108 protein-coding genes and 4 tRNA genes (1 of these 112 running past the window's edge) are annotated in these 115,343 nt (G+C 57.5%); 31 read left to right on the top strand and 81 right to left on the bottom strand.

Annotation, left to right across the window (positions count from 1 at the left end; translation table 11 throughout):
• From topA to fadB, 3 genes are all read right to left on the bottom strand, one after another.
• Positions 1 to 2,060, bottom strand: partial view of a type I DNA topoisomerase gene (gene topA / locus BY454_RS05385; protein WP_104415702.1) — the 5' portion only. 583 nt of this gene lie to the left of the window's left edge; 2,060 of the gene's 2,643 nt are visible here — the first part of the coding sequence; the start codon lies at positions 2,058 to 2,060; its stop codon lies beyond the left edge, outside the window.
• A gap of 215 nt (positions 2,061 to 2,275) precedes the next feature.
• Positions 2,276 to 3,451 (bottom strand): acetyl-CoA C-acyltransferase FadA, encoded by a 1,176-nt coding sequence (gene fadA / locus BY454_RS05380; RefSeq protein WP_104415703.1) that lies wholly within the window; start codon positions 3,449 to 3,451, stop codon positions 2,276 to 2,278.
• A 33-nt stretch (positions 3,452 to 3,484) separates the two neighbouring features.
• Positions 3,485 to 5,632, bottom strand: coding sequence for a fatty acid oxidation complex subunit alpha FadB (gene fadB / locus BY454_RS05375; RefSeq protein ID WP_104415704.1), 2,148 nt, complete (start codon positions 5,630 to 5,632; stop codon positions 3,485 to 3,487).
• Between the two features lie 374 nt (positions 5,633 to 6,006).
• Between fadB and BY454_RS05370 the strand changes: the two genes are divergently transcribed.
• Positions 6,007 to 6,438, top strand: a complete 432-nt coding sequence (locus BY454_RS05370; protein ID WP_104415705.1) for a universal stress protein — start codon at positions 6,007 to 6,009, stop codon at positions 6,436 to 6,438.
• Positions 6,439 to 6,483: 45 nt separating this feature from the next.
• On the opposite strand, the gene BY454_RS05365 is transcribed toward BY454_RS05370, so the two are convergent.
• The 4 genes from BY454_RS05365 to BY454_RS05350 all read right to left on the bottom strand — a co-directional run bounded on the left by BY454_RS05365 (position 6,484) and on the right by BY454_RS05350 (position 10,057).
• A complete protein-coding gene (locus BY454_RS05365; RefSeq protein WP_104415706.1) occupies positions 6,484 to 7,158 on the bottom strand; it encodes a DUF6901 family protein in 675 nt (224 codons plus the stop codon).
• On the bottom strand, positions 7,155 to 9,095 hold the full coding sequence (locus BY454_RS05360; protein WP_104415707.1) for an ATP-binding cassette domain-containing protein: 1,941 nt from the start codon (positions 9,093 to 9,095) through the stop codon (positions 7,155 to 7,157). Before BY454_RS05360 ends, BY454_RS05365 begins: the two co-directional genes overlap by 4 nt.
• A 168-nt stretch (positions 9,096 to 9,263) precedes the next feature.
• A tRNA-Gly gene (locus BY454_RS05355) sits at positions 9,264 to 9,339 on the bottom strand.
• A 115-nt stretch (positions 9,340 to 9,454) separates the two neighbouring features.
• Positions 9,455 to 10,057, bottom strand: a complete 603-nt coding sequence (locus BY454_RS05350; protein ID WP_104415708.1) for a DUF924 family protein — start codon at positions 10,055 to 10,057, stop codon at positions 9,455 to 9,457.
• A gap of 95 nt (positions 10,058 to 10,152) precedes the next feature.
• Between BY454_RS05350 and BY454_RS05345 the strand changes: the two genes are divergently transcribed.
• The 3 genes from BY454_RS05345 to BY454_RS05335 all read left to right on the top strand — a co-directional run bounded on the left by BY454_RS05345 (position 10,153) and on the right by BY454_RS05335 (position 11,627).
• Positions 10,153 to 10,530 (top strand): sirohydrochlorin chelatase, encoded by a 378-nt coding sequence (locus tag BY454_RS05345; RefSeq protein WP_104415709.1) that lies wholly within the window; start codon positions 10,153 to 10,155, stop codon positions 10,528 to 10,530.
• Positions 10,531 to 10,559: 29 nt separating this feature from the next.
• On the top strand, positions 10,560 to 11,465 hold the full coding sequence (locus BY454_RS05340) for a TIGR01777 family oxidoreductase (protein WP_104415710.1): 906 nt from the start codon (positions 10,560 to 10,562) through the stop codon (positions 11,463 to 11,465).
• 86 nt (positions 11,466 to 11,551) lie between these two features.
• Positions 11,552 to 11,627: transfer RNA gene (locus BY454_RS05335), tRNA-Glu, on the top strand.
• 52 nt (positions 11,628 to 11,679) lie between these two features.
• Here the strand turns inward: BY454_RS05335 and ccoM are convergent.
• Complete coding sequence (gene ccoM / locus BY454_RS17010; protein ID WP_258075570.1) at positions 11,680 to 11,808, bottom strand: cytochrome c oxidase subunit CcoM; 129 nt, start codon at positions 11,806 to 11,808, stop codon at positions 11,680 to 11,682.
• A 232-nt stretch (positions 11,809 to 12,040) separates the two neighbouring features.
• Between ccoM and BY454_RS05330 the strand changes: the two genes are divergently transcribed.
• Complete coding sequence (locus BY454_RS05330) at positions 12,041 to 14,461, top strand: bifunctional diguanylate cyclase/phosphodiesterase (protein ID WP_104415711.1); 2,421 nt, start codon at positions 12,041 to 12,043, stop codon at positions 14,459 to 14,461.
• On the opposite strand, the gene der is transcribed toward BY454_RS05330, so the two are convergent.
• From der to trmJ, 13 genes are all read right to left on the bottom strand, one after another.
• The gene (der, locus tag BY454_RS05325) at positions 14,451 to 15,872 is read right to left on the bottom strand and encodes a ribosome biogenesis GTPase Der (protein ID WP_104425544.1); all 1,422 of its coding nucleotides are present in this window, start codon (positions 15,870 to 15,872) and stop codon (positions 14,451 to 14,453) included. The two genes, BY454_RS05330 and der, sit on opposite strands and share 11 nt — an antisense overlap.
• A gap of 5 nt (positions 15,873 to 15,877) precedes the next feature.
• The gene (bamB, locus tag BY454_RS05320; RefSeq protein ID WP_104415713.1) at positions 15,878 to 17,050 is read right to left on the bottom strand and encodes an outer membrane protein assembly factor BamB; all 1,173 of its coding nucleotides are present in this window, start codon (positions 17,048 to 17,050) and stop codon (positions 15,878 to 15,880) included.
• Positions 17,047 to 17,691: a YfgM family protein gene (locus BY454_RS05315; RefSeq protein ID WP_104415714.1), complete on the bottom strand. Its 645-nt coding sequence runs from the start codon at positions 17,689 to 17,691 to the stop codon at positions 17,047 to 17,049. The genes bamB and BY454_RS05315 overlap by 4 nt, the downstream gene beginning before the upstream one ends.
• Before the next feature lie 47 nt (positions 17,692 to 17,738).
• The gene (hisS, locus tag BY454_RS05310; RefSeq protein ID WP_219820605.1) at positions 17,739 to 18,986 is read right to left on the bottom strand and encodes a histidine--tRNA ligase; all 1,248 of its coding nucleotides are present in this window, start codon (positions 18,984 to 18,986) and stop codon (positions 17,739 to 17,741) included.
• A 69-nt stretch (positions 18,987 to 19,055) separates the two neighbouring features.
• The gene (gene ispG, locus BY454_RS05305; protein ID WP_104415716.1) at positions 19,056 to 20,174 is read right to left on the bottom strand and encodes a flavodoxin-dependent (E)-4-hydroxy-3-methylbut-2-enyl-diphosphate synthase; all 1,119 of its coding nucleotides are present in this window, start codon (positions 20,172 to 20,174) and stop codon (positions 19,056 to 19,058) included.
• Positions 20,175 to 20,209: 35 nt separating this feature from the next.
• Positions 20,210 to 21,271 carry a RodZ domain-containing protein gene (locus tag BY454_RS05300; protein ID WP_104415717.1) on the bottom strand — a complete coding sequence of 354 codons (1,062 nt, stop codon included), beginning with the start codon at positions 21,269 to 21,271 and terminating at the stop codon, positions 20,210 to 20,212.
• Positions 21,261 to 22,043, bottom strand: a complete 783-nt coding sequence (pilW, locus tag BY454_RS05295) for a type IV pilus biogenesis/stability protein PilW (protein WP_258075567.1) — start codon at positions 22,041 to 22,043, stop codon at positions 21,261 to 21,263. The genes BY454_RS05300 and pilW overlap by 11 nt, the downstream gene beginning before the upstream one ends.
• 55 nt (positions 22,044 to 22,098) lie before the next feature.
• Entirely contained in the window at positions 22,099 to 23,211 is a 1,113-nt protein-coding gene (gene rlmN / locus BY454_RS05290; RefSeq protein ID WP_104415718.1) for a 23S rRNA (adenine(2503)-C(2))-methyltransferase RlmN, read from the bottom strand.
• Between the two features lie 63 nt (positions 23,212 to 23,274).
• Positions 23,275 to 23,703: a nucleoside-diphosphate kinase gene (gene ndk, locus BY454_RS05285; protein WP_104415719.1), complete on the bottom strand. Its 429-nt coding sequence runs from the start codon at positions 23,701 to 23,703 to the stop codon at positions 23,275 to 23,277.
• Between the two features lie 68 nt (positions 23,704 to 23,771).
• Positions 23,772 to 24,920 (bottom strand): IscS subfamily cysteine desulfurase, encoded by a 1,149-nt coding sequence (locus BY454_RS05280; RefSeq protein ID WP_104415720.1) that lies wholly within the window; start codon positions 24,918 to 24,920, stop codon positions 23,772 to 23,774.
• A gap of 29 nt (positions 24,921 to 24,949) precedes the next feature.
• Entirely contained in the window at positions 24,950 to 25,438 is a 489-nt protein-coding gene (gene iscR, locus BY454_RS05275; protein WP_104415721.1) for a Fe-S cluster assembly transcriptional regulator IscR, read from the bottom strand.
• 77 nt (positions 25,439 to 25,515) lie between these two features.
• On the bottom strand, positions 25,516 to 26,322 hold the full coding sequence (cysE, locus tag BY454_RS05270) for a serine O-acetyltransferase (RefSeq protein WP_104415722.1): 807 nt from the start codon (positions 26,320 to 26,322) through the stop codon (positions 25,516 to 25,518).
• Positions 26,315 to 27,187, bottom strand: a complete 873-nt coding sequence (gene trmJ / locus BY454_RS05265; protein WP_104415723.1) for a tRNA (cytosine(32)/uridine(32)-2'-O)-methyltransferase TrmJ — start codon at positions 27,185 to 27,187, stop codon at positions 26,315 to 26,317. Before trmJ ends, cysE begins: the two co-directional genes overlap by 8 nt.
• Before the next feature lie 185 nt (positions 27,188 to 27,372).
• Between trmJ and BY454_RS05260 the strand changes: the two genes are divergently transcribed.
• Entirely contained in the window at positions 27,373 to 28,173 is an 801-nt protein-coding gene (locus BY454_RS05260; protein WP_104415724.1) for an inositol monophosphatase family protein, read from the top strand.
• 96 nt (positions 28,174 to 28,269) lie between these two features.
• On the opposite strand, the gene secF is transcribed toward BY454_RS05260, so the two are convergent.
• From secF to BY454_RS05145, 23 genes are all read right to left on the bottom strand, one after another.
• Entirely contained in the window at positions 28,270 to 29,223 is a 954-nt protein-coding gene (gene secF / locus BY454_RS05255) for a protein translocase subunit SecF (RefSeq protein ID WP_104415725.1), read from the bottom strand.
• A complete protein-coding gene (secD, locus tag BY454_RS05250; protein WP_104415726.1) occupies positions 29,216 to 31,093 on the bottom strand; it encodes a protein translocase subunit SecD in 1,878 nt (625 codons plus the stop codon). Before secD ends, secF begins: the two co-directional genes overlap by 8 nt.
• Before the next feature lie 90 nt (positions 31,094 to 31,183).
• Positions 31,184 to 31,549: a preprotein translocase subunit YajC gene (gene yajC / locus BY454_RS05245; protein ID WP_104415727.1), complete on the bottom strand. Its 366-nt coding sequence runs from the start codon at positions 31,547 to 31,549 to the stop codon at positions 31,184 to 31,186.
• Positions 31,550 to 31,597: 48 nt separating this feature from the next.
• A complete protein-coding gene (gene tgt, locus BY454_RS05240) occupies positions 31,598 to 32,713 on the bottom strand; it encodes a tRNA guanosine(34) transglycosylase Tgt (RefSeq protein WP_104415728.1) in 1,116 nt (371 codons plus the stop codon).
• 14 nt (positions 32,714 to 32,727) lie between these two features.
• Entirely contained in the window at positions 32,728 to 33,810 is a 1,083-nt protein-coding gene (queA, locus tag BY454_RS05235; RefSeq protein ID WP_104415729.1) for a tRNA preQ1(34) S-adenosylmethionine ribosyltransferase-isomerase QueA, read from the bottom strand.
• A 42-nt stretch (positions 33,811 to 33,852) separates the two neighbouring features.
• Positions 33,853 to 33,939, bottom strand: a tRNA-Leu gene (locus tag BY454_RS05230).
• Positions 33,940 to 34,019: 80 nt separating this feature from the next.
• Positions 34,020 to 35,258, bottom strand: coding sequence for a flagellar hook-associated protein FlgL (flgL, locus tag BY454_RS05225; protein ID WP_104415730.1), 1,239 nt, complete (start codon positions 35,256 to 35,258; stop codon positions 34,020 to 34,022).
• Positions 35,259 to 35,276: 18 nt separating this feature from the next.
• A complete protein-coding gene (flgK, locus tag BY454_RS05220; RefSeq protein WP_104415731.1) occupies positions 35,277 to 37,340 on the bottom strand; it encodes a flagellar hook-associated protein FlgK in 2,064 nt (687 codons plus the stop codon).
• Between the two features lie 6 nt (positions 37,341 to 37,346).
• The gene (gene flgJ / locus BY454_RS05215; protein WP_104415732.1) at positions 37,347 to 38,360 is read right to left on the bottom strand and encodes a flagellar assembly peptidoglycan hydrolase FlgJ; all 1,014 of its coding nucleotides are present in this window, start codon (positions 38,358 to 38,360) and stop codon (positions 37,347 to 37,349) included.
• Positions 38,361 to 38,368: 8 nt separating this feature from the next.
• Positions 38,369 to 39,463, bottom strand: a complete 1,095-nt coding sequence (locus tag BY454_RS05210; protein ID WP_104415733.1) for a flagellar basal body P-ring protein FlgI — start codon at positions 39,461 to 39,463, stop codon at positions 38,369 to 38,371.
• Positions 39,460 to 40,161: a flagellar basal body L-ring protein FlgH gene (flgH, locus tag BY454_RS05205; protein ID WP_104415734.1), complete on the bottom strand. Its 702-nt coding sequence runs from the start codon at positions 40,159 to 40,161 to the stop codon at positions 39,460 to 39,462. Before flgH ends, BY454_RS05210 begins: the two co-directional genes overlap by 4 nt.
• 3 nt (positions 40,162 to 40,164) lie before the next feature.
• On the bottom strand, positions 40,165 to 40,953 hold the full coding sequence (gene flgG, locus BY454_RS05200; protein WP_104415735.1) for a flagellar basal-body rod protein FlgG: 789 nt from the start codon (positions 40,951 to 40,953) through the stop codon (positions 40,165 to 40,167).
• An 81-nt stretch (positions 40,954 to 41,034) separates the two neighbouring features.
• Complete coding sequence (locus BY454_RS05195; protein WP_104415736.1) at positions 41,035 to 41,790, bottom strand: flagellar basal body rod protein FlgF; 756 nt, start codon at positions 41,788 to 41,790, stop codon at positions 41,035 to 41,037.
• Between the two features lie 76 nt (positions 41,791 to 41,866).
• Complete coding sequence (locus tag BY454_RS05190; RefSeq protein ID WP_104425543.1) at positions 41,867 to 43,744, bottom strand: flagellar hook protein FlgE; 1,878 nt, start codon at positions 43,742 to 43,744, stop codon at positions 41,867 to 41,869.
• Positions 43,745 to 43,773: 29 nt separating this feature from the next.
• Positions 43,774 to 44,451, bottom strand: coding sequence for a flagellar hook assembly protein FlgD (locus tag BY454_RS05185; RefSeq protein ID WP_104415738.1), 678 nt, complete (start codon positions 44,449 to 44,451; stop codon positions 43,774 to 43,776).
• A 17-nt stretch (positions 44,452 to 44,468) separates the two neighbouring features.
• Positions 44,469 to 44,918 carry a flagellar basal body rod protein FlgC gene (flgC, locus tag BY454_RS05180; protein WP_104415739.1) on the bottom strand — a complete coding sequence of 150 codons (450 nt, stop codon included), beginning with the start codon at positions 44,916 to 44,918 and terminating at the stop codon, positions 44,469 to 44,471.
• A gap of 33 nt (positions 44,919 to 44,951) precedes the next feature.
• Positions 44,952 to 45,350, bottom strand: coding sequence for a flagellar basal body rod protein FlgB (flgB, locus tag BY454_RS05175; RefSeq protein ID WP_104425542.1), 399 nt, complete (start codon positions 45,348 to 45,350; stop codon positions 44,952 to 44,954).
• A 189-nt stretch (positions 45,351 to 45,539) separates the two neighbouring features.
• Positions 45,540 to 46,103: a nitroreductase family protein gene (locus BY454_RS05170; RefSeq protein WP_104415740.1), complete on the bottom strand. Its 564-nt coding sequence runs from the start codon at positions 46,101 to 46,103 to the stop codon at positions 45,540 to 45,542.
• Between the two features lie 31 nt (positions 46,104 to 46,134).
• Entirely contained in the window at positions 46,135 to 46,953 is an 819-nt protein-coding gene (gene queF / locus BY454_RS05165; protein ID WP_104415741.1) for an NADPH-dependent 7-cyano-7-deazaguanine reductase QueF, read from the bottom strand.
• 19 nt (positions 46,954 to 46,972) lie between these two features.
• Positions 46,973 to 47,746 (bottom strand): ABC transporter permease, encoded by a 774-nt coding sequence (locus tag BY454_RS05160; RefSeq protein ID WP_104415742.1) that lies wholly within the window; start codon positions 47,744 to 47,746, stop codon positions 46,973 to 46,975.
• Positions 47,743 to 48,693 (bottom strand): ABC transporter ATP-binding protein, encoded by a 951-nt coding sequence (locus BY454_RS05155; RefSeq protein WP_104415743.1) that lies wholly within the window; start codon positions 48,691 to 48,693, stop codon positions 47,743 to 47,745. The genes BY454_RS05160 and BY454_RS05155 overlap by 4 nt, the downstream gene beginning before the upstream one ends.
• 111 nt (positions 48,694 to 48,804) lie before the next feature.
• Positions 48,805 to 50,103 (bottom strand): HD-GYP domain-containing protein, encoded by a 1,299-nt coding sequence (locus BY454_RS05150; RefSeq protein WP_104415802.1) that lies wholly within the window; start codon positions 50,101 to 50,103, stop codon positions 48,805 to 48,807.
• A gap of 115 nt (positions 50,104 to 50,218) precedes the next feature.
• Positions 50,219 to 50,491 carry a PilZ domain-containing protein gene (locus BY454_RS05145; protein WP_104415744.1) on the bottom strand — a complete coding sequence of 91 codons (273 nt, stop codon included), beginning with the start codon at positions 50,489 to 50,491 and terminating at the stop codon, positions 50,219 to 50,221.
• Positions 50,492 to 50,673: 182 nt separating this feature from the next.
• On the opposite strand from BY454_RS05145, the gene BY454_RS05140 reads away from it, so the two are divergent.
• The 7 genes from BY454_RS05140 (at position 50,674) to BY454_RS05110 (ending at position 59,548) form a co-directional block, all read left to right on the top strand.
• Positions 50,674 to 51,690, top strand: coding sequence for a Fe(3+) ABC transporter substrate-binding protein (locus BY454_RS05140; RefSeq protein ID WP_104415745.1), 1,017 nt, complete (start codon positions 50,674 to 50,676; stop codon positions 51,688 to 51,690).
• Positions 51,691 to 51,827: 137 nt separating this feature from the next.
• Entirely contained in the window at positions 51,828 to 53,516 is a 1,689-nt protein-coding gene (locus BY454_RS05135) for an ABC transporter permease (protein ID WP_104415746.1), read from the top strand.
• Between the two features lie 154 nt (positions 53,517 to 53,670).
• A complete protein-coding gene (locus BY454_RS05130; RefSeq protein ID WP_104415747.1) occupies positions 53,671 to 54,642 on the top strand; it encodes an ABC transporter substrate-binding protein in 972 nt (323 codons plus the stop codon).
• Between the two features lie 68 nt (positions 54,643 to 54,710).
• A complete protein-coding gene (locus tag BY454_RS05125) occupies positions 54,711 to 55,613 on the top strand; it encodes an ABC transporter permease (protein WP_104415748.1) in 903 nt (300 codons plus the stop codon).
• A gap of 9 nt (positions 55,614 to 55,622) precedes the next feature.
• Positions 55,623 to 56,417, top strand: a complete 795-nt coding sequence (locus BY454_RS05120) for an ABC transporter ATP-binding protein (protein WP_104415749.1) — start codon at positions 55,623 to 55,625, stop codon at positions 56,415 to 56,417.
• A gap of 264 nt (positions 56,418 to 56,681) precedes the next feature.
• Complete coding sequence (locus tag BY454_RS05115) at positions 56,682 to 58,820, top strand: adenosylcobalamin-dependent ribonucleoside-diphosphate reductase (RefSeq protein WP_104415750.1); 2,139 nt, start codon at positions 56,682 to 56,684, stop codon at positions 58,818 to 58,820.
• A gap of 29 nt (positions 58,821 to 58,849) precedes the next feature.
• Positions 58,850 to 59,548 carry a TSCPD domain-containing protein gene (locus BY454_RS05110; protein ID WP_104415751.1) on the top strand — a complete coding sequence of 233 codons (699 nt, stop codon included), beginning with the start codon at positions 58,850 to 58,852 and terminating at the stop codon, positions 59,546 to 59,548.
• A 98-nt stretch (positions 59,549 to 59,646) separates the two neighbouring features.
• Here BY454_RS05110 and BY454_RS05105 read toward each other — a convergent pair whose 3' ends face one another.
• On the bottom strand, positions 59,647 to 59,973 hold the full coding sequence (locus tag BY454_RS05105; RefSeq protein WP_104415752.1) for a DUF3135 domain-containing protein: 327 nt from the start codon (positions 59,971 to 59,973) through the stop codon (positions 59,647 to 59,649).
• Positions 59,974 to 60,283: 310 nt separating this feature from the next.
• Between BY454_RS05105 and BY454_RS05100 the strand changes: the two genes are divergently transcribed.
• From BY454_RS05100 to BY454_RS05090, 3 genes are all read left to right on the top strand, one after another.
• Positions 60,284 to 62,380, top strand: coding sequence for a TonB-dependent siderophore receptor (locus BY454_RS05100; protein ID WP_104415753.1), 2,097 nt, complete (start codon positions 60,284 to 60,286; stop codon positions 62,378 to 62,380).
• Between the two features lie 126 nt (positions 62,381 to 62,506).
• The gene (locus BY454_RS05095) at positions 62,507 to 62,839 is read left to right on the top strand and encodes a DMT family transporter (protein ID WP_104415754.1); all 333 of its coding nucleotides are present in this window, start codon (positions 62,507 to 62,509) and stop codon (positions 62,837 to 62,839) included.
• A gap of 84 nt (positions 62,840 to 62,923) precedes the next feature.
• Positions 62,924 to 63,943: a sodium:calcium antiporter gene (locus BY454_RS05090; protein WP_104415755.1), complete on the top strand. Its 1,020-nt coding sequence runs from the start codon at positions 62,924 to 62,926 to the stop codon at positions 63,941 to 63,943.
• Here the strand turns inward: BY454_RS05090 and BY454_RS05085 are convergent.
• From BY454_RS05085 to BY454_RS05075, 3 genes are read right to left on the bottom strand one after another with little or no spacing between them, the layout of a single operon-like run.
• A complete protein-coding gene (locus BY454_RS05085; protein WP_104425541.1) occupies positions 63,940 to 67,059 on the bottom strand; it encodes an efflux RND transporter permease subunit in 3,120 nt (1,039 codons plus the stop codon). The two genes, BY454_RS05090 and BY454_RS05085, sit on opposite strands and share 4 nt — an antisense overlap.
• Positions 67,056 to 68,267 (bottom strand): efflux RND transporter periplasmic adaptor subunit, encoded by a 1,212-nt coding sequence (locus BY454_RS05080; protein ID WP_104415757.1) that lies wholly within the window; start codon positions 68,265 to 68,267, stop codon positions 67,056 to 67,058. Before BY454_RS05080 ends, BY454_RS05085 begins: the two co-directional genes overlap by 4 nt.
• Positions 68,264 to 69,622, bottom strand: coding sequence for an efflux transporter outer membrane subunit (locus BY454_RS05075; protein WP_181049650.1), 1,359 nt, complete (start codon positions 69,620 to 69,622; stop codon positions 68,264 to 68,266). The genes BY454_RS05080 and BY454_RS05075 overlap by 4 nt, the downstream gene beginning before the upstream one ends.
• A 275-nt stretch (positions 69,623 to 69,897) precedes the next feature.
• Here BY454_RS05075 and BY454_RS05070 point away from each other — a divergent pair, with 275 nt between their 5' ends.
• The 3 genes from BY454_RS05070 (at position 69,898) to BY454_RS05060 (ending at position 71,380) form a co-directional block, all read left to right on the top strand.
• Positions 69,898 to 70,272, top strand: coding sequence for a hypothetical protein (locus BY454_RS05070; protein WP_104415759.1), 375 nt, complete (start codon positions 69,898 to 69,900; stop codon positions 70,270 to 70,272).
• Between the two features lie 54 nt (positions 70,273 to 70,326).
• Positions 70,327 to 70,818, top strand: a complete 492-nt coding sequence (locus BY454_RS05065; RefSeq protein ID WP_104415760.1) for a methylated-DNA--[protein]-cysteine S-methyltransferase — start codon at positions 70,327 to 70,329, stop codon at positions 70,816 to 70,818.
• A 157-nt stretch (positions 70,819 to 70,975) separates the two neighbouring features.
• Positions 70,976 to 71,380, top strand: a complete 405-nt coding sequence (locus BY454_RS05060) for a bacteriohemerythrin (protein WP_104415761.1) — start codon at positions 70,976 to 70,978, stop codon at positions 71,378 to 71,380.
• A 44-nt stretch (positions 71,381 to 71,424) separates the two neighbouring features.
• On the opposite strand, the gene BY454_RS05055 is transcribed toward BY454_RS05060, so the two are convergent.
• The 7 genes from BY454_RS05055 to BY454_RS05025 all read right to left on the bottom strand — a co-directional run bounded on the left by BY454_RS05055 (position 71,425) and on the right by BY454_RS05025 (position 79,052).
• Positions 71,425 to 72,393 (bottom strand): tRNA dihydrouridine synthase, encoded by a 969-nt coding sequence (locus tag BY454_RS05055; RefSeq protein WP_104415762.1) that lies wholly within the window; start codon positions 72,391 to 72,393, stop codon positions 71,425 to 71,427.
• Between the two features lie 127 nt (positions 72,394 to 72,520).
• A complete protein-coding gene (katG, locus tag BY454_RS05050; RefSeq protein ID WP_104415763.1) occupies positions 72,521 to 74,692 on the bottom strand; it encodes a catalase/peroxidase HPI in 2,172 nt (723 codons plus the stop codon).
• A 384-nt stretch (positions 74,693 to 75,076) separates the two neighbouring features.
• Positions 75,077 to 75,295, bottom strand: coding sequence for a DUF2835 domain-containing protein (locus BY454_RS05045; protein ID WP_104415764.1), 219 nt, complete (start codon positions 75,293 to 75,295; stop codon positions 75,077 to 75,079).
• An 8-nt stretch (positions 75,296 to 75,303) separates the two neighbouring features.
• Entirely contained in the window at positions 75,304 to 77,196 is a 1,893-nt protein-coding gene (gene htpG, locus BY454_RS05040; protein ID WP_104415765.1) for a molecular chaperone HtpG, read from the bottom strand.
• A gap of 223 nt (positions 77,197 to 77,419) precedes the next feature.
• On the bottom strand, positions 77,420 to 77,854 hold the full coding sequence (locus BY454_RS05035) for a PaaI family thioesterase (RefSeq protein WP_104415766.1): 435 nt from the start codon (positions 77,852 to 77,854) through the stop codon (positions 77,420 to 77,422).
• Positions 77,851 to 78,321, bottom strand: a complete 471-nt coding sequence (locus tag BY454_RS05030; protein ID WP_104415767.1) for a PaaI family thioesterase — start codon at positions 78,319 to 78,321, stop codon at positions 77,851 to 77,853. The genes BY454_RS05035 and BY454_RS05030 overlap by 4 nt, the downstream gene beginning before the upstream one ends.
• Entirely contained in the window at positions 78,321 to 79,052 is a 732-nt protein-coding gene (locus BY454_RS05025; RefSeq protein ID WP_104415803.1) for a DUF599 domain-containing protein, read from the bottom strand. Before BY454_RS05025 ends, BY454_RS05030 begins: the two co-directional genes overlap by 1 nt.
• Before the next feature lie 232 nt (positions 79,053 to 79,284).
• Between BY454_RS05025 and BY454_RS05020 the strand changes: the two genes are divergently transcribed.
• From BY454_RS05020 to BY454_RS05005, 4 genes are all read left to right on the top strand, one after another.
• Complete coding sequence (locus BY454_RS05020) at positions 79,285 to 80,562, top strand: M48 family metalloprotease (protein WP_104415768.1); 1,278 nt, start codon at positions 79,285 to 79,287, stop codon at positions 80,560 to 80,562.
• Positions 80,563 to 80,599: 37 nt separating this feature from the next.
• A complete protein-coding gene (locus BY454_RS05015; protein ID WP_258075566.1) occupies positions 80,600 to 81,151 on the top strand; it encodes a hypothetical protein in 552 nt (183 codons plus the stop codon).
• On the top strand, positions 81,144 to 82,331 hold the full coding sequence (locus tag BY454_RS05010; protein ID WP_104415769.1) for an iron-containing alcohol dehydrogenase: 1,188 nt from the start codon (positions 81,144 to 81,146) through the stop codon (positions 82,329 to 82,331). Before BY454_RS05015 ends, BY454_RS05010 begins: the two co-directional genes overlap by 8 nt.
• A 97-nt stretch (positions 82,332 to 82,428) precedes the next feature.
• Positions 82,429 to 83,208: a substrate-binding periplasmic protein gene (locus BY454_RS05005; protein ID WP_104415770.1), complete on the top strand. Its 780-nt coding sequence runs from the start codon at positions 82,429 to 82,431 to the stop codon at positions 83,206 to 83,208.
• Positions 83,209 to 83,215: 7 nt separating this feature from the next.
• Here the strand turns inward: BY454_RS05005 and BY454_RS05000 are convergent, their stop codons facing one another.
• Together BY454_RS05000 and BY454_RS04995 are read right to left on the bottom strand one after the other, a co-directional pair.
• Positions 83,216 to 85,705, bottom strand: a complete 2,490-nt coding sequence (locus tag BY454_RS05000) for an ABC transporter permease (protein WP_104415771.1) — start codon at positions 85,703 to 85,705, stop codon at positions 83,216 to 83,218.
• Complete coding sequence (locus BY454_RS04995; protein WP_104415805.1) at positions 85,702 to 86,424, bottom strand: ABC transporter ATP-binding protein; 723 nt, start codon at positions 86,422 to 86,424, stop codon at positions 85,702 to 85,704. Before BY454_RS04995 ends, BY454_RS05000 begins: the two co-directional genes overlap by 4 nt.
• A 68-nt stretch (positions 86,425 to 86,492) precedes the next feature.
• Here BY454_RS04995 and BY454_RS04990 point away from each other — a divergent pair, with 68 nt between their 5' ends.
• Complete coding sequence (locus BY454_RS04990; protein ID WP_104415772.1) at positions 86,493 to 87,140, top strand: arylesterase; 648 nt, start codon at positions 86,493 to 86,495, stop codon at positions 87,138 to 87,140.
• A 6-nt stretch (positions 87,141 to 87,146) separates the two neighbouring features.
• On the opposite strand, the gene BY454_RS04985 is transcribed toward BY454_RS04990, so the two are convergent.
• A complete protein-coding gene (locus BY454_RS04985) occupies positions 87,147 to 88,115 on the bottom strand; it encodes a YheT family hydrolase (RefSeq protein ID WP_258075565.1) in 969 nt (322 codons plus the stop codon).
• A gap of 73 nt (positions 88,116 to 88,188) precedes the next feature.
• On the opposite strand from BY454_RS04985, the gene BY454_RS04980 reads away from it, so the two are divergent.
• A tRNA-Asn gene (locus tag BY454_RS04980) sits at positions 88,189 to 88,264 on the top strand.
• A gap of 167 nt (positions 88,265 to 88,431) precedes the next feature.
• Here BY454_RS04980 and BY454_RS04975 read toward each other — a convergent pair.
• Complete coding sequence (locus BY454_RS04975; RefSeq protein WP_104415773.1) at positions 88,432 to 88,992, bottom strand: hypothetical protein; 561 nt, start codon at positions 88,990 to 88,992, stop codon at positions 88,432 to 88,434.
• A 188-nt stretch (positions 88,993 to 89,180) separates the two neighbouring features.
• Here BY454_RS04975 and BY454_RS04970 point away from each other — a divergent pair, with 188 nt between their 5' ends.
• From BY454_RS04970 to BY454_RS04955, 4 genes are read left to right on the top strand one after another with little or no spacing between them, the layout of a single operon-like run.
• Positions 89,181 to 90,101 (top strand): hypothetical protein, encoded by a 921-nt coding sequence (locus BY454_RS04970; RefSeq protein ID WP_104415774.1) that lies wholly within the window; start codon positions 89,181 to 89,183, stop codon positions 90,099 to 90,101.
• 53 nt (positions 90,102 to 90,154) lie between these two features.
• Positions 90,155 to 91,312 (top strand): beta-ketoacyl-ACP synthase III, encoded by a 1,158-nt coding sequence (locus BY454_RS04965; RefSeq protein WP_104415775.1) that lies wholly within the window; start codon positions 90,155 to 90,157, stop codon positions 91,310 to 91,312.
• Positions 91,309 to 91,728, top strand: coding sequence for a hypothetical protein (locus BY454_RS04960; RefSeq protein WP_104415776.1), 420 nt, complete (start codon positions 91,309 to 91,311; stop codon positions 91,726 to 91,728). The genes BY454_RS04965 and BY454_RS04960 overlap by 4 nt, the downstream gene beginning before the upstream one ends.
• The gene (locus BY454_RS04955) at positions 91,721 to 92,713 is read left to right on the top strand and encodes a BtrH N-terminal domain-containing protein (protein ID WP_104415777.1); all 993 of its coding nucleotides are present in this window, start codon (positions 91,721 to 91,723) and stop codon (positions 92,711 to 92,713) included. The genes BY454_RS04960 and BY454_RS04955 overlap by 8 nt, the downstream gene beginning before the upstream one ends.
• Here BY454_RS04955 and BY454_RS04950 read toward each other — a convergent pair.
• The 21 genes from BY454_RS04950 to BY454_RS04850 form a co-directional block, all read right to left on the bottom strand.
• Positions 92,705 to 93,592 carry a beta-ketoacyl synthase N-terminal-like domain-containing protein gene (locus BY454_RS04950; protein WP_104415778.1) on the bottom strand — a complete coding sequence of 296 codons (888 nt, stop codon included), beginning with the start codon at positions 93,590 to 93,592 and terminating at the stop codon, positions 92,705 to 92,707. The genes BY454_RS04955 and BY454_RS04950 overlap by 9 nt on opposite strands.
• A gap of 22 nt (positions 93,593 to 93,614) precedes the next feature.
• Positions 93,615 to 94,778, bottom strand: coding sequence for a beta-ketoacyl synthase N-terminal-like domain-containing protein (locus BY454_RS04945; protein ID WP_104415779.1), 1,164 nt, complete (start codon positions 94,776 to 94,778; stop codon positions 93,615 to 93,617).
• Positions 94,779 to 94,800: 22 nt separating this feature from the next.
• Positions 94,801 to 95,085 (bottom strand): acyl carrier protein, encoded by a 285-nt coding sequence (locus BY454_RS04940; protein WP_219820604.1) that lies wholly within the window; start codon positions 95,083 to 95,085, stop codon positions 94,801 to 94,803.
• Between the two features lie 5 nt (positions 95,086 to 95,090).
• Positions 95,091 to 96,266 (bottom strand): ABC transporter permease, encoded by a 1,176-nt coding sequence (locus BY454_RS04935; protein WP_104415780.1) that lies wholly within the window; start codon positions 96,264 to 96,266, stop codon positions 95,091 to 95,093.
• Position 96,267: 1 nt separating this feature from the next.
• Positions 96,268 to 97,020 carry an ABC transporter ATP-binding protein gene (locus BY454_RS04930; protein ID WP_104415781.1) on the bottom strand — a complete coding sequence of 251 codons (753 nt, stop codon included), beginning with the start codon at positions 97,018 to 97,020 and terminating at the stop codon, positions 96,268 to 96,270.
• 16 nt (positions 97,021 to 97,036) lie between these two features.
• Positions 97,037 to 97,762, bottom strand: coding sequence for a 3-oxoacyl-ACP reductase FabG (gene fabG, locus BY454_RS04925; RefSeq protein WP_181049649.1), 726 nt, complete (start codon positions 97,760 to 97,762; stop codon positions 97,037 to 97,039).
• Between the two features lie 5 nt (positions 97,763 to 97,767).
• Positions 97,768 to 98,238: an ApeP family dehydratase gene (locus BY454_RS04920; protein WP_146082688.1), complete on the bottom strand. Its 471-nt coding sequence runs from the start codon at positions 98,236 to 98,238 to the stop codon at positions 97,768 to 97,770.
• A gap of 11 nt (positions 98,239 to 98,249) precedes the next feature.
• Positions 98,250 to 99,419, bottom strand: a complete 1,170-nt coding sequence (locus BY454_RS04915) for a beta-ketoacyl-ACP synthase (protein WP_104415784.1) — start codon at positions 99,417 to 99,419, stop codon at positions 98,250 to 98,252.
• A complete protein-coding gene (locus BY454_RS04910) occupies positions 99,416 to 100,021 on the bottom strand; it encodes a DUF3261 domain-containing protein (RefSeq protein ID WP_181049648.1) in 606 nt (201 codons plus the stop codon). The genes BY454_RS04915 and BY454_RS04910 overlap by 4 nt, the downstream gene beginning before the upstream one ends.
• A 13-nt stretch (positions 100,022 to 100,034) precedes the next feature.
• Positions 100,035 to 101,270 carry an NAD(P)/FAD-dependent oxidoreductase gene (locus BY454_RS04905; protein ID WP_104415786.1) on the bottom strand — a complete coding sequence of 412 codons (1,236 nt, stop codon included), beginning with the start codon at positions 101,268 to 101,270 and terminating at the stop codon, positions 100,035 to 100,037.
• Positions 101,267 to 103,537, bottom strand: coding sequence for an MMPL family transporter (locus tag BY454_RS04900; protein WP_104415787.1), 2,271 nt, complete (start codon positions 103,535 to 103,537; stop codon positions 101,267 to 101,269). The genes BY454_RS04905 and BY454_RS04900 overlap by 4 nt, the downstream gene beginning before the upstream one ends.
• A gap of 66 nt (positions 103,538 to 103,603) precedes the next feature.
• Positions 103,604 to 104,212 carry an outer membrane lipoprotein carrier protein LolA gene (locus BY454_RS04895; RefSeq protein WP_104415788.1) on the bottom strand — a complete coding sequence of 203 codons (609 nt, stop codon included), beginning with the start codon at positions 104,210 to 104,212 and terminating at the stop codon, positions 103,604 to 103,606.
• Positions 104,209 to 104,628 carry an acyl-CoA thioesterase gene (locus BY454_RS04890; protein WP_104415789.1) on the bottom strand — a complete coding sequence of 140 codons (420 nt, stop codon included), beginning with the start codon at positions 104,626 to 104,628 and terminating at the stop codon, positions 104,209 to 104,211. The genes BY454_RS04895 and BY454_RS04890 overlap by 4 nt, the downstream gene beginning before the upstream one ends.
• Before the next feature lie 13 nt (positions 104,629 to 104,641).
• Positions 104,642 to 106,177 (bottom strand): HAL/PAL/TAL family ammonia-lyase, encoded by a 1,536-nt coding sequence (locus BY454_RS04885; protein ID WP_104415790.1) that lies wholly within the window; start codon positions 106,175 to 106,177, stop codon positions 104,642 to 104,644.
• Positions 106,174 to 107,145, bottom strand: coding sequence for an LpxL/LpxP family acyltransferase (locus BY454_RS04880; protein WP_104415791.1), 972 nt, complete (start codon positions 107,143 to 107,145; stop codon positions 106,174 to 106,176). Before BY454_RS04880 ends, BY454_RS04885 begins: the two co-directional genes overlap by 4 nt.
• Positions 107,142 to 107,894 carry a glycosyltransferase family 2 protein gene (locus BY454_RS04875; RefSeq protein WP_104415792.1) on the bottom strand — a complete coding sequence of 251 codons (753 nt, stop codon included), beginning with the start codon at positions 107,892 to 107,894 and terminating at the stop codon, positions 107,142 to 107,144. Before BY454_RS04875 ends, BY454_RS04880 begins: the two co-directional genes overlap by 4 nt.
• On the bottom strand, positions 107,894 to 109,672 hold the full coding sequence (locus BY454_RS04870) for an AMP-binding protein (protein ID WP_104415793.1): 1,779 nt from the start codon (positions 109,670 to 109,672) through the stop codon (positions 107,894 to 107,896). The genes BY454_RS04875 and BY454_RS04870 overlap by 1 nt, the downstream gene beginning before the upstream one ends.
• Positions 109,662 to 110,213: a COG4648 family protein gene (locus tag BY454_RS04865; RefSeq protein WP_104415794.1), complete on the bottom strand. Its 552-nt coding sequence runs from the start codon at positions 110,211 to 110,213 to the stop codon at positions 109,662 to 109,664. Before BY454_RS04865 ends, BY454_RS04870 begins: the two co-directional genes overlap by 11 nt.
• Before the next feature lie 70 nt (positions 110,214 to 110,283).
• A complete protein-coding gene (locus BY454_RS04860) occupies positions 110,284 to 110,544 on the bottom strand; it encodes a phosphopantetheine-binding protein (RefSeq protein ID WP_104415795.1) in 261 nt (86 codons plus the stop codon).
• Positions 110,537 to 111,298 carry a lysophospholipid acyltransferase family protein gene (locus BY454_RS04855; protein WP_104415796.1) on the bottom strand — a complete coding sequence of 254 codons (762 nt, stop codon included), beginning with the start codon at positions 111,296 to 111,298 and terminating at the stop codon, positions 110,537 to 110,539. The genes BY454_RS04860 and BY454_RS04855 overlap by 8 nt, the downstream gene beginning before the upstream one ends.
• Positions 111,295 to 112,077 carry a beta-ketoacyl synthase chain length factor gene (locus BY454_RS04850; RefSeq protein WP_104415797.1) on the bottom strand — a complete coding sequence of 261 codons (783 nt, stop codon included), beginning with the start codon at positions 112,075 to 112,077 and terminating at the stop codon, positions 111,295 to 111,297. Before BY454_RS04850 ends, BY454_RS04855 begins: the two co-directional genes overlap by 4 nt.
• A gap of 333 nt (positions 112,078 to 112,410) precedes the next feature.
• Here BY454_RS04850 and BY454_RS04845 point away from each other — a divergent pair, with 333 nt between their 5' ends.
• Positions 112,411 to 113,130: a 4'-phosphopantetheinyl transferase family protein gene (locus BY454_RS04845; RefSeq protein ID WP_181049647.1), complete on the top strand. Its 720-nt coding sequence runs from the start codon at positions 112,411 to 112,413 to the stop codon at positions 113,128 to 113,130.
• Here BY454_RS04845 and BY454_RS04840 read toward each other — a convergent pair.
• Positions 113,103 to 114,392 carry a M18 family aminopeptidase gene (locus BY454_RS04840; RefSeq protein WP_104415799.1) on the bottom strand — a complete coding sequence of 430 codons (1,290 nt, stop codon included), beginning with the start codon at positions 114,390 to 114,392 and terminating at the stop codon, positions 113,103 to 113,105. The genes BY454_RS04845 and BY454_RS04840 overlap by 28 nt on opposite strands.
• A gap of 105 nt (positions 114,393 to 114,497) precedes the next feature.
• Between BY454_RS04840 and BY454_RS04835 the strand changes: the two genes are divergently transcribed.
• Complete coding sequence (locus tag BY454_RS04835; protein WP_104415800.1) at positions 114,498 to 114,980, top strand: hypothetical protein; 483 nt, start codon at positions 114,498 to 114,500, stop codon at positions 114,978 to 114,980.
• The last annotated feature ends 363 nt before the right edge of the window (positions 114,981 to 115,343 follow it).

The following is a 115,343-nucleotide window of genomic DNA, read 5'->3' as shown; positions in this document are numbered from 1 at the left end:
TCGATCAGATAGCTGTCCATCGCGGTACCGCACTTGGGACAGCGACGCTTCTTGCGCAGAAGGCGGGTTTCGCCCTCGCCTTCCACATCTTCGTCAGCACTGACAACCTCATCACCCGGAACGAGGTTGATGGTGGTCTTGCAGCGCTCGTTGGGCGGCAATGAATAGCCCGAGCAGCCCAGGAATACCCCGGTGCTGGCGACACGAATCTGCATGTGCCGGCCACAAGAGGGACACGGGATGTCGGTTTCGGTGGGACTGTTGGCGCGCATGCCACCATCTGACTTCTCGGCTTCTTCCAGCTGGTTACGGAAACGGGCGTAAAAGTCGTTCAATACCTTCTTCCAGTCGATGTCCCCTTCGGCGATTTCATCGAGCTCGTCTTCCAGGCGAGCCGTGAAGTCATAGTCCATCAGGTTCGGGAAGGACTCGGCCAGCCGCTCGGTGACAATTTCGCCCATCTTCTCGGCGTAGAAGCGGCGGTTCTGCAGCTTCACATAGCCCCGATCCTGGATAGTGGAGATGATGGAGGCGTAAGTGGAAGGGCGGCCAATGCCCTGCTTTTCCAGCTCCTTGACCAGGCTGGCTTCGGTATAGCGCGGTGCCGGCTTGGTGAAGTGCTGAGTCGGGTCGAGTTTTTTGAGGTCCAGGGCATCGCCCACCTTGATATCCGGCAGCGCCAGGTCCTCGTCTTTCTTGGAGGACTGGGGCGCAGCTTTCAGAAAACCCTCAAACTTGATGATACGGCCACGGGTGCGCAGCTCATAATCGCCATTGGCAACCACAATGGACGTGCTCAGGAATTCGGCATCGGCCATCTGACAGGCAATGAACTGACGCCAGATCAGGTCGTACAGCTTCTCTGCATCTTTCTCAAGGCCATTGATATCGCTGGGGCGACGGGTGACGTCGGTGGGGCGAATAGCTTCGTGAGCTTCCTGGGCTCCTTCACGGCTGCCATAAACCCGGGGGCTCTCCGGCAGATACCGCTCACCAAACTGCTTCTGCACAAACTCGCGGCAGCTAATGATGGCGTCCTGACTCAGGTTGGTGGAGTCGGTACGCATGTAAGTGATGAAACCAGCCTCGTACAACCGCTGGGCCAGCATCATGGTTTTCTTGACGCTGAACCCCATGCGATTGCTCGCCGCCTGCTGCAGCGTGGAGGTAATAAACGGTGCCGACGGACGCGAACGGGTTGGCTTGTCTTCCCGCTTCGCGACTTTGAACGCGCCCTCTTTCAGGCGGGCAACATGCTCGTTACTCTGGGATTCGTTGTTCGGGCGGTAAGGTTTGTCGTTGTAGCGGGTGACTTCAAAGCGCACCGGATCCTTCGCCACTTCGGCGTTGAGGTCCGCATGCAGTTGCCAGAACTCTTCCGGCACAAAGGCACGGATTTCCCGCTCGCGCTCGACAATGAGCCGAACAGCGACTGACTGTACACGGCCGGCCGAGAGCCCCCGGGCGATCTTTGACCACAGCAGGGGCGACACCATGTAACCAACCACGCGGTCCAGGAACCGGCGAGCCTGCTGGGCATTAACGCGATTGCCGTCCAGGTTGCCCGGGTCTTTAAAAGCGTCCTGAATCGCCCGTTTGGTGATCTCGTTGAACACCACACGGCGGTATTTGTCGGACTCGCCGCCAATGGTTTCCTGCAGGTGCCAGGCAATGGCCTCCCCTTCGCGGTCCAAATCCGTCGCCAGATAGATATGGTCGGCGTTCTTGGCCAGCCGTTTGAGCTCACTGACCACCTTTTCCTTGCCGGGCAGAATCTCATATTGGGCGTTCCAATCGTGATCCGGGTCCACACCCATGCGGGCCACCAGCTGTTCTCGGGCCTTGCGCTTCTTATGCTCGGCCTTCTCCTCCGGGTTCATCTTACGGGTGATGGCGGCCTGCCGGGCGCGTTCTTTGGGGTCCGACTTGGAACCACTGCCGCTGACCGGAAGGTCACGAATATGCCCCACACTGGACTTCACGATGTAGTCCGAACCGAGGTATTTGTTGATGGTCTTCGCTTTCGCTGGCGACTCGACAATAACGAGACTTTTACCCATAACGGAAATCTGTATCCTTGGCGATCAATCGGTTAACGATTGGACAAACCGTAAACTCGCATAAAAATCAGGCAACTGGAAAACACAGACGGCTGCCATTGTTTGTTGCTTCACTGTTTTACAGGGTCAGGATTTGCAAGACAACCCTGTAAACAAAAAAAGCCCGGCGAGTTTGCCGGGCTTTTCACAGGAATGCCAGGAATGAAGAACGGTTATCAGACCCGTTCCCAAACCGTGGCGATGCCCTGCCCCAAACCGATACACATGGTGGAAACACCCAGTGTACCGCCACGGGACTGCATGACGTTCAGCAACGTGGTGGAGATCCGCGCACCGGAACAGCCCAGCGGATGCCCCAGGGCAATCGCACCGCCGTTCAGGTTCACCTTCTCATCCATCACATTCAACAGCTTGAGATCCTTGAGTACCGGCAGTGACTGGCCTGCGAAGGCCTCGTTCAGCTCCCAGAAATCAATGTCCTCAAGCTTCAGACCGGCACGCTTGAGCGCCTTTTTGGTGGCCGGTACCGGGCCATAGCCCATGATGGCCGGATCACAACCGGCGACCGCCATGCTGCGCACCTTGGCGATCGGGGTCAGCCCCAGTGCCTGGGCACGCTCCGCAGACATCACCACCAGCGCTGACGCACCATCGGTGAGCTGGGATGAGGTACCAGCAGTGACCGTACCGTTTTTCGGGTCAAAGGCCGGTTTCAGCTGCGCCAGGGACTCAACTGTGGTCTCCGGCCGGATAGTCTCGTCCTCTTCGATCAGCTTCACGTAGCCATTCTCGTCGTGCCCCTGCACAGGCACGATTTCATCCTTGAAGCGCCCCTCGACCGTGGCTTCATGGGCTAACCGGTGTGAGCGCGCACCAAACTCGTCCTGCTGTTCGCGGGTAATGCCGTGCATCTTGGCCAGCATTTCCGCCGTCAGGCCCATCATATTGGAAGCCTTGGCGGAATACTTGGAGGCCGCCGGGTTGTGGTCGAAGCCGTCGGTCATGGGGATGTGCCCCATGTGCTCGACACCACCGACCACAAACACCTCACCGTTGCCGGTCATGATGGCCTGGGCAGCGGTGTGGATGGCGGTCATGGAAGACCCACACAGGCGGTTGACAGTCTGGGCCGCCGATTCATGGGGAATACGGGTCAGCAGCGACATCTGCCGCGCAATGTTGAACCCCTGCTCCTTGTTCTGGTTCACACAGCCCCAGATTACGTCTTCCACTTCTTTGGGATCCAGCTGGGGGTTGCGGTCAAACAGGGCCTCGACCAGCGTCGCCGACAGGGTTTCCGCACGCACATTGCGGAAACATCCATTCTTGGCACGACCCATCGGAGTCCGCACGCAATCGACGACGACAACGTCTCTCGGATTAAGGCTCATAGATCTTTCTCCGTTCGGAAATCTCGTTCAGGGTTAACCAAAGAATGTTTCGCCATTCTTGGCCATTTCACGCAGCTTGTCGGTCGGGTGGTAAAGCGCCCCGAGATCTGCGTACTTGTCTGCCAGTTCAACGAACTTGTCCACGCCCATATCATCGATATAGCGCAGGGCGCCACCACGGAACGGCGGGAAACCGATGCCGTAGATCAGGCCCATGTCCGCATCCGCCGGGTCCTCGACAATGCCATCTTCCAGGCAGCGGACCGTCTCAAGGCACAGCGGAATCATCATGCGGGCGATGATGTCGTCTTCGTCGAACTCCTTACTACCCTGAACAATCGGCTCCAGCAGTTTGTAGGTCTCTTCATCGACCACCTTCTGCTGTTTGCCTTTTTTATCCAGCTCGTACTTGTAGAAACCAACGTCGTTTTTCTGGCCATAACGATTGTTGTCGAACATCACGTCAATGGCCGTGGTGCCCTCATGCTTCATCCGGTCCGGGAAGCCTTCGGCCATCACTTCGCCGGCGTGCTTGCCGGTATCCATGCCCACCACATCCAGCAGGTAGGCAGGGCCCATGGGCCAGCCAAACTTTTCCATGACCTTGTCGACCTTCTGGAAGTCGGCACCGTCACGAACCAGGCCGATGAAGCCGCCGAAGTACGGGAACAGCACACGGTTCACCAGGAAGCCAGGGCAATCATTAACCACGATCGGGGTTTTGCCCATGGCCTTGGCATAGGCCACGGTAGTGGCAATGGCCCGGTCGGAGGTCTTCTCGCCACGGATCACCTCAACCAGGGGCATCATGTGCACCGGGTTAAAGAAGTGCATGCCGCAGAAATTCTCCGGACGCTTGAGGTTAGCCGCCAGTTTGTCGATGGAGATGGTGGAGGTGTTGGAGGTCAGGATGGTGTCTTCCCGAACCGCCTCTTCGGTCTCACGAAGCACCGCGTCTTTCACCTTCGGATTTTCAACAACCGCTTCAACAACCAAGTCTACGTTCTTGAAATCACCGTAATTCAGCGTCGGCGTAATGCTGTTCAGCACGTCGGCCATCTTGCCGGCGTCCATCTTGCCCTTCTCGACCCGCTTGCTCAGCAGCTTCTTGGCTTCCTTCAGGCCGAGGGCAATACCGTCCTGATTGATGTCTTTCATCAGGATCGGTGTGCCTTTCAGCGCGGACTGATAAGCCACGCCACCGCCCATGATACCGGCACCCAGCACCGCTGCCAGGTTTACCTCAGAGGCTTCTTTCGACCAGGCACCGGCCTTTTTCTTCAGGGCCTGGTCATTCAGGAACAGCCCGACCAGGCACGCTGCGACGTTGGTCTTGGCCATCTTGGCGAAGCCCTTGGCCTCGACTTCAATGGCTTTGTCGCGGGTCATACCGGCATGCTTCTGCATGGCCTTGATGGCTTCGACCGGGGCCGGATAGTTCTTGCCGGCCTTCCCTGCCACGAACCCTTTGGCGGTTTCAAACGCCATCATGCTTTCCATGGCGTTGAGCTTGATCTTGCCTTTCTTCTCTTCGCGACGCGCCTGGTAGTCCAGCTTGCCTTCGTTGCACTGGTTGATGATGGCAACGGCTGATTCCACCAGCTTTTCAACTTCCACCACCGAATCCACGGCACCTACTTTCAGGGCCGCATCGGCGCGGTTTTCGGTGCCGCCGGCAATCCACTCAATGGCATTATCCACACCCACCAGGCGGGACAGACGCACGGTACCGCCAAAGCCCGGGAAGATGCCGAGCTTCACTTCCGGCAAGCCAATCTTGGCCTTGGGGGCCATAACGCGGTAATCGGTTGAAAGCGCCAGCTCAAGACCGCCACCCAGGGCGATGCCATTGATGGCCGTGACAGTGGGAAACGGCAGATCCTCAATGGCACTGAAAATATCATTGGCCTGCTTGGTCTTGGCAATGATGTCCTCTTCCGGACCTGCAAACAGACCGGTAAATTCGGTGATATCAGCACCGACGATGAAACTGTCCTTTGAGCTGGTTACCACCATGCCCTTCAGATCATTCCGGGCTTTAACGGCATCGGTTGCCGCGTGCAACTCTTCGAGAGCAAGTCGGTTAAGCTTGTTGACTGACTCGCCTTGCAAGTCGAAGTTCAACTGGGCAATCCCGCCTTCCATCTCTTTAACCGTGATGGCTTTACCTTCGTAAATCATCAACTGATCTCCAGGTTGTGTTTGGAACTGCCGGCCTTGCCTGCGGAGACTCCGGGCAACGGCTGGGCAGCGAGACTTCGGTCACTGTCCGATCATTCGATCCAAAATTCATACAACTGTTTGAATCGTGATTCACACGATGAGAAAAAAACGAGCGCTTGTCAATTTGTTTCTGCAAGAAATGTACTGATCAAAGTGATGCGACAGACAATTTCTTCAAGCGGCTCTTGAAGCATAGTGGCGCAACGGGGCCAGTCAAAGCCTCTTGCCAGGCTTTTCATTGCGCTTGATCACCGTCAGAATGCAAACAGGCTTTTCCCGGTACCTTGCGGGTACTATCCTAGGATTATTCCAACACACAAAGGAGTTACACAATGTCCACCTATAAAAAGATGCTGGTCGCCATCGACCTGACCGAGGAAGCCCCCCAGGTTCTGGCCAAAGCACGGACCCTGGCCGACTCACAGGACGCCGAATTGATGCTGGTGCACGTTGTGGAACCGGTGGGCTACGCCTATGGCGGGGACATTCCCATGGACCTGAGCGAACTGCAGGACCAGCTGGATAAAGCTGCCCGCGAACAGCTTGGCAAGTACGGTGAAGAGTATGGCATTGAGAAGGTAAACCAGATTGTCACCGTGGGCCGACCGGAGTCCGAGGTGCACAGCCTGGTCAAAGAACATGACGTTGATCTGGTCGTGGTTGGCAGTCATGGCCGTAAAGGCTTCCAGCTTCTGCTGGGCTCCACCGCCAATGGAGTGCTGCACGGCACGGAATGCGACGTACTGGCCGTTCGCATTCACTGAGAACGAGGCCGCCAAGGTCGGCGGCCAATGGCGTGAAGGAGGTGGTCAGGCCACCTCCCCTTTCATTCTTGCCTGCAGTTTTCGAAGCTGGCTTTCCAGTGACACGCTGACACTGGAGGCCATGGAAAAGAAGCTCAACAGCACCTTCAGGTTGCTGTCTCCCCGACACTCAGCATGGATGCGCTGCCACAGCGCCTGGTTCACCAGTTGCAATCGTTTATTTCGCTCCACCAGACCGGTCAGATCCCAGTCCGGTTCGCCAGCATTCCGCTTCGCAAATAATTGCTCCAGCAGGTAGTCACCCACACTGCGCATAACAAACTCATCGCTGTTGGCAAACGGCAGGTGATGCAGCGCCATCGGCTTCAATTCGGCCAACACCGGACAACCGCTCGTGGCCATCTTGAGGCCCAAAAGTGACCGCAGAGCTTCCTCGAGGGTCGTGCTCTTGAAGTAGGAGCGGCGCTCGTCTGTCACCGTCACCTCCACCTTCTGATAGGCGTCCTCGGCCTGAAACTCACGAACCACAGGCAACATCGCGACGGCCGCCGGACAGGTAGCCTCCGGGTTTGCCTTCAGCGGGCAGGTGCTGCATTGGCAATAATCCAGCTTGACCCACGCCGGCGGCGTCAGGCCTGCAGGTAACTGCGCGGGCTCCGAGGTCACCCTGAACTCGGTATCCCGGCCATCCTGAAACCTGAACTGATATTTAATATTCATTGATTTGCCTGTTCCTCCAGCTCCATCCAGCGCTCCATCACCTGCTCAAGGTTTGCCTCGGCCTCTGCCAGCTTTTCAAGCGTGGCCGACACCTCATCCGGCTGCCCGGCATAAAAATCCGGATTGGCGATCGTTTCATGAAGATCGGCCACTTCCTGCTCCAGGGATTCAATCCGGGCTGGCAACTCTTCCAGTTCGCGCTTCAGTTTGTAACTCAGCTTGGCCGGCTTCTTGCCAGCCGATTTTTTACCGCCGTCCTCGCTTTTATCCGACTCGGCGGACGGTTTTTCTTTTATTTTCGAGCCCTTATCCTGCCGATCAACTTTCAGCCCGGACAATTCTGACGGAAAGCGCCCGCCCTGGCGGCGCCAGTCGCTGTAGCCACCAACGTACTCCCGCACCGAGCCGGTGCCATCCAGGAAGATCACATCGGTTACCACGTTATCCAGGAATTCCCGGTCGTGACTGATAATGATCACTGTGCCCTTGAATTCGGCCAGCTGCTCTTCCAGCAATTCCAGCGTTTCAACGTCCAGGTCGTTGGTCGGTTCGTCCAGCACCAGGATGTTGGCCGGTTTGCTGAACAGCTTCGCCAACAGCAGCCGTGCCCTTTCACCACCCGAAAAAACGCTGACTGGAGAACGCGCGCGCTCCGGCGTGAACAGAAACTCCTGGAGATAGCCAAGCACGTGCTTGCTCTGGCCGTTAATCTCGATAAATTCCCTGCCTTCGGCCAGGTTATCCAGAGCATTGCGCTCAAGGTCCAGCTCACCACGCAGCTGATCAAAATAGGCTACCTGCAAGTTGGTACCGAGGCGGATTTTTCCGTCCGTGGGTTGCAGCTCACCGAGCAACAGACGAACCAGCGTGGTTTTCCCGGTGCCGTTTTCGCCTACCAGACCAATTTTGTCACCGCGCAGGACGGTGAGATCCATGCCTTTGATAACCCGGTATCCATCGGGATAGGCAAACCCGGCTCCCTGGGCTTCAGCCACCAGCTTTCCGGATTTCGCCGCTTCCTCCACGGCAAAATTGGCCGTTCCACCCCGCACCCGGCGCTGACGGTGCTCTTCCCGCATGGCCTTCAAGGCTCTGACACGCCCCATATTACGGGTTCGACGCGCCTTGATGCCCTGGCGAATCCAAGCCTCTTCCTGCTTCAGCTTTTTGTCGAAAAGGGCGTTCTGGCGCTCCTCTTCCTCCAGCGCTTTTTCCTTCAACTCAAGGTACTTATCATAACTCGCCGCGAAACTGACCAACTGACCTCGATCAAGCTCAACCACACGAGTCGCCATTCTTCGGATAAACGCCCGGTCGTGACTGACAAACAGCATGGCACCCCGGAACTGGCCGAGGGCCTCCTCCAGCCAGGCAATCGCCGGCACATCAAGATGGTTGGTGGGCTCATCAAGCATGAGAATATCCGGATCGACCACCAGGGCCTTTGCCAATAGCACGCGCCGCTGCCAGCCGCCGGAAAGCCGGTCCAGGGTCTGGTCCGGATCAACACCGTACTGCGCCAGTATCGTGGTGACTTTCTGATCCAGTCGCCAACCGTCCAATGCCTCCAGGCGCTCCTGCACCTTCATCATTCGATCCAGGCTGGCTTCATCGGCTTGTTGAGACAGATGATGGAACTCGGTTAACAGCTGGCCTGTTTCGGGAAAGGCTGAGGAAACCACCTCGTACGCGGTTCGGGTGTCATCCGAGGGTAAGGTTTGAGGCAATACCGACAGTGTTGCCCCCTCGTCCAGCCGGACGGTACCGCCATCGGGAGTTACGTCGCCACTGACAATTTTCAGCAAGGTGGATTTGCCTTCGCCGTTGCGGCCCAACAGGCAGACACGCTCACCGGGCTCAATCACCAGGGAGGCTTCGTTCAACAGAGGGTGCATGCCAAAGGCAAGCGAGACTTTATCCAGAGATAGCAAAGGCACTGTAATCAGGACTCCTGCTCGGAAGTGACAATCAAATCACCCACCGGCATGTGCCCGGCTTATTGGGGCGGCGTACTGACAGCGAATAGCACCAAGGGTGATTCTTCGATAAAAAACAGACGGGAGTATAAACAAAAAAACCCGACACAAGGTCGGGTTTTTTAAATCTGGAGCGGGAAACGAGATTCGAACTCGCGACCCCAACCTTGGCAAGGTTGTGCTCTACCAACTGAGCTATTCCCGCTTTTTGTGTGAGGGCGTTGCCTCTCAACGGGTGCGTATTGTACGGATAACAGACCGCCCGTCAACCGGTTTTTTAAAAAAATATTGCCGCAGTCCTTTCAGGCATCCATTAACGACTATTGGCCATACGAAGACGCACCTTTGAGGTACTCTTCCTCTTCCGGCGTGGACCGCCGCTCCAGAGCGCGATTGCGGTGGGGAAAACGACCAAAACGCGTAATGATACGATGGTGATCACGGGCCGAGGCCAAAAAGCTATTCAGGAAGTCGCCGAGTATGCCGCTGTGGGAGGCCGCCAGTTGCTCGTAACACTCAACTGAGAGATCCTGATCCTTCGATTTCTCGGAATGTTGTAAGGGCATATACAGAAATGCTCTTTGAACCGCCGGTAACGCCTGATCCTGCCCTCGCTCCATGGCCCTTTTACACAGCTTGCAGGCCAATGCATCGTTCTCGAATGCCAAAGCGACACCGCGATAGATGTTACGGGAGAACTGATCCAGCAGCAGGATTTCCGCCAGGGCTCCCCCAGGTTGCTCACGCCAGTGCGCCAGACCCTGCTCCGAGGCGAACAGCACCAGTGAAAGAAACCTCCGACGTATTTCCTGGTCAAAACGACGATCAGAGCGAAACCAACGGTTACGGTGCTCGGCGTCGGGCAGCCCACTCTCATCCAAAGGGCCAAACCAGAAATCCAGAAGTTCCTGCCAATCGAACATTAGACGACTCCTTGATACATTTCAGGATTCATCATCGTACAAACACAAAGCAAACACCACGAATCCAATCACCCTGCACGATAAAGGACGACACCATGCCCGAAGTACATCAAGTCATTCTGCTCGCTCACGGAAGCAGCGATCAACGCTGGTGCGAGACCTTTCAGCGCCTGGCAGAACCCACCCTGAAATCCGTGGAAAACTCTGCTATTGCTTATATGGAGCTGGCAACCCCGTCTCTCCACGACGTGATCGCCAGCGGAAAACAGGCAGGCATGAAGAATTTCACGGTGGTGCCGCTGTTTCTGGCGGCTGGCAGGCATCTGCGCAAAGATGTTCCAGCCATGATTGCAGAGCTCGAAGACCAGCACCAGGTGAGCATTCGGTTGGCCGACCCAATTGGCATGAACCCCAAACTGGGTGACGCCATTAAAGACGTTGTTCAGGAAGAGCTTGAATCAACCCTGGACTGAGCCCCACCAACGTCAATCAGGAGCGAACCATGGAGCATCGAATTCTGATCACCGGCGGCACCGGCTTCATCGGCAAGGAAGTGTGCCGCACACTTAATGACAAGGGGTACCAGTTGACAGTCTTGAGCCGTCAACCCCCGGATACCGTTCGTTCCCTGTGCGGGCGAGTCGATGTCGTCAATCAGCTGGACGAGCTGGACGGGCACAGCGGCTTTGATGGCGTCATTAACCTGGCCGGCGAAGGCATTGCGGAAAAACGCTGGACTGAGACACGAAAAAAAGCTTTGAGAAGTAGTCGTATTGACCTCACCAGAGAGCTGGTAGAGATCGCGCTGAGCTGGGAGAAACAGCCATCGGTTCTGGTTTCCGGTTCTGCGGTGGGCTTTTACGGCGATCAGGGCAGCGAACTGGTAACCGAAAAGACGCCCCCGAAAGATGAGTTCACCCACGAACTGTGCCGTGACTGGGAACAGGCAGCCCTCAATATAGAACCGGAAGGCGTCCGGGTGTGCCTGTCCCGAACCGGACTTGTTGTTGGTCGGGGCGGCGGCTTTCTGCAGCGCATGCTCCCACCCTTTAAGCTTGGGCTGGGAGGTCGGCTTGGGTCCGGGGACCAATTCATGCCCTGGGTGCACAGGGCCGATGTGGTGCGGGGCCTGACCTGGATGCTGGAAACAGAAACGGCTCGCGGGGCCTATAATATGGTGAGCCCGAACCCTGCAACGAACCGAGCTTTTACAGAGACCCTTGCTGATGTGCTTCATCGCCCTGCTGTCTTCCCTGCGCCAGCCCCCGCACTGAAGCTCGCACTGGGGGAAATGGCCAGTTTGTTACTCACCGGTCAGCAGGCGATACCTGAACGGTTGAAAGAGGAAGGCTTTGAGTTCGAGTACCCGGATTTGAAACCGGCACTCGAGGAGAGTGTGGGTCGGTAAATTTTTTTAAAAAAACCGTTGACACCCAAGGGGCTCTTACTTAATATACGCGCCACCTCGACGAGGCAAGCTTTTGAAAACGTTGCGTCCCCTTCGTCTAGTGGCCTAGGACTCCGCCCTTTCACGGCGGCAACAGGGGTTCGAACCCCCTAGGGGACGCCAATTTTCAAAGCAAGGCAGCAAGCACACCCAGTGTCGCTGCCCTCCACGTCGATCACTTCTTGGGTGCTTTCCCATGCTGGTGTTTTTGATCTTTCATGACAAAGATGCCAACTCCCACAAAAAAGCCCAGCATCAATACAACGGTTCCAATACCGGCGATCACTACGACGTCTGTATACATAACAGTTTCTCCTGCTCTTACTAACCTTGATTAATCTCAGGTTACGCCGCTGTCATTTTTCCGGTATTGATCTGCATCAACCTCATTTCACGCTTGCAATAATTGCCATTATTCACGGTTTATAACCGTTGCGTCGTTACAAATAACGCAAGCGACATAAACAGCTGCTATAGTCTCCCAATATTAAACGTCTGTTTTACCCTTTTGCTTGGCGCGGCGGCAATCCAGAGACATGGCAAAATTTTCAATGCCTCAGAGGCGTACCCGGACGACCTCCCCTCTTTCTTTCCGACTTCTGGCCTGGGTGCTGTTATCCAGCTCCGCCTTTACGTTGCTGGCTTCTGGCCTACAGATTCACGCCGACTACCAGAATGACCTGGAAGAGATTCAGCAGCGGCTTGAAAGAATAGAAGCGGGATCGGCCTCCAGCCTGGCGCGCAGCCTGTGGGCCTTGGATGAGCAATCCATCGAAATCCAGCTGAAGGGGATTCTAGGGTTACCTGACATCGACCACCTTAGACTGAAAATCGCCCCGGATTCCGAGCTTGTCATGGGCGAACTGCCCCGGAACGGAGACACTCTCACCTACAGTTTTCCGCTGGTTCATGAAAGCAACAAGGATCTCACGCTCGGCGAACTGACAATAACCGCAAATGTGAACCGGGTTTACACGGAGCTACGCCGGCGTGTCGGTTTTATCATTGGCACCCAGTTCCTCACCGTCTTCATTGTCGCGATCATCAGTCTCTGGATCTTCCGCCATCTTGTAACCCGGCACCTCACCGCCATGGCGGACTATACCCGGGATCTGTCATTACAAAACCTGTCCCAGCCCCTAACTCTCGACCGCCCCAACCGACGCGATGAATTGGGCCTGGTCACCGAAGCCATCAATGAAATGCGCGAGCGGCTCAACGACGACGTTGCCCGGCGGGAGCGGGATGCCACCGAAATCCTGAAACTGTCCAAGGCCATCGAACAGAGCCCCTCCTCAGTGCTGATCTGTGACAAACACTGGCAAATCGAGTACGCCAACCGGAAGTTCGGCCAGCTCACCGGGCATAAACCCAGTGAAATACTGGGCCGGCATCCGTCAACCCTGATCAACCATGACATGAACAGCCACCAGGCCCGCCAATTCTGGCAAACCATCCAGCTACAGGTGCAACGCGTGGGTGTCTGGCAAGGCGAGATCAACAGTGTACGGCGCAATGGGGAACGCTACTGGGAGCAACTGGTCATCACGGCAATCAAGGACGCCAACGGTCAAATCAACGGTTACCTGATCCTTGGCGAGGACATCAGCATACGAAAACGCTATGAGCAGCAACTCTTGCGTCAGGCCAACTACGACATCCTCACCGGCTTGCCAAACCGGATGCTCGCCATGGATCGACTCAAGCTCGCCCTGGCACAGGCACGCCGGGACAAGAGCGAAGTTGGCGTCATGTTCCTGGACCTGGACAACTTCAAGCATATCAATGACACACTTGGCCACGATGCCGGAGACACCCTGTTGGTCGAAGCGTCGCGGCGTGTTTCCAGCTGTCTGCGGGGCGCCAGCACCGTAGCCCGACTGGGAGGGGATGAGTTCCTGGTTATCCTGCCCGGCGTTTCTGACCCGAACGCCCCCTGCCAGGTGGCCGAACGTATCCTGCATACCTTCGCCACGCCTTTTTCATTGGCTGACCAGGAAGTCTTTGTGACCACCAGCATCGGCATTGCCACCTTCCCGACCGACTCGGGTGACAGTGGCACCCTGCTGCGCCATGCTGATGCGGCGATGTATCAGGCCAAACACGCCGGTAAGAGCGCCTACGCACGTTTCACCCCGGATATGACGGAAGTCTCCCACGAGCGCCTTCAGATGGAGTCATTGATGCGTAAAGCGCTTGAGCAGGGTGAATTCGAGCTTTTTTTCCAGCCCATTGTTGATACCACCTCCGGGCGGGTGATGGCAGCCGAAGCCCTGCTGCGCTGGAATAACCCGGTACTGGGGCTGGTGATGCCCGACCGGTTCATTCCTCTGGCCGAGGAGACCGGCTTGATCCTGACCATTGGTGAATGGGTGATTAACGAAGCTCTGCTGGAAGCCGCCCACTGGCGGAGGGAGATCGGGCTTGAGCTGCAGGTTGCCGTCAACGTATCGCCCCGCCAGTTCAGGGACGCCGGGTTCCTCGACAGGATCTCACGGGCACTGGAAGCTGCCAACATGCCGGCCGACACGCTTGAGCTGGAAGTAACAGAGCGCCTGATTCTCGACAACTCAATTGAGACTGCGGACATTCTGAAGCAGCTGGACCAGCGCGGCATTCGTCTGTCAGTGGATGATTTCGGAACCGGCTATTCCGCACTCAGTTACCTGAAAAGCTATCCTTTCAATACCCTGAAGATTGATAAATCGTTTGTGCACGATGTGCTGAAAGAAGCCGAGGATGCTTCGCTGGTTCGTGCCATTATTAACATGGCACACAGCCTTGGCCTGAGAGTGATCGCTGAGGGTGTCGAGGAAGAGGCCCAGAGTCATTTTCTACAGACCGAGGGCTGCGACTGCTCCCAGGGCTTCTTCTATGGCCGCCCGATGTCATCGCAGGCCTTCAGCCACTGGCTACAAACCAATGGCCGGGCCAATAAGGACCGCTTTAACGTTTGACGCTTTTCTGGCGAACCCGCTTACTTCGCCGACCTTTTTTCAGATCGTTGTCCTGTTTCACTTTCTGACGTGGCGTTCGCCGATCCACCTTCTCGGCGAACGGGTTCTCGCTGGCGCGGAACTCGAACCGGATCGGAGAACCCACCACCTTCAAGACCTTCCGGAACGTGTTTTCCAGATAACGTTTATAGGCGCCTGGCAGGGCATCGACCTGATTACCATGAACCACAATCACCGGCGGATTGGAGCCGCCCTGGTGCGCATAACGCAATTTAATACGCCGGCCGCGAACCATCGGTGGTTGATGTTGTGCTACGGCATCCTGCAGCAGGGCTGTGAGCCGGTTGGTCGGCCACTTTGACATGGCCGATTCATAGCAGGCGTGTACCGAATCGTACATCGTACCCACCCCAGTGCCATGCAGCGCAGAGATGTAATACTTGTCGGCGTAGTCCAGGAAATCCAGACGACGCGCAACCTGCTCTTTGACCCGGGCCCGGTCATCCGGGTCCATGCCATCCCATTTGTTAACGGCGATAACCAGCGAACGACCGGCATCCAGCACAAAGCCGATAAGATGCAGGTCCTGCTCCACCAATCCCTGGCGAGCATCAATCACCAGAATCACTACATGGACGTCTTCAATCGCTTTCAGCGTCTTGATGATGGAGAACTTTTCCACCGCCTCATTAACGTTCTTTCGGCGGCGCACACCGGCTGTGTCAATCAGCGTGTATTGCTCACCATGACGCTCGTACGGGATGTAGACACTGTCACGGGTGGTCCCGGGCATGTCATAGACGACAACCCGCTCTTCACCCAGCATGCGGTTAACAAGGGTGGACTTGCCCACATTGGGTCGACCCACAACACCAATACGGATACCCGGATAGCGATCTGCCCGGTCCTCTTCTTCCGGATCGACCGGCTCCGGCAACAATTCCTCAAGCAGCGAACGAATGCCACGGTTGTGGGCTGCCGCAATCAGGAAGTTGGACTCAAAGCCGAGGCTGTAAAACTCCGCTGCGGCCATATCCGGGTCCTGGCCGTCGGTCTTGTTCACTACCAGATGGGCACGCTTGCCGGAACGACGCAGGTGATCGGCGATCATCTCATCACCAGCGGTCAGACCGGCGCGGCCATCCACGAGGAACAGCACGATATCGGCTTCTTCCACGGCCTGCAGCGACTGGCGCGCCATCTCTGCATCGATACCGGCCTCATCACCTGTCAGGCCACCGGTATCGATGACAATAAACTTCTGGCCTTCGTAGTTGCCCTCACCGTATTTGCGATCACGGGTCAGGCCGGGAAAGTCAGCAACCAGCGCATCACGCGAGCGGGTCATCTGGTTAAACAGGGTGGACTTTCCTACATTGGGGCGTCCAACCAGGGCAATTACTGGTGTCATAATGGTTAGTTGTCCTGTTCCAGCTGGAGAACAGCCATGTCTCCGCTGTTTCCGTAAACGAGCAGCTTACCATCCCGCAGCACCTGGACTGGTACGCGGATACCGTCACCATCGAACTTGTCCTGCCCGACCAGTTGCCCGTTTTCAGCTGAAAGCACGTGCAGATAGCCTTCGTAGTCGCCAACAACCAGGTAGTCGCCGGAGACTGCTGGCCGGGTTACCTGGCGCCAGGACAGTTGATCCTGAATCCAGAGTTCCCGACGATCACTGCCCTGCAAGGCGATGACATCACCATTGGCCGAGGCCAGGTAAATATTGCCACCACCAATGGCTGGCGAATAATAGCTGGATGCCGGCCGGCTCCAGATTTCCTGACCGGAGCGGGTCTCAATCAGGGCGAGCTTGCCCTGGTACCCCACCACCATCAGCGCTGAATCGAGAACCAGCGGCTGGCCACCGATATCCACCAGGCGCTCCAGCTCAGTGCGGCCCTGGGGCTGACCAACCTGATACTGCCAGACCGGCTGGCCGGCATCGGCGCTCAGGGCAATCACCCGGCCGTTAGAAAAGGAACCAATGACAATGTCGCCGCCCACCAGTGGCGCTGCGCCCGTGCGCAGAGTCAGGGCCGGAACCTGGGCCTGGTACTGCCAGAGCTGTTCACCGCTACTGGCGTTAAAGCTGATCAGCCGACCATCAATGGTCTGAACCGCCACCAGAGAGCCGTTGGACTGGGGCGCAGCCAGCACTTCAGTGGGCAGCTCGGTACGCCATTGCTCGCTACCATCCTCACGGGACAGAGCAATCAATTCGGCATTGCTGCTAACGACATAAAGTTGGCGGGTATCGGCACCCGGGCCGGCAAAAATGCGATCGTCCAGCTCCCTTTCCCACTGAACATCTCCGTTTTCAGTGGCCACCGACATAACCACGCCATCAGCGGAAGCCGCATAGATGGTGTCACCGGCATAGAGAGGAGCCAATTGCAGGAGTTCGTCATCGTGGCCGTCGCCAACAGAGACGCTCCACAGCTCATCAAACTCAACCGTTTCGGTCACATCCGGCAACGGAGCGGGTTGTTCAACGATCTCCGTGGAACTACAGCCGGCTGTCAGCAGGGTTATGCCAGACAATAACGACAGGCAGGTAACCCGGAACGACGCCTTAAACCGGATCATGCATCACCCCCGACACCCAGGTCGGACAGTTTAAGCTCAAGGACACTGTTGTTTTGCACACCCTGCTCACGGGCGGCAAGATAGGCCTCACGGGCAGCATCGCGGTCGCCCATGGCCAGGCGGATATCACCCCGAAGTTCGGAGAATATCGCATCGAACCCTTCCGCCGTACCGGCTTGATCCAGAGTGGACAAGGCAGCCTGATGATTGCCCGCGGCAAACTGGGCCCGGGCCAGTCGGTTCCGGATTACCAGGCTCAATGCCGGGTAATCGGCGGCTTTCTCGAGAGCCCAGTTAAGGGATTCAGCCGCAGCTTGAGGATCGTTTTGCGCCATCATCTGCTGACGAGCCAATACCAGATTTCCATAAATGGCGTAGGCACTGCTGCTGTATTCGTTGCGCAGGGTTTCCGCTACAAATTCAACGGTTTCCTGGTCATCACCTGCAGAAAAGGCACTCTGCAAGGCGGCAAACTGGTTAGCGGCCTCGGCACGCTGTGAGGCCTGATGGTTCTGCCAGGCCTGCCAGCCGAAGACGATGGCAAGGGCGGCGCCAATACCAATCAGCAGGGAGCCGCCATTCTTTTTCCACCAGTCCTTGATTGCCTGAAGCTGTTCTTCTTCGGTGCGCAACTCAGCCATGTACACTCCTGTCGATTTTTAGAATATTGAGGGTCGCCAACACGGCGTTACACCAGCTTCGCCAACTCACTGGCCAGCTCTGCCTGAGGCACTTCCCGCTGGGGCTGGTCATCACGCAGGGGTTTCAGACCAGCAGTCCCGTTGTTGATTTCATTCTCACCAAGGATAACCGCATAGCGCGCGCCACTGCGGTCCGCCTTTTTCATCTGACTCTTGAAGCTGCCGCCCCCGCAATGACTGACGATCACCCTGCCCGGCAACTGGTCACGAAGTTGCTCGGCCACGGACAGCGCGGGCGCAACAGCAGACTCCCCCATGGCGGTGATGTAAACGTCGGCCTGGTTATTGACGTGCTCGGGCACAAGCTCCAGGGTTTCCAGCAGCAGTATCAGGCGCTCAACGCCCATGGCAAAGCCGACCGCGTCGGTTGGCTTGCCACCCAACTGCTGAACCAGGCCATCGTACCGGCCGCCAGCGCAGATTGTGCCCTGGGCACCCAGACTGTCGGTAATCCACTCGAATACCGTCTTGCCATAGTAATCAAGGCCCCGGACCAATGCCGGATTCACGGTATAGGGCACACCGGCCGCATCCAGCAGTGCCTTTAACTGGGCAAAGTGGGCGCGGGATTCATCGTCGAGGTAGTCGTCCAGCACGGGAGCATCGGTCAGGACCTCTCGAGTACCCGGGTCTTTGCTGTCGAGGATGCGCAGCGGGTTGGTCTCCAGTCGCCGCTGGCTGTCCGCGTCCAGGCGGTCCTTGAATTGCTCAAGGTAGGCCACCAGAGCCTGGCGATACACTTTCCGTGATTCACTGGTACCGATGGAGTTGATTTCCAGGCGGGCATGTCCCTGCAGGCCCAGGGCGGACCACAGGCGCGCGGTCAGGATCAGCAACTCGGCATCAACATCAGGCCCGGCCATGCCAAAGCATTCCACACCAATCTGGTGGAACTGGCGATAACGGCCTTTTTGGGGGCGTTCATGGCGAAACATCGGGCCGGTGTACCAGAGACGACGCGTCTGGTTGAACAAAAGGCCATGCTCCTCCGCTGCACGCACGCAGCCAGCGGTACCTTCCGGGCGCAGGGTGAGACTGTCACCGTTGCGATCCTCAAAGGTATACATCTCCTTCTCGACGATGTCGGTAACCTCGCCGATGGAGCGTTTGAACAGCTCTGTTTGCTCAACAACGGGCATACGGATTTCCTGATACCCGTATTGGCCCAGAACCTGTCTTACTGTCGACTCAACATACTGCCAGACCGGTGTCTGGTCCGGGAGAATGTCGTTCATCCCCCGGATCGCCTTGATTTTTGCCAAGTTAAAACCCTGATTTACTGAGTGGTTCAAAGTGTGGGGACGTTAATCTGTGGAACGTGCGATGACCGCCTCTTCCTGCTCTTTGCGCTTGGCAACCTGTTCACGGATCAAGCGTTCGAGGTCATCGGTCAGAGTGGCGTTTTCCAGCTTCTGGTTGGGCTTACCATCCAGGTAGAGCAGGTTCCTTGGGCTACCACCGGTCAGCCCCAGGTCCGCCACTTTTGCTTCCCCGGGTCCGTTCACGATGCAGCCAATGATCGCCACATCCATGGAGGTGTTAACGTCTTCGAGCCGCTCTTCCAGATCGTTCATGGTCTGGATCACATCGAAGTTCTGGCGCGAGCAGCTCGGGCAGGCAATAAAGTTGATGCCCCGGCTACGTAACCGCAGGCTCTTGAGGATATCGAAGCCCACCTTGATTTCCTGTACCGGGTCGGCCGCCAGGGATACACGAATGGTGTCGCCAATGCCGTCCATCAGCAGCATTCCCAGGCCAATTGAGGACTTCACGGTACCAGAGCGGAAACCGCCGGCCTCGGTGATGCCCAGATGCAGCGGTTGCTCGATTTGCGAGGCAATCTGTCGGTAGGCATCAACCGTCATGAACACATCCGAGGCTTTCAGGCTGACCTTGAAATCCTGGAAGTCATGCTGGTCGAGAATGTCGATATGACGCATGGCTGATTCCACCAGCGCCTCTGCGGTAGGCTCGCCGTATTTGCGCTGCAGGCTTTTCTCGAGGGAGCCTGCATTGACTCCGATGCGGATGGGAATGCCCCGGTCCCGGGCGGCGCTAATGACGGCACTGACGCGATCGTCGCGACCAATATTGCCAGGATTGATGCGCAGGCAATCAACGCCCAGCTCTGCCACCCGAAGGGCAATCTTGTAGTCAAAATGGATGTCTGCAACCAGGGGCAGGGATACCTGTTCGCGAATCCTGCCAAAGGCTTCGGCGGCATCCATGGAGGGCACGGAAACACGAACAATGTCCGCCCCGGCCTCCTGAATAGCACGGATCTGGGCAACCGTGGCATCGACATCGCAGGTATTGGTGTTGGTCATGCTCTGAACGGCAATCGGCGCACCGCCACCAATGGGCACATCACCCACCATGATCTGGCGGGATTCACGTCTCTTTATCGGAGATTCATGTTTCATGAGAAGCAACCAACAATCTGTTCGGGCATTCTGAATCAGGGCTCAAGCGTGAACTGGGCCCTGTTGTTTACGACACGGAAGCTGCCAAGGTCCACCGCTTCCCCCTGAAATTCCAGGGAGGCCACCGCACTCATGGCTCCTACGATAACATCTAGAGGGGCGGAACCTGCCACGTCGAGAACATCACCTTGTGAATACAGCGAGCTGGTCAATCGGTTGCCATCCGCATCGGTGACCTGGACCCAGCAGGCATCGCTGAAGCTCATCCGCAATGTGGCTTCATCTGTCACTGCGGGCTCACCGAGTTCTTGGGGTTCTTGCTCAGTAACCTGGGCTGACTCAGTTGTTTCGATCGCTTCAGGCTGCGCCGAAACATCAGTAACGTTTTCGACTGAGGCTGTCTCCACGCTCGCTTCTGCAGCGCTTTCAGTCGGAGCCTGAGCCGCCTCTTCGGTAGCCTGTTCCACCGGATCGTGAATCACATCGGTTGCACCGTCGTCGACGCCCTGCACATCAACAGCCTCATCAACTTCAGGCGTCGCGTCGGACTCCGACTGTGCACTGGAAGACTCACTGGTTTGTTCAAGACTCTGATCCACCGGTTCTTCCTGCGCAGCAAGACTATCGCCCTCAGTACTTTCAGATACCGTGCTGGGCGAAAAACCCGGCAACCGGCGACCGCCATCGGCCATCCAGGTTGTAATACCAAACCCGATACCAACCAGCACGACAAGAACAACCACGGCACGGGCTATCCGTCGTTTCCGGCTTTTTTTCCGCTGAATATCAACCAGGGGGTCGGCTTCGTGCTGGCGTTCACGTTCTTTCCTCAGCGGCTCCAGCTCAGCATCCAGGTCACGGATGATAGCGTCGGCGTCCAGTTCAACCTGCTTCGCGTAAGCCCGTACGTAACCTTTGAGGAATAGTTCCGTGTCGACTTTACTGTAATCACCATCCTCGATGGCCTGGATCACAGACGTTCGAAGGTGCTGTTGGTCGGCGATTGCCGAAACATCCAGCCCCAGTTTTTCCCGGGCACGCCGAAGTTGATATCCGACAGGTTCGGCTGATCTTTTGGGTTGTTCCTCACTGCTCATTGGCAATCAGAACCTTGTATTGTTGATATTCGAGAGAGTCGGGATATTCGTTTTTCAACATCAGGGCCATACTGGCTTCCTGATCCTCGTCATTATAATGCCGAGCGATTTTTATACCCGTCAGTAGACTTTCCGGCGAATGCGAATGCCGGGTGCTGCCACGCATCACACGCAGGAGCCGACCATAGAATCGGGAGGCAGCTGAATAGTCGCCCTCTTCCACGAGCACCCGGGACAACGCCAGCAATGATCGGGGTTCACCCCGGGTCAGCTCAACCGAACGTCGGTACGCTTTTACAGCCGCTTCGGTGTTGCCCAATCGCTCTTCTGTCATGCCGAGGTTAAAGAAGATACTACCACGATCTTCGTATTCCACATCCCTGGACGCCACACTGAATTGATCCCTGGCCGCCTGGAAGCGTCGCTGCGAATACAGGTAGGCACCGTAGTATGTGCGACCACGGGTGTAGTCGTCATCAGCTCTCAGCGCCTGACGAAAACTGTTTTCAGCGAGGTCTGCCTCGCCCCGGCTGCTATAGACCAGCCCTTGGGCTGCCAGTGCAGGCGCGTAGTCATCATCGATTTCAAAGGCCCGGTCAAGATGATGCTCGGCCCGCTCCAGATTACCCTGACCGATATAGGCCGTGGCCAGCTTGACATAATTCGCCAGCGCTTTGTCTCTGTCGGCTTCACGCGCAAATGGGCTGTCGGTCGTCGTCACACAGGCAGACAACATCATCCCCACCACAAGTAAAACGCCGACCAGTTTCATGGAACCTTCCTTTGCCATTAAAGAGAATCTTGTCCAGCTTAGCACTGCCCTGAACTCAAGGCGCAACCTGTTGCACAGAAATATGTCGCTGACTTCTTCGCGTGCGGTCCTCAACGCGCCCCACAAGCTGGCCACAAGCTGCATCAATATCGTCGCCCCGGGTAGTCCGGATGGTGGTCACGTAGCCAGCCTCATTCATTACCTTCTGGAAGCGGCGGGTGGCATTCATGCTCGGGCGCTTGAAATTGCTTTCCGGGAACGGGTTGAAGGGAATCAGGTTGATTTTGCAGGGCAGGTCCCTAAGCAGCACCGCAAGCTCCCGCGCGTGTTCCGGCTGGTCATTCACACCTTCAATGACGGTGTATTCAATGGTCGCCTTGCGCTTATCCGGCAAGCGGGACATATACCGCTTGGTGGCTGCCAACAACTCCGCAATCGGGTACTTTTTATTCAGCGGTACCAATTGGTTACGGAGCTCATCATTGGGCGCATGGAGAGAGATGGCCAGTGACACATCGGTAACATCACTCAGGCGATCCAGCGCCGGCACAACCCCCGAGGTACTGACCGTCACCCGACGCTTGGAGATACCGTAAGCCAGGTCCTCCATCATCAGGTTCATGGCATCCACCACGTTATCGAAGTTCATCAGCGGCTCGCCCATGCCCATCATCACCACGTTGGTGATGGGCCGGTCCGGGCCTGGCTCGAACGGCATGAACGCCTTGCGGGCCACCCATACCTGGCCAATGATTTCGGCCGCCGTCAGGTTGCGATTAAATCCACGCTTGCCAGTTGAGCAAAAGGTGCAATCCAGGGTACAGCCGATCTGGGAGGACACGCATAGCGTACCCCGCTCGCCATCGGGAATCAGCACGGTTTCAACGCTGTTGCCATTGTCCATGCGCATGACCCATTTGCGGGTCCCGTCTTTGGAGGTTTCATCGTAGATCACCTCCGGGCCGCGGATTTCAGCGACCTGCTTGAGCTTTTCCCGCAGGGCCTTGCTCATATTGGTCATTTGATCGAAGTCATCGACGCCTCGCTGGTGGATCCACTGAAGGATCTGCTGGGCGCGAAAGCGCTTCTCGCCGATTTCCTCGAAAAACGCCTCAAGCTTGGCTTTGGGCATCCCCAGGAAGTTGGTTTTTTCGGCAGGGGCAGTCATGACATAACCTCGATCAGATAACCAATACGGAGGTGGCAGAACGCCACCTCCGAAACAACAGCATTAGCCGCGCGGGCAGATTTCGCTGTCGTTGAAGAAATAAGCGATTTCGCGCTCGGCAGATTCGGCGGAATCAGAACCGTGAACGGCGTTCGCGTCGATGGTGGAAGCAAAGTCAGCACGGATGGTGCCAGCTTCGGCTTCTTTCGGGTTGGTGGCACCCATCAGGTCACGGTTTTTCAGGATGGCACCTTCACCTTCCAGAACCTGAACCACAACTGGGCCGGAGGTCATGAACGCTACCAGGTCGTTAAAGAACGGGCGTTCCTTGTGCTCGGCGTAAAAACCTTCAGCCTGCTCCTGAGTCAGGTGCATCATTTTGGCAGCGACGATGTTCAGGTCGGCTTTTTCAAAACGGCTCAGGATTTCGCCAATTACGTTTTTGGCGACAGCATCGGGTTTGATAATGGAGAGCGTGCGCTCGTTTGCCATGGTATTGCTCCAATTAATGGGTGTTAGAAAATCCGAAGGGGGATTATACGCGGTAAGGTTACAACTGCCTACCGTAGCGAGCGAAGCCTCTGTACTACGCTGATGACCTGCTCACACGCAAAATCCACCTCTTCAGCAGTGGTAAAACGACCCAGGGAGAAGCGAAGCGCACGATGCGCCAGCTCATCGCTGAGGCCAATGCCACGCAGGACATAAGAAGGTTCGGTCGCTGCCGACGCACAGGCTGACCCGGACGATACGGCCAGATGCCGGAGACCAAGCATGAGGGACTCAGCTTCGACACCCTCAAAAGACAAATTGACAATGCCGGGCACGCAATGTTCCCGACTACCGTTGAAGTGCACCCCTTCCAGGGACTGCAGACCTTTCAGGAACCGCTCCCGCAACTGGCGCAAACGCCCCATTTCTTCTTCAAGCTGGTCACCGGCTAACTGAAACGCCTTCCCCATGCCAGCGACCTGGTGCGTAGGCAGTGTTCCAGACCGCATCCCCCTCTCATGGCCGCCCCCGTGAATCTGGGCCTCCAGACGGACTTCCGGTGCACGCCGCACATACAGTGCCCCCACGCCTTTGGGTCCATATAGCTTGTGAGCGGAAAGGGACAGCAGATCTACCTTGAGGGTATTCACATCAACCGGCATCTTACCCACCGCCTGAGCTGCATCCACATGCAACAGTACGCCGCGCTCCCGCAGCATTTCACCGATCGCTGCAATATCCGTCACGCAACCCAGCTCGTTATTGACCAGCATAAGGCTGACCAGCACCGTGTTGTCTCGCAACGCCTCAAAAACCGCCGACGGCCGTACTCGACCATCAGGCTCCGGCTCCAGCCAGGTAACCTCCACCCCTTTTTCTTCCAACCAGTGACAGGTATCCACCACTGCCTTGTGCTCGATGGTGGAGGTAACAATGTGCGAACCAGGAGTCCTCAAGGCCACGCCTTTGATCGCAAGGTTGTCCGACTCGGTGGCACCGGAGGTCCAGACAATTTCCCGGGGATCAGCGTGTATCAGGTCAGCCACCTGACGACGGGCGGACTCGACCGCCGCCTCCGCCTGCCAGCCATAGCCGTGAGTTCTTGAAGCGGGGTTGCCGAACACTCCGTCCAGAGTCAGATACTTCATCATTTCGTCGGCAACGAGAGGGTCAACGGGCGTGGTGGCCGCGTAATCCAGATAGACGGGCTTCTTCATGATGTCTGTCAGTAGAGATATAGGTTAGGTTACAAGGCTGACGCCTGGTCGGTCAGCCGGCGGGTGTTGATCGCCTCCGACTGCTTGTGATTCTGCCGCTCAGCCACATGCTGGATTTCACGCTTGCGCATCAAATCACCAAGGCTGATTTCGCTCAGAAAGTTGTGAATACGATCACTGAGATCCGACCAGAGATGATGAGTCAAACACTTCTCACCATTCTGGCAATCCCCCTTATTACCACAGCGCGTGGTATCCAGCGATTCGCTGACGGCATCCACCACTTCCGCGATGAATACTTCGTCGGCTGAGCGGCTAAGCCGATAGCCCCCACCGGGCCCACGGACACTGACAACCAGGTGTTGGCGGCGCAAACGGGAAAAAAGTTGCTCAAGATAGGAAAGGGAAATTTCCTGGCGCGATGAAATATCTGCGAGACTCACCGGCCCTTCAGCACCATGAAGGGCCAGGTCAAGCATCGCGGTCACCGCATAACGGCCTTTTGTGGTCAGCTTCATAAGCTCAGCCCCGGCAATAGGAACCTATCCAGAAATTCTGATCGAGTATGAATTGACCTACCAAAACAGTCAAGTATTCAGCCCTTGGGCTGTTCCTTGGACGGCTCACTGTCATCGCTACCGCTTTCATCGCGAACGCAATCGAATGCCTCGTCCTGCAGCGGCGGCAAATCACCGTTCTGATACTCGCTGTTCACCTTGCGCAGCGCCTGGCACATGTTCTCAATGCGATCGTCCACGGCGTGCATATGATCCAGCAATGCCCGCATGGAACGCGCCACCGGGTCTGGCATTTCCTCGGTAACACCATAGGCATCGAAGCCCATGCGCTTTTCCATTTCCTTGCGCCGAGCCTCATCCTCTGACGGACGTTTCTTGACAATGGCACGGCCGGGAATACCCACCACGGTGGCACCCGCTGGCACCGCTTTGGTAACCACAGAGTTGGACCCCACCTTGGCGCCCTCACCTACTTCAAATGGCCCAAGGATTTTGGCACCAGCGCCTACAACAACGCCATTACCAATGGTTGGATGACGCTTACCTTTGTTCCAGCTGGTGCCCCCCAGAGTAACGCCCTGGTAGAGCGTGACATCATCGCCAATGACCGTGGTTTCACCAATCACCACGCCCATACCGTGGTCGATAAAGAAACGACGACCAATGGTCGCACCCGGATGAATCTCAATGCCGGTCAGCCAGCGCGCCAGCGTGGAAATGGTTCTGGCCAGCCACTTCAGCCCCAGATTCCATAACCAGTGAGCGAACCGGTGAAACAACAGGGCGTGCAAGCCCGGATAGTTGGTCAGCACCTCAAAGGTATTACGGGCTGCCGGGTCCCGATGAAAAACGCTGTTAATGTCTTCCCGTAAACGCTCAAGCATTGTCTTTTTCCTGGCCTTCATCTGTGGACTGGGCCACAGTGGATTTGTCTTGGGTGTCAGCCTGCGGCCCACCGACGGCTTTCTGTACCGAGGTCAGAATACCCCGCAGGATATTGATTTCCATCTGATCCAGGTGAGCCCTTTGAAACAGGCGCCTCAGCCGGGTCATCAACTGGCGCGGATTGTCACGACGATGGAACTCGACCTGCCGCAAAACCTGCTCCAGATGGCCAAAGAAGCCCTCCACCTCGCGCACATTTGCCGGAGGTACATCCCAACCACTATCGCCGGGGCTTACCATGGCTTCAAGGTAAGGGCTGGATTCGCTCTCTTCAAGGCTTCGCAGATAATGCATCCGCAATTCGTAGCACAGCACCTGCACCGCCATCGACAGGTTCAGCGAGCTGTAATCCGGATTGGACGGAATATGGATGTGGTAATGACAACGCTGCAATTCGTCGTTGGACAAGCCATTATTTTCCCGACCGAACACAAGCGCCACCTGTCCCTCTGTGCTGTACTGTGCCGCCGTGGCCGCTGCCTGCGGCGGCGCCATAACCGGCCAAGGCACTTTCCGGCCTCGAGCACTGGTGCCCATAACCAGAGCGCAGTCAGCCAGCGCCTCTTCCAGTGAGCCTACTACCTGGGCCCGGTCCAGCACGTCCGCAGCACCCGACGCACGCGCATAGGAGGCTTCATCCGGGAAAGAGACCGGGTTAACAAGCCAGAGATTGGCCAGCCCCATGTTCTTCATGGCGCGAGCCACTGCGCCGATGTTGCCGGAGTGGGAGGTTTCCACCAGTACGATCCGTATCTGATCATTAAAGGTGTCGGTGCCAGCCTGGGGCAACGCGTGCTTATGCATGAATACGGGTGCCTGTGCTTAGGATATTGAAATAAGCGCAAATGATAGCAGAAACATCGGGCGGTCCGCTCTCCGAAGAACCCACAACGGCTGAATATCAGATCCTGCTCGGCGAAAACCATACAAGCGGTGCCAACTTTTGATATGATTACGCCCCTTAACACACCCGGATAATGAACACTCAGATGCAACCAGCAATCAAGATGGCCCTGCGCATTGCACGCCAGGGTTCAGACTATCTCAAAGCCCATTTCGAGCGACAGGAAGCCAACGGCAAAGAAGAAGCCGACCGCAGCCGTCAGCTGGAGCGGGTAGAACAGTCCATTTACGACAACTTCGTCGAGCAACTGGAAAAGGCCTACAAGGACCACACCATTGCACCAATGGGCGAAGCCGATGCCAATGGCAGCGAAAAAAGCTGGCACATTTTCCCGGTATTGGGTCGGGAGAACTTCCTGCGGGGCATTCCCGAGTTTGCTCTAGCCCTCTCCCAAAAGAAAAATAACCGCACCGAAAATTTGCTGCTGGTTAACCCCGTCACCGGCGAAGAATACGCAGCAAGTCGTGGCCACGGCGCGGCACTGAACAGTCGTCGAGTCAGGACATCCGAGGTCAAACTGCCGGCCAAGGCAGCCATTGCCAGTAACCTGCTTGATCAGGCCCGCCAAGGGGACGACCCTCTTCTCTGGGGCGAAATGGCCGCCACAGTTGCCCGGGAAAGCGGCATGTTCCGTACTTCCGGCTGTGTAGCACTCGACATCGCAAGAGTCTCTGCCGGCCTTCTGGATGCAGCCATCATTTTCCGCCCGGAGCCTGAAGATCTGGATCTTGGCGTTACTCTGGCCATGGAATCCGGCGCACTCACCGGTGATTTCTCCGGCAATCCGTCGACCGGAGCAGCCCGCCAGTTAGTGGTCGCCAACCCCAAGCTGTTCCGCGAACTACTGAAAACACTGCACCCATTCCGCGGTCGCATGCCGAGGTAGAAAGGAACGACCATCCGCCCCATATCAGGCAGGCACAAAAAAACCGCCAGATCCAAAAGGATGGCGGTTTTTTTGTGCCTGAAGAAAAACCGGATGCTACATCCGGTTCAACCACTCTGGCGGCTCCTCACTCTCAGGCTCTTCACCAGTTCCCTCTTTAGCAGGAACAAGCAGGTCCTCTCGGCTTACACCCATCACCATCAGCATGTTCGCAGACACATAGATGGAGGAGTAGGTACCCACAACGACACCAATAATAAGCGCCAGGGCGAAGTTGTTGATCGCTTCGCCGCCAAACAGATACAGAGCCAGCAGCACCACAAGCGTGGTACCCGAGGTGTTAATGGTCCGGGTAATGGTTTCATGAATCGAGGCATTGATAATATCCCAGGATTCACCCACCCGCATCTTGCGGAAATTCTCACGGATGCGGTCTGCTACCACGATCGTATCGTTCAGTGAGTAACCAATAACCGCTAATAGCGCTGCCAGCACGGTCAAATCAAAGGTCCACTGGAACAGCGAAAAAACACCGAGCACAATGATCACGTCGTGAACAAGCGGAACCACCGCAGCGATACCAAATTTGAACTGAAAGCGCATGCCGACGTATATCAACACGACAGCCAAGGCCAAAAGCAAACCCAGGCCACTGTCTTCTTTCAATTCCTCGCCCACCTGCGAGCCAACGAACTCAGAACTGATCAACTCCAGTTCCACGCCGTCCTCACGCAGCAACGACGTGACTTCACGCGCCAATTGATCGTCTCCGGCCTCGGCCATTCGGATCAATACCGTCGTGTCTGCGCCAAAATTCTGGACCGAGAACTGCTCGTAACCCGCACCGTCCATTGCACCACGGATGGCATCCAGGTTTGGGGCCTCCACATACTCGAGCTCGACCGAAGTGCCCCCGGTAAAATCCATACCAAGGTTCAGACCACGAACCGCCAGCAAGGCGATGGAAGCCACCACCAGGGCAAACGAAAGCATGGACGCGGCTTTGCGCAGACCCATGAAGTCAAACGGTTTCTTCTCCATATCAGCCATTAGCAAGCTTCCCCCCGATTGACAGCTTCTCGACCCGGCGGCCGCCATATACCAAATTCACGATGCCGCGACTGACCAGCAAGCCAGAGAACATGGACGTCAGGATACCGATGCAAAGTGTCACCGCGAAACCCTTCACCGGCCCAGAGCCCATGGCAAAGAGAATCACTGCCACCAGCAACGTAGTTATATTGGCATCAAAGATTGAAACGAATGCCCGACCATAGCCGGAATTAATAGCCAACTGAGGCGGCGCCCCTGCCTTGAGCTCTTCTTTTATTCGCTCAAAGATCAAGACGTTGGCATCAACGGCCATACCCACCGTCAAAACAATACCGGCGATGCCTGGCAGGGTCAGTGTTGCCGATAGAATCGACATGCACGCTACCAACAACATCAGGTTCAGCACCAACGCCACATTGGCAATCAGGCCAAAGCCACGGTAGAACACCAGCATGTAAACCAGTACCAGACTGAAACCAAAGACCACTGACATGAAGCCAGCTTCGATGTTCTGTTGACCAAGGCTCGGACCAATGGTGCGCTCCTGGACAAAGTACATCGGAGCAGCCAGTGCGCCCGCTCGAAGTAACAGAGCCAGCTCCGCGGCTTCCGGGATGGAGTCCAGGCCGGTGATGCGGAAGCTGCTGCCAAGTGCAGACTGGATGGTTGCGAGGCTGATGATGCCCTTGTCGACCACCCGCTTCTCAACTTCCTGCATCTGGCCGTTCACTTCCCGCATCTGGGTTTCGGTGCCGTACTCAATGAACAGCACCGCCATACGGCGACCAACGTTATTGCGAGTGGCGCGATTCATCAGGTCGCCGCCCACGGAGTCCATGGTGATATTGACCTGGGGCTGGCCATTCTGGTCAAAGGCCTGCTGGGCGTTCGCCACGTTGTTACCGGTGGCGATCACGTCCTTCTCAAGACGAGCGGTTCGGTTCGGCTGGTCCCGGAAAGAATACTCTTCCGTTTCAGCTGACGGCGCATCCTGGCGTGCTTCCAGACGGAACTCCAGGTTCGCGGTAGAACCAAGCACACGCTTGGCCTGGGCAGTGTCCTGTACGCCGGGCAGCTCAACGATAATGCGGTCAGCCCCTTGACGCTGAACCAGTGGCTCGGCCACACCAAGTTCGTTAACCCGGTTACGGATGGTGGTCAGGTTCTGCTCCAGAGCGTATTCCTGAATGGCTTTCACTTCCGTTTCGGACAGGCTGAGCGTCAGCAGGTATTCGCCATCTTCTGTCCGGCTTTCATCCAGCAGGAACTCGTTATACTGATCACGAACCAAGTCGAACGCTTCAGTTCGGGACTCTTCATCCCGGAAACTGAACATCAGCGCCCGATTATTTTCAATATCGCCACCGCGGTAACGAATCCTCTCTTCACGCATGTCACGCTTGATCTGGCCAGCCAGGGCTTCCAGACGCTGCTGCAAGGCGGTTTCCATATCGACTTCCAGCAGGAAGTGCACGCCGCCACGCAAATCCAGACCCAACTTCATGGGACCGGCGCCCAGGCTCTGCAACCAGCCCGGCGTGGAAGGGGCCATATTAAGCGCCGCCAGGTAGCGGTCACCGATGGCCTCCTGAACAATCGGACGAGCCCGCAACTGAGCCTCAGAGCTGGTCAGGCGGATCAACGCGTCCCGGTCTTCCAGGGTGCTGGACTTAACTTCGATGTTTTGTGCGTCCAGTGCATCCAGCGCCCGGTCCAACACTCGCTGATCCACTTCAGTACCACCACGGGCACCGGTAATCTGGATGGCGTAATCATCAGGAAAGAAGTTGGGTAATGCGTAAATAAACCCGATCACGAGCGCAGCCACAATGACCAGGTTTTTCCAGAGAGGAAACTTGTTCAACATGGGATTCCTTTAAGCCGGCGAGAGATCCGGCCGTCATTTTCAGCCAGTAAAAAAAGCAACGGGCGCCTGATGCGCCCGTAATGAACCAGCTCAGATATCCTTCAGTGTGCCTTTTGGCAGAGCTGTCGCGACAGCCACTTTCTGGACCTTGATTTCAACGTTATCGGCCACTTCCAGCACGATGAAGTCATCAGCCACCTTGGTGATGCGACCGGCAACACCGCCGGAGGTTACCACTTCGTCGCCTTTGTTCAGGCCAGACATCAGGGCTTTATGCTCCTTGGCACGCTTGGACTGCGGACGCCAGATCAGGAAGTAGAAAATGGCAATAAAGCCGGCAAAGAAGATAACTTGGCCGATCACGCCCATACCACCTGCGGGGGCACCTTCCTGCGCCAGGGCAAGAGCGGGCATCACGGTCAACAGGCCGGCGATGAGCAGTTTCATTGTTTTCATTCAGGTTCTCCGTTAGTTAACTGGTCTTCGATTAAAACGTGAGCAGAATCAGCCCAGCGGCGGTACGGTTTCACCCCGTAAGGCATAGAATTCGCTTATAAAGTCGGACAATGTACCTGCTTCGATTGCCCCACGCAATCCACTCATCAGGTTCTGGTAGAAGCGCAGATTGTGGATGGTGTTGAGCTGGGAGCCAAGCATTTCACCACACTTGTCCAGATGGTGCAGATAGCTGCGCGAAAAGTGCTGACAGGTGTAGCAATCGCATCGTTCATCCAATGGTCCGGTATCGTGACGGTGCCGCGCATTACGGATTTTTATAATACCGGTGGATGTAAACAGATAGCCGTTCCGGGCGTTCCGGGTGGGCATTACGCAATCGAACATATCAATACCACGACGTACCGCTTCAACGATATCCTCCGGACGCCCCACGCCCATCAGGTAGCGGGGCTTGTCTTCCGGCATCTTTGGCGGCAAGTGGTCGAGAATGCGGATCATGTCTTCTTTGGGCTCGCCCACCGAAAGGCCGCCAATGGCGTAGCCATCAAAGCCAATGTCGGTCAGCCCTTGCAGTGAACGCTCACGCAAAGGCTCGTACATGCCGCCTTGCACGATGCCAAACAGCGCTGCCGGATTGCCTTCGTGGGCTTTCTTGCTGCGCTCGGCCCAGCGCAGGGACAACTCCATGGACTCTCGGGCCTGCTTTTCGGTGGCCGGGTATGGAGTGCACTCGTCGAAGATCATCACAATATCGGAGCCCAGATCACGCTGCACCTGGATCGCAATTTCCGGTGACAGCTCAACCTTGGAGCCGTCCACTGGCGACCGGAAGGTTACGCTCTTTTCCGTAATCTTTCGCATATCCCCCAGGCTGAATACCTGGAAACCACCGGAATCGGTCAGGATTGGCCCCTGCCACTGGGTAAAATCGTGCAGATCGCCGTGGGCCTTGACCACCTCGGTGCCCGGGCGCAGCATCAGGTGGAAGGTGTTACCCAGGATGATTTCAGCGCCAATGGCTTCAATGTCCCGGGGCAGCATGCCTTTCACGGTGCCGTACGTACCCACGGGCATGAACGCGGGGGTTTCCACGGTACCGCGAGGAAAAGTCAGGCGACCGCGCCGGGCCTTGCCGTCTTCCCCGAGTTTTTCAAATGACATAAAACAGGACTGACTCACGAAGGCTCTCCCTTGGAATCTGTGTGACCGGCTGCCAGCCGACCCAGGCTGGGCTGCTGACCGATCAGGAACATGGCGTCGCCATAGCTGAAGAAGCGGTAGCGCTGGGCCACCGCCTCACGGTAGGCGGCCATGGTATTGTCATAGCCGGCAAAGGCGCTGACCAACATGATCAGCGTGGATTCCGGCAAATGGAAGTTGGTAATCAGGGCGTCTACCGTCTGGAACCGATAGCCCGGATAGATAAAGATGTTGGTTTCGTCGCGGAAAGGCTGCAACTGGCCGTCGCGACTGGCCGATTCCAGCGAGCGAACCGAGGTGGTGCCCACGGCCACCACCCGGCCGCCCCGCTCACGGGTGCGACGAACCGCTTCCACGGTTTCCTCCGGCACCTGGGCCACCTCACTGTGCATCACGTGGTCTTCAACGTTATCCACACGCACCGGCTGGAAGGTGCCGGCGCCCACATGAAGGGTGACGTAGGCGAATTCAATGCCCTTTTCTTTCAGCCTGGCCAGCAATGGATCATCAAAATGTAGACCTGCCGTCGGCGCCGCCACGGCCCCGGCTTCCCGGGCATAAACAGTCTGATAGCGCTCCCGGTCCGATTGCTCGTCTTCACGCTCCATATAAGGCGGCAATGGCATGTGGCCAATGCGCTCCAGCAGGTCCAGAACCGCTTCCTGCCCCTCATGCACAAACCGGAAAAGCGCATCCTGACGCTCCACCATGCGCAACTTCGAGCCGTCTTCCAGAACGATGGCCTGCCCTACTTTCGGCGACTTCGACGCACGGGTATGGGCCAGAAACTCCTGCTCACCCAACAGGCGCTCCACCAGGATTTCAACCTGCCCACCGGTTTCCTTACGGCCAAACAGGCGCGCCGGAATCACCCGCGTGTTGTTGAACACCAGCAGGTCACCGGGCTCAAGCAGGTCCGGCAAATCGGTGAATTGCAGGTGTCGGGTCTGGCCGGTGGCGCCATCAAGATTCAGGAGGCGTGAAGCGCTGCGTTGTTCAAGCGGATAGCGGGCGATCAACTCGTCCGGCAGATCAAAATGAAAATCGGAGACGTTCATGGGTCGGGTTATTCAGAACGCCGCAGGGCGCGGCCGGATAAATGGTAGCGGCGGGCGGACTCGAACCGCCACGGGTTTTACCCCAACGGATTTTGAATCCGTCGTGTCTACCAATTTCACCACGCCGCCATTGGAGAGTGGGTGAATTATACTGACCCTGAACCTGAAAGCAACCGGGCCACGGCGAAATTTACCGTGGCCTCATGCTGTTAGAGGCGATCAAAGAGCGACATGCGGGAGACCTGAGCGAAGGATTGTTGGGCCGCCTGCAGCACGAAGCTCTGGAAGCTCAGGTTACTGATGGCCTCGGCGTAATCCACGTCCTGCAACTGGGAGCGGATTTCCTTGGTGTAGAGGCCCGAATCCTCCAGAAACGCGGTGGTGGATTCCACTGCATTCAGACGGCCACCCAGCTCGGTCTGTTTGAGGATGATCTTTTCCTGGGCGTTGTCCAGGTTGGTCAGAGACTCAGCGATCAAAGCATCGTATTCGGCGTTGCCACGATCATCGCCCTTGGCGATGCCCTCAAGACCGTCTATGAGGTTTTCTATTGTGCCGAAGACAGACTGTCGGTCACTGATACCCAACGTATAGGTATCGCCATCCTGGGCATCATTAACCGTCATTTTCATGCCCGCCACTTCAAACTCCTCGCCAGCCACTGCGTTCACTGGTTCGGTCGGAATAGTGGCCCCGTTTCTCGGATCGGTAACGGTGACTTCCAGCACACCCGCGTTGTCGGTGACACTCACCACCAAATCATCCGGCGCTCGGCCAGAAAAGGCATCCCGAAGGTCCTTGGGTGCAACGACCTCAAGACCAGACACGTAACCGGCAGCATCGCCAGTACCGCCATCGGAAGTATCCGTCACTGACACCGCCTTGGCTACATCCACGAAAATACCCTTGCCATGATCACTGATCGGCACGGTAACGCCATCGTCAATTTCCAGAACCCGCTGGCCTTCATCGCCCTGATACTGCCAGTCACCGGCGCCATCCTTGGCAAAAGCGGGAGTCTGGCCCTGGAAGCCACTGAAAATGTATTCACCGGACGCATCGCGGCTATTAGTGATGTTAGCCAACTGACTCAGGCGCTCTTTAAGTTCGGCTGAAATCGATTCCCGATCATTGGTGGACAACGAACCGCTGCCCGCCTGTACGGTCAGTTCACGCACCCTCTGAATAATATCCACAGAGCTGGCCAGCGCACTTTCTTCCTGCTTGAGGCGGTTATCGGCCAGATTAGCGTTCCGCTCGTAGGTGTCCACGCGCTTGAGCTCCTGATCGAGCTTCAGGATACGCGCCGCCGCCACCGGATCATCCGAAGGCTTGTTGACCTTCTTGCCAGTGGAAATCTGTTGCTGGGTGTCCACCAGGTTGCTGTTAATACCCTGCAACCGGTTAATCCCGCCGTTAAAGATCTGTTGTGATGAAATACGGATCATCGTCAGTTACCTCTGCCCTTAGCGGAAGCTTTGCAGCAACGTGGTGAACAGGTCCTGCGCCACCGACATCACCTTGGAGGAGGCATTGTAGGCGGCCTGGTACTGGATCAGCTTGCCGGCTTCTTCGTCCAGATTCACGCCGGAGACCGATTCGCGCTGGTTGTTGGACTGTTCCAGCAAAGTGGAGCTTGCTTCTTTATCCAGCTGGCTCTGGCGGGTTTTCACGCCAATGTCTTCCACCAGACCGGCATAGCCCTCGGTAAAGTTCTGGGTGCCGCCATTCATGGTGTTGCGGGTACCCAGAGATGCCAGCAATTCGGCATTGCGGTTATCTGAAATGCCGTTGTCGTTGTATTCAATGGTGAAAACATCGCCATTGGCCGGCTCGCCGGTCATCTCAAACTGAAAGCCCTGATATTCGGGGTCCAGCGTTGAATCACTGAAAAAGGTATTGATCTTCTGGGGATCGTAATCATTACCGGAAATGATCGGTGTAGGATTACCATCCTCATAAATCTCGTATTCAAGGGTGCCGCTGGCCGTCTTGTCGCCAAAGGTAATTCTCAGTGGGCCATTGGCCAATTCGCCACTGTTCCGGAACCCGTCAAGCAGAGCATTGTTATTGGGGTTACGGACATTGAGCATGGTGCCCTGATTAATCTCACCAGTACCCAGGTTGTTTTCCCGAGTCTCGGTGGTAGCAGGGTTATAGCCACCTTCCCGCGCCCGGATCGGGCTGGCAAACGCCAGATCCTCTTCCCGGCGGATGTTCATGCCGATGTTTTCAGCCGCATTTCTGCTCGGCTGGATCAGGTACTTGTCGCCGGCATTGAAGTCACCACCTTCCACGCGAATATTGAAGCCTGGCATGGAGATTTCAGACTGTACCGGGTTCGGCAGCCGGCCCTGACGAACCGTCTCACCGCTTTCGGTGTTAATCAGTTCGAAATTTCGGCCATCCCCGGTAAATTGCAGTGACCAGGTCCCCGCCGGCAGTTCAGTGCTGTCTGTAATTTCCACCGCCAGTTGGGCATTCTTCGGTTCAGCATTATTGGCGTTGGCCACAACCCGGCTGCGCTCGGCAGCTTCGGTGTTGATATCGGTAAAGAAATTCCCACCCAGATCACCTTCCAGGTCCATCCCGATCTCGTGCTGATGGTTGATGGATGCTGACAATGCAATCGCGAGGCGGCCCAGTTCATCAAAGGCCGGCTTCAGGGCCTCCTGATCAAAACGCCGCAGCCCACCGAGCTTGCCACCCTTGATCTGGTCGTCGACCAGCAAGGTACGACCGCCGGTCTCAAGGGTGAATTCGAGTCGGCTGGGGTCTTCAGCGCTGGTGCGTGTTGAGAACTGCGCAGAGTTGTTGCCAGTAACCAGCGACAGGCCATTAGCCAGGGAGACGTTGATCTGGCTACCCTCAGTTTCGGCAACCTTGATGCTGACCAATTCCGACAGCTGACGCAGCTTTTCATCACGCTGATCCATCAGTTCGAGCGGCATCTTACCCTGGGCAACCCCGGGGGACTCGGAAATAGCCAGATTCAGCTCCGCAATGCTTCGAATCAGCGAATTGGCATCTTTCACGCCTTGCTGCATCTGGGTCTTGATGGATTCGCGCTGCTGGATCAGCTCCTCACTCAACCCTTGGAAACGATTGACCACCTGCTGACCTTCACTCAATACCAGCTGACGCTGTGGCAAGGAGGTGGGATCTTCGGCTGCGTTCTGCATAGCAGCGAAGAAGTTGTTCAATGCGTCATTAAGACCCGTATTTTCGCCACCCAAAAGGTTATCAAGCCGGCTCAGCTCAGCATTCAATGTCTGCTGCTCACTGTTGAGCATGGTGTCTTCACGCAACTGCTGCGTAATGTATTCGTCCGCCAGGCGCCGAATATTGGACACGAACACACCACTGCCGATGGTGCCGGCACCGGTACGCTGACCCTCCTGGGTTTCAAACTGCACTTCCTGGCGGCTGTAACCCTGGGTATTGGCGTTAGTAATGTTGTTGGCGGTGGTATTCAGAGCAGCCTGATGACCCAGCACACCGGTCAAACCAATTCCGATCAATCCTGCCATGACCCGTTACTCCTCTGTACCTGTGCCGCGCATGGACAGCGTCATCGCTGCGCTGCGGCTCATAATGCTGCGAATCTTGGAGCCGTACTCTGGATCCGTCGCATATCCAGCTTCCTGAAGCTTGTCCGCGAAGGCCTCTGGCTGATCTGCCGAAGACAACACATCCTTGTAGCGCGGGTTGCTTTGCAGGAAATCCACGTAATCCCGGAAGCTGGCTTCGTAATCGTCATAAGCCCGGAAATCCGCCCGCTCTTTCATGGGCACACCACCCCGGAACTCAGTGGTGGTAATGGTGACGGCGTTGCCGCTCCAGCGGCTGTCGGCCTTGATGCCGAACAGGTTGAAGCTGGGTTCATTACCATCGCCTTCAATCATGTGTCGACCCCATCCGGTTTCCAGGGCCGCCTGGGCCACCATCAGTTTGGGATCGATACCGCTTTCCTTAGCGACTTTTTCAGCCACTGGCATCAACTCAGTCACGAAATGTTCCGCGGACTCAAATGTCGCTGGCAATTCTCGGGCGTCCGCCGGCAAAGCTTTGCCGCTGGCAGCGACTTTCTTGTCCGCCGCCACGGCACGGGAAATCTCATCCACTTCCGACAACTGTTTCGGCAACTCCCGGGAAATCGCCGGCAGACTGCGATCGTAATCAGCAAGTGTGCTTTTATGGCCAGCGAGCTTTCCGCCTTCGCTGTCCATGCCAGGAATCTGCTGGCTCAGCTGGCGCACCAGCGCCTCGGCCAAGCCGGTCCCGGTGCCGCCTGCCATGCTCAGGCTCACCTGGCTGTCGAACATATCGCGATAGGTATTGGCCTCGTTGCTGTTGAGGTAGTTACCTTCAGCAAAGGCTTCACCCGCCTTGCGCATGGACTTGAGCATTTCCTGAAGGAACAGGCCCTCAAACTGTTTGGCCACCTGTTCCAGGGCCGCTTTCTTGTCCGTGCGGGCCTGGGCTTTCATGGCGTTTAGGCCTTGAAAGTCGGTATATACCTGGGCTTGTTGTACGCGATAGTCCTGCATGGTCACACCTAGATCACAATCAGCTCGGCACGCAGAGAGCCGGCCTGTTTCAGTGCCTCAAGAACCGCCATGACATCCCCGGGGGCAGCACCCACCTGGTTCACGGCCTGGACAATCTCATTCAAAGTGGTTGCCGGTCCGAACTTGAACATACGCGCCGGCTCTTCGGTAACCGCAATCTGGGTATCCTGCTCCACCGCAGTCTGGCCCTCGGCAAACGGATTGGGCTGCTCAACCTGCGGGTTTTCCTGGATGGTGACCGTCAGGTTGCCGTGGGTAATCGCCGCCGGGCTGACTCGCACGTTCTGGCCCACCACGATGGTGCCGGTCCGGCTGTTAATCACCACCCGGGCAGAGGCTTCGGCCGGATCCACCTCAATGTTCTCCAGGATCGACAGAAAGCTGACGCGCTGGGACGGATCGCGGGGAGCCCGTACAGAAACCGAGGTGGCGTCGTGGGCGTAGGCCATATCCGGACCCAGGCGATCATTGATGGCCTCGACCACCCGCCGAGCGGTTGTGAAGTCCGAGCGCAGCAGGTTGAAGGTGATGGTATCGCCACGGGTAAAGGGCGAGTCCACTTCGCGTTCAATGGTTGCGCCGTTGGGGATGCGGCCCACACTCGGCACGTTCACCGTAATCTTTGAGCCATCCTGTCCCTGGGCGCCAAAACCGCCAACCACCAGGCTGCCTTGTGCCATGGCGTAAACCTGGCCATCGGCGCCCTTGAGCGGCGTCATCAGAAGGGTGCCGCCGCGCAGGCTGTCTGCGTTACCGATTGAAGACACGGTAATGTCCATTTCCTGCCCCGCCTTGGCGAAAGGAGGCAAGGAAGCACTCACGGTGACCGCAGCAACGTTATCCGAACCGGGGTTGACCCCATCCGGCAGGTTGACGCCAAACTGGTTCATCATGTTGCGGATGGTCTGGTTGGTGTAGGGACCGGAATCGCCAGTGCCATCCAGACCCACCACCAGGCCATAGCCAATCAGCTGGTTATTACGCACACCCTTGACCTTCGCCATGTCTTTGAGGCGATCCGCCATCACCGGGGAGGCAGATACGCAAACCAGGACGAAGACAGCTACCAACTTGCGGATCATAGTGGCCACCACTCGCTGTTGAAGAAACGGGCCAGCCAGCCCATCTGATTAGCCTGGTCGAAATCACCGGTACCGCCGTAGGCGAAGCGGGCATCGGCAACACGGTTGGAAGTAACGGTGTTGTCGGGCTGAATATCCTGGGGACGCACCAGACCGGTCATACGGATGTATTCATCGCCGTTGGTCAGCGACAGCCACTTCTCGCCCCGTACCCGAAGCACGCCATTGGGCAGCACTTCCACCACAGTGACACTGATGCTGCCTGCCAGGCTGTTGCTCTGATCGGCCTCAGCCTTACCTCCAAAATCACGTTCCATGTCAGCGGAAGCGCCCAACCCAATATTGCCGTAGCCAAAAATGTTCGGTTCCGCCAGACCCAGTTGCTGGTCCTTGGTAATGGTGGTTTCCGCGTTCTTACTGGCAGTGGTGGATTCCCGGAGCACAACGGTCAGGACATCACCCACATTCAGAGCCTTGGTATCGCCGTACAGGTTGTAATTCCGGGACGCCTGGAAAATAGCGCCAGAGTCCGGGTTACGCTGCATCATCGAGTGAGCCCGAACCGGTGCATACTGAGGATCGTTCGGCTCTGCCCGCGGGCGGGTCATGGCCGTACAACCCTGGAGCAATACCAGAGCGCCAACCAATGCCAGGGTGGCGGGGCGTTCGGTGTTGATGATTCGACGAAGGCTTTTCATAACTTAACCAATATTGTTGGTAATGAACTGAAGCATCTGGTCAGTGCTGGACACTACCTTGGAGTTCATCTCGTAGGCGCGCTGGGTGGTGATCATATTCACCAGCTCTTCCACCACTTCCACGTTTGACGATTCAATAGTGCCTTGCTCAATGCTGCCCAGGCCTGCAAGACCCGGCTCCCCTTCCCCGGGATCGCCGCTGGCATTGGTGGCCTTGAACAGGTTGTTACCAATGGCCTGCAGGCCCTGCGGGTTAATGAAATCCACCAAAGTGACCTGGCCCAGGTTGATCGGTGCGGCCTGGTCGTCCGTCACCGCGGTCACAGTGCCGTCCTTGCCAATGGTGATGTTGGTGGCGTTCTCCGGCACATTGATGTTCGGTTGCAGTGGGAAACCATCAGGAGTGACCACGTCGCCATCCGAGTTCAGTTGGAACTGGCCATCGCGGGTGTAGGCAATCTGGCCGTCCGGCATTTCAATCTGGAAGAAACCACGACCGTTTACTGCCATGTCCAGAGGCTGCTCGGTCACCTGCAGGTTACCCTGGGTAAACTGCTTGGCCGTGCCAACAACCCGCACACCGGTACCCAGTTGGAGGCCGGATGGCAGCTGGGTGTTTTCTGTATTCTGTCCACCCGGCTGTCGGTTCACCTGGTACAGCAGATCCTGGAACACCGCCCGGTCACGCTTGAAGCCGGTGGTATTAACGTTCGCCAGGTTGTTGGAGATCGTGGACATGTTGGTGTCCTGTGCGCTCAACCCGGTTTTACTGACCCAAAGTGCTGGATGCATGGTTTTACTCCTTACCTTCTGCCACTTGGCCGACAATTCTTTGCCGATTTTTTGGCAGCCGGTGCGATTAATTCAGTGTTATCAGAGATTCTGCAAAAGCCGTGCCGAGGCCTCGGAATTCTCTTTGGCGGTCGACATCACCTTCACCTGCATTTCGTATTGTCGGGACAACTGCAGGTTGGAAATCATTTCTTCCACGGCATTCACGTTGGAACTCTCCAGAAAACCGGTCGCCACGCGCATGGAAGCATCCGCAGGTTCTTCACCATCCAGCGCCTGATCCGGTTTTCTGCGAATAAAACCGTCCTCACCTTTTTCCAGGGCATCCGCCGGGGGGTTGACCAGCTTCAGGCGATCGATTTCCACCATCTGGTCTGGCGGCCCACCAGCCGGAACAATCGAAATAGTGCCGTCGTTACCGATCTGGATATTGTCGTAGGGAGGCAAGGCCACCGGCCCGCCATTACCCATGACCATCTCACCGCTGGAGAGACGCATCAGGCCGTTCACATCCACCTGGAGGCTGCCACTTCGGGTGAAGACTTCTTCGCCCTGGCCGTTCTGGACCGCCAGCCAACCGTCACCTTCCAAGGCGACGTCCAGTTTGCGACCGGTTTCCTGTAGGGCGCCGGAAGAAAGGTCGGTACCCGGGCGCTCGGTCATGGCATAGGCGCGGGTGGGCTGTCCGTCGCCACCAAATACCGGCATGCTGCGGGCCTGGGCAAAATCCTTCTTGAAACCGGTGGTATTAACGTTAGCCAGGTTATTGGCGTGGGCACGCTGGGCCATCATGTTCTGCTTGGCGCCAGACATTCCAATATAGAGGGCTTTGTCCATGGGCAAACTCCTGCCGGAAATTTGACTGTTTCCAGTATTCCTGCAGGAGTCGTGCCATGTTTACATGGAGGGACTATTAGCGGAGGTTGATGATGGTCTGGGTGACCGCATCGGAGGTTTCAATGGTCTTGGCGTTGGCCTGATAGTTACGCTGCGCAATGATCAGGTTAACCAGCTCCTCGGAGAGATCCACGTTGGATTCCTCGACCGAGCTGGAGGCAATGGCGCCAAGGGTGCCTGTGTTTGGCTTACCAACGACAGGCTGGCCCGACTCGAACGTTTCAACCCAGGCGGTATCACCCACTGGCGACAAGCCGTCGGTGTTGCTGAAGGTCGCCAACGCGACCTGCCCCAGCTCGTTGGACTGACCGTTGGTGTAGCGGGCGAAGATTACCCCTTCATCCGACACATCCAGGCCGGACAGACGGCCAGTGGTATAACCGTTCTGCTGCTGGTCGTTTACACCAAACGCGGCGCCGTACTGGGTGGTGTCGCCCAGGTCAATCACAAAGGCGGAGCTTGTTGGTGGCTCAGGAATCGGGCTAACCACCGCATTCGGATCGGCCGGGGGACCATCGGCACCGTTCGGATCGCCATTGGGATCCTTGGGCACCCAGTCGGTAACAATGATCTCACCATTGGGATCGCCATTGATGGAATCCAGATTACCGTCCTGGTCAAAAAGTGCAGTGTACGGGTCACTGTCCGTACCACCGACCAACTCACCGTCAATCTGAAGGTAAACCGACCACTCGCTCTGCCCCACACCGTTACCTGGCGACGGTTGTTTGACATAGAACTGAGTCAGTTCATGGGAATTACCCAGGCTGTCATACACGGTTGTGGACGTAGCATGATTGTAAGTGCGCTGATCAAGTGGGTTAAATGGATTAATTACCTCTGGATCAGTCGTTGGAAAGTCAGCAACCAGTGGAGAGCCATCTGTGGAGGTAACACCGTCTACATTACGGTCCGTGGTAATCTCGACCTGATTCTGGGTGGCTACTGTCGCAGTATTAGAGGCATCCCCCCATACAACGGAAAGTGACTCGCCTGAACTATCGCGAATATCAAGGTCACTGCCATTAACGCTGGCAGAGATTGAAGAGTTACCGAGATTCGAAATTTCGGTGGCCAGTTCGTCCAACGTCGTTACGCTACTGGTATCAACTGTCACGCCATTGACACTGATTTCAAGAGTATTGTTATCAATCAGATCCTGAAGCGTGTTGGTACCAGCGGTATCAGCACTGGCAATAGTTGCTGTGGTCGTACCGGACGCATTCACACCCGGTGCGGCACGCAAAGCCTCTGCCACTGAGTTAGCGGAAGTGATCGGATTTGGCATTGTGACAACGGAATTGGCAGAGCCGTCCGCATAACTGAAGGTAAACTGCTCGCCATCAGTGAATGCGCTGGTTGGATAACTGAAATTCTTAACCCGACGTTCCAGCACAGATTCGCGGCTATCCAGGTTGAGATCCGTTTGCAGGTTAGTAGTGCGACGGGGCGAGAGGTTATCGGTCGCGATCTGCAGGTCGCCACGAACACCCGAGATGTTGCCATCATCGTCCGCCGTAAACCCCTGCACCTTCATGTTCTGGTTGTTAACGACATAGCCTTCTTTATCAATGCCGAACTGGCCTGTCCGGGAATAACGGGTCTCGCCACCATCGCTGAGCACAAAGAAACCATCACCATCAATCGCCATATCCAGGCCATTATCGGTAAAGCTGATGTTGCCCTGACCGAACTGCTGCTGGATATCCTGAACCGTGACGCCGTCGCCCACCGGGTTGCTGCCGGAGCTCAGGAAACCGTTGGCGTAGAGATCGCCAAACTGGGCCCGGCTGCTTTTGAAACCGACGGTGCTGGCGTTGGCAATGTTATTACCGGTGACGTCCAGATCCACCTGTGCGGCGCGAAGGCCGCTCAATCCTGTGTTAAATGCCATGACTCATACCTCCTGGTCGGACGCCAGTATCAGTTAATTTGTTTGACTTCGGACAGCGGCAGGGAGCCCATGCCGGCCAGATTCAGGGTGATGCTGCCACCCTGGCCAAGGGAGACACTGTCCACGTTGGCACTTACCATGGTGCCCAGCTGTTCCGTACCAGATGGATAGGAACCCTCTGCCTTGATCACATAGGGGCCGGGCGGCAAGGAATTGCCGTTGCCATCTTTGCCGTCCCAATCGAAAGACACCACACCCGGTTCACTGCTGCCCATATCAATCTGGCGGACCAGCTCGCCGGACTTGTTCATGACTGATAGCCGAAGGCCACCGGTAGACGCAGGCACATCAATGGTCCCGGTCATAGAACCATCGTTACCCAGAATGCCAACGTTTGAGGGCGCGAGGACGCTCTTGCCCACCATCGCCGAGGCCTGCAATGCCTGGCTGGAGCGGAACTGGCCAGCCACATCGTCGACAGTGCCGGAAAGATTCTGCATTTCCTCCAGGGAGCTGAACTGGGCCAGCTGGGCCACAAAGTCGCCATTTTCCTGGGGCTTGAGCGGGTCCTGGTTCTTCATCTGGGCCAGCATCAACTCCATGAAAGCGTCTTTGCCAAGCTCGCTGCCGCCCTTGGCCTGCTTGTCCTGCTGGATCTGAAACTGGCTCAGTACGTCTGAGGCTGCTGCGGAATTCACTGCGCTCATGATTATCTCCTACCTAATTACTGCTGACCCAGTGTCAGAACACGCTGCATCATGGATTTGGTGGCGTTCATCACATCCACGTTCATTTGGAAGCTTCGGGACGAGGACATCATGTCCGCCATCTCTTCCACCACATTCACATTCGGGTAATACACGTAACCGTCTTCATTGGCGGCCGGATGATTTGGCTCGTAGCGCATTTGCAGCTCGGCATCGCTTTCAACAATGCCTTCCACCTTCACGCCAGCCCCCGGCCCCTGATCGCCGCTGGAACCAAAGGCTTGCTGTCCCGGGTTCAGCATGGACTGCTGAATGGCGGCAAACACCGGCTTTCGAGCCCGGTAGGTGGTTTCAGTGCTGGAACTGGCCGTTTCCGCATTGGCAATGTTCGAGGCCGTGGTATTCAGGCGCAGCGACTGCGCGGTCATGCCGGAACCTGCGATATCAAAAATGTTGCCCAGTGACATGACTGTCTCCTTCAGAAATCAGTTAATCGAGGCTTATTCGCCCTTCAGGGCCTTTTTCAGGCCGGCAAACTTGCTACTGAGAAATTCAAAACTCGCCTGGTAATCCATGGCATTGCGCATGAAACGGGTTTGTTCGCTCTGCGCCTCTACGGTATTGCCATCGATGGACGGCTGATTCGGCGTACGGTAAAGCAGATCGCCATCGGCGCCAGGGCTGGAGGTATCCATGTGACCACTGTTGGTCGTGCTCATATTGAAACCCGACATGGAGTTCTGGGCTTTCTGCATCATCGCCTGAAAATCAATGTCGCGAGCCTTGTAGCCCGGGGTATCTGCGTTGGCGAGGTTGTTTGCCAATACCTCGGCACGCTTCACACGGGCCTGCAGTGCGTGCTCGTGGATACCCAGCGCGTTGTCGAAACTGATTGCCATCTTTGCCTCCGGAAATCTGCAACGGCCTCCGGAATCGTTGCCGGTTTGCCGCTTTTGCGTTCTGCCAGAGGAAATGCAAGGGTGATGCCAGAATTAGAAAAGCCCGCAACGGTGCGGGCTGGCGGGGAGGTGATCAAATTTCAGGCGGCATAAAACCGACGGGGGCGAAACAATACGGCAAAGCCTTTCCTACCGGTCAAGGCTCTGACGATACTCAACAAATTCACTGTTCTCCGGCCGTGGCACACGAGGCTTTTCCGCAATCACCGAGCCGGTATAAAGAAACCCGACGATGGACTCAGCCTCATCCAGACCAAGCGCCGAGTGGACACTCTGGGCATAAGCGACCGGGCCGGTACGCCACATGGTGCCAAACCCGGCATCGTTTAAAGCCAGGGATAGCAGGGTCATGCCGCTACCGGCGGCCAGGATCTGTTCGACCTCGGGGACCTTCGGATGCTGCTTTGGGGATGCGATGCCAACGATAATCATCGGTGCCCGCAGGGGGGCATTTCGTGCTTTTTTCAGCTCCTGCTCCGTGGCATTGTTCGCACAGGCACCGGCAAAAGCCTCACCCAGCTGGGTGAGCGCCTCGCCCTCCAGAACCAGGTAGCGCCATGGCCTCAGCAGGGCATGGTCCGGTGCCCTGCCCGCACACTGGAAAGCCTGCTCCAACACCTCCTTTCCCGGAGCAGGTGCCTGCAATCGGGGTTCGGAGGTGCGATTCAGCAAAAACCGGGTAACCGTACTCATATGCTCTCCCGTCCCGCCTCAGCGGTCCAACTTATTGGCGAACCAGCCGGGGCCCGGGTCCGTCCGCCGGGCTGGTACTGCGCCAGGGGTTAATATCCAGTCCTCCCCGACGAGTGTAACGCGCGCACACCATCAGCTCCGATGGCCGGCAGTGTTCCATCAGGTCGGTAAAGAGAGTTTCCACGCAATGCTCATGGAAATCCTGCTTCTGGCGAAACCCAACAATGTAACGCAGCAGGCCGGCCGCATCGATTTTCGGCCCGGTATAGCGAATCAGCACCGTTGCCCAATCCGGTTGGCCAGTCACCGGACAATTACTTTTCAACAGGTGGGAACACAGCTGTTCTGTCACCGTATCGCCATCCGCTGAGAGGGATTCAGGGGCATACTCGTAAACCACGTTTTCCACCGGCAGGTCGTCAATCAGGTCGTAGCCTTCCGGTCGACCAACAGCAGGCGCCCCTTCATCCACACTGTGCACCAACACGTGGACAGCGGCACCACAGGCACTGGAGAGGTCCATTTCCATGGTGTGCTGGACCTGCTCAATCGAGGAAAACACCGCCTGATTGAAGGAGTTCAGGTATAGCTTCAGTGATTTACTCTCAATAATGGCTGGCGAGGCGGCCGGAAAACGGATTTCCGCCCAGGCCACCGCGGGCACACCACCAGGGCGCAGCCAGGAAATTTCCCAGGCCTGCCAGAGATCTTCCCCAAACCACGGCCAACGACCATCGTGAAGGCCGATGCGGCGACGATTTTCTTCCCGGGGAACCGGAAACAGCAGTGTGGGATCGTAGCGATCCGGGTAGTCGCTGGTTTTGCCCAGCGGCGCCTTGTCCAAAGCCATGAATGAGGTATCCAACGTGTCAGTGACGAATGCCCTTGCCCTTTGCCAGCATACGAAGCGCAACAGTGGCAAGCAGCACAATAAAGACGAGAATCATACCAAGAGAAACGAACGGATTAACGTCCGAAACACCCAGTATGCCGTACCGGAAGCCGTTCACCATATACAGGATGGGGTTGACCATCGATACGCCGCGCCAGAAATCCGGCAGAAGCTCGATGCTGTAGAAGACACCCCCCAGGTAGGTCAGGGGCGTCAGGATGAACGTTGGCACAATCGAGATATCGTCAAACTTGGTGGCCAGCATGGCATTGATAAACCCACCCAACGAGAACAGCGCCGAGGTCAGGAACACCGTGATAACCACCATCGGCAGGTTATGAATCGACAGATGGGTGAAACCCAGTGACAACAGAGTCACAATCAGCCCGATACTCAAACCGCGGGCCATACCGCCGGCCACGTACCCGGCCAGAATGGTCCAGTTGGGCACCGGCGACACCAGCAACTCTTCAATGCTGCGCTGGAATTTCATGGAGAAGAAAGAAGACACCACATTGCCGTAGGAGTTGGTGATCACCGCCATCATGATCAGCCCCGGCACAATAAACTGCATGTAGTCATACCCACCCATGTCACCAATCCGGGAACCGATCAGGTTGCCGAAAATAATGAAATAGAGGGTCATGGTGACCGCTGGCGGCAGCAGTGTCTGTGCCCAGATACGGGTAAAGCGGCGAACTTCCCGGACAACGATCGTGACAAAGGCCACCCAGAGTGCTTGCCAAGTCATGCCCGCACCTCCCCGGCCGGCCGATTTTCGCGAGCGTTATCCTCCACCATTCGCACAAACAGCTCTTCCAGGCGATTGGCCTTGGTACGCATACTCAGCACCCTGATTCCGTTCTTTTCCAATTCCGTGAACAGCGGATTGAGCCCCTGCCCTTTGGTCACCTCAACTTCCAGGCTTCCTTCATCATTCAGGATACACCGGTAATCCGCCAGATCCGGGGCAGCATCCAGAGGCTCAGCGGTGTCCAGCAGGAAAGTTTCCACGCTCAATTGCTGCAGCAGTTCCCGCTTGCTGGTGTGGCGGATAATCTCGCCGTGATCAATGATGGCAATATTCCGGCACAGCGCTTCGGCCTCTTCCAGATAGTGGGTCGTCAGAATGATGGTGGTGCCCTGACGGTTCATCTCTTCCAGGAACTGCCACATGGAGCGGCGCAACTCGATATCCACACCAGCGGTGGGCTCATCCAGAATCAACAACCGCGGCTCATGGACCAGCGCCCGGGCAATCATCAGCCTGCGCTTCATTCCGCCGGATAACATGCGCGCGGGGGTGTTGCGCTTATCCCATAGCCCCAACTTTTTCAGGTATTTTTCCGCCGAGACACTGGCCTGCTTAAGCGGAATGCCATAGTAACCAGCCTGAGTGGTGACAATATCAAACACTTTCTCGAACTGGTTAAAGTTGAACTCCTGGGGCACCACGCCCAGATTCAGCTTGGCACCAGCCAGGTCGGTGTCGATATCATGGCCAAACACACGCACCGTGCCTCGGGTTTTGTTCACCAATGATGAGACAATACCCAGCGTGGTGGATTTGCCGGCCCCGTTCGGACCCAGGAGGGCAAAAAAGTCACCTTCCTTTACTTGCAGATCAATGCCCTTGAGCGCCTGAAAGCCATCACCGTAGCTTTTATGCAGACCCTCTATTTCGAGTGCACAGGTCATAAATCCTACCGTTATCAACGAAAACAGCCCGCACAGGCGGGCCATAAGAATAGAGTGCTATTTAGTTGAGGCGTCAGGCGTAAATTCAAGGGCCACCGGCGAAAATGCCAGTTATCGACCAATCAGGCGCCCCAGAGACCAGCGTGGCTCGGTGCCGGCTACTTCGTATTTGGTGGGATCCAACCCCCCGGTGCCATCGGGTAGGCATGCACGCACGGTCAATGTCTCAGAGGGAGGACGGGACTCGTTAAAACGAGCGAGGTCGATAACCCGTGAGGATTTCAGAGGGTTGTGGTCGGCATCCTGCATTACCATCACCCGAGGCCAGAGGCGGCGCTCTGGCGAGTGTGAGACCACAATGCCCCGCTGGCCGTCAGACAACTCGACCAGTGAGCCGGTCGGATACACGCCAATACCCTGAATGAAGTTTTCGACCAGATCTTCCTGAAATTCGATGTTGCGCATTTCATAAAGAAGCGCGACGGCCTTGGCTGGCGTCAGCGGGGCGTGATCCTCCCGTGGAGCGATCAACGACTCAAAAAACTCTGCGATACCGGCCACTTTTGCCAGCACCGGAATACGGTCACCACGAATACCCTTGGGAAAACCGGAACCGTTGTGCCGCTCCCGGTGGTATTCGACAACAGCCATTACCGCCCTGGGCAGACCTGCCTCCTCCAGCATCTCCACACCACTGGTAACATAGCTGCGATAACGGGTGTAATCATCCTGGGACAGCTGACGCTCGTGTCGCAACAATTCCCGGGGCAGCGTGGTCTTACCCACTTGAGATAGCAGACAACCAAGCCCGAGATGATTAAGCAGTTCCTCTTTGAGGCCCAGTTGCCGACCACACACCAATGCCCAAACGGCGGTGTTGAGGGCGTGCCGATAGATAAAGTCGTCAAACTGACGGGTCCGGCTCAGCCACAACAGGGCGTCCGGTTGGCGAATCACACTGTCCACCATCTTGCGGGTCACTTCGGCAGCGGGGCGAAGGTCCGCCGTCTCCCCAGCCTGGAGCGTCTCCCAGGTTTTCTGTAAGGCCTGTTCGGCATCGGCAAGCAGTCGCTTGGACGCTTTCAGTTCCTTATCCAACGTGGTTTCGGTGCCGTATTTGACGGGCTGGCGGATATTCAGTGGGGGTAACTTGAGCTGCTCCCGCCCTTTCCCCCGCAGCGCAGACTGCTTGCCAAACCCAGCGCTCTTGACTGCTGTGGAGCTTCGCCCCTCTTCCACATCAATCATGACCCAACGACAGTGGGAAATGAGGGCCTGGATATCGCTCTGGGAACGGATATGGAAGCCCTGAATGGGAAATGGTGTTTGATGCCATGGTCGATCAAGATCTGACACAAACATGCCAATCTCAAGATCATGCACCGCTATTCGCTGCTGTTGGACACCCACCACGCACCTCTTCAATATCGCTAAACTCCTTTTAGCAATATAGCGCAATAATCGCCCGGCTACTTAAGACAATATGCCGCACTGTGAATACCCTCACAGGCAGCCTGTGAATCAATCAACAGTTCTCGAACTGAAGCCCCAGGCCATCGTTGGTACGGCGCACCACACACATCTCCAATACGGGTGCGGGTACCGGCAAACCCTGTACCTGAACGGTCACCCGATCACCCAGTTCCGGGCGGAAGGTGTCGTCCTCCATAACGATAAACAGCCCGCCATCAGAAATGTCACTGGTGTTGAAAAAGAACTCACCAAAACTCTGGTGAACGATTTTTACCCGCGCGTTCATCGCCGTTCGAACATGCTGCCTGCGATCCTCTTCCGCCATAACCCGAAATTCCTGTTTATTTTTTATTCCCAATATTGATTGACGGCAAGCATAACAGGAATTTTAGAGAGAACATGCCGGAATGCCTTGACTACAATCTGATTGCCAATGAGAATAGTTACCGTTTTTAATAAAGCGCAGTCCTGTCCACTGCCGTTTCTACCACTACAAGGAGCAACACCATGCGTATGAAGCTCGCCGCAACCGCTGCAATGGCCCTGGCCACCCTGCCGCTCAGCGCCTCCGCTGATGGCGAAGTCAACATTTATTCCTACCGTCAGGCGTTCCTGCTGGAACCCCTGCTGGACGCCTTCGAGAAGGAAACCGGTATCGAGTCCAACGTTGTCTTCGCCAAGAAAGGCCTGGCGGAGCGCCTGGAGCGCGAAGGCCGCAACAGCCCGGCGGACGTGGTCATGACCGTTGACATTTCCCGCCTGAACGAGCTGGTTGAGCGTGACCTTGTTGCTGGTGTTGAAACCGACACCCTGAAAGAAAACATTCCGGAAAACCTGCGTCACCCGGAAGGTAAGTGGTACGCACTGACCACCCGTGGCCGTCTGATTTTCGCCTCCAAGGAGCGCGTTGAAAAAGGTGAAATCACCACTTACGAAGAGCTGGCTGACGACAAGTGGGAAGACCGCATCTGCACCCGTAGCGGTAAGCACCCGTACAACATTGCCCTGTTCTCCTCCATGATCGCTCACCACGGTGAAGAGAAAACCGAACAGTGGCTGGAAGGCGTGAAAGACAATCTGGCCCGCAAGCCCCAGGGTGGCGACCGCGACCAGATCAAAGCGATCGCCGAAGGTGTGTGTGACCTATCCATCGGCAACAGCTACTACTATGGCAAGATGCTGCAGGATGAGAATCAGCGACCAATCGCTGAGCAGGTTTTCCTGGTGTTCCCGAATGACGAAGGCCGTGGCACCCATGTGAACATCTCAGGCATCGCCCTGACCAAGAGCGCGCCGAACAAGGAAAATGCCATCAAGCTGATGGAGTTCCTGTCATCAGCGGAAGCTCAGCGCATCTACGCTGAAGCCAACTTCGAATACCCGGCAAACCCGGACATCAAGCCTTCCGGCATTGTCGCTGAATGGGGCGAAATTCATCCGGACGACCTCTCTCTGCAGGAGATTGCAGAACACCGCAACGCCGCAGTGAAACTGGTTGACCGCGTCGACTACGACGGCGAGTAAAACCAAACAAAGCGGGGTACTTTCGGGTACCCCGCTCTGCTTTTAGGCGCCTGAAACTGACACGCATCATTGCAGGAAACTCAACCACGATCTAGAATCGCAACCTTTCTCATCTCCACTAACGCAACAGGACCACCATGACCGAGGTCGCTACCAGCGCTAATCCCGGGCTTACCCAGCCGTTGCTGGCCAAACGCACCTCCAAGCGCTGGATGATCAGCGCCCTGCTTACCACAGCGATTGTCGCCCTTCCCGTGCTGTCGGTCCTGTTTATTGCGCTGTTCCCGGAAGAGAACATCTGGCCCCACCTGATCAACACCACCTTGCCCCGTTATCTCACCACCACCCTCCAACTGATGCTCGGTGTTGGCGTGTTGACGCTGGTCCTTGGGCTGGCAACCGCGTGGGCGGTGACCATGTGCGAGTTCCCCGGCCGCAAATTTTTCGAGTGGGCCCTGTTACTGCCCTTCGCCATCCCGGCTTATGTCATCGCCTATGTATACACCAGCCTGCTGGACTATGCCGGGCCGGTGCAGAGCGCGTTAAGGGACTGGTTTGGCTGGGCCAATGCCACTGAATACTGGTTCCCGGAAATTCGCACCCTCGAAGGTGCAATACTGATGATCAGCCTGGTGCTGTATCCATACGTTTACCTGCTGGCCCGTGCTGCTTTCATGGAACAGTCCCCTTCCCTCTTCTCGGTTAGTCGCAGCCTGGGGCACTCACCTCTGAGTACTTTTTTCCGGGTGGTGCTGCCCATCGCCCGGCCGGCCATTGCCGTAGGCCTGTCACTGGTGCTCATGGAAACCCTGAATGATTTCGGAACGGTGGATTTCTTCGCGGTCCAGACGCTCACACGCGGCCTGTTCGACACCTGGATGAACCTGGGCAACCTGGGCGGCGCCGCCCAGATCGCCACCACCATGCTCATCTTCGTTGTCATCCTGGTAACCCTGGAGCGTTACTCGCGGCGCCGGCAGCAACAATACGCCGCCCGAGACAACCGCGACCCAATCCACCGCTTTACCATGTCGTTTCCACGCCAACTGATCTGTGTGGCGACCTGCGCCGTGCCTTTGATTTTTGGTTTCCTGATTCCCGCAACAACCCTGGGCTACTACGCCTGGGACTATTTTGATGAAAGCTGGACACCGGATTTCATCGAAAACACCTTCAACAGCCTTTTCCTCTCCAGCGCAGCCGCGCTCACCACCCTGCTGATTGGCGTCACCCTGGCCTACAGCCGCCGCCTGCATGACACCCGTGGCATGCAGATTCTCATGCGCCTATCCAGCCTTGGTTATGCAATGCCAGGCGCCGTGCTTGCGGTGGGTGTGATTGTACCCTTGGCCGGTTTCGATAACTGGCTCGACAGCCTGATGCGGGACTACTTCGGGTTCAGCACCGGCCTGTTGCTCAGTGGCAGTGCCTTCGCACTGGTCTTTGCCTATACCGTCCGCTTTCTGGCGGTATCGGCCGGCAGCGTTGAAAGCGCCTTACAGAAAGTCACTCCCAGCATGGACATGGCCTCGCGCTCCCTTGGCCACACCCCGGGTAACACCCTGCTGAAAGTGCACCTGCCGATGCTTAGGGGCACTTTGGTGACTGCCGCACTGGTGGTGTTTGTCGATTGCATGAAAGAGTTGCCCGCCACCCTCATCCTGCGCCCTTTCAATTACGAAACCCTGGCAACCTATGTGTACCAGTTTGCCTCGGATGAAATGCTGCAACACAGCGCGCTTCCGGCCCTGATTATCGTTCTGGCGGGCATCATCCCCATACTTCTGATGAACCGCTCCATCTCCAAGTCCCGGACAATGGCCTGACTCCGCCACGATCAGGCCGCAACATAAGCGATCATGTGAATAAAGTGTTGACAGATATAGCCCGCCCCCCACAACCCTGTGGTAAACTCTGCCACCTTCCTGCAGTGCCCAGGCACTGGGCGGACCAACCCGTAACTGACTCGGAGACCGGCATATGGCCAAGAAATTTCTGTGTAGCCTGATTGGCGCCTCGCTGCTCGCTGCAGCCACCCTGGCGCAAGCTGAAGAACCCCGTGTTGTTGCCATTACCCAGATCGTTGAACACCCCGCTCTGGATGCAGCATATGAAGGTGTCAAAGACGAGCTGGCCGAACGTGGCTACCGCGAAGGCGAAAACCTCAAAGTGATGCATGAAAGTGCCCAGGGCAATTCCGCCATTGCTTCACAGATCGCTCGCAAATTTGTCGGTGAAAGCCCCGATGTGATCGTCGCTATCGCAACCCCGTCTGCCCAGACCGTTGCCGCGGCAGCCCGTAACATCCCGGTGGTCTTCTCCGCCGTCACCGACCCGGTATCTGCCAAGCTGGTCCAGAGCTGGGAAAAGCCCGGCGCCAACATCACCGGCGTCAGCGATATGCTGCCCATCGACAAGCACCTGGACATGATTCAGCGCGCCATGCCTGATGTTCAGACCATCGGTACCGTATACAACCCGGGCGAAGCCAATGCCGCCGCCCTGGTTGAGCTGCTGGAAGAAAAGCTGACCGAACGCGGCCTGAAGCTGGAAAAAGGCGCCGCCACCAAGACCTCTGAAGTGCTGGGCGCGGCCCGCTCCCTGGTAGGTAAAGTGGACGCCATCTACCTGACCACCGACAACACCGTCATCAGCGCCGCCGAAGCCGTGGTGTCTGTGGGCGAGCGTGCCGACATCCCGGTGTTCGCGGCCGATACCGCCACCGTTGAGCGTGGCGCCGTTGCCGCCATGGGCTTCAACTACTACAAGCACGGTCGCCAGACCGGCGCCATGGTTGCCCGCATCCTCGAAGGTGCGGATACCGCAACCACCCCGGTTGAAATCATGGAAGAACTCGATCTGTATGTGAACCCGGCCGCCGCCGAGCGCATGGGTATCACCCTGCCGGAAGACCTCATCAAGGACGCCACGAAAGTCGTCAAAAACGACTGATAACGCCTGACCAACACGGGCGGACCCCACAAGGGCCCGCCCGTTTTCTTTCACGGTGAACAATACCCATGCTCAGTGAAATCGCTTTTTACGGCGCGCTCGAAACCGGCCTCATCTATGGCCTGGTTGCCTTTGGTATCTACATCTCGTTTCGTGTTCTGGACTTCCCCGACCTGACGGTAGACGGCAGTTTCCCACTCGGTGCCGCCGTTGCCGCCGTACTCATCATGGGCGGCTGGAATCCCTGGCTGGCCACCGGTATGGCCATCATTGCCGGCATGGCTGCAGGCGCGGTGACCGCCCTGTTAAACGTCAAGCTCAAAATACTCAATCTCCTGGCCTCCATCCTGACTATGATTGCACTGTACTCAGTCAACCTGAGAATTATGGGGCGGCCCAACGTAGCATTGCTGGGTGAAGAAACGGTACTGACGCCCTGGTACGAACTCGGTCTGAAGTTCCATCAAGTGCCGGTACTACTGTTTATGGTCGTCGCCGTGGTAGTTCTCGTGCTGCTCTGGCGTTTCATGAAATCCGAGACCGGCCTGGCCATGCGGGCCACTGGTGCGAATCCACGCATGGCACGTGCACAGGGCATAGCCACCGGCTCCATGATTGTCCTGGGTGTAGCACTTTCCAACGGCCTGGTGGGCCTGGCCGGTGCCCTGTTTGCCCAGAGTCAGGGCGCTGCGGACGTCACCATGGGGGTGGGCGTGATCGTTATTGGCCTGGCGTCACTGATTGGCGGTGAAGCAGTGTTGACTCCCTCCACGGTGGTGCGCGCCCTAATTGCCTGTATCATCGGGGCCATTGTCTATCGTCTTGCTATCGCCTTTGCCCTGAACGCAGACGCCCTCGGCCTCAAGGCGCAGGACCTCAACCTGATTACCGCCGTATTGGTCACCCTGGCCATCGTGCTGCCGGGTGTGCGCACCAAAATCGCCCATCGCCTTACCCGCAAACAAGCCTGAGGAGCAACCATGATCAGCGCAACCGATCTGCAACTGACCTTTGGCAAGGGAACGCCGCTGGAAAACCCGGCCTTGCGGGGCATGAGCCTGACGGTGAACCAGGGCGAATTTGTTACCGTGATTGGCAGTAACGGCGCCGGTAAATCCACGTTCCTTAATGCCCTTGCCGGCGAAGTTCTGGTGGACAGTGGCAAAATCGTGGTCGATAACCAGGACGTCACCCGCCTGCCGACCCACAAACGCGCCAACCGGGTGGCCCGGGTATTCCAGGACCCCCTGGCCGGCACCTGTGAAAACCTCTCCATTGAGGAAAACCTGGCTCTGGCGATCAAGCGGGGCCAGAGCCGCGGGCTGACCTCTGCCGTCAAAAAGCAGTACATGAAGCAGTTCCGCGATAGCCTGTCGTCACTGAATCTCGGGCTGGAAAATCGCCTGGGCGACAAGATGGGCCTGCTTTCCGGTGGCCAGCGTCAGGCTGTCAGCCTGCTGATGGCCAGCCTGACGCCTTCCAGCATTCTGCTGCTGGATGAGCATACCGCCGCACTGGACCCGAAAACCGCGCGATTCGTTCTGGAATTGACCGAACACATCATCGCCACCCAGCAATTGACCGCACTGATGGTCACCCACAGCATGAAACAGGCACTGGAGGTGGGAAGCCGCACGGTGATGCTTCATCAAGGCCAAGTGGTGTTCGATATCAGCGGCAAGGAACGCGACGGTCTGGAGGTCAAAGACCTGCTTGGGCTATTCGAAAAACAGCGAGGCCTTCAGGTCGACGACGACAGCCTACTGCTGGGCTGATCACTCTTCCACCAAGCCGGAAATGGGGTCCCATCACCCCCTTTCCGGCAAGCGCCTGATTTACCGGGCCTCACCACAATTCAAGTCTTTTTCCATTGATTTTCCTTGCCCGGAACGCTCGGGTAATAGTTCCTCTCTTATTCACAGAACACAATATCCTGTTATACTCCTTCCAACTTAAACCCATATCTAGGGTTGCCAGGCAAGCGCCGGTGCGCAGGAAATCACCGGCTAACACAGACATACTGAAAACCGAGGGTGGCAATGAACGCAAAGGCACAGGCAGTGGTCACAACGATTCCCATGCAGGAAGCATCGCTCGATATCTGGAACAGCAAATACCAGCTGAAGACCAAAACGGGCGAGCCTGTCGACAAAAACATCAACGCGACTTACGAGCGGGTAGCCAAAGCGCTGGCCGAAGTCGAGAACAAATCCGTGCGCGCCAAACACATGAAGAATTTCATCTGGGCGCTGCAGAACGGAGCGATTCCCGCCGGACGCATTACCTCCAACGCCGGTGCAGAGGCCCACAAGCCGGCCACCTCCACCATCAACTGCACCGTATCCGGCATTGTTCATGATTCCATGGACGACATTCTGGAGAAAAACCACGAAGCGGGCCTCACCCTCAAGGCTGGCTGCGGTATTGGTTATGAGTTCTCCACCCTGCGTCCGCGCGGCGCCTATGTTGCCGGTGCCGGCGCCACCACTTCCGGCCCGCTGTCCTTTATGGACATCTTTGACCGCATGTGTTTCACCGTGTCCTCTGCCGGTGGCCGTCGCGGTGCCCAGATGGCTACCTTTGACGTCAATCACCCGGACGTTATCGAATTCATTCAGGCCAAGCGCGAAGACGGTCGCCTGCGCCAGTTCAACCTGTCTCTTCTGATCACCGAAGACTTCATCGAAGCGGTGAAAAACGGCGATGACTGGCACCTGTCGTTCCCGGTTACCCAGAAAGAAGTGGAAGACGAGGCCCTGAACCTGGCCGACGAGACCCAGTTCGTGTACCGCGACTTCCCGGTACAGGAAGGCTATGTGGTCAACGACGAAGGCAAGGTTGCCTGCCGTATCTACAAGACGGTGAAAGCCCAGTTCATCTGGGACACCATCATGACCAGCACCTATGACTACGCTGAGCCGGGCTTCATCCTGATCGACAAGGTCAACCAGATGAACAACAACTGGTTCTGCGAAGACATCCGCGCCACCAATCCCTGTGGCGAACAGCCCCTGCCCCCCTATGGCAGCTGCCTGCTGGGCTCGGTCAACCTGACCAAATTCGTGGAATACCCGTTCACCGAGAAAGCCAGCTTCAACTACGAGAAATACCGTGAAGTTGTCGGCATCTTCACCCGTATGCTGGACAACGTGGTGGAAATCAACGGCCTGCCGCTGCCGGAGCAGCGCCACGAGATTACCTACAAGCGCCGCCACGGCATGGGCATCCTTGGTCTGGGCTCTACCCTGGCCATGCTGCGCATGCCCTACGGTTCCGAGGAATCGGTGAAATTCACCGAGGAAGTGGTGCGCGAAATGGCCGTGGAAGGCTGGCGCCAGTCCCTCGCCCTGGCCGCTGAAAAAGGCCCGGCGCCGATCATGGAAGACGATTTTGAAGTCACCCCGAAAATGCTGAACAAGTGCCCGCAGTTGGCCAAAGACGGCTTCGGCGTGGGCGACAAGCTCAAGGGTAAGGTGCTTCACGCCAAATACAGCCGTTACATGCAGCAGATTGCCGATGTGGAGCCGGAGCTGATCGAACAGCTGATCGAAAAAGGTGGTCGCTTTACCCACCACACTTCCATCGCGCCCACCGGCACCATCAGCCTGTCACTGGCCAACAATGCCAGTAATGGCATTGAGCCGAGCTTCTCGCACCACTACGCGCGCAACATCATCCGCGAAGGCCGAAAGACCAAGGAAAAAGTGGATGTGTTCAGCTTTGAGCTGCTGGCCTACCGTCACCTGGTGAACCCGGCGGCGATGCCATTCTCCGAGGACGAAGACAAAAAACTGCCGGACTACTTCACCACCACGGATGACGTAACTCCGGCGCAGCACGTGGACATCCAGGCGGCGGCTCAGAAGTGGGTGGACTCCTCCATTTCCAAGACCGCCAACGTGCCCACCGAATTCCCTTATCCGGACTTCAAGGGCATCTATCTGTACGCGTACGATAAGGGCCTGAAGGGCTGCACCACCTTCCGCTTCAACCCGGAAGCCTTCCAGGGCGTACTGGTGAAGGAAAAAGACCTTGAAAACACTCTGTACGAGTTCACCCTGGACGACGGCAGCAAAGTGACCCTGCGAGGCAACGAAGAAGTGGAGTACGACGGCGAGATCCACAACGCCGCGAACCTCTTCGATGCCCTCAAAGAAGGCACCTACGGCAAGTACTGATCCGGGAACCGACAGACAGGAAAAACGACATGACAGTAAAAATCACCAACAAGATCGTCGGCTACCGCGTAAAGAAAGCCGAAGATGAAACCCCGACCGAAAAGCAAGCACCGGTGCATGCAGAAACCAAGCCGGTGGAGATGAACGAAAACATCGAACGGCCGGATTTTCTGCTGGGCACCACCTACAAGATCAAGCCGCCGGTGGCCGAGCATGCGATGTACATCACCATCAACGACATCCTGCTCAACGAGGATACGGATCACGAGAGCCGGCAGCCGTACGAAGTGTTCATCAACTCCAAGTCGATGGAGCATTTCCAGTGGGTTATCGCCCTCACCCGGGTTATCTCCGCAGTGTTCCGCAAGGGTGGCGACGTGACCTTCCTGGTGGAAGAGCTGCGCAGCGTGTACGACCCGAACGGCGGTTACTTCAAGAAAGGCGGCGTGTTCATGCCGTCCCTGGTGGCCGAGATTGGCGCCGTGATCGAGAAGCACCTGAAGGCCATCGGCCTGCTGGAAAGCGAGGAAATGAGCGAGACCACCAAGCGCATCCTCGCCGAAAAGCGTGCTGAGTTTGAAGCCAGCCAAAGCTCGGCCACCAACGACGACACCAGCGCCGATTACCCGCCCAATGCCACCATGTGCGGCAAGTGCAACACCAAGGCAGTGATCGTGATGGACGGCTGCGCCACCTGCCTGGCTTGTGGTGACAGCAAGTGCGGTTAGATTAAACCGCCGCTGAAAAAGCAAAAAGCCCGGGGCAAGCACCCCGGGCTTTTTTGTTTTCGGGGTCCTGATGGCAGCCCGGTGGACCGCTCACCAAGTCAGTGTAATGCTGGCCGTCGAAATGGCAGGACTCGAGAGCTTGCCTCAATCGGTGGCGCAACCGGTTGGCTCTGAAACAACAAGGCTTGCTGCAGACTGTAAAGCGAATCGTACATCATGGTCTGTATGAGCATCATCGCCTTCATGGGGCTACCAGCTGTCCGGCGCCTGGCGTCAATCACAAACTGTAACCCTCGCAGGCGGCGTTGGCTGGACTCCGGACTCCTTTGAATAAAATCTTCAATCAGCTCCGCACGTAATGCTTCGAAGCCAATGGGGTCACGCTGAGCCAGCTCCCTAAGCTCGTCGAACGCGGGCATATCCATAACTTTCCTCCATTCCTGGATTCAAGCAATGATGGCATTCCCTTTAAAACAACTGTCCCTGTAACCCGCATTCGACAGTGAAAACTCGCCTACTCTCAGTCCCTGGCAGGAAAAAAACCGGAACACTATCAGTTAAGCCCTGACGGGATACAGAATCAAGCTGATCTTCTATAGGGATGAGTGCATTCGCCGGTCATTTTTATTCACTCCAATCGCACAGATAAGCAGCCAGGCAAAGATAGTGGTTGAATATGTACTGCGAATCATTATCATTCGCTACTACAATTCATGACTGAAGGTTAACAATGCTATGAAAGCCTCCTCTCGGCGCTCCGGTTCTATCGCGCTCGTTTCTCTGCTTGGGGCCAGCTCGCTCGCCATGGCTCAGTCACAGACTGAAGACGCCACCACTCTCGACACACTGGACATCGTATCAGACGCCATTACTGCTCCTGACTATATGCCTCTGGAAAGGAAGCCCCAGGTGGGGAAAATGGACGTTCCCGTAGAGGACCAACCCTACTCCGTGTCGGTGATTGACCGGACGTTTATTGAAGATAGCGGCGCCAAGAACATCCAGGATGCCCTGCTCTACACCCCCGGCGTCTATGCTGGCGCTTTCGGCTTTGACACCCGCATTGACTCCGCCAAAGTGCGGGGTGTGGATGCAGGTCGGTATGTCGATGGCCTGCGGCAGATTTACGGCTCCTACAACTCCGTGCGAACCAACGTCTACGCTCTGGAAAGCATTGAAGTGCTGAAAGGCCCGTCGTCCACGCTTTACGGCCAGGGTGACCTCGGCGGCATTATCAATGCGGTTTCCAAATTGCCAAAAGCGGAGCAAGGCGGCGAAATCTGGGCTCAGTATGGCACCTTCAACCGCAAGCAACTGGCCGTGGATGTGACCGGCCCGGCCACTGAAAACGGCGATGTGTTGTACCGGGTGGTTGCCCTGGGTCGGGATAGCGACACCCAAGTCGATTATGTGGAAAACGACGGTTATGTGTTGGCCCCCTCCCTCACCTGGCGGCCAAGCAACGATACCAGCATAACGCTTCTGCTTAATCGCCAGGAGAATATCGGACAGATTTCCGCGCAGTTTCTGCCCCAGGAAGGCACCTTGGAGCCTGGCTCCCAGGGGTACATTGGTTCTGATCGCTTTGTCGGTGAGCCCGGCTGGGATCGCTATGATCGCGAAAAAACCGAAGCGACCCTATTCTTTGATCACCAGCTAAACGGTGACTGGGCAGTGGCTGCAACAGCCCGCTATACGGATTCCAGCGCGGAAACCCGGGAGCATTGGGTTCAGATTGGTGACGTGCCGGACGCGAATGGCGAAGTAGAACGCACCATTTATACCGTAGATGCGAGCACTCAAATCTTTAACGTTGATGCCCGCCTGGAAGGCGATCTTGAGCTCGGCGCCACCCGGCATCAGCTGATTGTAGGGGCGGACCGTCAGGATGCTCTTTGGGAGCAGTCCAACTATTACTATGGTGCCGGACAAGGTGGCACTTTCGACGTCTATAACCCGGAATACGGCAACCTGAATGCCAGCGTTATCAACCCGTCAGACCGTGCTGATAATGAAGTCGAACAGGTTGGACTTTACCTTGCGGACCACATTGAAATCGGTCCGGTGATCATCTCCGCCGGCCTTCGCCATGATTGGGCCGAGAACCGGAAACTGGCGGTCACCGGGTCAGATACCATCAGCGAGGAAGAAGCAACGACCGGCCGGGCCGGCGTCATGTACCGTTTTGAAAATGGCCTGTCGCCCTACCTCAGTTACGCGGAGGCCTTCAGCATGAACCTCGGCACTGATGGGACCGCAGAGGCCAATACACTCAAGCCCACCACCGGCGAGCAGCAGGAGGCCGGTATCAAATATGTGTCCCCGGATCGGTCGTTGGGTGCCACTGTCGCCTATTTTGACATCACCCAGGAAAATCGCATCAGCGACGGCAGCACTCCCGGCGGGGTGGCACAGACTGGTGCAGTTATTCATGGCTGGGAGTTTCAACTTAACAAACGCTGGAACCGCTTCGAAACGCAGGTCGCCTTCACGGAAATGAACGCCAAAGACGCTTCCAGCGGAAACCGTCTGCCCTACGTGGCAGAGCGTCAGGCCTCCTGGTGGAATAAGCTCTACATCGCGAGCAACTGGCGATTGGGTGCCGGTGTCCGCTATGTAGGCGACAATGTCGGCTCTGGCGGCGGCCCCACCGTCCCATCCGTAACACTCTACGATGCCATGGTCAGTTACACATGGAACAACTGGGATTTCAGCGTGGATGCCAAAAACCTGGCGGATGAAGAATACATCAGTTGGTGTCGTTCTGAAGGGGCTGACTGCGGCTACGGCGAACGGCGTACTGTGAATGCAAATGCAAGGTACCGCTTCTAGATTTAACCCTCTCTGGTGATACCCCCGCAGAGACAAACTCTTTGCGGGTTTTTTATCACCAAAGCTGCCATCCCGGGTATGTTAGACTCTGCGCCTGTTTCAATCAGGTTCAAGACAGGGGTCCCGATGCAAAGCTGGCTGTTTCTGGCATTGGCCATCGTTGCTGAAGTCGTTGCCACTTCGGCCCTGAAATCGAGTGAAGGCTTTACCCGCCTGGCGCCTACAGCCTTGGTGGTAGTCGGCTATGTGGTCGCTTTCTACTTCCTGGCCCTGGCTATTAAGGTGATTCCGGTGGGCGTCGCCTATGCGGTCTGGGCAGGCCTTGGAATTGTGCTGATCTCACTGATTGGCTGGCTGGTGTTCCAGCAGAAACTGGATGCCCCAGCGGTGATTGGCATGACCCTGATTCTCTCAGGCGTCTTGGTTATCAACCTTTTTTCCAGCACATCCGCGCACTAACCCCGTAAAAACCTGTTACCGTTAGGACATGGGCCAAACATTCCATGAAAGCAGTGACACACACTTCGTCATCGCGGGAGGTCTATGCCCACATCCCTGACTGCCGGCATTGTTACCTTTGCTTTAAGCGCCATCGTTATTGTGTTGGCCGGCAGCCGTCTGGCCAAGACAGCTGATGAACTGGCAGACCGGACCGGCCTGGGCGAGGTGCTGTTCGGGATCTTCCTTCTGGCGGGTGTAACCTCCCTCCCCGACTTTGCCGCCACGTTAAGTGCAGCCTTGGATTCCCGGCCGGATCTGGCCATGAGTAACGTGATGGGGAGCATGGCCGCCAACCTGGTGTTCCTGGGCATCGCGGATATCATCTACCGAAAGGCCAATCTGGAACACGCAGCAGCGTCGTCATCGAACCTCATGCTGGCCGCCCTACTGATTGTATTGCTGGCGCTGCCGTTGCTGGCCATAGCCAGCCCGCAAATTTCGGTGTGGGGCGTTCATCCGGTAACACCGGTATTGGTTGTTGGTTACATTTCCGGTCTATATCTCGTTCGTAGCGCCGACACCAAGCCCATGTGGTTCCCACGCCACACCCGACAGACAGTGCCAGATACGCCCACCACGGAGAACCATGGCAGCTTGGTAACAGCCTGGGTCAGCTTTATCGTATTGGCTGTTATTACAGGTATTTCGGGTTGGGCCCTGATGGAAAGTGCCAAGATCATCAGTGATCAGACAGGACTATCCGAGACCCTTATTGGGGGTCTGTTCACGGCACTTGCCACCTCCTCACCAGAACTGGTGACCACGATCGCCGCCATTCGCCGCAATGCTCTCACCCTCGCCGTGAGCAACATTTTCGGCACCAACTGTTTCAACATGCTGGTGGTGGCAGCGGCAGACGTTGGTTACCCTGGCGGTTCGATCTACCACGATATGGCGCCCATCCAGATGGCATGGGGGCTGATCAGTATCCTGATGACGGCCATTCTGCTCATGGGCATGGTCCGCCGCGAGGTCTACGGCATCGGCCGGATTGGCTTTGAAAGCGCACTGATTCTGGTTGTCTATGCCCTGGCTCTCAGCCTTGTGGTTGTCAGTGGTTAAGAGGCCTGCGCCTGAGTGCGCCTTGCCCGGGCGGGAAGGCTCTTAAGATCTTCGAGCACCAGATACAGGCAAGGCACCAAAAACAGGATCAGCAGGGTCGCGAAGACAATCCCAAAGCCCAGGGAGACAGCCATCGGAATCAGGTAAATCGCCTGCAGGGAAGTCTCGGTGATAATCGGCGCCAGGCCACCAAAGGTGGTTAACGTGGTCAACAAAATGGGCCGGAAGCGGCGCAGTCCGGCTTCGTAAATGGCATCCGACGCACCCAGGCGCCCCCTCTGGCGGTTGGCATGGGTGACCATGATCAATGAATCGTTCACCACCACACCGGAAAGCGCCACGATGCCCATGATACTGACCAGCGACAGCTCCATGCCCAGGATCATGTGGCCGATGATGGCGCCGACCGCACCAAACGGAATGGCAAGCATCACCACCAGCGGTTGCAGGTAACTGCCAAAGGCCACCGCCAGCAACGCGTAAATCACGCCCATGGCCAGTCCAAAACCGCCCCACAGGGCGGCTGTGGATTCACGCATATCGGCCTGGCTGCCCTCAAAACTCCAGGTCAGGCCGGGGAAGTCCGCCCGAAGTTGCGGCAAAATTTCATTCTCTATCACTTCAAGCACCTGACCGATGGCGGCCTTGGGCTCTACGTCGGTGCCCACGGTGATTACCCGACGACCGTCGCGACGGTCAATGGATCGGAACGACTCGCTGATGATTACCTCTGCCACATCCATCAGCGGAACTTCCTGGCCTTCCGGCGTCCGAATCACGAAGTTATCCAGATAATAGAGGTCCTGGCGCTGGTATTCAGGCAAGCGTACGCGGATTTCGTTTTCGTTGATGCCACGCAGCTGGCGCATGGCAATAGCGCCATAGAAGGCATCGCGCAGTTGGCGGCCAACCTCGGCGCCGGTCAAGCCAAGTGCCCTACCCTCATCCGTCAGGCTGATATCGAACTGGGGCTTGCCCACGGTGTAGCTGTCATTGACATCCCGGGTCTGGCTGATTTGCTCAAGTTCCTGGAAAAAGCGCTCGCTGGCCTGGGCCAGAATGTCGATGTCGGTGTGGCTCAGGTCGACACTGATGTCATGCCGCCAGCTACCAGGGCCCTGTTCCGCGGCAAACGTGATTTCATCGACGCCCTTGAAATCACGCAGTTCGTTGCGCCAGAGTTCGACGATTTCGCTGACCGTCATGTCACGCTCCTGCTCCGGGCGCAGCACCAGCTCCACATCAATGTAACGATCACCCCGCACGTTGGTCTTGATGCCCTCGGCGTTGCGTTCCAGATTGTGTTCTTCAAACAGCCGCTGGGTATCGCGGGTAATTTCCATGGCAAGCTCACCCGCCTGGCGAGGCGTGGTTCCTACCGGCAGACTCACGTTTGCTTCAATCTCATCGGCCGGGGATTCGGGCATCATGATCATGCCCATATGGCTGCTCACCGCATAGGCGCCGCAAACCACCATAATGGTCAGCGCCATCACCACAGTTACGTACCGAAAGCGCAGTGACAGATCCAGTAAAGGCCTGTAGCCGTGATCCACCACCGCCTGGAAGCCACGGGAGAAAACCCGTTGCACGGCATGCATGGTCCGGCCATAGATCGTGACCGTACCCCGCCCGCTGTGCGCCAGGTGGGCCGGCAGGATAAACAGCGCTTCGATCAGTGAGATTGCCAGCACCAGGATGACCACCACGCCCAACGGCCACCAGAACTTGCCGGTCACGCCGGGAATGAACAACAGCGGCAGGAAGGCCACGATGTTGGTGAGAATACTGAAAGTGACCGGGCCGGCGATGTCCTGGGCGCCCTTAATGGCCGCCTGCATAAAGGTCATACCCTGCTCCCGATATTCGTAGATGTTTTCGCCCACCACGATGGCGTCATCCACCACAATCCCCAGGACCATCAGAAAGCCAAACATCGAGATCATATTGATGCTGACGTCCATGACCGGCAGGAAAAACACACTGCCTACGAAGGAAACGGTCATGCCCATCATGATCCAGAATGCCAGGCGGTATTCCAGGAACAGGCTGAGAATCACCAGAACGATGACCATGGCCATCACTCCGTTCTCGAGCAGCATGGTCATGCGGTCTTCAAAGTGTTCAGCCCGGTTGCTGTCGATGCGCACGTTTACCACATTCGGCAGTGTCACCTTGAGCTCATCCATGACCTTCTCAACGGAGTCTGCAATCTCAATGGGCGACTGGTCGCCGGTACGAAAGATCTCGATCTCTACCGATGGCAAGCCATTGAAACGGGAGTGAAATCCTCCTTCCTCGAAACCGTCGTGTACGGTGGCAATGTCACCGAGCGTTACCGTTCCGCCAGAGTCGGCGGTTAGCAATACAATGCCTTCAAAGGCATCGGCCCACTGTTTACGTTCCTTCAGGCGCAGCAGTATGTCGCCGTTATCGGTGGCCATGGAACCGGCGGGAATATCCTGGCTGGATTGCTCGATACGGCTGGCCACGTCCCTCAGGGTCAGGTTGTATTTGCGCAGTGTGTCCTGGGGGATTTCAATGCTGGTCATGTAGGCCGGGACATCGCTGATGGAGGCCTGAGTAATGGCATCTTCCGCCAGCAGCCGGTTGCGAACCTGCTCCCCGAGCTGTCGCAAAGTCCAGATGTCCACATCGCCGAACAACACGAGTTCCAGCACATCCCGGGTAGGCGTGACCAGTCGCACTTCCGGCTCTTCTGCCTGCTCCGGGAACGTTCGAACCCGGTCTACCGCCTGCTTGATGTCCTGCAACGCCTGCATGCGGTTGCTGCCAGACACCAGCTCAAGCTGAATGCGTCCAGTGCCTTCCCGGGCCGTGGACGACATCTCCTCAATGCTTTGGATACCCTGAACGGCTTCTTCCACCGGCAGCAAGATGCCTTTTTCCACTTCCGAGGGCGAAGCACCGGGGTAGCTCACCGTGACCTGGACCATGTCCAGCTCAAATTCCGGAAATACCTCTTTCTGAACCTGGGTGGCCATCCAGAAACCACCGGCCAACAACAGAATCATCATCAGGTTGGCGGCGACCGAATTGCGGGCCATCCATTCAATGGGGCCTATCCAGCCCTGGCGTCTGGAATCACCACTCATGGCTGCTCACCTTCGAGTCGAAGCTTGGCGCCATCCACTACGGATGCCAGGTCATTGGTGATGACCTGGTCGCCGTCCGAAAGCCCATCACGAATGTACGCGAAGTTTTCATCCATGAAGGCGACATCTACCTTACGAACGGCCAAGGTCCGGTCTTCCATAACCCAAACCGTGTTGTTTCGGCGGATCAGATCCCGGTCCAGGCGCACCACGTTTTCCAGGGGGCGCCCTTCAATTTTCACCTTGAGGATACTGCCCAGAATCAACCCGGGACTGCCTTGGGCCTCGTCCAGCCCTAGCGGATCTTCCACCACAATAAGAACCCGGGCCATACGGGCGTTGCTGTCCAGTTCGCCAACCAGCTGTTGCAGGCGCCCTTTCCGTTGCTGGCCATCCTCCCAACTATCCTGATAAAGGGTTACCGCTGTGGCAGGTTTTGACTCGTCTCGGAAGGTAAGCCACCGAAGCTGCGACAGGGGCACTGTGGCTTCCACCCAGTACTCATCGGTTGCCACCAGGCGCCCAAGGGCTTCACCCGTACTGATTTCAGACCCCAGGGTCACCTCCCTGGCCAACACCTGGGCAGGAAATGGCGACTGGATATGGGTACGTGCCAGGTTAAGCTCGGCCTGGCGAACGGCCGCCCGCGCCGCTGCCACGGTGGCCCGGGCCTGCTGAAGCTGTGGTTTGCGCAGGATCAGCGCTTCGTTCTCAACCGGAATATCCTCACCCAGAAGCTCAAATTCCTGGCGGGCGACAGCCTGTTGTCCCTGCTCCAGTTCCAGGTCAGCCAATGCCTTCTGCAGTTCGCTGCGACGCTGCTCCAGTGCAATCTGATAGTCAGCCGGCTCAATACGCATCAATTCCTGGCCAGAAGCAACCAAACGCCCCGGCGTAAAGGCCTCGGCCTGCTGGACCACACGTCCGCTTACCCGTGCATTCAGGGTCACCTCCCGCGCCGGCATTACCTCGCCCATAACCTGGACGGTGGGACTGTACTGGCCGCGCCTGACCGTCTGAACATCCACCAGCATGGCCGTTTCGCGGGCCGCCCCGCCGCCCCGGGTTGCCGTAGGCTCAGTCTTGAAAATAAACCAGACCAGGACAACACCCGCCAACACAATCAATACGGTGATGAAAGCCGTCTTCAGAAAACCCGCTCGTCCCCTTTCAGGGCGAGCTGCATTGTCGTCAATGGGATGGCTCATGTCTGGTTGCTCTCCATTCGGTCATTCTGCGGCTCAATGCTGCCGGCCAGGGCGCGATACAATGCAACCCGGGCATTCAGCAACTGTTGCCGGGCGGTGAGCCGGGTTCGCTGCAAATCCTGCCGGTCCTGAAGCGCGTTCAGCACTTCGATGTAGCTGACCGCGCCATTGAGGTAACGGGTGCGAAGCTGGCGGTAACTGGCCCCGGCCAGGTCGATCTGTTGCTCAAGTCGCTCCAGGCGTTGTTGTTGCTGATGCTCCGTTGTCAGGGCATCTTCCACTTCCTGGATGGCGGTCAACACGGTTTGGCGGTATTCCTGCACCCTCTGCTCCAAAACGGCTCTCGAGCGGGTTACCTCAGCGCGCCGCTCGCCGCCATCCACCAGTGGCGCCACCAGGTTGCCGGCCAGGGTGGCCAGCCAGTTATCAAACAGTTCACGGGCGGTGTCTGTCCGATTGCTGATGGAGGCCTCCAGGGAAAGCCGCGGAAACCGGTTACTGATGGCGGCGGCCAGATCGCGATCCGCCGCCTGCACAAGCCGCCAGGCCTGCTGCACGTCAGGGCGGCGCTGAACCAGCTCACCCGGCACACCGGTTTGTGGCAAAGGCGGCAGCGACGGCAAGCGGGCCGATTCCGGTAGTGTGGCCCTAAGGGGGGGCTGGCCGGTCAGCACGGCCAACTGATTTTCGAGAACGCGGATGTCGCCTTCAAGGGTCGTCAGGCGCTCCCGGGAAGCGCTCACCAATTGACGCTGGCGCAGCACATCGGGGCTGCCGCTCTGCCCGGCGGTAAACCGGGTTTCAATGAGGCTGAGCACATCCAGGTTGGTCTGCAACTGATCCCGGGCCAAAGCCAGTTGTGCACGTTGCTCGACAAGCTGGAACCAGGTGTTGGCGATCTCGCCACTCAAGGATACGGCCGCCGCCTCGTAGTCGGACTGGCTGGCCGCAGCCCGCAACTCCTCGGCCTCGGTCAGGGCTTGTACCCGCCCCCACAAATCAACTTCGTAACTGGCACTGAGAGAGGTGCTGAAGGTGTCTGTGCTGGTGGTCTCCGATTCCTGTCGTTCTGCGCCGAGACTGGCATCAAGCGACGGCCACAATCCGGCGGCTTGGCGTTCGGCCGTCGCGCGCGCCTGCAACAAACGTTGGTAGTTGGCGGCAAGGCTGAAGTTGCCGGCCAGGGCATCCTTCACCAACTGGTTGAGATCGGGATCACCAAAAGCCTGCCACCATTGATTATTCAGCGGCAGCTCGCCACGTCGGGAAAAATCATCCGTGATGTCGGTTTGCGGTTCTGATGAACCGGGACTGGTGGCACATCCCCCCAAAATCACCGGTATAAGCAATAGCAAAAAACGCAATCTCGTTGTCATACACAAACTGGGCATGGAAATCCTGTTCCAACGGTGGACCGGTGAAAATTGGGAAACGTCGTCATTCTGCACCCACCCTTCTGCTTTTCAAGAACTCAGGAAAATCTTTTACAAATTGTCGGATAAAACCCTAGGAGTTAGTTACGAGCGTCGTTGCATTCGAGACTTCCGATATCTCCATAACTTAGGCATGATATTAACTCGTTTTAACGAACGTACTGGAAACCAATAACCCCCACAGGGAGAGAAAACGGATGAAGAAAGCATTTGCGCCCGCAATGGCGATTATCCTGAGTGTGATTCTGGCTGGCTGTGCAAGTTCCGGTGGACAGGCTGCCAATGGCGGCATTATTGGAGATATCCCGGAAGACAGTAAATTCGCCAAGATCGAAATCGGCATGCCGGAAGCCCAGGTCTATGATCTGATTGGTTACCCAACCGATACCACCGCCTACATCACCGGTAAGAGTTTCATTCCGTTCTACTATGGCAGTGACGCCGCGCGCACCGAAGCTATTTACAAAGACGAAGGCCGCATCACCTTCACTGGCGGTACCGGCTTTGGCGCCCGCACCTTCCAGGTGTATCGTATTGTCTATGATCCGACCGAAGACGGCTACGCCGACTAAGTCATACAACATGCGCCAATCACTTGGGGGAAAACCCAAGTGATTTGCTACAGCATGGGTTCCTGCGCTCTGGGCCAGCTTCTGGTGGCCTGGAGCGACAGAGGCATCTGCGCGGTCGGGCTGGCCGACACCCCTGACCAACTGATTCTCTCGTTACAAGCGGATTTCGCTGACCACCCCCTCCAGAAGATCGACCCAGCGAGTTCCCCCTATTTCTCAACGGTGCATCGTTTTATTGAGGTTCCTTCAGCCTCGCCACCGGATCTGCCGCTCGACCTGATGGGCACCGCGTTTCAGCAACGCGTTTGGCAAGCCCTGACAGACATTCTCCCCGGACAAACACTGAGCTACGCCCAATTGGCCCGGAACGCCGGCAAACCCTCCGCCATTCGTGCGGTGGCTAACGCCTGTGGGGCCAACCGGATTGCCATTCTCGTTCCCTGCCACCGTGTCGTACGTAGCGATGGAACCCCAGGAGGCTACCGCTGGGGGGCAGATCGCAAGCAGACTCTGCTTGCGCGTGAAGCCACTACTCCCGATCACTAACACAGATTCTTTGCTGTCATTTGACAGGCAACTCATCCATTGGTCTCGGCCACAGGCGACCTTCTATTGACGTCTGTCAATATACCGCTTCGGCCACCGCCATAGGATGTAGGTTGGCAGTACATAAAAAAATCAGGAATTCAGGAGAAGCACACCGATGACGTTCTGGCCGTGGAGTAAGGAACTTGAGGTTGGAATCGGGGAGATCGACGAGCAGCACAAGTGGCTGGTGGACACCACCAACGAACTGCATGACGCCATGGAAGCTGGTGCCACCAATCAACAGATTGGCGACATTCTGGAAGCCCTCATGGATTACACCATGAACCACTTCATCGTCGAGGAAGATCTCTTCAACCGACTGGGTTACCCGGAAACTGAAGCGCACAAGGCAGAGCACAACAAGTTCACCGGTCAGATCATGGACCTGCTCGATCGCCATGAAAGTGGCGAGTCAGCCGGTGATGAAACCCTGACTCTGCTGAAAGAATGGCTGACGCACCACATCCTGAAAGTGGACAAAGCCTATGTTGAGCATTTCAAAGCCCACGGCGTTACGTAAAAGAGTTACATGAAAGAGTTACATAAAAGGGCCACTTAAAGGAGCTACATACTTGCCTGCACCGGCCCATGTACCTCCTCAAGACAAGCCAGCATGGGAGCCACCTCCCTGATCTTTCGGGCGCGAGGCCAAAGCGCCTCAGCCTCCGAAAAGGCCAGCCGCAAATAATTCAGCCACTGTTTGATGCGACCGGTGACAAACCGGTCTTCAAGACGCAGCTGCAAGGCCGCCGCGTAGTCGCGGACCAACTCCACCACCTGTAGCCAGGTCATTGCCGGCAGTCTTTCCCCCCTCTGCGACGCCTTTATCTGTGCCGCCAGATCCGGGCGCGCAACCAGCCCCCGGCCAATCATCACATCGTCGCAACCGGATACTTCCCGGCAACGCCAGTAATCATCCACCGTCCAGATGTCGCCATTGGCAATAACATGAGTGCTGACCGCTTCCCTCACCCGTGCGATGTCTTCCCAGTATGCGGGTGGCTTATAACCGTCAACCTTACTACGCGCGTGCACGACAACTTCCGATACACCAGCAGCCTCAAGGGCCTGGGCACAGGCCACTCCCATGGAACGATCCTCATAGCCCAGCCGCATTTTGGCGGTCACCGGTACCGCCTGCGGTGTGGCCCGGCGCACGGCAGAGGCAATCTCATGCATCAGTTCAGGCTCGCGCATGAGAACACAGCCGCCCTTGTGTTTATTGACGGTTTTGGCCGGGCAGCCAAAGTTGATATCCACCTGCCCTGCGCCCAGCTCTGCGGCCCTGGCACCGTGGAGCCCCATCATCTCGACATTGGACCCCAGCAACTGGACCGCCACCGGCACACCGGCCTCGGTCAACGCCCTGTTGTGCAGTTCCGGCGCGTATTTGTAGAAGATGCGGGGCGGCAGCATGCCGTGGGTCACGCGAATGAACTCGGTCACGCAGCGATCTATGCCTCCAACGCGGGTCAGCGTCTCGCGGATCGGGGCATCAACCAGCCCTTCCATCGGGGCAAGGATAATTCGCATGGGGGCTCCACAAAGTAATCTGGCAGGTGTGCTCAGGGATTGAGCAAAAGCGGAGCGGATTGTAAGGAATTTACCGGCGGGTGGATAGCCGGGCATCCCGAAACAGGATGCCCGGTCGCTGGCGGGGTTATCCCTGAACGTCGAAGCGGTCGTTGTTCATGACCTTGGTCCAGGCTTTCACGAAGTCGTTCACGAACTTCTCTTCGTTATCGTCCTGGGCGTACACCTCAGCGTAGGAGCGAAGGATGGAGTTGGAACCAAACACCAGGTCAATCCGGCTTGCGGTCCACTTCACCTCATCGGTCTGGCGGTCTCGAATCTCGTAGAGATTGTTACCTGCCGGCTTCCAGCTGTACGCCATATCGGTCAGGTTCACGAAGAAGTCGTTCGTGAGGTGGCCTTCGCGGTCGGTGAACACACCATGCTTGGTGCCGCCATGGTTGGTACCCAGTACTCGCATGCCACCAATCAGCACCGTCATCTCCGGGGCGGTCAGCCCCATCAACTGGGCGCGGTCGAGCAACATCTCCTCCGGTTTAACCACATAATCCTTCTTCTGCCAGTTGCGGAAGCCATCCGCCAGCGGCTCCAACGGCTCGAAAGATTCAACATCGGTCATCTCGGCGGAGGCATCGCCACGGCCTTTCAGGAAGGGCACACGAATATCGTAACCCGCTGCCTTGGCCGCCTTCTCGATACCGACACTGCCGGCCAGGACAATCACATCCGCCACACTGGCGCCGGTTTCAGAAGAGATCTGCTCGTACACCTTCAGCACCTTGGCCAAGCGATCCGGTTCGTTGCCTTCCCAGTCTTTCTGGGGTGCCAAGCGAATGTGGGCACCGTTGGCGCCGCCCCGCATGTCAGAACCACGGAAAGTCCGGGCGCTGTCCCAGGCAGTACTCACCATTTCTGCAATAGACAGATTGGTCTCGGCGATCTTTTCTTTCACCACTTCTTCGCAGTAATCGGTACTGCCAGCCGGCACCGGGTCCTGCCAGATCAGGTCTTCAGCCGGTGCCTCCGGGCCGATGTAGCGGGTTTTCGGACCCAGGTCCCGGTGAATCAGCTTGAACCAGGCACGGGCAAAGCAATCCTTGAAGTACTCCGGATCAGCCATGAACTTTTCACAGATGGCTCGATAGGTCGGGTCCATCTTCATGGCCATGTCGGCATCAGTCATGATCGGATTGTGGCGAATGGAAGGATCGGTGGCATCCACCGGCTTGTCTTCCTCCTTGATATCCACCGGTTCCCACTGGTGCGCGCCTGCCGGGCTGGTCTTCTGCTCCCACTCATGGTTAAACAGGAGATCAAAATAACCCATGTCGAACTGGGTCGGATTGGTGGTCCAGGCGCCCTCAATACCGGAGGTTACCGCATTGGCGGCCTTGCCCTGCATGCCGGGGTTCTTCCACCCAAAGCCCTGCTCTTCCACATCCGCAGCTTCAGGCTCCGGGCCCAGGGCACTGGCATCACCATTACCATGGCACTTGCCAACGGTGTGACCACCCGCGGTCAGTGCGGCGGTTTCCTCGTCGTTCATGGCCATGCGCTTGAAGGTCTCTCTGACCTGTTCTGCCGTTTTGAGCGGATCGGGCTTGCCATTAACGCCTTCGGGGTTCACATAGATCAAGCCCATCTGAACCGCCGCCAGCGGGTTCTCCATGGTGTCCGGATCATCCACGTTGTCATATCGCTCATCGGAGGGAGCCAACCATTCCTTCTCCGCTCCCCAGTAGATGTCTTTCTCCGGATGCCAGATGTCTTCCCGGCCAAACGAGAAACCGAAGGTCGGCAGCCCCATGGACTCATACGCCACGTTACCGGCGTAGATAATCAGGTCCGCCCAGGAGAGTTTGTTGCCGTATTTCTTCTTGATCGGCCAAAGCAGACGACGGGCCTTGTCCAGGCTTACGTTGTCCGGCCAGGAATTGATTGGAGCAAAGCGCTGGTTGCCGGTGCCACCACCACCGCGACCGTCCGCGATACGATAGGTGCCCGCAGCATGCCAGGACATACGGATCATCAGGCCACCGTAATGGCCCCAATCCGCCGGCCACCAGTCTTGGCTGTCGGTCATCAGAGCGTGGACGTCTTTTTTCAGGGCTTCGAAATCCAGCTTCTTGACCTCTTCCCGATAGTCAAAGTCCTCACCCATCGGGTTGGTCTTGCGATCGTGCTGGTGAAGGATGTCCAGATTCAGCGATTCCGGCCACCAATCCGTGTTGCTATGGCCGGCTTCGGTGTTACCACCGTGCATCACCGGGCACTTGCCACCACTAGTATTCTGAGTCATCACACTCTCCTGCTGTCATTGCGTTTGCAAAACGACTTGGACGTAGTTCGAAACCACACTAAATATAGATCATTCAAACTTAACTGCCTGAGCCTTTTCCTAAGGCAGACATAGCGAATACCTATAGACTTTCCCGCGTCTCTGGCAGTGCGCAAGGCTTTGGATTCACCAAGCCATTGCGAACTCGCAGCTGTAATCCGCCAGAATCCCGAGAGAGTCACTCCATGCTTCTGCGGCCATACTCACGAAGGCTGACATAGAACAACTCCTGCGTTAACGAGAACACTTTTAGCGTAGCTCAGGGCTGCAAAAACATGACAATCAATTAAAAATAACTTTTCGAGAGTTATTTTCTATCGGACGTTGCAAAGGGCGGGAATCGATTCAAAGCCGTTCTACACGAACGAATTTACCGGCATCGTCGAAGAGTATGCAGAAGCTGCCGCGTATGCCGTCTTTGAGGAAAAAACGGGAGAGGATGCGGGCCGGGAAGCGGACAGAGCGTCCGTCCCGGGCCGTGGTGCGAACCTCAGTTGCGGTTCCCTGATAGAGCTTGAGCCACTCATCCGGGCTGATACTGAGGTCCACGATGATCTGCTGCATGGCGCGCCTTAGTTGGCCATTTCCAGCAACAGACGGTTCAGGCGGCTGACGTAGGCGCCCGGGTCTTCCAGCTGCTCGCCACTGGCCAGGGTGGCCTGGTCGAACAGAACCGCGGACAACTCGTTGAAACGCTCGTCGCCTTCCTCACGCTCCAGTCGCTGAACCAGCGGATGGTCCACGTTGATCTCGAAGATCGGCTTGCTTTCCGGCACCTTCTGGCCAGCCGCTTCCATGATCTTCTTCATCTGGGCGCCCATGTCGAACTGCCCTACCACCAGGCACGCCGGGGAGTCAGTCAGGCGCTTGGTCACGCGCACTTCCTGAACCTGGTCCTTCAGGGCGTTCTGGATGCGTTCCACCAGGCTCTTGTGCTCTTCTGCGGCTTCTTCCTGCTGTTTCTTGTCTTCCTCGGTTTCCACTTCGCCGAGGTCCAGGTCGCCACGGGCCACGTCCTGGAACTGCTTGCCGTCGTATTCGCTGAGGTAGGTCATCATCCACTCATCAATACGGTCGGACAGGATCAGCACTTCCACGCCCTTCTTGCGGAACACCTCCAGGTGCGGGCTGCTCTTGGCGGCGCTGAAGTTGTCGCCGGTGATGTAGTAGATCTTGTTCTGGCCTTCCTTCATGCGGCCGATATAGTCATCCAGGGACACGTCCTGGGTGGCCTCACCGGTATGAGTGGTGGCAAAGCGCAGCAGGCCGGCGATCTTCTCGCGATTGCCGAAGTCCTCGGCCGGGCCTTCCTTCAGTACGGTGCCGAACTCGTTCCAGAAGGTCTGGTAGTCTTCCGGCTGCTTCTTGGCCAGCTTGGACAGGGTATCCAGCACGCGCTTGGTCATGGCGGTGCGGATGCTGTCCACCGTGCTGTCGTTCTGCAGGATTTCCCGGGAAACGTTCAGGGACAGGTCGTTGGAGTCGATCACGCCCTTGGTGAAGCGCAGGTACAGCGGCAGGAACTGCTCGGCGTCGTCCATGATGAACACGCGCTGCACGTACAGCTTCAGGCCGCGCGGCGCTTCGCGGTTGTAGAGGTCAAACGGTGCCCGCTTGGGGATGTACAGCAGGCTGGTGTAGTCCAGCTTGCCCTCGACCTTGTTGTGGGACCAGGTCAATGGGTCTTCGAAATCGTGGGCGATGTGCTTGTAAAATTCCTTGTACTCTTCGTCCTTGATTTCGGTACGCGGCAGGGTCCACAGGGCGGTGGCGTCGTTGACGGTTTCGTCTTCGCCCTTCTTGTCCTCTTCCTCGGATTCGGACTTCATGATCACCGGGAAGGAGATGTGGTCTGAGTATTTCTTCACCAGGTTGCGCAGGCGGAAACCGTCGGCAAACTCTTTGGCGTCGGACTTTAGGTGCAGGGTGATTTCAGTACCGCGCTGCTCACGCTCGGTCTGTTCGATGGTGAACTCGCCATCCCCTTTCGATTCCCAATGCACGCCTTCGTTGGCGGGCGCACCGGCACGACGGGTTTTGACCTCGACTTTGTCGGCCACGATGAAGGAAGAATAAAAACCCACACCAAACTGGCCGATCAGCTTGCTGTCTTTCTTTTCATCGCCAGACAGCTGCTTGAGGAATTCGGCGGTGCCGGACTTGGCGATGGTGCCCAGGTTGGCGATCACATCGTCACGGGTCATGCCGATGCCGTTGTCGGTGAGGGTGACGGTGCCCGCTTCCTTGTCGTAATCGAGGCGAATGCTGAGCTCGGAGTCGCCTTCGTAAAGGGCCTCGTCTTTCAGGGCGGCAAAGCGCAGCTTGTCTTCGGCGTCTGACGCGTTGGAGATCAGTTCGCGCAGGAAGATTTCCTTGTTGGAATACAGGGAGTGGATCATCAGCTGAAGCAGCTGTTTCACTTCCGTCTGGAATCCCAGTGTTTCTTTGTTGGCTTCTACCGTCATGGGTGCTTGGTCTCCTTTTCTCGGATTTGGTGCAAGACGTGGGTGGGGTGCGTCTTTCCAAAAACCGCTCCTTACGGCACATCCATGTGGCGCTTATGCTCCGCCATCCCTGGCTCCGCAAATTTTTGGAAAGACGCACCCCACCCCCGTCTACAGACAATGGAGTTCGTGTCACCAAAAATGGGGGCAGGCCAAACCTTTTCAAGCCCTCCTGAAAACCGTTTTAACCTTCCAGCAAAAAATGCGCTCGCGCCGTGGCAATCGGCTTGGAACGGGATTTCTGCCAGGCCACCACGCCCACGTTGGCCACGCGGTTGCCCTGGCGGGTCAGGTGGCATTCGGCGTAGGTTTCGCGGTTCAGGCCGGCGCGGAGGTAATCGAGGGAGAAGTCGACAATCTTGGGCATGCGCAGGGTTTCCTGGGCCAGAATCAGGTAGATTTCGGCGGAGAGCTCCATGAAACCGCCAATCACGCCACCGTGAATGGCCGGCAGGATGGGATTGCCCAGGTTCTGCTCTTTCGCCGGCAGGCGGAAGATCAGGTCGTCGCCGAAACGGTCACAACAAAGGCCAATCCACTTCGCATAGGGAATGCCTTCGAGAAGATCGGTAAAGTCACCTGTCTTTTGGGTCTGTTCGAGTACTGCCGGGTCGATCATTCTTCCCCTCCGGTAATCAGGTCGCGATAGGGTTTCGGAGAGGCCTCCTTACCAATACGCATGAACGTGCCCACACAGTTGGCGATGGTATTGCCCTCATCCTGATAGGCCTCGCAACGGGTAAAAATGATGTTGGAGGTGATTTTGTAGGTTTCGGCCCGGGCGAACACGGGCTTACCCGGCTCTGCGGGGTGCATATAATCCACTCGCAGGTCCAGGGTCGGGCAAAGTTCGAATTCATCCAGGGCGCAGATGATGACCGACCCCGAGGTGGTGTCCATCAAAGTGGTGATAGCGCCACCGTGGATGGCGCCGGTGTCCGGGTTACCGATGATTTTTTCGCTGTAGGGAAGCTCCATCAATAGGGTTCCCTCGCCCGCTTCGCGGGGCACCAGGCCGAGTTCCCGGGCCTGGTTCAGGGTGCTGACAAACCGGTGAACCCGGTCAAGTCGGGTTTTGTTTTCCATCAGGTTTTATCCTTTGCCTTACTGGGCTGCTCAGGCTCTTGAAACACTTTTCCAGAACGCAAATGACTCAGCGCATCGGAGTGGAATTCGCGGCGATAAAGCACGTAAATGATCCATGTCGAAGCAACGATGAAGGCGATGGGGTGGAAGAACCAGGCGACCACGGCCAACGCGTAATAATAGGAACGCAAACCCAGGTTGAAGGCATCACCGGCAAGATCACAGATTTTGCCGGCACTGCGTGCAAAGGCTTCCCGCCCGGCAGGCGTGGTTTTGACGTCTTCAGCCAGGGGCGCACTGCCGATCATCACCGCCAGGAAGTTGTACATGCGCATCGACCAGGTGAACTTGAAGAAGGCATAGATAAAAACCACCATCAAAACCAGCAGCCGCAACTCCCAAATTTCACGACTGGGCACCGGGTTCAGGGGCATGCTGGCAAAAATTTTCATCGCTTCGGTGGTATACCCCATGGCAGTGATAATACCGGCCAGAATCAACAGGCAGCTGGAGGCAAAAAAAGCGCCATTGCGCTCCAGGTTGCCAACCACCGAAGTATCAGACATCCGGTTGCCTCGCTGGAGCATCACCCGCATCCAGTCTTCCCGATACAGGTTAAGAGTATTGGACAGACAAGCCCTTCTTCCCGCGCGGTTCCTGGAGTACCAGGTATAACCCACGCTGCAGATCAGGAACCAGCCAAGGGCGATAAACTCCAGATAGTTTTCCATGTAGGGCCCATTAATCATGGTGGTGGCAAACTCCTTGAAAACAGAGTTTTATGATACGTCATGGTGAAAGCGCCAGCCAATGCAACGGCAGCCCTGACCCAACACAGCACGCGCCGTGGTATATACTTCAGGAGCCTCTGCCCGATTGCGGCATCCATGGATAGCACATTTAACGCACGCTTGATGCGCATTTACTGCGCAGTTACTGCACATTTACTGACAGGAGCCTGATGTGACGCCTCGATTATTCTCCCGATTGACCGCCGCCCTTTTTGTCGTTGTCACCCTGGCCGGCTGCACCGTCAACCCGGTGACCGGAGAAAAGCAGCTGTCGCTGATCGGCGAAAACGAAGAAATTCAGATGGGTGCCGAGCAGTACGTTCCTACCATGCAAACACAGGGTGGGCGTTTTTATCTGGACCCGGAACTGACCGTCTATGTCAGCGAAGTCGGCCAGAAAATGGCCCAAGTGAGTGACCGGCCCGACCTGCCCTACGAATTTGTCGTGCTCAATAACAGCACTCCCAATGCCTGGGCGCTACCCGGGGGCAAAATTGCCATCAACCGTGGCCTGCTGGTGAAACTGGATGACGAGGCCCAACTGGCGTCGGTGCTGGGCCATGAAATTGTGCATGCCGCCGCCCGCCACAGTGTGCAACGTATGCAACAGGGCATGATCATCAGTGCTGGCATGGCCGGACTTGGACTGGCGCTGTCGGATAACGAATGGGCTGGCTTGGTTATGGGGGGTGCCGCTGTCGGCGCCCAACTGGCTCTGGCCCAGTACGGCCAAGGCGACGAGCTGGAATCCGACGCTTATGGCATCCGCTACATGGACGCGGCCGGCTATGACCCGCAGGCCGCCGTGGAACTCCAGCAGCTGTTCCTGGAGTTGTCAAAAGATCAACAAAGCAGCTGGCTCCAGGGGCTGTTCGCCACACACCCGCCCTCCGCCCGGCGGGTGGAAAAGAATCAGCAGCTGGCCCAGCAGCTTGGCACCGGCGGCTACCGGGGCCGGGACGTCTATCAGCGCAGGATTGCCACACTGAAGGAGCTTCAACCAGCCTATGATGCCCACGACAAGGCTCTTAAACTCGCCTCCGAGGGCAACATGGCAGCGGCAATAGAAGCCATCAATTCCGCCATCAAACAAGCTCCTCGCGAGGCCATGTTCTATGCCCTTAGAGGGCGAATTTTCCAGAAGCAAGGGCAGAATGAAAAAGCCCAGTCCGACTTCGACAAAGCAGTCTCCCTGTACCCGGAAATGTTCGAGTACCAGCTGTATAACGGGCTGAATGCACTGGCCATGAACAACCTGACCAAAGCCCGTGACCACCTGCAAAAGGCCAACGAGGTGGTACCAACGTCCATCGCCTATCTCCGCCTGGGCGATATTGCCGCGCAACAGGGACGCCGGCAGGAAGCCGTAAACTTTTACTCCACCGCCGCCCAAGCTGGCGGGGACGTGGGCGCAGAGGCAAAACAGAAACTCGCGGCGCTGACGAATTGATGGCTACCACGACCCGTTGTCCAGTGGAGTACTGATTGTGGAAATCCGGCCATTCCAGACACTCACACTGCGGGCCAGGCGCTTCTATGTTGGCGCGATGTTTCAGGTCATGGGGCGGGCGTTGCAGGCCATGACCGAGGTAGATGGAGAGGCTTGCCGGGAAACCCGGCAACTGCCACCCGGCTTTCTGTTTGAAATGCGGGTACTACCCTCGGGGCCGGTCATGGTGGTGGAGCACACGAAGGACGGTCGCCTGCGTTTTCTTGGCACCGACGCCCCTCGGCCAATCAACCTATCAATCCAGTTCAAGCACATGGTGCATGCCTTTCGAGTGGTCTCGTTTCAGGAGAAAACCGCCATCGCGTTTGCCAACGAACGCATGCTCGTCGATGGGGATATTGCCTATGCAGTGCGCATGACCCGGGTTCTGAACCGCCTGGAGACCTTCATCCTGCCCAGATTTCTGGCCGTCCGCGCCGTCAAACAGTACCCACGCAGCCTGGGTTTTGTGGAAAAAACCGCTGGCGCTGCCCGTATCTACCTGAGAGTGCTCAGAAACCTTATCGGAAATGAGAGACCTTATGAGTAGCCGATTTTTCGAATTTTTCTGTCCCGTCAAGGTGATTGCCGGTAAGGCCGCCCTGGAGCATTTACCCTGGGAAATGCAGGGTCTGTCGGTCAAGCGACCGATGATCGTCACCGACAAGGGCATTCACCAGGCGGGCCTGCTGGAACCGGTATTGGCCGCCTGCCGGGAAGGCGGGGTGCAGATCGCGGCCATTTTCGACGACGTGCCGCCAGATTCATCCACCTCGGTGGTACGGGAAATAGCCACGCTCTACCGCGACAAACACTGCGATGCCATTATTGCCTTGGGTGGCGGCTCGGCGATCGATACCGGCAAGGCAGCCAATATCCTGGTGTCGATGGGTGGTGACGACCTCGAGCAATACAGTGGCGCGGGAATATTAAAGCATCCTCTGCGCCCTTTCTTTGTCATTCCGACAACGGCGGGAACCGGCTCGGAAGTGACTTCGGTAGCGGTTATCAGCGATGAACAACGGGGCGTAAAACTGCCGTTCACATCGTCCTTCCTGTTACCGGATGCCGCCATCATTGATCCCCGAATGACTCTGACGCTGCCGCCTCACATTACCGCGGCAACCGCGATGGACGCGCTCACCCATGCCACCGAAGCGTTCATTGGACTGGCCAAGAACCCGTTAAGTGACGCCTATGCGACCGCAGCCATCCAAAAGATTGGCCAATGGCTGCTGCCTGTGATGAATGATCCCAAAAACGAGGAAGGTCGTCTGGAGCTGGCCCTGGCCTCGACCATGGCCGGCATTGCCTTCTCCAACTCAATGGTTGGCCTGGTACACGCGCTGGGGCACGCTACCGGAGCCAAGTGTCACCTGCCCCACGGGGTCTGCATGAGTCTCTATTTACCCTACGCACTGGAGTACAACCTGGAATACATTCGAGAGCCGCTGGGTGAACTATTACTGCACCTGGAAGGCCCCGAACGTTATGCCCAAACTCCAACGGAGCAGCGGGCTGAATCCTGTATTGCCGCTATCCGCGCGCTTCGGGACCAACTGCACCAGCGGTGCGGGCTGCCGCGCACCCTGGAGGAAACCGGCCAAGTGGAATTCAGCCAGCTGGAAGCCATTGCCCAGCTGGCCCTGGATGATGGCGCGATTCTTTTCAGTCCACAGGAAGTCAGCTTTGAAGATGCCCACGCACTGGTGTGCCGGGCCTGGTCATAAATAGTAACAAAGCGATGATTGAAGCATGGACATAAAAAGGTCATATTGAAGGGGTATATCGTTAGCAACTAAACCTATACAAACCCGAGTTCCTGCGATGCCATCTCGCCCCTCGTTAAAAAAAGTGCGCACGCCTCTGCTCCTGGCTTTCATGATGGCGTTCGCTGCCCTTCCGACACTGGGCAACAGCCAGGAAGCGGATAAAAAGGTTTTTCAGTTCAATGTTTCACCCAATGGCTACCCCCCTTACCTGATTGTCGATGGCAAGGAGCCCGCCGGCATCATGTGGGACGTGGTGTCTCTGATCGTTCCCCGCCTTGGCTATCAGGTGGAGCCCCGCCAGGTGCCCCGCAAGCGTGTGGATCGCATGGTGACCGAAGGCTACCTGGACGCCACCCCACGCGCCATTGAGTGGACAAGGCACCCTGAGCACTACCTGTTCACCGATCCGATCGTGCACGTGGAAGAAGTCTTTTTCTTTCCCAAATCCTCCAAGCTTCAGTTTGAAACCCTGGAGGATCTGACCGGCAAGACCATCGTCACGCCCCTGGGTTATGTCTACCCCAAGCTGGAACCCTATTTCAAAAGCGGGAAAATCAAGCGGTTTGAAGTATCCAACGAAAGGAACATGTTCCATCACCTGCGTTACGGTGACGAGTTCGATGCCGCCCTGGCCGACCGGCTGGTGGGCCACTGGCTGCTCAGGGAAGAAGGGTTAAAAGGCTACTTCCGCCTGTCGGATAACACCCTCAGCCGATACGGTTTCCGGCTAATGCTTCGGCCCGACTGGAAGGATTTTGCCGAGGCTTTCAACCGGGAGCTGGCGAAAATCCGCGAGAATGGCGAACTGGATGCCATTCTCGCGCGCTATCGCTAAGCCCTTCTTACTCCAAACGCCGGAGCAGCAGCATCGGGGAAACCGTCAATACCGTGCGAAGCTGCCAACGACCAAACAGTGCCAGCAGCAGGGCGCTGACCAGCGGTAGCGTAAGAATCACCTGCCAGTGCCAGCGGAAACTGCCATCAAACATGCGTGCCTGCAGCACGTAGACCGCCGCCTCGGCAGCCAGAACCCCCAAGACCCCAGCGATCAGCCCCAGCAAGGCGAACTCGAGCATGGTGCTGCGTACCAGCAACGACTGGCGACCGCCAAGCGTTCGGATCAACGCCCCTTCCCGCTGACGGTCTCGCAGGGTGGCACTGACGACCGCTGCCATGACGACCAGTGCCGCTGCCAGAATCAGGGCCAGTATGGTTTCAATGGCCTGGGTCACCTGCTGCACAATGTCCTGAATCCGCCCGATGATGTGATCGATTTCCAGCACCGACACTGTCGGAAACTCGCGGGAAAAGTCATTCAGAGCGAACTTTTTCTGCTCGGGCAGATAAAAGCTGGTAATCCAGGTTGCCGGCATATTCACCAGCCCCCCTTCCGGGGGAAACACCACGTAGAAGTTGGGCTTCATGCTGTCCCATTGCACGGTCCGGATACTGACCACCGGTTCCGTGATTTCCGCTGAACCTATGGTGAACGTCAGACGATCCCCCAGTTCCAGGCCCAGGCGTTCTGCCAGGTCCGCTTCCACGGATACGCCTTCGGTATCGCTTGCGTCAAACCAGCGGCCACGGACAATTTCGTTATCCTCCGGCAACTGCTCCATCCAGGTCAGGTTCAGCTCCCGGTTCAGTGCATTGATGCGCTCGTCCTTGCTGACAGCCTCCTTCACCGGTTGGCCGTTAAGTTCGGTCATACGACCACGCACCATGGGGTACAGGTTTTCCAGCGGCGCACCACGATCGGCCCAGAAGGCGTCCACTTGCTCTACCGCATCCGGAGCGATGTTGATCAGGAAATGATTTGGCGCGTCCTCGGGTAGCTGGGTCTGCCAGTCGCTCAACAGCGAGGTACGAACCAGAATGAGGGTCGCAGCCAGCATGATGGTCATGGCGAACACCGCCAATTGGGCCAGACTGGCCTGACGATGGCGGTATAACCCGACAAACGCCAGTCGCCAGGCATTGCCTCCACCGTTAACCCGGCGAAGAACTGCCATCAGCACCAGGCCGAAAAGGCCCAGTACGCCCAACAACAGGGCGAGACCACCCAACAGGGCCCCGACCAGAACCAGTTCACCGGCATACAGCCATACCAGGCCAAAGATGGCCAGCAAGGCGATGAACAGGTCAGGCAGGGCAGCCCGGCCAGTTTCGCCGGGTTGGGCTCGCAGCACTCGCATGGCCGGTACCCGTCGTAACCGGCGGATGGGCGGATAGGCGAAAGCAAACAGGGAAACCACGGCGGTCAGCAAGGCCGGCAGCAAGGCTGAAGGGTCCAGATACACTTCGACGGGACGCTCCAGTGCTTCACTGAGCAGAGCCACCAGTACCCGGAACAACGGCAGGGCCACCAAAAGGCCACCGACAATGCCGGCTATCCCCCACAACGCGAGGCGCCGAAGATACAGCCGGCCAATGCCCCTGCCCTGCAGTCCCAGTGTTTTTAACAGCGCCACCGTATCGCGCTGGGCAAGCGCATATTGCCGACTGGCGACAGCCACGGCAACGGCGGCCAGCAGTACCGCCAGGCTACCGCCCAGCAACAGGAAACGCTCGGCCCGGTCAAACGAACGGGATAAGGTTTCCCCCTCGCGCACGCCCTCCCATTCATGGCTGGGGCCCAGTTTTGGTTCCAGCCACTGGTAATAGCCATCCAGGGCGTCCTCCGCTCCCGCGAACAGGTAGATGTATTCCACCCGGCTGCCTTCCTGTACCGCACCTGTGGCGGCAACGTCATCCACATGCATCATCACCCGGGGCGCCAGGGAGGACAGCCTGAAGCCTCCATCGGGCTCCCGGATCAGCAGCCTGGTGACTTTCAGTGGCAGATTGCCGACTTCCAGGGAATCACCGATCTCCAGGTTCAACAGCCTGAGCAGCCGTGGATTGATCCAGACTTCCCCGGGCGCTGGGCCGGAAGCCACCATTTCCCGGGCACCGTCACTGGCCTGTTGCTGGATTTCCACTTCACCAACCAGCGGGTATTCATCACTAACCGCTTTCACCGAGGCCAGCTCAAAGCCCTCGGGGCCGGAGATCATGGTCGAAAATTCAATCATCTGCCCGGTTTCCAGCCCCCGGCTACGGGCCTCCTCGAGCCATTCCGGCGGAACCGGCCGGCCGTTTTCGGCCTCGAGCTGACGATCCGCTGCCAGGAAGGAGCTGGCCGACGACACCAACGTTCGCTGCAGCTGACTGGCAAAGAGCGCAATGGTGGCGACGGTCGCCACGGCAATAATCAGCGCCACCAGGACCACACGAACGTCCCGCTCGCGAAAGTCCCGGCGAACCGACATGAGCTTCTGGGCGGCATTCATTGGTCGGCCTGCTCCCGGGCCGTCTCCGGCTCCGTCAATATGCCAGCCTCAATGTTCAGCTGGCGGCCGCAGCGGGCCGCCAGGCGCTCATCATGAGTCACCATTACCAGAGTGGTGCCCTTTTCGCGGTTTAACTGCATGAGCAGGTCCGAGACTGCCTGACCGGTGCGGTTGTCCAGATTGCCGGTCGGTTCATCGGCAAACAGGATGACCGGGTCCGAGGCAAACGCCCGGGCAATGGCCACCCGTTGCTGCTCCCCGCCGGAGAGCTGGCGGGGGGTATGATTCAGGCGCTCACCAAGGCCGACGCGCTCCAGCAGTTCCCGCGCACGCGCCTCCGGCGCCTCGATACCCGCGAGTTCCAGCGGCAACATCACGTTTTCCTGGGCGGAAAGGGCAGGCAGTAGCTGGAAAGACTGGAACACAAACCCAACACGGCTGGCTCGAAGCTTTGCCCGCTCATCTTCTCCAAGCTTACTGATTTCGGCACCATCCAATTCCACCACACCCTCACTGGGGGTATCCAGACCAGCCAACAGCCCCAGCAGGGTTGTCTTGCCTGAACCGGAACGGCCCACAATGGCGACCGACTCTCCCCGATTGATTTCCAGGCTGACCCCCTGCAATATCGTTAACGTATCTGTTTCAAGCCTGACCCTGTGGGAGAGTCCTGAGACCCGTAGCATGGGGCGAGCTTCGTTTCTGGTAAAATCCGTCATCTGGTTCACAGTAACTCCATTGGCTGGTTTTACGCCTGGATGAATCGGCAAGAGGTCTACTCATTATTATGCATACGGTATCAGCGTCCGTCAGATCATTCCTGCTCCTGGTGCTTCTGTTACTGGCCGGGCCGACATTTGCCAGCCAGAACACCCTGCTGGTGGTTGGCGACAGTCTCAGTGCTGCCTATGGGGTACCGTCAGATACCGCCTGGGTGCAGCTGCTGCGCAACCGACTTGAGCAGCAGGACACTCGCTGGCAGGTGGTCAACGCCAGCATCAGCGGCGAAACGACCGACGGTGGACTGCGTCGCTTACCGGACCTGCTGCAACAACATGAGCCGGATGTGGTGGTCATTGAACTTGGCGGCAATGATGGCCTTCGAGGTTTTCCGCCAGATGTCATCGAATCCAACCTCTCCAGCATGATTGAAAAGGTCAAGGCAACTGGCGCTACCCCGGTACTGGTGGGCATGAAGATCCCGCCAAACTACGGTCAGCGCTATACCAGCGCGTTCTCGGCGATCTATCGAGACCTTTCAGACAGGTACAACATCGCGTTGGTTCCATTCTTCCTGCAGGGGATCTACGGCAAGGACGGCTTGATGCAGAGAGACGGTATCCACCCCACGGAGAAGGCACAGCCGCTGTTGCTCGAGAATGTCTGGCCCAAGCTTGAACCGGTCGTTTCAGAGGCAGCGTCCCGGGCGTCCTGATCGATATCAGCCAAGGGTGCGGGCAAGAAAATCCAGCGCCCTTCTTTCGGACCAGTAGAGGCCATCCTTCCGCCACTCAACAAACCCTACATGGCCACCCCATCTGGGAACCTCCATCCGCACATAGCGCCCCAGCAGGTCCAGGCTGCACGGATAACAGTCTGACGAGAGGAAGGGGTCATCAGCGGCATTGACGATCAGTGACGGTACACGGATGTTTTTCAGGTGCGGCAACGCGGAGCAACGGTTCCAGTAGTCCATGGCATCGCGAAAACCATGCAGCGGCGCGGTATACAGGTTGTCGAACTGGTGGAAGTTTTGGATCCGGGCAAAATCACGGGTATCAATCAGATTTGGGAAAATTTCGGCCTTTTGCTGCATTTTGACCTGCAGATCCTGAAGAAACCGATTCATATAGATTTTCCGGCTGGGCAAAGCCAACACTTCCGCGCTTCCGGCCAGATCCACCGGTGCCGAGTAGGCAATTCCTCCACAAACACGGCTGTCGATGTGCTCGCCCAGCTGCGCCAGGTAAAGCAACGTGAGATTGCCACCCATGCTAAAGCCGGAAAGGAACAGGTTTTTGTAGGGCCCGCGAAGCGCCCGGGTAACCACGGTGTGCAGGTCCTCGGTGGCACCACTGTGGTAGAAGCGCGGCAAGTGGTTCATCACGCCGCCACAGGAACGGTAGTTCCAGGCCAACACGTCCCAACCTTGCAGCATCAGCGCCCGGGCCAGCCCCAACACGTAGGGGCGACGGCTGTTCCCTTCAAGCCCATGGGAAATAATGGCCAGACGGTCACTCCCCTGCCGGTACCAGTCCAGGTGAAGTTCATCGTGGTCGGGCGTCGCTAACACCTCGGTGCGCGGCTCAAACAAAGGAACCCGACGAAACAGGCTCGGCCATACCGACTGTATGTGGCCATTGCGCAACCAGATCGGCGGAGAGTAGTCGCCACACGCTTCTCTGATCAAATTTTAACCTTCTATTTCAGAGGGTTGACGGAACGAATCAAAGTCCTTACCATGCTCGCCACATTGATGCTGTTCCCCGATAGCTCAGTTGGTAGAGCAACGGACTGTTAATCCGTTTGTCGCTGGTTCGAGCCCAGCTCGGGGAGCCACTTATTCCGGAAAGCCGCTGAATCACCCTCAGCGGCTTTTTTCGCTTCAGGCCTCGCTAAGCACGGTAAACTCACCACTGGCGACCAACTGCCCCGCACTTGTGGCTGAGAACAGGCACTGCACTGCCCCTGGCTGGGCCACCTCTTCCACGACCCGAATCCCAAGATTACTGCCGGGCGACAACGTCTGAGACCCAGGGCATTGAAGCGACCGCACCAGAACAATCACCGCTTTGCGCATGGTTTCTCCCCCCCATGCGGACTTTCCGGCAGGCCATTAACTGGGCGGCGTACTCGAGCATTGCCCAGGCCGGCACTCCTTCACTGTCTGCCAGGGGGTGCTGTTCACCGAGGGTGACTTCGGCCTCCGCTCCGTTCTCAGACATGGCAAAGTTATCGATCAGTTGCATGCTGCCGCTATGGGGCAACTGTTGGTACGCCGGTGCAGCCTCCTGGTAATCAGACGACGAAGCGCCGGTGGCGATAGCCTCCGCGTCCTCCGCCGCTTCTCGGGAAAAGATGCCCTTGGCGACCGGTTTACCGGCAACCTGACAGGTCAGACGCCAACTGTCCGCCCCTTTCTCCCGGACTTCCACATCAATGCGCTGGCCCGGCTCGATCAACCCCAGTAAACGGAGTTGCCGAATGCTGCAAACCCGCTGGCCGGTTTGTTCCTCAAGGCTGCGAGCCAACTGCTCGATAAGCACCACGGCCGGGACAACGGGCATGCCCGGAAAGTGTCCGGGCAAAGCCGGATGGTCTGGCGAAATTTCGAAGCTGAATTGCATGGTATCGGTGTCGCTCAGAGGATTCAGAAAAAAGGGGTCCTGTGCTATAGTCGCGCGCTAAACCCATAGGATGGTTGTTACCGTTTTTTAACGTAGACGATTCTGGCACAGAGTTCTGGAAGCTGACAATGAAGAAGGTTCTGGTCGTACACTATTCCCAGAGCGGACAGCTCGATAGTGTAGTAAAGGAATTTACGCGACCACTGGTCGAATCGGATGACATTTCGGTGACATTCGAAAACATCAAGCCGGTTGAGGATTTCCCTTTTCCATGGCCGTTTTTCAAGTTCCTGGATACGTTTCCCGAGTGTGTCTATCAGGATGCGCCGCCAATTCAGGAACCCGCGGTTTCCGGCGATGAGGATTTTGACCTGATCATTCTGGCGTATCAGGTCTGGTTCCTGTCGCCGGCGCTTCCGATGACGGCCTTCCTGCAGCACCCGGTCGCCCGGACCCTGTTGAACGACAAGCCGGTCGTCACTTTGATTGCCTGCCGAAATATGTGGCTGTTGGCCCAGGAAGACATGAAAGCCAAGCTGGATGAGCTGAATGCCCATCTGGTCGGCAACGTCGCCATGGTAGATGAAGCCGGCTCCATCCTGAGCCTGTTTGCCACGCCACTCTGGGTACTGACCGGCCATAAGGGCCCGTTCCTGGGCGGGCTGATTCCCAAGGCGGGCGTTGCTGAAAAGCAAATCAAGGCCAGTGAACGTTTTGGACGACGCATTCGTGATCGGTTCCGGTTCAAGGGCGAAGTCTCACCAGACATGTTCCGGGGCCTGTCGGCGGTGCACGTTAATGAAGGGCTGATTTCCAGCGAAAAAACGGCGAAGCGGGCCTTCCGACTCTGGGGGCGCCTGCTTCGGACCCTGGGGCCACACGGCGCCTGGCAGCGCAAACCGGTACTGGCGTTTTACTCGGTGTTTCTGATCCTCATGATCGTGACCGTGGTGCCTGCCGGCATGCTGATCAAACGACTGCTTGCGCCGCTGACGCGCCAGCGCATTGCCCAGCAAAAAGCTTATTACAGTGCGCCTTCCGGAGAATAGCACTGACGTGTTTCACCACCCGGCTGCACGCCGGTCATTGAGCAGTTTGACACATGAAAAACGTATACATTACCGCCATCGCCGCAACACTACCGAACGACCCTGTCAGCAATGATGACATGGAGTCGGTGCTGGGCCAGGCCGGAGAGCAGCCCTCCCGGGCCAGGCGGGTGATCCTGAAAAGCAACAAGATCAAGAATCGCTATTACGCGGTTGATCCAAAGACCGGCAAGCCGACCCACACCAATGCGGAACTGACCGCCGAGGCCATTAAAGCCCTGGGGGCCCCGTACGCCGAAGAACTGGATTGTCTGGTATGCGGCACCAGTATGCCCGACCAGCTTATGCCCAACCATGCGGTCATGGTTCACGGCGAGCTGGCCAACCCGCCATGTGAGGTTGTTGCCACTGCAGGGGTCTGCCTGGCTGGCATGTCAGCACTCAAATACGGGTGGATGTCCGTCGCTACCGGGCAACACAAGCGCGTGGTGAGCACCGGTTCCGAGGTTGCCTCAGCGGTCATGCGTGGCAAGCTTTTTGAGCCGGAAACCGCTGCAGCCGTGGATACGCTCGAGAAAAAGCCGGAAGTTGCCTTCGACAAGGATTTCCTGCGCTGGATGCTGTCCGATGGGGCCGGAGCGGTTGCACTGGAGCCAGTCCCGGCAAAGGAAGGCCTGTCACTGCGCGTGGACTGGATCGACATCCGCTCCTTTGCCAATCAACTGGATGCCTGCATGTATGCCGGTGCCCGCAAGCGCGAGGACGGCAGCCTTGAGAGCTGGAAAGACCTGCCCCATGAGACCTGGCTAGAAGAATCCACTTTTGCGGTCAAGCAGGACGTTCGGTTGCTGAATGAGAACATCATTCCAACCACCATTGAGCAATACCTGCCGGAGCTTATCGAAAAGTACCAGATCACCGCCGACGACATTGACTGGTTCCTGCCCCACTACTCCTCGGGCTACTTCCGTGAGCGGGTTTACGAAGGCATGAAGAACGGCGGCATGGAAATCCCGTTTGAGCGCTGGGCCACCAACCTGCCGGACAAAGGCAACACCGGGTCCGCCTCCATCTATATCATGATCGAGGAGCTCTTCCAATCCGGCAAACTGGAGGTCGGCCAGAAGCTGCTGTGCTGGGTTCCCGAGAGTGGCCGGTTCTCGTCATCGTTCATGTTGCTGACCGTATGTGATGCCCGGGCCGAATCATGAAACTGGATGAAGTCCCGCAGGACGACTCAAAGGCCTTCGAGGGCCAGCGTAAACGGCTTTATGCCCGCAACGCCGATGGTGAATATACCACGGCGCTGTCCAGCGGCTGGGAAGCCGAAGACGTCGTCCTGGACCAGGCGGTGGAAGAATACAACCGCTTTACCCGGGAAGCTCGCCAGCGCGTGCAACAGGGGCTTTCGTCACCGCTCGAGTATCACATATACGCCCACCGGATGGATCTGACGGTGTTGGCGCAGGCTACCGGGCTTTTCCGCTGGCAGGTTCGCCGCCACTTGAAGCCAGCTGTGTTTGATCGCCTCGGGCCCCGCAAAATGCAGTGCTATGAGGAAGCCTTCCAGATGACGGCCGAACAACTTCGCTCCCTCCCGCCGGAAGACGATAAAAACAATGACTGACTTTGACCACCAGCAAACCGCCCATTGCGAAAGCGGCGCGGTTGCCGCTCTGTTGCGCCATAACGGCCTTGATCTGTCCGAGCCGATGGTTTTCGGACTGTCCACCGCCCTCACTTACGCCTACATTCCACTGGTGAAAATGGGCGGCATGCCGCTGCTGGCTTACCGCATGCCACCCGGTCGCGTCATTCGGGGGCTCAGCAAACGCCTGGGCGTTCGCTTTCACTTTGAGCGTTTTCGTCGCCCGGCAGACGGCACCAGAGCTCTGGACCAGTATCTGCAACAGGGCTCCCCGGTGGGGCTGCAAGCGTCCGTTTACTGGCTGCCCTATTTCCCGGAAAACATGCGTTTCCACTTTAACGCTCACAACCTGGTGGCTTACGGTAAAGAAGGTGACGACTACCTGATCAGTGATCCCACGTTCGAAGAGCCCATGCGCGCGGACACCGCCTCGCTGCAGCGGGCCCGGTTCGTCAAAGGCATGCTCGCGCCGAAGGGGCTGATTTACTACCCGGAACCCATTACCGAAGCCCCGGATCTGCATAAAGCCATTCCCGGCGCCATCCGCTCCACATCCAATATGATGCTACGGACGCCACTGCCGTTCGTGGGTATCCGGGGCATTCGCCACGTCGCACGGCATATGGAAAAGCTCTCACCGGCCAACGAACATTACAACAAGCTGTTGATTGGCCACATGGTGCGCATGCAGGAAGAAATCGGGACAGGGGGTGCCGGATTCCGGTTCCTGTTTGCCTCTTTCCTGCAGGAATCCGCCGGCATCCTTTCCAACGACGGGCTCAAGGCAGCCGCCGACCAGTTCACCGACGCCGGGGACGAGTGGCGCCGGTTTGCCCTCTACGCAGCCAAGATGCTCAAGGGCCGAAGCACGCTGGATTACGGCAAGTTGGCCGCACAACTGCGCCAGGTGGCCGACATGGAACAACAGGGCTACCGGATGTTGCTGGACCTCAAGTTAGGCTGAGGCCGGTGCGGGGCGCACCATAATCACGTGAAAACGACCGTCCGTGTCCGCGGCGATAACCAGGAGCGGCTGGTCGTCGTCACCCTCCAGGTAGCGGATAATGGCGCCGGTGGCATGACCGGGATAGGCCGCCAGGCCGGGCTCAAAGTCGGTCAGCATCTGCCGGCTCTTCAGGCAGGTGGACGCCATTTTCTGGCGGGTCCACGGCGAGAGTGACACCCGGTAGGCCGTGGTCGGGTCCAGCCCGTCCAGCCAGTCCGCCAGGGCGGCTTCATCCTGAAGGGTAATCATATCGGTAATGGTGGCAAGGCTGTTGGCGCTGCCTTCCGGGGCCACCAGCAACCAGTGGCTACCCTCCCCCATGTCGGTATCGGGCTCCAGGCCGAGTCGGAACCGATGGTGCGCCAACGGCAGCACCGCTTCGTCCACCGACCCCACCAGTGCCTGCGAAACTGCTCCCGTGGCCACATCCATCGCCGCCAGTTGCAGTGCCGCCACAATCGAGGCATCGCCCCGGGAGACAAACAGGTTACGGCCCGACAACCGCAGGTTGCGGGCCACGAAGTAACCGGCCGAATTGCTCAGGGTATTGATAAAACTGGCGGGCTTGGGCACCACACCGGCACTGACCATCTTCTCGTGCACGCTGGTGGTATTGCCAAGCGACGCAAACCGCGACCCAATGTATAGGCCTACGCCTGACTCCAGCTCCGTGTTTTCAACGCAGCGGGCGGAACCAACCAGCGCCAGCTGCGTGAACCGGTCGATACGCCGGAACCGCTCGCGGCATACCTCGGCGGCCGCCGCCTTCAGATTTTCAAGGCCCTGCTCCGGGTCCACGGTCTGATAGTGATCTCCAACAGCGATAATCTCGAGCATAGAATCTGGTTCCGGCAATGGCTCAGTCTTGGTGGCGCAGGATCAGGCTGGAGTTGTTACCACCAAAACCAAAGAAGTTCAGCAGGTAATACCCGGGCTCCGAGGGCATCGACTCGCACATCGGTGTCACACCGAGCGCGGGATCGGACTCCGAAAAACCCCAACTGGCGGGCAGCCGGCCTTCAGTCAGTGCCGCCGCCATCAGCAGGGTCTCAAGTACCCCACAGCTGCCCAGAGTGTGGCCAAGGGCAGCCTTCATGGAGAAGAAAGGTGGCATGGTTGCGAAGCTTCGGCGCATGCCCGCTGCCTCACCGTCATCGTTCAGCGGCGTTGCCGTGCCATGGGCCTTGATGGCCCGGATATCCGACGGGGTAATGCCACTTCTGGCCATGGCCGCGTCCATCACTGCGGCAATGGTACTGCCGTCCGGATTGGAGGCTGAGATACTGTAGGTATCGCAGTTACTTGCCCCGCCCCACAGCATAGTTCCCGAGGCGTCATTCTGGCATCGTGAGAGCAGTATGGCACCACACCCCTCGCCCAGGACCAGGCCATCCCGACGACGATCAAAAGGGCGCATACCTTCTTCGGCCAGCAACTGCATACCGTGGAAACCGGCCAGGGTGGTATCGTTTCGAGCTTCCAGCCCCACCACCAGGGCGTGATCGTGCATGCCCATGTTGATCGCGGCAGCGGCATTGAGGATGGCGTTGGCCGTCGCGGTACACGCCGTGTTGAGCGCGAAGTCGGCGCCATGAAAGCCATACTTCCGCTGTAAATGCCGGCTGATCTGGCTAAACCCATCCAGGGGGAGCGGGATGGCGGCTTCTGGGTTCTCGTGGTACTGCTCCCGGTACCGCTCCTCTGCGATGCCAATGCCCCAGCACGACGAGCCGATAAACACCGGAATGTCGGCGCGCTGGTCCGGTGTCAGAGGGTGCTCAGCCAACAACTCTTCCATCGCCTGGTCCAACAACCAGTGAAGACGGTCCTCGGCCGCCTCCGGTGCCCCGACCACGCTGTGATAAGGCACATTCACAGGCTCTTCAAAATGCGACAGCGACAGCCTGTCGGGGCCAGGGGTGGCATCACCCAAAAGCGCATCCAGGTTGGCACGCTTACCCTGGCCCAGAGCACTGACAATGCCGCTGGCGGTAATTTTGACGGGTGCGTTCACGTGAGTCATTAAAACTTCTGGCGCCTCGGATTCAGTCGGAAAGAATAAAATCAGCGAGTGTGTTAACCGACGTCAGGGCCATGCGGGTCTCATTGCCACTATCAATGTGTTTCTTATAGCGCCGCTTGACTTCCAGAGAGATGCTGAGCGCGTCCAGTGAATCCAGGTCCAGCCGACTGTCCGGGCCGATCAGGAATTCATCGTCCCGGATCTCGTCTGCGTCCAGATCCACATCACACTCCTCGACAATCAGTTCCTTGAGTTCTGCTTTCAGTTCCGAAGTATTCATACGTTCACTATGGTTGATAAATGGCATTCAGATTAACCGTGCTCGGCAGCTCTGCGGCGATACCGCCAGACGGTCAGGCACAGCATCAGCGCTGTAAACCCGAGCAAAGCGCCAACTTCCGGCAGGGTATCAGTCACCGTGCCATTGCGGAGCAGAATGTCGAAAAAGCCATTCAGTCCCCAGGCCATTGGTGAAAAACTGCCGATCTGCTGCATGGTTTCAGGCATCAGAAAGCTGGGCACCATCACTCCGCCCAACGCCGCCATAATAATGTTGAACACCCCCGAGACGATAGTGGCCTGCTCAATCGTGCTGGTGATCTGGGCCACCAACAGGGCGTAACTGACCGCAGCCAGACTGGCTGCCACTGAGACCAGTATGAGTCCTTCCGGGTGTGCTCCCAGCGTCAGCGTATCGCCCCCCAGCAAAGGAATCAGGTACAGCCCGATCAGGAACAGAACCACTACCTGCACAAGGTTAACAACGAAATACGGCACCACCTTTCCCGCCAGTAGCTTCACCGGGCCGATTCCCATACTCCGCAACCGGAGCAGAGTCCCTTGCTGACGCTCGTTGATCAGTGTGGTGGACAGTGGCACCGCGATGAAAAACATGGCGAACAGCAACCAGGCTGGCACGTTCTGCTGAACCGAGGACGGCATGGCGCCGGAGTCGTCATAAAGCGAACGGGCCTCCATAAGGTCCTCGCCCTGTGCCTCCAGACTGCTCTGCACCCCCGGCATTGAGGCCAACCGGTAACGCAGGTACAGGCGATTCAACAACTCCATGACCCGGCCCTCGGCCACACTGGCAAACACCGGTGAGGTGCCCGGGGCAAACAGGACCTCGACCGCCGGCTTGCGCTGGATCAGCAGTTCATCGAAGCCAGGCTTGATGCGCACCAGAAATTTCACTTCATCCGCCTGGGCCAGCGCCTGCATTTCCTCCCAGCCGGCCTCGGTTGGCACCCGGTTCAGCGGCGACGTGTTGGCCAGGTCCCGCGCGAATGCGCGACTCAGACCACTGTCGTGTTCACTGAGCAGGTAGAAATCAAGATGGACGTCACTGCTCATGGCGTACTGATTCTGCAGGGCGAAAGTCATGATCAACACGAACACCGCCGGCATGACAAACAGCAACAACAGGCCGTGGGGGTCCCGCAGGAGCAACAGGAGCTCTTTTCGGATCAGTGCTTTCATCACGCCCATGTCAGTCCCTCAGCCCCCGCGTGGTGAGATCCAGGAACAGCGATTCCAGCGTTGACTGACGCCCTCGGACACTTTGGGGCGCCTCGGCCAGAAGCTCGGTCAGTGTGCCGTTACGTAATATCTGGCCATGATCCATGATCGCGATCTGGTCACACAGCTCTTCAACCTCTTCCATGTAATGGGAGGTGTAGATAACCGTCGTACCATTGCGCCCCAGTTGCCGGATCGTTTCAAGGATGAAATGCCGGGAATGGGGATCAATCCCCACGGTAGGCTCGTCCAGCAGCAACAGGCGCGGACGGTTGAGCAGCCCTATCGCCAGGTTCAGCCTCCGCTTGAGGCCGCCAGACAGTTTACCGGCACGGCTGTCCAGTCGCTCCTCTAGCCCGGTCTGGCCCGCTGCTTCATGGATGCGCGCGTCCATTTCGGCCTTAGGCACCCCCTGTACGCCCGCAAAAAACGTCAGGTTCTCGCGAACCGTCAGAGGCAGATAAAAGGCATACTCCTGCGGCACCAGGGATAACCGGGCCGCTGAACGGTTATCCGCCTCCGACATATCCCGGCCATCCACGAACAAACAGCCGGCCGGGCACGGAATCAACCCCGCCAGAATGGAAAGCAGCGTGGTCTTGCCCGCACCATTGGGTCCCAGCAGACCAAACAAGGCATTCTCGGGAATCTCGAGATCAATGCCTTTCAGGACCGGACGGGCCGAGGGCGAATAGCTGAACTCAAGCTGGCGAATGGAGATCACAGAGACACTCGCGGCATCAACAGATGCCCCCGTTGACCGACAGCACCTGCCGGGTAATGTAACCGGCGTCTTCGGACATCAGGAAGCTGATGGCCGCGGCCACCTCTTCCGGTTTGCCCAGGCGTTGGGTGGGGATCATCTTTTTGGCTTCTTCAACGGGCAGGTCATCCACCATGTCGGTTTCGATCAGGCCAGGCGCCACGCAGTTCACCGTGATCTTTCGCTTGGCCAACTCCAACGCCAGGGCCTTGGTTGCACCAATGATGCCGGCTTTGGCGGCGCTGTAGTTGACCTGCCCCCGATTGCCAATCAGCCCCGACACCGAGGACAGGGTCACAATCCGGCCGGGCTTGCGCCGGCGGATCATGGGCATGATCAGGGGATTGAGGACGTTATAAAAGCCATCCAGGTTGGTCCGCATAACCAGGTCCCAGTCTTCCCCGGGAATGGCCGGAAAGGCGTTATCCCGCGCCACACCTGCGTTGCACACCACCCCGTAATAGGCGCCATGGGCTTCAACGTCGGCCTCAAGGATCCGGGTAACTTCGTCGCGATCGGCAATATCGAACTGCAGGATCCGGGCACTGCGCCCCAGCGCTTCAATTTCCTGCTGAACCTCTTCGGCAAGGCCGGTTTCGCGGCGGCAGTGAAGAACAACATCGTAGCCATCCCGGGCCAGGCGCAGCGCCGCAGTGCGTCCGATTCCCCGGCTCGACCCGGTCACCAAAACTGCTTTTGACATGTTGTTCATCCTCCGTAATTTTCGCTGGGGTCGTCCGGCTGAAAGATATTCAGACGGCCACTGATGGTAAACGATGCCCCATCCGGCTGTCGGCATGTTAGCTGGCAGTCGAAAAGCCCGAGGCCATTTTCGTCCATCAGGGATTCCTGGACCCGCACGGTGAGTTCACTATCCACGGCAAACGCCGGACCTTCGGTGAGGTATTTACGGGTACCGACCAGGAAACCCACGCTGGCACCCTTACCTCGCTGCCGGGCGCGAAGCCCCATTAAAGCGGCCACCGCCTGGGCCATGTACTCAATCCCGACCCAGGCCGGCACCACGCCTTCGGTCAGAAACAGGCTGTTCCTGGTCACCATGGCCCTTGCCTCCAACCAGGTGTCACCATGGTCCACCACTCGATCCAGCAGGCTCATGTCGCCCCGATGACGAATCAACTCATCCAGGCAGGGTGCTGGGTTTCCTGTTGAAGTCATTGATCCGGCCTTCACTCAGCAGCACTGAGGATCAGGGCGATGTTGTTACCGCCAAAGGCAAACGAATTGCTCAGGACGTGCAAGGGCGCCTGGGGCAGAGAGTCACCGGGTTGCACCAGTGCCAGCTCCGGCAACTGTTCGTCGGTTTGACCATCCCACCAGTGCGGTGGCAAACGCCCATCCGAAACCAGCGTAAGCCAGCAAAAAGCCGCTTCCAAAGCACCGGCGGCACCCAGTGTGTGCCCAGTGAGGGGTTTGGTGGAGCTACACGGCAAGGGGCCGGTAAACAGCCCGGCAACGGCCCGACTTTCCATGCTGTCATTCTGCGGTGTGGCGGTGCCATGCAGGTTAATGTATCCAATCCTGTCCGGCGCCAGTCCGGCATCGGCCAACGCGGTCTCGATGGCATTGCGGGCACCAATACCCTCAGGGTGCGGTGCAGAAATATGGTGGGCGTCCGAACTCTCCCCCACGCCCGACAGGCGAACAGGCCCCGCATCGTGGGACATCACGAACAGGCTGACCGCCTCACCAATATTGATACCATCACGGTTCTGGCTCATGGGATTGCAAATGGCTTTGCTCACCGAATCCAGGGCATCAAAACCGTTCACGGTCAGCCGGCACAGGGTATCCACGCCACCACAGATTACCGCATCACAGACACCGGTTTGCAGCAGACGACGGGCACTGGCCAACGCCTTGGCACTGGAGGAACAGGCGGTGGATATGGTGGTCGCCGGGCCCGAGAGCCCCAGATGGCGTGCAAGGAACTGTGCTGGCGCGCCGATCTCCTGCATGCTGTAGTGATACCAATCAGGCAGCCCGTCCGGTTGTTCCTCGTCAAATGCCTTCTCGGCATCACCGATACCCGACGTACTGGTGCCCAGAACCACGCCAATGCGGTGCGATGGGTAACTATCCAACAAGGCATCCACAGACGCCTGCAGCTGTTCCAGCGCTTTCAGCAACAAGCGGTTATTGCGGGAAGCAGCATTGCCTGTCAACGCCGGCAACTCGGCATCAATCACACCCAGTGGCAGGGTATGGTCAGGGCTGAAAGCATCGGTAAAGGTCAGTTGTTTCTGCGCGGAGTTGAACAGCGCGTCGGCCACCTGATCTGTTGTCTCCCCAAGCGCGCAGACAACAGCGGGTTTGTGCAAATAAACGGGGGCAGTCATTGTCCCGCCTCACTCATGTTGTCCGGCCCGGAACGAGCCGCAAGTTCCTTGACTTTCAGGGTTTCGATGGCCATCACCAACGCCATCCGATGGTGCTTGATGGTCAACTGCGATCCCGCTTCGGGGCCGCCAAAATCGGCCGCGTAGCTTACCATTACAACCAATTCATCCTCAAGATAGAGTGCCCGCTCCCGAGCTTCCTGGCGTAGAGACCAGGGCCCATGATAGGCCTGCTGCAACGCTTCTTCCGGCCAGTAGGCCAGCTGCATTTGGGACAGCAGCCAGCGGGCCGGAACATCCCGGTCAACCAGCTCACTCTGCCAACTGGTTATTCGCCCACCTTCCTGCACGATGTCCAGCAGCCGCTGGCCTGTCAGCGTAAACCCCGTCATGCGCGTTTGTGTGGGCGAAAAACTGACCACCATGACCATGTGGTGTTTGCGGCCATCCATGGACAGGGTCATGCGCTGGTTCAGTTGGACATTGAGCCCGCCACTTCCGGGTTCCAGCAAGGGCGGCACCGGCGGCGAAGGACGAACGCCCAGCATCTGACAGCCCGCCAGGGTGGCCAATACCGCAACCAGCGCCCACCTCCATACCACTCTTCTCGCAGTATCAGGCACGGCAAAGCTCGGCCAGGGTACCCAGGCGGCGACGGCTCTCGCTGACATAGGGGTTACTCGAATCCCAGGCATAGCCGGCCAGGATCGAGGAAATCATCTGTTTGATGGATTCGTTGGGATTCTCGGCGAAGACCACGTCCTGGAAGGTACCCTCGTACCAGGCATCCACGTAGGTCCGGAAGGTATCCACGCCGACCATCAGCGGAGCGGCGTAATCCTCCTGCCAATCCACGGCTTCGCCGCTGAACTGACGGTGCAGGGTATCCGCCGCCAGGCTTGCGGACTTCATGGCGATGGTGACCCCGGAGGAGAACACCGGGTCCAGGAATTCCGCGGCATTGCCCAGCAGCGCGTAGTTCCGACCGGCCAGGTGTTTGACGTTGCAGGAATAGCCTCGGATCTCACGCGCGGGCGTGTCCCACTTGGCGTTCTCCAGCAGTGAGGAGAGATTGGGGTCTTCAGCCACAATCTCCCGCAGGATGTCCAGTGGCTCTCCCTCCCGGCTTTCAATGTACTCGGGCTTGGCCACCACGCCCAGGGAACAGCGGCCATTGGAGAACGGAATCAGCCAGAACCAGATGTCACGGCGTTTCGGGTGCACCGTAATCAGGATCTTGTCGCGATCATGGCCCGGGTGGTCAATGTTGTCTTCGATGTGGGTAAACAGTGACATGCGGACGGGGAATTCAGAGGGCGTCTCCAGATCCAGCAACCGGGGCAGCACCCGACCAAAGCCACTGGCATCCAGCACGAACTTACCGCGCGCTTCGTATTCCTGTCCCTGGTCAGTGCGTACCTTCAACCAGGGGCGTTCGCCACTGAAATCGACTTCCGTGATCTCATGGCCGTAGCGAATGTCGGCGCCCTGTTTTTCCGCCTCCTTGGCCAGCAGGTGGTCAAAGTGCGCTCGTTGCACCTGGAAGGTGGTTCCCCACCCCGGCGAAAACTTCTCGCGGAAATCGAAAGCGGAGTTTCTGCCGTCGTAATGAAAAGCGGCCCCGTTCTTGTATTGGAAGCCAGCCTCTTCAATGGCAGACACCATATCGGCTTCTTCCAGAAATTCCATGCACTGGGGCAACAGGCTCTCACCAATTGAGAAGCGCGGGAAGTGCTGCTTTTCCAGAATGGTTACCTGATACCCGTTTTTGCGCAGCAAAGCCGCAGCCACGGCGCCTGAAGGGCCGGCACCGATAATGATGATGTCGCTTTCCAGATCCTTTGTAGTCAACTTTCTGCTCTCCTATGAAGTACAAACGCAATCAACCACGCCAGTGCAATGCCCGGCAGAACCGTCATACCGTAGTGATGTAACACCGGTGTTTCACTCAACGCCAACAGGCCAAATGCCAGCAGGGAGGTGACAGCAGACAGGGTCACTGCTTCCCAGGCGTGCCACTCCCCATGGCTTTCACGCACAAAGATGCCAATATCCAGCCCAATGCCCAGAATCAGCAGGGTGGCCAGAAAATTAAACAGATTGAGTGGCTGACCCAGGGCCGACAGCAGGCCTAATGTAACCACCGTTGCCAGTGCCGGCGGCAAAATCACACGCCAGCATTGCCAACCATAACGCACAATCAACACCAGCAGCACAAGACCATAGGCCAGCGCCATCCACTGACTGAGGGTGGCCCGATAGTCCCCCAACAACGCCGACGTCTGCCCTACCCGATCAACGAAACGAACCCCTTCGAGTTTTCCGGCAAGTGCCGCAAGATCCTCATAAACAGCGGGGCTGGATACCTTCCCCAGCGTGATCAGGGCTGCATGGGGCCTCTCACTATTGTCGGTTTTCAGCCAGAGCGAATCGAACAGCTCGGCAACCGGGGACTGTTCCAGGTCTTTCGGCAGAAGCCAGCCGGCATCGTTATTCTCAAAGCGCGCCTGGCTTCGGGACGCCAGTTTTGGGGGCATTCCCAAGGCATCAAACAATTCGGTAGGAACTCCACGATCAAACACCGCGCTTTTCACCAACTGGCGATATTCCCGCTGACGCACAATGGAGGGCACCCAGCCCGAAACCGACTGGTAAACCTGCAAACGGCCGTCAACCACCAGCTTGTCCAGATAACCACTGGCTTGTTCTGTCCGCTCCAGCACCTGCTGGATAGATGCCCCTTCCACCAGCAAGAACCGCGCGCTCCCTGGGCTTTCACTCAAGGCCTGCACCTTCTGTTCCTGCGCCATCAGATCCGGCGGCGACGACTGCAAGGCAGACAGGCTGTCATTAAAACGCAGGCCCGGAAAGCCTGATAACGCAACCAGCACCAACACCCCCAGCAGAACAGCCAGAACACCACGGAAACGAACCAGCCCCTGCAGCCATTGGCCAAGCTGGTTCTGTTGCCGGCCCTGGCCAAGCCATCGCTGCGCCAGGGGAAACCACAGCACCACCGTCAGCCAGGCACCGATCAGGCCGGCGGCCGAGAAAAGGGCAATCTGTTGCAGGCCGGGAAACGGGGTCAGTGCCTGGGCGCCATAGGCAAGGCAACTGGTCACAACACCCAGGGTAATTCCCGGAAGGATATGACGAATACCGTGCGTGACCCGATCCCGGGCATGACAAAGGTAATGAAAGGCGTAGTCGATGGAAACGCCGACCAGACTGGCACCGAAGGCCAGGGTCACCAGGTGCACACGCTCGAACACCATCAACGATGCTGACAGTGCCACCAACAATCCCACGCCCACACTGACCACCGGCAAGGCCAGATAAGAGAAGGAACGAAAGTGCCACAAAAGCAGCAACACAATCGCCATGAGGGAACCAATACCAATGGTGGACAGTTCGCTGCGGGCCTGCTCAGCGCCCGCAGCCGCGTGAAATACCAGCCCCGAACGTAGAAATTCAGTGGCCACATCGTTCTCACGCACCTGGTCCCCGGCAGATTCAACCGCCCTCAATACAGGCTTCTGGGTGGCTTCGGCGAAGGGATCACCTGAGAAGGTTGCCCTAATCACCCGAAAATGTTCGTTGCCCTGCCGGGCATAAAGGCCATGCTGGTCGGGGACAAACCCCGTTGCCGGGGTCAGGCCTTCCATCCACATACCCAGCAGGTTCAGGGGATCATCAACCACTGAGGCAGGCCGGGGCCGGCCTATGGGACTGACCATTTCCCGGACAGCGCGGTTAACCAGCGGCTCGGTCTCGCCTTTCGCCAACCGTTCTTCGACCTCATCGGTCAACAACTGGTATCGGTAAGGTTGATACACCGCTGCGAGAGCCGACAGGGAGCCAACGTCAGCCTGGGTTGTTACGGAAGTGAAGGCACCGGAGGCTGACAGGCCATCGGCGACCTCCCCGGCCAACACCTGGAGCTGGTTCCGGTCAGCCTGAGCGCCACCGATAAGCAACAAGACACGATTGGCAATGACACCATCCATGCGTTCCAGGGCCCGGTCCACAACCGGCTGGCGCTTGTCCTGGGGCAGCAAGGCCAAAATGCTGGTATCAAAGGCGCTGGCTGACAGCCGGGACGTCAGCTGCACTGCCATAAAAACCAGTGCGATCGCCCAAAGTAGCGCGAGCCAATGATGAGTGGAACGGTGCGCCATCACGAATCAGTGTGCTTTTACATCATGAAGCTGTATATGGGTCTGGTCGCCGTTGGTCTCCCTCAGAATGAGGGCATTGAGGTAGGCCTCACCCTGCAATTCAATGGAGCTCAGGTGGGATTGAAGCATGTCGCCTTTGGGCGTCAGTTCAAAGCGCCAGGGCGATCCGTCCTGAAGGGTACGGATGGTAAACCGCTCAGACAGCTTGTCCCAGTTGCCGCCAAAGATGGCAAAGAACACTTCGCTGATCGCGCGAGTCATGGGTTGGTCGTCTACATCCATGCGCATGACCACTTCACCATCCTGCTCTTCGACGATTTCGTCGGCGGTAATTCGCAGCTGGGTAGGCACCGGTTTTTGAATGTTCCAGCGCAGCCCTTCGTCAGCATCAAACGCAAAGTCACCACTGGAATCCAGTGTGGTATCCAGATCGGCGATGTACTTGCTCTGATCAAACTGACCGGCCAGAGACTCCACTTTGGCCTGCTCGCCCAACAGACTCTGCAGAGCCGAAGTGCCAGCTTCGCGTGTCTCGGCCGCCCATGCTGGAGCCACCAGGCTGGCCACCAGGGACAATCCCACCATCCATTTCCCAATACACAGGGCGCCTTTCATGATCCTTCTCCTTCAACCCGTGCGACCTTATCCAACAACACCTGAGGGGAGGCGAAGCACATTTCCCAGCTCGATGTATCCAGCGCCACCTGAACGGTATGGCCCCGGGTCAGACGCTCTCCGGTCACGTCATCGGTGATCAGGTAATCGATTTTCAACCGATTCTCCCATTCCTTAAGCACCGCCCGCACATTCAATACCTGGTTGTAACGCGCCGGTTTGGCATAGCGCAGATGCATATCAATCACCGGCCAGGCATACCCGGATTCACGCATGCGCCGGTGATCGTAATCGAGCTTGTCGAGCAGTTCACATCGGGCTATCTCGAAATACTTCACGTAATGGCCGTGCCAGGCAATCTCCATGATATCAATATCATGGAACGGAACTTTCACCTTCGCGTCAGCATAGATCATCACGAATCCTGTCCTAGCCTTCCGGATACAATGCCCGTTCGCGATTCTGGATACGGGCAATCAGGGTACGCAGTTCCTTATCCAGAGCCCGGTCCTCGGTCAGTTTCGGGCTGCTCTCACGAACCCACTCCAGGGTGCCCTGCAGCGAGGTGCCAATGCTGTCCCAGGACAAATCACCATTTTCAACGCGCAATTGCAGCCCCTGGCAAACCGAAAACAGCGCAGAGGCAGTGACCTGTTCAGTCAGTTGCAATACACGCAGGCAGTCACGGGCAGCGATGGTGCCCATGCTCACCTTGTCCTGGTTATGGCACTCGGTGGAGCGGGAGAAAACGCTGGCCGGCATGGTCAGCTTCAGGGCTTCGGCCGTCCAGGCCGAGGCGCCGATCTGGAGGGCTTTCAGCCCATGGTTGATCGCAGCCCGCTCACCCTTGGCGCCAGACAGGTTGGCCGGCAGGCCATGGTTGAATTTCACATCCATCATCTGGGCCATCTGGCGATCCAGCAAGTCCGCAATGTTGGCCACGGCGGTTTTCATGGAATCCATGGCGGCAGCAATATGACCACCGTAGAAATGCCCGCCATGTAGCACGTGCTTGCCTTCAGCATCAATGATGGGGTTGTCATTGGCACTGTTCAGTTCGTTCTCAATGAACTGTCGCAGCCATGGCAGGGAATCCTCGAGCACGCCGATCACGTGTGGAGCGCAACGCAGCGAGTAACGGTCCTGCAGGCGGTTCGGGTTGCGAGGCGGCTCACCGGCGTGCAGGTCGTTACGCAGGCGCGCGGCGACATTCTGCTGCCCGGAGTGCGGCTTCACGGAAAACAGGACTTCATCGTAGTGATGAGCGTTGCCATCCAGCACCAGGGTCGCCATCGCGGTAATGCGGGTGGCCAGGCGCGACAGGTACTCGGCCCGCTCGAACGCCAGACACGCCAGTCCGGTCATCACCGCCGTACCGTTCATGATCGCCAGCCCTTCTTTGGGCTTCAGACGAAGCGGCGTAATGCCTTCCTCGGCAAACACTTCAGCCGTCGGCCGCCGTTCGCCACGCCAGTACACCTCGCGCTCGCCGCACAACACCGCCGCCACGTAGGACAACGGCGTCAGGTCGCCACTGGCACCAACCGATCCTTCGGAGGGAATAACAGGCACAATGTCTTTCTGCAGCAACAACGTCAGTTGCTCCAGCAACTCGAAGGTCACCCCGGAATAGCCGAAGGTCAGCGAGTTCAGTCGTGCCGCCACGACCGCGCGGCCCTGCATCGGATCCAGCATGTCACCGAGGCCACAGCCGTGGAAGGTAAACAGGTGATGAGGCAGCTCGGCCACCAGCTCATCGGGGATCATGGTGGTGCAGGAATCGCCGTACCCGGTGGTCACGCCATAGATGGCACCGTCTTCCTCCAGCAACTGTTCCAGAAAGGCACTGCCCTGGCGAATGCGGTCAGCAAAAGCCGGTGATGGACTGAGCATGACCTCCTGCTCACCCCGGGCAATGGCCGTAATGTCTTCAATGGTTATCGGTTTATCGTCAAAAGTGATCATCGTTTCGGACTTTGTTTACTAGTGGAATCGGCAGCTGAACGATGCCAGTACGGGTAGAAGTTAAACCACTGCAGCGGCGCCTTCTGGCAGTAATCAGCCAACAGATCGGCCCATCGCTGTGTGGTTTCCTGCAGGGCCTTCTGCCGATCACGCCGTGGCAGGCGAATCCGATCAGCAAAATGGTCCACGTAAAGATCAAAAAACGGTTTACCGCCGCGCTCCCGGCGCAGGCAGAAAATCGTCAGCACCGGGCAGCGGAGAATGGATGCCAGCACAAAGGGACCCTGCGGCATATCACAACGCTCGCCGAGGAATGACACCTCACTGACATTACCCTGCCCGGATACCGGCGTGCGGTCCCCCGCAATAACCAGAAGCTCGCCGGCATCGATTTTCTGCTGTAGCAGGATCGCCGTTGCCGGACTGATTTCAGACACCTGAATCACATTCAGGTGAGCTTCACTATTCGCCCGCGCCAGCATTTCGTTAAAGCGCGTGGCGTGGGCCGTGTGCATCAATACATTCACGGTCACGTTGACGTTGCGCTTGGCCAGGGCCCGACAGATTTCCAGGTTTCCCAGGTGCGACCCCACCATGATACACCCCCTGCCCTGGTGCATCAGATCGTCAAACACTTCATGATTATGGAACGCCAGTGAGTCCAACGAAATATCGCCCTGCCACACCGCCAGCTTATCGAGGATGCTCTCCCCGAAGTTCATGAAGTGGCGATAGCTTTGCAGCAGCAACGGCTGCTGGGAAGTTAACCGGTTATCAGCGCGCATGTGCCGGAGGTATTCCAGAGAGGCTCTTCGGGCTGCGCCCCGGAACAGGAAATAATAAAGGATCACCGGGTAAAGAACGATCCGGAACGGCAGACGCCCCAGCCAGCGATAGATCGCAAACATGAAGCGAATGCCGCTGATGGCGCCGGCCTCAGTGACCGTGGACCAGTGCCGTGGCTTCATAAAGACAGGCCCTTGACCGAGTCACGACGGCCAATCAGGCGCGGCAGGCGCCACAACATGCCGAAAAGCAGGCGAATGTGCAGTTTGGTCAGCAGCCAGTTGTCCTCAAAGCCCCTGAAATGGGAAATCCCGTCAAGGGGATAGCTTACCCGCGTTTTGGTCTGCACAATCCGGCCGCCCTGCCAGAACCACTTGACCAGCACCTCCGTGTCGAAATCCATGCGGTCACCCAGGCTTTCCGCGCGCAGCAGCTGGCAGATAGGCGCCACCGGGTAGGCGCGGAATCCGCACATGGAGTCCTGAATCTCCAGAGAAAGGGTGTTAATCCAAACCAGGATGTGCGTAAGGTAACGGCAATAAAACCGCAGGAGGGGCACGCTGTCATCGTAGTCCGGCATACCGGAAATAACCGCCTCAGGATATTGCCGGGCCAGATCCATCAGCCGTGGAATATCCGCTGTATTGTGCTGACCATCGGCGTCAATTTGTAAGGCGTGCTGGAAACCGAGCTTTTCCGCGCGCAGAAGCCCAACCTTGACCGCAGCTCCCTTGCCGCAATTTTCCGGTAACCGTTCCAGGTGAACCTGCGGGTCCGCCTCCGCCAGCGCTCTGAGCACATCTGCGCACACGGCGGCGCTGCCGTCGTCCACCAGCACGACCGGCACGCCCAGATGGCGAATGTCGGCAACCGTCGGACCAATCGTGTCCGGATGGTTGTAAACCGGAATAATCACGCAGAAATCAGACATCAAATAGGCTCCTGCAAGGCATCAAAGACCATCCGCCCGGAAGAAAAAGCCGTGTCGCCATCGTGGAGCCTGAACACAAACCGGCTGCGCTCCGGCTGTAACGTAAGCTCCATGAATACTTCGCGGCCTGGCCGAATCAGTTCCTGAAATTTTACCGTTTCCATTCTCGAAAAGGTGTCCCGGCTCGCCAGTTTCTCATTAAACAGGGCCCGGGCATAATGCTCGGCCCAATGAATCTGAGCGACCCCGGGCAACACCGGCAGCTCATCAAAATGCCCCTGAAAAAATGCCAGCTCCGGCTGAACGCGCAGGTGCAACTGCACCTGGTTGGCGGCCAACCACTCCTGCCCGAGCAGAACCGGAAGGCGGTTATCATTCAGAACTCCCGCTTCGGGAGTGGTACCGCCGGACTTATCAAACAGCACCATTAAATTGTGCTGAGGCACCTTGCCCTGGGCATTACGGGGCAAGGCGTCAACCAGGCGCCATCGACGCGGCAACACGGGCGTCTCGAAATCATCCGCCAGCCATTGACGCAAGGCCCGGGACACCGCGCGTTTACCTTCGGTTTCCAACCAACGCTGACCGGATTCATCCAGCGCCGCCACCACCGCCGTCTCCGTGCGCCTTCCTTCCAAAACAACCACACGAGCTTCTGTCACCCTTGGGTGAGCGGTCAGACGGCTCTCCATGCGGGTCAGCGACACCCGTTTACCCTCGATTTTGGCAATACGATCCAGACGCCCCAGCAAGCGGAACCGGTTGCGATCAAACACCTCCGCCCGATCACCGGTCTTCAACCAGTTCTGATGACCCAACAGGGGAGACTGAAGCAACAGAGCCCCGGATTCCGGGTCACAATCGACCGCTATCCCCTTGAGGGTGGTCCAGACCTCGTCTTCCGTCTGTTGACGCCAGGCGATGCCCCCGGTTTCGGAACTGCCAAAAATTTCTGTGACCGGCACGCCAAAATAGTCCCGACCAAAGACACTGTGCTCAAGGGCCAGCGGTGCCGTTGAGGAAACCACCAGGCGCCAGTTCCCTTCAGCCTTTTCACCCGTCTGGCACGGCCACCGGGACAAATGACTGGGGGTCGTCACCAGGACCGAGGAAGGCAGCCGCGAGGCGTGGGCCAGGGCATCTTCGGCATACTGGCAAAGCTCGGAAACAAAGGGCCGACCACCAGCCAGTGGCCATAACACCCGCCACAGCAGACCATATATGTGCTGGTGGCTGACGGTGCCAATCACGGCTGATTGCCCGGCCACTAGCCCCCATTGCGCTTCATGCATGGCCACTTCGTCATCAAGCTGGGCAAGGGCCATGGGCACCAGCTTCGGTGTACCGGTGCTGCCGGAGGTCAGCACAATCACTGCCGGGTGAGCCGGGTCCAGGGCCGGGAACGAGCGCACTTTGCCCCGGGTCGCCGGCTCCGGTTGGCGAATGACCGGCAATGTTAGCGGCTCGTCGAAATCGCCGGCCAGAGCCCCTACCCGCCCCTTGATTTGCTCGATGGTGGCCGGCAGCCGATCGCCCATGAGAAGCGCTGTCTTGCCGGCATACCATAGCCCGAACAGTGCCGCTGCAAACTCAAAGGTGTCCTTGATATACACGCCAAACACCGCCGCCGGCTGTTGTTCCGCAGCCAACTGCCAGTCCGCGACCCGATGCTGGAAATCCTGCATGGTCACGCCGGTGTTATCCCTTAGGGCGACAACCCTATCCGGCTCGACCACAGATTGAAGAAGCCCGGTCAGGCGCTTGGGTTCAGTCATCATGCTGGCTCCGATAATAATGGCGGAACAGCCACTCACCAAGGAACAGCAGCCCCATCAGCAGATAACTGATGAAGCCGTTGTAGAGGGTCCAAACCCAGTCCTGGGCATAGACGGTAGCGCTGGCGATCACTGCGTTGATCAGGAAGAAGCCGCACCAGAGCCAGGTCACCTGGCGGGTATAGGCAACACCGGAAGGCGGCAGTTCAGGCTCTTTCAGCCGCGCCAGACGTTCTATCACGGTGGGGGGAAACACCAGACTCCAGACAAAGACAGCGAGCAGGCCGAGGCTCATCACCACCGGGTAAAACTTAACGCCAACCACCGATTGCTGGAACCACGACCAGGCGGTGAGTACCACACAGGCAGTCAGCCACCACCAGCCACTGCGCTGGCCACGCAGGGCGCGCGCACCATGCAGTATGCCGATCGGCACCAGCAACCAGACGGCAGCACTGGTTCCGGCGTGCTGGAGGGTAAGGTAGACCGCTACCGGATAACCCACTGAAAGCAGGCCGATAGCGATCCGCGGCAGCCATTGCATAACGTCAGGCCTGGTTCACTGATGACACAACAAAGAGACAGCGCTCTCTACGAGTGGCAAGACAGGCCTATCAGGCTGCTTTGTGGCTGGCCACCAACTCCGCCAGACTATCAATGCTGGCAAAATGTTTGCGGGTTTCCTCGGAGTCGGCTGCCAGCTTGATGCCATAAGTCTTCTGCAGGGCCAGGCCCAGCTCCAGGGCATCAATGGAATCCAGCCCCAGGCCATCAATAAACAGTGGCTCGGAAGAGTCGATATCGTCAACGGTAACGTCTTCCAGGTCCAGTGCGTCGATTACAAGCTTCTTCAGCTCGGTTTTCAGCTCAGTCATGGTGAGCAGTCTCCCTGATGAAATAGTCTTTTATGGTTGCGGTCAGATGCCGCGACATAATGGAGGGTTTGCCCTCCAGATACGATGTAACATCCAATTCTTCGTCCACCCGGAAGCGCATATGCAACCGCCTTTCCGGCACCCGGTACCAGGGGGTGTTTTTGGTCAGGGCCGGCGGTGTGCATTCGATAATCACAGGCCGCAGGTTATGTCCGGTTCGAATGGCTATGTTGGCGGCACCCCGCTGCAGGTGGAACGCTTCGCCCGGGGTGGTTCGGGTTCCCTCTGGAAAAACAATCAGGCTGTTGCCCCTGGCAAAGGATTCATCCGCCGCCTTGATCACGGCCCTGGGGTCATCATTCGTGATATACCGGGCAGCCTTCACAGCCCATCTCATGAACGGGCTTTTCCGCAGGCTGCTCTTGACCACGCAATCGGCGCGGGGCATGAAAGACACCAGAAAAACCACATCAATCAGTGTCGGATGGTTCGCGATAACCAACTGCCCCGGTTGGTCGAGACGTTCCAGGCCACTGGTCTCAACCGACAAAGCTCCCAGCTTCTGCATCAATGCGGTAAAAAAGCGAAAGCACAGGTGTATCCAATACTTAACAAATCGTTCCTGACGCAGCTCGTCCCTGAACACAGACGAAATCGGCACAATCGTCAGGGTGAACAGCAGGCACCCCACACCAAAAACCAGAAACGAAAAGCCTGTAGCCAGCAAACGCCAAAGTCGGTCCAGCATCTTCATGCAGATGTCCGGGCAAGCTTGCGCCATCGCCAAGTGCGTCGATCAGCGCTTAACTCCAACGTGGGGGTATCCTCCTGCAACAGGAACCTCAGGAATTGATCCGCGCAGGCCAGCTTCTTAACCGGTGCCTGTTCTTGCAAATCCTGGCGTTCTTCCAGTGAAAACGCCACGGGAATGCCCTCGACCGATTTTGCCAGGGAGACACGAACAGCCAGCGCCTGGACATCGTGCTGCTCCAGATCGAACCTCTCCAACGGCTCCGGCAAGGGATCGTCGTAAAACACGCACAGGATCTCATCCTCGTCGCCAGGGCGCACGGCCAACTGGGTATAAGCTTCCAACAACGCAGCGCAAACCGTATCCGGCCCTGCGGAAATCGCGGAAATCGGAGAGAATACCTTGTTGGCAATCGAGTGAATCCCCCCAATCGCGTTATGGACCGACAAGCTGAATGATGCCGGCGACAGGGGCGCTTGCACTGCCAGGTCCCGCAGAAGCTTTACCGTGCGCCCTACCTCACCATGCCGGGAGGCAAAAATGGTGGCAATGGGCTCAGCACGCCCTTCATCCAATAACTGACCAGCCGCCCACAAAGCTGCCCGGCCCATCGGGCTCAGGCGGCGACGCAACATGGCGTTCACCCAGGGCAAGTCCGGCTTATAGCCAGCTTCAGCCGCGCTTCCTTCGTTGCCATCGGCCCAGGCCTGCCATTCCTCGCGCTGCATACGGCAAGGTGAAAACGCGGCCCAGTCACTGATCGTTATCTGAAAACTTTCCATACCGAAGGTAATTCCATGGCAACCCGGACCGCCGGCAAAAACAGCACCTGCTAGCAACGGGAACTGGCCTATCAAGGCGCTTCTATTTAAATGAAATTTTGGCAACTTATACGCACCGGCCGCGATTCTATCCCGCTATCTACAGCGCCGCAAGAAACCACCGGAATATGTAACAATGTGTTACATTCAGCCAAGACCAGCCTTTTGCATCAAATTTTGAGAGAATTCCCTGCGAATTCAACACATCCGCCGCAACGAGGAACGATCAAGGTGCAAACCCCGGAGCCCGCCAGCACACAGGTCTTTCTTTGTGATTCAGGCAACCTGCTTCCGATGCCTGAAGAACACGAGCAAGCCCTCCGCCTACTCGGGCCCAGCGAGCAGGCGCGACTGGCGCAATACCAAGGCCGACGATACCGGGAATTCCTGCAAACCCGCCTGCTGCTACGCCAGGCCTTGAGCACCACAATACCCGGCGCTCCGCCTCCGGAGCACTGGCGAATCAGCGAACGCCCGGAACAGGCACCGCTGGTTCACCAGGCTGTCGACCAGGGATGGCGCTATTCGCTGTCCCACAGCCGGGGATGTATCGCCATTGCCATCAGTAACGCCGGCCCCTGCGGGATTGATCTGGAGCATCAGCGGCCACGAGCCAACCTGATGGCGCTGGCCGAGCAGTGGTTCCACCCGGACGAGACCGAGTTTCTGGCCAGCCTGGATAAACCTGACCAGATTGTCGCTTTCTACCGTCTCTGGACGATGAAGGAAGCCCTGATCAAAGTCACAGACTCCTCGGTATTCTCTGGCATCCTGGCCAGCACCCGCTTCACGGCCTGCGGCAACCCGGAAACATTGCAAGGCGTCCAGGCCCACAGCCTGGCACTACCGAAAGCCCCTTTCAGCCTGGCCATAGTCTGTGCCGGGAAGCCGCCGCTTGATGTCACCGACGGCTACCCGCTGGAAACGGCAGAGCGCGTTCGCCCCACCCTCACCAGCTATGCCATTGACCCTGCACCCAGCCTCGCTCAGGCAACGTCCGGGCGATCCATGTAGGCTTTCAACACCCGATAAAGCGTGAAACCGTCCCGGGTGCCCACCAGCTCACGGATGGAATGCATGGCAAACTGGGGCACCCCGATATCCAGCGTGGTGATGCCGAGGGTGCCGGCCGTCAGCGGCCCGATGGTACTACCACAGCCCATGTCACTGCGCACCACAAAAGATTGGTGCGGCAGCCCCAGCTCATCGCTGATGTGGCGATACAGCGCAGCAGACCGGCTGTTGGTGGCATAGCGCTGGTTGTGGTTCACCTTGATCACCGGTCCCTGATTCAGAACCGGGCCATGGTTTTCATCGTGCCGGTCCATGTAGTTCGGGTGAATACCGTGGGCGTTATCGGCGGAGATCATCATGGAGCGGGCAATGGTCCGGGCCTTGTCGGCACCGCACCAACGATCCAGCACATTGGACAGGAACGGCCCCTGCGCCCCCTCCGCAGACATGCTGCCCACTTCCTCGTGGTCGTTGCAGACCAGCAACGCCGGCTGGTCGCCAGAAGCATTCATCAGCGATTCCAGCCCGATGTAGCAACTCAACAGGTTGTCGAGCCGGGCTGAAGCAAGAAATTCCTCGCGCAGACCCACCGTCGAGGCGCCCTGGGCGTCGTAGAAACTCAGCTCGTAACCCAGCACCTTGTCGGCGTTGATGCCGGCTTCGCTGGCAATCTGGGTTTTCAGCAGATCGGCAAAGGTGGTGGTATCGGTCTCCGGCACCTGCATCATCACCGGCGGAAGGTCGGTCTGGGCATTCACCGTACGACTGCTGTTGGCCTCCCGGTCCAGATGGATGGCCAGACTGGGAATGATCGCCACCGGCTTTTTGAAGTTCACCAGCGTGTCTTTCACCTGCCCGTCTTCATCCAGCACGGTCACCCGACCGGCCAGGGACAGATCCCGGTCAAACCATGGATTCAGCAGCACACCGCCATAGACTTCCACGCCTAACTGGAAGAAGCCCTTGCGCCGGATTTCCGGGTTGGGCTTCACTTTCAGGCAGGGGCTGTCAGTGTGTGCGCCGACCATGCGAATTCCGGCTTCGACAGGACTCTTTTCGCCCGTGCGGAACGCGATAATGGAGGACCCGTTTCGGATCACGTAATAACCCTGCCCCTGTTCGAGGGACCAGGTATCGCGCTCGTCCAACTGCTGAAAACCGGCTTCGTCCAGCCGGCTTTTCATGGTGTTCACCGCGTGCCAGGGCGTGGGTGAACGGTCCAGAAATTCGATCAGGTCGTTATTGAATTCAGTGTGTTCCATGATCTTCCCGATTGCATGATAATAGCGGCCACAGTATCGCACGAAACCGGATACCCATGGCGGTTTGGTGCGCTATCTGAACATTCAAAAACGCTGGAGTCCACTGTGTCGATCCCCCATTTTCTGGACATCGAATACTGTCAGACCGACGACGCCCTGTTTCCCACCGCCATGGCCTGGTCTTTGGCCGACGGCCGCATGAAAACCGTGGTCATCAGCCCGGACGAATCCTGGCTGCCGGAAGACGGCGAATTAAGCGATCTGGACCTGCTGCACCTGGAAGAACAAGGTGTGCCGATACTGGAAGTGGTGCGCGAACTCCACGAGGACCTGCCGGATCAGACGGTGTTTGTGGATGGCATGGACCCGGATGAAACCCTGGTGGACATTCTGTTCAGTGCGGTAAAGCAGGAAGCGCCATTCGAGATCGCCCCGGTAACGGAGCTGATCAAGGATCTGGACATCGAAACCCTGGAAGACCGCCGCCGGCAGTTGATGTTCGAGGAAGGGCTGGAGCCGCAGTTGCCGGAGAATGGCGTTTATGCCTTGCTCTTGTTGGCTCGGGAGGAAGGTTATCTGGAAGAATAATCAGGCCCCTGGTTATTCCCTCGGTTGAACCGCTAACACGGAGCGGGGCAGGGTTGCCTTTTCTGGAACCGCTACGAGCACATCCCTGTGCGCTTATTTCAGGCCATCCATGGCCTTCAAAATTCCAGAAAAGGCAACCCTGCCCCGCTCCTCGTGCAAAACCTAAATCCTCTGACAACACGCGAACAGCACCGGTTAGCAACGTTCAGTGCCGGAACCCTCTTCCTGAAATTTCGAAGGCCATGGATGGCCTGAGAGAAGCGCACAGGGATGATGGGATGAACACCTCTTGTTGAGATCGGCGTCAAGGCGCCACTATTGGATTAGGTGCAATAGCAAACAACAAGAGGTGTTCAAGATGAA

This window comes from Marinobacter persicus (genome assembly GCF_002934325.1).
GTDB classification, from domain to species: Bacteria; Pseudomonadota; Gammaproteobacteria; order Pseudomonadales; family Oleiphilaceae; genus Marinobacter; species Marinobacter persicus_A.
The sequence above is the reverse complement of the archived record's forward strand: the minus strand, read 5'-3'. Positions and strand labels throughout refer to the sequence as shown.

Coding starts and splice junctions, on each gene's coding strand:
- fadA (WP_104415703.1), bottom strand. CDS start 3,451: ATGAGCCTTAATCCGAGAGACGTTGTCGTCGTCGATTGCGTGCGGACT.
- fadB (WP_104415704.1), bottom strand. CDS start 5,632: ATGATTTACGAAGGTAAAGCCATCACGGTTAAAGAGATGGAAGGCGGG.
- BY454_RS05370 (WP_104415705.1), top strand. CDS start 6,007: ATGTCCACCTATAAAAAGATGCTGGTCGCCATCGACCTGACCGAGGAA.
- BY454_RS05365 (WP_104415706.1), bottom strand. CDS start 7,158: ATGAATATTAAATATCAGTTCAGGTTTCAGGATGGCCGGGATACCGAG.
- BY454_RS05350 (WP_104415708.1), bottom strand. CDS start 10,057: ATGTTCGATTGGCAGGAACTTCTGGATTTCTGGTTTGGCCCTTTGGAT.
- BY454_RS05345 (WP_104415709.1), top strand. CDS start 10,153: ATGCCCGAAGTACATCAAGTCATTCTGCTCGCTCACGGAAGCAGCGAT.
- BY454_RS05340 (WP_104415710.1), top strand. CDS start 10,560: ATGGAGCATCGAATTCTGATCACCGGCGGCACCGGCTTCATCGGCAAG.
- ccoM (WP_258075570.1), bottom strand. CDS start 11,808: ATGTATACAGACGTCGTAGTGATCGCCGGTATTGGAACCGTTGTATTG.
- BY454_RS05330 (WP_104415711.1), top strand. CDS start 12,041: ATGGCAAAATTTTCAATGCCTCAGAGGCGTACCCGGACGACCTCCCCT.
- der (WP_104425544.1), bottom strand. CDS start 15,872: ATGACACCAGTAATTGCCCTGGTTGGACGCCCCAATGTAGGAAAGTCC.
- bamB (WP_104415713.1), bottom strand. CDS start 17,050: ATGATCCGGTTTAAGGCGTCGTTCCGGGTTACCTGCCTGTCGTTATTG.
- BY454_RS05315 (WP_104415714.1), bottom strand. CDS start 17,691: ATGGCTGAGTTGCGCACCGAAGAAGAACAGCTTCAGGCAATCAAGGAC.
- hisS (WP_219820605.1), bottom strand. CDS start 18,986: ATGAACGACATTCTCCCGGACCAGACACCGGTCTGGCAGTATGTTGAG.
- ispG (WP_104415716.1), bottom strand. CDS start 20,174: ATGAAACATGAATCTCCGATAAAGAGACGTGAATCCCGCCAGATCATG.
- BY454_RS05300 (WP_104415717.1), bottom strand. CDS start 21,271: ATGAGCAGTGAGGAACAACCCAAAAGATCAGCCGAACCTGTCGGATAT.
- pilW (WP_258075567.1), bottom strand. CDS start 22,043: ATGAAACTGGTCGGCGTTTTACTTGTGGTGGGGATGATGTTGTCTGCC.
- rlmN (WP_104415718.1), bottom strand. CDS start 23,211: ATGACTGCCCCTGCCGAAAAAACCAACTTCCTGGGGATGCCCAAAGCC.
- ndk (WP_104415719.1), bottom strand. CDS start 23,703: ATGGCAAACGAGCGCACGCTCTCCATTATCAAACCCGATGCTGTCGCC.
- BY454_RS05280 (WP_104415720.1), bottom strand. CDS start 24,920: ATGAAGAAGCCCGTCTATCTGGATTACGCGGCCACCACGCCCGTTGAC.
- iscR (WP_104415721.1), bottom strand. CDS start 25,438: ATGAAGCTGACCACAAAAGGCCGTTATGCGGTGACCGCGATGCTTGAC.
- cysE (WP_104415722.1), bottom strand. CDS start 26,322: ATGCTTGAGCGTTTACGGGAAGACATTAACAGCGTTTTTCATCGGGAC.
- trmJ (WP_104415723.1), bottom strand. CDS start 27,187: ATGCATAAGCACGCGTTGCCCCAGGCTGGCACCGACACCTTTAATGAT.
- BY454_RS05260 (WP_104415724.1), top strand. CDS start 27,373: ATGCAACCAGCAATCAAGATGGCCCTGCGCATTGCACGCCAGGGTTCA.
- secF (WP_104415725.1), bottom strand. CDS start 29,223: ATGGCTGATATGGAGAAGAAACCGTTTGACTTCATGGGTCTGCGCAAA.
- secD (WP_104415726.1), bottom strand. CDS start 31,093: ATGTTGAACAAGTTTCCTCTCTGGAAAAACCTGGTCATTGTGGCTGCG.
- yajC (WP_104415727.1), bottom strand. CDS start 31,549: ATGAAAACAATGAAACTGCTCATCGCCGGCCTGTTGACCGTGATGCCC.
- tgt (WP_104415728.1), bottom strand. CDS start 32,713: ATGTCATTTGAAAAACTCGGGGAAGACGGCAAGGCCCGGCGCGGTCGC.
- queA (WP_104415729.1), bottom strand. CDS start 33,810: ATGAACGTCTCCGATTTTCATTTTGATCTGCCGGACGAGTTGATCGCC.
- flgL (WP_104415730.1), bottom strand. CDS start 35,258: ATGATCCGTATTTCATCACAACAGATCTTTAACGGCGGGATTAACCGG.
- flgK (WP_104415731.1), bottom strand. CDS start 37,340: ATGGCAGGATTGATCGGAATTGGTTTGACCGGTGTGCTGGGTCATCAG.
- flgJ (WP_104415732.1), bottom strand. CDS start 38,360: ATGCAGGACTATCGCGTACAACAAGCCCAGGTATATACCGACTTTCAA.
- BY454_RS05210 (WP_104415733.1), bottom strand. CDS start 39,463: ATGATCCGCAAGTTGGTAGCTGTCTTCGTCCTGGTTTGCGTATCTGCC.
- flgH (WP_104415734.1), bottom strand. CDS start 40,161: ATGAAAAGCCTTCGTCGAATCATCAACACCGAACGCCCCGCCACCCTG.
- flgG (WP_104415735.1), bottom strand. CDS start 40,953: ATGCATCCAGCACTTTGGGTCAGTAAAACCGGGTTGAGCGCACAGGAC.
- BY454_RS05195 (WP_104415736.1), bottom strand. CDS start 41,790: ATGGACAAAGCCCTCTATATTGGAATGTCTGGCGCCAAGCAGAACATG.
- BY454_RS05190 (WP_104425543.1), bottom strand. CDS start 43,744: ATGGCATTTAACACAGGATTGAGCGGCCTTCGCGCCGCACAGGTGGAT.
- BY454_RS05185 (WP_104415738.1), bottom strand. CDS start 44,451: ATGAGCGCAGTGAATTCCGCAGCAGCCTCAGACGTACTGAGCCAGTTT.
- flgC (WP_104415739.1), bottom strand. CDS start 44,918: ATGTCACTGGGCAACATTTTTGATATCGCAGGTTCCGGCATGACCGCG.
- flgB (WP_104425542.1), bottom strand. CDS start 45,350: ATGGCAATCAGTTTCGACAACGCGCTGGGTATCCACGAGCACGCACTG.
- BY454_RS05170 (WP_104415740.1), bottom strand. CDS start 46,103: ATGAGTACGGTTACCCGGTTTTTGCTGAATCGCACCTCCGAACCCCGA.
- queF (WP_104415741.1), bottom strand. CDS start 46,953: ATGGCTTTGGACAAGGCGCCGCTGGGCAAAACCAGCGACTACCCGGAT.
- BY454_RS05160 (WP_104415742.1), bottom strand. CDS start 47,746: ATGACTTGGCAAGCACTCTGGGTGGCCTTTGTCACGATCGTTGTCCGG.
- BY454_RS05155 (WP_104415743.1), bottom strand. CDS start 48,693: ATGACCTGTGCACTCGAAATAGAGGGTCTGCATAAAAGCTACGGTGAT.
- BY454_RS05145 (WP_104415744.1), bottom strand. CDS start 50,491: ATGGCGGAAGAGGATCGCAGGCAGCATGTTCGAACGGCGATGAACGCG.
- BY454_RS05140 (WP_104415745.1), top strand. CDS start 50,674: ATGCGTATGAAGCTCGCCGCAACCGCTGCAATGGCCCTGGCCACCCTG.
- BY454_RS05135 (WP_104415746.1), top strand. CDS start 51,828: ATGACCGAGGTCGCTACCAGCGCTAATCCCGGGCTTACCCAGCCGTTG.
- BY454_RS05130 (WP_104415747.1), top strand. CDS start 53,671: ATGGCCAAGAAATTTCTGTGTAGCCTGATTGGCGCCTCGCTGCTCGCT.
- BY454_RS05125 (WP_104415748.1), top strand. CDS start 54,711: ATGCTCAGTGAAATCGCTTTTTACGGCGCGCTCGAAACCGGCCTCATC.
- BY454_RS05120 (WP_104415749.1), top strand. CDS start 55,623: ATGATCAGCGCAACCGATCTGCAACTGACCTTTGGCAAGGGAACGCCG.
- BY454_RS05115 (WP_104415750.1), top strand. CDS start 56,682: ATGAACGCAAAGGCACAGGCAGTGGTCACAACGATTCCCATGCAGGAA.
- BY454_RS05110 (WP_104415751.1), top strand. CDS start 58,850: ATGACAGTAAAAATCACCAACAAGATCGTCGGCTACCGCGTAAAGAAA.
- BY454_RS05105 (WP_104415752.1), bottom strand. CDS start 59,973: ATGGATATGCCCGCGTTCGACGAGCTTAGGGAGCTGGCTCAGCGTGAC.
- BY454_RS05100 (WP_104415753.1), top strand. CDS start 60,284: ATGAAAGCCTCCTCTCGGCGCTCCGGTTCTATCGCGCTCGTTTCTCTG.
- BY454_RS05095 (WP_104415754.1), top strand. CDS start 62,507: ATGCAAAGCTGGCTGTTTCTGGCATTGGCCATCGTTGCTGAAGTCGTT.
- BY454_RS05090 (WP_104415755.1), top strand. CDS start 62,924: ATGCCCACATCCCTGACTGCCGGCATTGTTACCTTTGCTTTAAGCGCC.
- BY454_RS05085 (WP_104425541.1), bottom strand. CDS start 67,059: ATGAGTGGTGATTCCAGACGCCAGGGCTGGATAGGCCCCATTGAATGG.
- BY454_RS05080 (WP_104415757.1), bottom strand. CDS start 68,267: ATGAGCCATCCCATTGACGACAATGCAGCTCGCCCTGAAAGGGGACGA.
- BY454_RS05070 (WP_104415759.1), top strand. CDS start 69,898: ATGAAGAAAGCATTTGCGCCCGCAATGGCGATTATCCTGAGTGTGATT.
- BY454_RS05065 (WP_104415760.1), top strand. CDS start 70,327: ATGGGTTCCTGCGCTCTGGGCCAGCTTCTGGTGGCCTGGAGCGACAGA.
- BY454_RS05060 (WP_104415761.1), top strand. CDS start 70,976: ATGACGTTCTGGCCGTGGAGTAAGGAACTTGAGGTTGGAATCGGGGAG.
- BY454_RS05055 (WP_104415762.1), bottom strand. CDS start 72,393: ATGCGAATTATCCTTGCCCCGATGGAAGGGCTGGTTGATGCCCCGATC.
- katG (WP_104415763.1), bottom strand. CDS start 74,692: ATGACTCAGAATACTAGTGGTGGCAAGTGCCCGGTGATGCACGGTGGT.
- BY454_RS05045 (WP_104415764.1), bottom strand. CDS start 75,295: ATGCAGCAGATCATCGTGGACCTCAGTATCAGCCCGGATGAGTGGCTC.
- htpG (WP_104415765.1), bottom strand. CDS start 77,196: ATGACGGTAGAAGCCAACAAAGAAACACTGGGATTCCAGACGGAAGTG.
- BY454_RS05035 (WP_104415766.1), bottom strand. CDS start 77,854: ATGATCGACCCGGCAGTACTCGAACAGACCCAAAAGACAGGTGACTTT.
- BY454_RS05030 (WP_104415767.1), bottom strand. CDS start 78,321: ATGGAAAACAAAACCCGACTTGACCGGGTTCACCGGTTTGTCAGCACC.
- BY454_RS05025 (WP_104415803.1), bottom strand. CDS start 79,052: ATGGAAAACTATCTGGAGTTTATCGCCCTTGGCTGGTTCCTGATCTGC.
- BY454_RS05010 (WP_104415769.1), top strand. CDS start 81,144: ATGAGTAGCCGATTTTTCGAATTTTTCTGTCCCGTCAAGGTGATTGCC.
- BY454_RS05005 (WP_104415770.1), top strand. CDS start 82,429: ATGCCATCTCGCCCCTCGTTAAAAAAAGTGCGCACGCCTCTGCTCCTG.
- BY454_RS05000 (WP_104415771.1), bottom strand. CDS start 85,705: ATGAATGCCGCCCAGAAGCTCATGTCGGTTCGCCGGGACTTTCGCGAG.
- BY454_RS04995 (WP_104415805.1), bottom strand. CDS start 86,424: ATGACGGATTTTACCAGAAACGAAGCTCGCCCCATGCTACGGGTCTCA.
- BY454_RS04990 (WP_104415772.1), top strand. CDS start 86,493: ATGCATACGGTATCAGCGTCCGTCAGATCATTCCTGCTCCTGGTGCTT.
- BY454_RS04975 (WP_104415773.1), bottom strand. CDS start 88,992: ATGCCCGTTGTCCCGGCCGTGGTGCTTATCGAGCAGTTGGCTCGCAGC.
- BY454_RS04970 (WP_104415774.1), top strand. CDS start 89,181: ATGAAGAAGGTTCTGGTCGTACACTATTCCCAGAGCGGACAGCTCGAT.
- BY454_RS04965 (WP_104415775.1), top strand. CDS start 90,155: ATGAAAAACGTATACATTACCGCCATCGCCGCAACACTACCGAACGAC.
- BY454_RS04960 (WP_104415776.1), top strand. CDS start 91,309: ATGAAACTGGATGAAGTCCCGCAGGACGACTCAAAGGCCTTCGAGGGC.
- BY454_RS04955 (WP_104415777.1), top strand. CDS start 91,721: ATGACTGACTTTGACCACCAGCAAACCGCCCATTGCGAAAGCGGCGCG.
- BY454_RS04950 (WP_104415778.1), bottom strand. CDS start 93,592: ATGCTCGAGATTATCGCTGTTGGAGATCACTATCAGACCGTGGACCCG.
- BY454_RS04945 (WP_104415779.1), bottom strand. CDS start 94,778: ATGACTCACGTGAACGCACCCGTCAAAATTACCGCCAGCGGCATTGTC.
- BY454_RS04940 (WP_219820604.1), bottom strand. CDS start 95,085: ATGCCATTTATCAACCATAGTGAACGTATGAATACTTCGGAACTGAAA.
- BY454_RS04935 (WP_104415780.1), bottom strand. CDS start 96,266: ATGGGCGTGATGAAAGCACTGATCCGAAAAGAGCTCCTGTTGCTCCTG.
- fabG (WP_181049649.1), bottom strand. CDS start 97,762: ATGTCAAAAGCAGTTTTGGTGACCGGGTCGAGCCGGGGAATCGGACGC.
- BY454_RS04920 (WP_146082688.1), bottom strand. CDS start 98,238: ATGACTTCAACAGGAAACCCAGCACCCTGCCTGGATGAGTTGATTCGT.
- BY454_RS04915 (WP_104415784.1), bottom strand. CDS start 99,419: ATGACTGCCCCCGTTTATTTGCACAAACCCGCTGTTGTCTGCGCGCTT.
- BY454_RS04900 (WP_104415787.1), bottom strand. CDS start 103,537: ATGGCAGTGCAGCTGACGTCCCGGCTGTCAGCCAGCGCCTTTGATACC.
- BY454_RS04895 (WP_104415788.1), bottom strand. CDS start 104,212: ATGAAAGGCGCCCTGTGTATTGGGAAATGGATGGTGGGATTGTCCCTG.
- BY454_RS04890 (WP_104415789.1), bottom strand. CDS start 104,628: ATGATCTATGCTGACGCGAAGGTGAAAGTTCCGTTCCATGATATTGAT.
- BY454_RS04885 (WP_104415790.1), bottom strand. CDS start 106,177: ATGATCACTTTTGACGATAAACCGATAACCATTGAAGACATTACGGCC.
- BY454_RS04880 (WP_104415791.1), bottom strand. CDS start 107,145: ATGAAGCCACGGCACTGGTCCACGGTCACTGAGGCCGGCGCCATCAGC.
- BY454_RS04875 (WP_104415792.1), bottom strand. CDS start 107,894: ATGTCTGATTTCTGCGTGATTATTCCGGTTTACAACCATCCGGACACG.
- BY454_RS04870 (WP_104415793.1), bottom strand. CDS start 109,672: ATGATGACTGAACCCAAGCGCCTGACCGGGCTTCTTCAATCTGTGGTC.
- BY454_RS04865 (WP_104415794.1), bottom strand. CDS start 110,213: ATGCAATGGCTGCCGCGGATCGCTATCGGCCTGCTTTCAGTGGGTTAT.
- BY454_RS04860 (WP_104415795.1), bottom strand. CDS start 110,544: ATGACTGAGCTGAAAACCGAGCTGAAGAAGCTTGTAATCGACGCACTG.
- BY454_RS04855 (WP_104415796.1), bottom strand. CDS start 111,298: ATGAAGATGCTGGACCGACTTTGGCGTTTGCTGGCTACAGGCTTTTCG.
- BY454_RS04850 (WP_104415797.1), bottom strand. CDS start 112,077: ATGGAAAGTTTTCAGATAACGATCAGTGACTGGGCCGCGTTTTCACCT.
- BY454_RS04845 (WP_181049647.1), top strand. CDS start 112,411: ATGCCTGAAGAACACGAGCAAGCCCTCCGCCTACTCGGGCCCAGCGAG.
- BY454_RS04840 (WP_104415799.1), bottom strand. CDS start 114,392: ATGGAACACACTGAATTCAATAACGACCTGATCGAATTTCTGGACCGT.